Genomic DNA, 114,390 nt, shown 5'->3' with positions numbered 1-114,390 from the left:
ACCGCGCCAAAGGCGTAGGCCAGGCTGACGATCACCCCGAGCAACTGCGGCGAAGCGAGCCACTCATGCAGGCGCTCCTGGAACAGTTTCGGGTAGGTCATGGTGGTGGCATTGAACACCACCCCGCCGGTGGCCGTGACCAGCGCCAGGACGCTGAACACCATGATCATGGAGATCTGCTGGCCGCTGGCGTTGCGCAGTTTCACATGGGGCTGCAGCGGGATCGGTTCTTCGCGGACCTGCAAGGCAAACAGCACACCGAGGATGATCGACACCGCCCCCGGCAGGATAAACGCCGAACGCCAGCCGAACTGCGCCACCAGAAAGCCGGTGACCAGCGCCGAAAACGCCACGCCGAGGTTGCCCCACATGCCGTTGACGCCGATTTCACGGCCACGGTTCTGCGCGTAGCTGACCAGCATCGCCGTGCCCACCGGGTGGTAGATCGCGGCGAAGACGCCCACCAGGGTCAGCCCCAGGGTCAGCATCGGTGCCGTGCTGCTCAGGCCGGTAAAGATCGATGCGGCGCCGATGCCGAAGAAGAACAGCAGCATCATGCTCCGCCGGCTCCAGTGGTCCCCCAGCCAGCCGGCCGGCAGCGAACAGGCGCCGAAGGCAATGAAGCCGCCCAGGGACAGGCCGATCATCTGGGCGAAGTCGAGACCGAAGGCCTGGCCCATGCCAAGCACGGCGGCGGGATAAATCAGCATGAACATGTGGTCGATCACATGGGCGGCATTGATGTAGCGGATTACGTTTCGGGGTTGGTTCATCGCGGCACACACGTCAGGATTGTTATCGGTCCGTTATGCTAAGTTGGCGACAAAACGTATTTCTGCCAACAAACTCATCAAACCAGACAGACTTGTAGAATCGGACATGTTAATCAGCCACTTCCTACACGGCCCAGTCAGCGCCTATCCCCGCGACTACGTCGACGGCGCACACCAGGAACTGCACGTCCATCAGGAAGCGCAGTTGCTCTATGCCGTGTGCGGGGTCATGCGCCTGGTCACCGCCGAAGGCGCGTGGATCATCCCGCCAACCCGCGCCGTGTGGATTCCGCCCTGGGTCGAGCATGAGATTTTCATGAGCGGCGAAGTGCGCATGCGGTCGTTATTTATCGCCGCCGAGTATTCCCCGGCCAACCTCCACGGTTGCTGTGTGCTGGCGGTGACGCCGTTGCTGCGGGAGTTGATCGTGCGTGCGGTGCAAGGCCCGGAACAGGCGAAAAACCCGCTGATCCAGCAGCTTATGCTGGAGGAACTGGCGGCCCTGGAGAACCTGCCGCTGCATATCCCGATGCCGACGGACCGGCGCCTGCAACGGATCTGCCTGGCCCTGCTGGAAACCCCGGACCACCCCAACAGCCTGGAAGACTGGGCACAGCAGGTCGGCGCCAGTACCCGGACCCTGGCGCGGCTGTTCCAGCAGCAAGTACGGATGAATTTCAATGCCTGGCGCCAGCAACTGCGCCTGATGGAGGCCTTGCCACGCCTGATCGCCGGGGAAAGCGTGCAGCACGTGGCCAAGGTGTTGGGCTATGGCAGCGCCCGGGCCTTCAGTTCGATGTTTCGTCGCCTGCTTGGCGACAACCCGCGGGACTACCTGAATGCCCTGAACCAGTTCAGCTCGATCAATGCATCTCGGTGAAGGCCAGCTTCACGCCGATGGCGATCAGCACCGCGCCCATGGTCCGGTCGAACCAGTGGCCCATGCGGGCGAAACCGGCGCGTACACGCTGCTGGCTGAACAGCATCGCCACCAGGCAGAACCACAGCGCGGTGGCCACGGCCAGGTAAACGCCGTAGCCGGCCTGGACCAGTAGCGGCGTGTGCGGGTTGATCACCACGGTGAACAGCGAGAGGAAAAACAGCGTGGCCTTGGGGTTCAGGCCATTGGTCACGAAGCCCGAGGTGAAGGCGCCGCGCGCGGTGCGCTCACCGACCTGCAAGGCCAGCTCGTCGCTCACCGGCTGGGCCGGCTTGGCGCGGATGGCCTTGAAGCCGATGTACAGCAGGTAGGCCGCCGCCAGCCATTTCAAGGCGTTGAACAGCACGATCGATTGCGACACGATCAGGCCGATCCCCAGCAGCGAGTAGCCCACATGCAGGAAAATCGCCGTGCCGACGCCCAGCGCGGTCCAGGTGCCGGCACGTCGACCATGGGTCACGCTCTCGCGCACCACCACGGCAAAGTCCGGGCCGGGACTGGCCACCGCCAGCAGGTGAATCAGGGCAACGGTCAGGAATTCCGTCAAGTAGATGGACACGGCGATGGGCTCCTCGGTAACTGAATATGTCTGTTAGGCTCGTCACCTTACGCGTTCATCCAATAGCACAAAAGGTACAGTTGATGAGCAACTCCCGCCGCGCGGTATTTCTCGATCACCCTTCCCTGGATCTCGGCGATCTTGACCTCGATCCGCTGCGGGCCTGCTTCGACGAGCTGTGCCTGTATGCCACGACCACGCCGGAGACGGTCATCGAACACCTGAAAGGCGCCAGCGTCGCCATCAGCAACAAGGTCCCGTTGACCGCCGCCACCCTGGCCGCCTGCCCCGAGTTGAAGCTGATCCTGATCAGCGCCACCGGCACCAACAATGTCGACCTGGCCGCCGCCCGCGCCCAGGGCATTACCGTGAGCAATTGCCAGGGTTATGGCACGCCGTCGGTGGCCCAGCACACCCTGATGTTGCTGCTGGCCCTGGCCACGCGCCTGACCGATTACCAGAAAGCCGTCGGTGAAGGTCGCTGGCAACAGGCCAAGCAGTTCTGCCTGCTGGACTTCCCGATTGTCGAGCTGGAGGGCAAGACCCTCGGCCTGCTCGGCCATGGCGAACTCGGCGGCGCGGTGGCGCGGCTGGCGGAAGCCTTTGGCATGCGTGTGCTGCTCGGGCAGATTCCCGGTCGCCCGGCCCGGGCCGATCGCGTGCCGCTGGAACAATTGCTGCCGCAGGTCGATGCGCTGACCCTGCACTGCCCGCTCAACGAATACACCCGCCACTTTATCGGTGCCACGGAACTCGCGCAGCTCAAGCCCGGGGCCTTTGTGGTCAACACCGCCCGCGGCGGCCTGATCGACGAACTGGCCCTGGCCGACGCCCTGCGCAGCGGCCACCTGGGCGGCGCCGCCACCGATGTGCTGAGCGTCGAACCGCCAACCAACGGCAACCCACTGCTGGCCGGCGACATTCCGCGCCTGATCGTCACCCCCCACAACGCCTGGGGCAGCCGCGAGGCCCGGCAACGAATTGTCGGCCAGTTGGCGGAAAACGCCCTGGGTTTCTTCAACGGGGCAGCGTTGCGGGTTGTCAGTTGATAGACTGCGGCACTTTTTTCAGGGAGCAGACCATGGATCCGCGCAGTGAAGTACTGCTTCGTCAGGCCGATTATTTCCAGGGCAAGCTGTTGCTCGCCGGGCTGCCCGCCGACGACCTGCTCGGACGCCTGCCCAACGCCCACGGCTGGTGCTGGCACGCCGGCGATCAGGCGGCATTGGAGGCGCGCTTCGAAGGCCGCAGCCATTTTGGCGTGCATATCCCCGAGATCCCGTTCGACAGCGCCGTGGTGTTCCTGCCCAAGTCCAAGGACCTGACCGACTACCTGCTCAACGCCATCGCCTCGCGCCTGCCGGGTGGCGAGGTGTTCCTGGTCGGGGAAAAACGCAGCGGTATCGAAGGCGCGGCCAAGCAGCTCAACCCCTTCGGCAAGCCGCGCAAGCTCGACAGCGCCCGACATTGCCAGCTGTGGCAGGTCACCGTGGCCGAAGCACCGGTCGCCAAAACGCTGGAAAGCCTGGCGCAACATTACCAGCTGGACCTGGCCGAAGGGTCGCTCAAGGTGGTCAGCCTACCCGGGGTATTCAGCCACGGCCGGCTGGATCGCGGCAGTGCCCTGTTGCTGGAACACCTGGACAAACTGCCGAGCGGCAACCTGCTGGACTTCGGTTGCGGCGCCGGTGTCCTCGGCGCGGCCGTGAAGCGGCGTTACCCGCACAACCACGTGATCCTGCTCGACGTCGACGCTTTTGCCACCGCCAGCAGTCGCCTGACCCTGGCCGCCAACGGCCTCGACGCTGAGGTCCTGACCGGTGATGGCATCGACGCCGCGCCCATGGGTTTGAGTGCGATCCTGAGCAATCCGCCGTTCCATGTCGGGGTCCACACCGATTATCTGGCGACGGAGAATTTGTTGCGAAAAGCAGCAAAACATCTGAAAAACGGCGGCGAACTTCGGCTGGTGGCGAACAGTTTCCTACGTTATCAGCCACTGATCGAAGAGCATCTCGGACGCTGCGTGACCAAGGCCGAAGGACAGGGCTTCCGGGTCTACAGCGCCAAGCGCGGTTGAAAAAGAAGGCTTGCGCAATGGATTCCGCCTAGGCAGAATCCGCTCCGTCCTAGGGGAGTAGTCTCCCACGAGCGCCACGCTCGTCCGGCATGCGTCAACATACTTGGTCAACAGGCCATGGCGCATGCGACCCACGGTCCGCACAGACGGGCCCAGGGTTTGACAAGACCTATGACACGAACACCTTACCCGGGGCGGGGAGGCTGTACGTGTCATAGCCGTGTCGACCCGCCCCTTAGGAAAACCTGATGCTGGACTCCCTGCTCGTCCCCACTGCAATCGTTGCCTTGGCCGAAATCGGCGACAAGACGCAGCTGCTCGCGCTCATTCTCGCTGCACGCTTTCGCAAGCCCTGGCCGATCATTGCCGGTATTGTCGCGGCAACCCTGGCCAACCATGCGGCAGCCGGCGCGGTAGGCGCCTGGTTCGGCAGTTTCTTCTCCGATGCGGTGCTGCACTGGATCCTCGCGGCGAGCTTTACCGCCACCGCCCTGTGGACCCTGGTGCCGGACAAGATCGACGATGACGAGACCACCACGGCGCGCAAGTTCGGCCCGTTCCTGACCACCCTGATCGCGTTCTTCCTCGCGGAAATCGGTGACAAGACCCAGATCGCCACGGTGATGCTGGCGGCGCAGTATCCGGAGCTGTGGCTGGTGATCATCGGCACCACCCTGGGCATGCTGATTGCCAACGTCCCGGTGGTACTGGCGGGCAACTTCGCCGCCGACAAACTGCCGCTGACCCTGATCCGCCGGCTGGCGGCGACAGCGTTCTTCATCCTCGCGGTGGTCGCGGTGTACAAGGCGATGCAGAGCAGCGGCTGGATCTAAAGCAGGTTCCTTGTGGCGAGAGGGTTTGCCCTCTCGCTACACAGGGTCAGGACTTCCTGGCCTGCTGATACAACGGCATCACCTTCGGAATCGCTGCCTCCAACGAAGCAATACGACTATCGGACGCCGGGTGGGTGCTCATGAACTCCGGCGGTGCGCCTTCAGCCGCCTTGCCCATCTTGTTCCACAGGCTGATGGCCGCGTTCGGGTTGTAGCCGGCGCGAGCCGCCAGCTCCAGGCCGATCAGGTCCGCCTCGTTCTCATTGGCCCGGCTGTTGGGCAAGGTCATGCCGTAGTTGGCCACGGTATCGGCCAGCGCCAGGCTGTCCTGTCCCAGGCCGAACAAGGCGCCCGCGCCCTGCTTCGCCATCTCGACCCCATAAGCCTTGGACATCGCTTCACGCCCGTGCTCGCGCAAGGCGTGGGCAATTTCATGACCCATCACCGCGGCAATCTCGTCGTCACTCAGCTTGAGCTTATCGATCAGGCCACTGTAAAAGATGATCTTGCCGCCAGGACCGCAGTTGGCATTGAGCTCGTCACTCTTGATCAGATTGACCTCCCACTGCCATTGCGCCGAATCCGGACGGAAGGTCGGCGCCTGGGCGATCAGGCGCTTGGCGATCGCCTGGACCCGCTTGGCATTGGCGCTGGTCTTGTCCAGAACGCCCTTGCCACCCGCCTCCCCCAGGGTCTTCTGATACGACTGCGCGTACATCTGGTCGACTTGCTGGCTCGACAGCAGGCTGAACATGTACTGCTTGCGCTCAACCCCGACCGCCCCACCGTTGGTGGTGTTGACAGCCTGGCACCCGCCCAACAGCAAACTCGCGCTCAACGCGCCCAACACCCAAGCTCTAGCCATGAACACTCTCCTTGAAGACTGCGGCTATCCTAGGCGGTGATTTGTATCAATACCAGATACAAACGACGTGTAGCACATCAACTTCGGATACATCCCGCACGTTTCGTAGGAAAAGATTCATAAACCCGCCCAAGCCACGGCGAACCACATCCCGCACCTATCCATTTGCGACACAGACACATTCAAAACAGCCATTTCAGCGACCGCCCCTCATGCCTGTGAAAAGCCCGGCCGATACAAATTGGCAGTTGTCACTCCTTGCGTCCGGGGCTCCCATGAAATTCAAGTCGATCCAGTTTTCCGTCGCGGCCCTGGCCGGGGCCATTATCCTCAGCGTGGTCGGGGCCCTGGTGGTCTACGCCCTGTTTTCCGGGGCCAGGACCCAGGACATGGTGCAACAGCGCACCCAGGCGCAATTCGAACAGGTGATCCAGCAGCGCCTGGATGCGCTGGCCCGCACCCAGGTCAGCCAGATCCAGCGCGAACTCGAAGCGCCGCTGCTGATTGCCGGCGGCCTGGTCCGGGTCAACAGCCTGATCGGCACCACCGGCGCCGACGGCAAGCCCGCCTTGAGCCTCAGCCGCGAACAACTGATCAGCCTGGTCAAGGAAAACGTCCAGCAGAACCCGAAGATTCTCGGCACCTATATCGGCTGGGAAAAGAACGCCCTGGACCACAACGACGCCGCCTATGTCGACACCAAGGTCGCCGGTATCGACCCCAAGGACGGCCGCTTCCTGCCCTGGTGGTTCCGTAACGACGACGGCACCCTCGGCGAGTCGAGCCTGGTGGATGTGGACGACCAGAAACTGCTCTCCACCGGCATCCGCGCCAGCGAGTACTACCTGTGCTCCAAGGAAACCAGGAAGTCCTGCGTGATCGACCCGGCGCCCTACAAGGTCGGCGACAAGATGGTCATGCTTGCCTCCTTTATCCAACCGATCCTGCTCAACGGCGCGTTCCAGGGCATCGTCGGCGCCGACCTGTCGGTGAACTTCATCCAGGACATGCTGCTGGCCGCCAACCAGAAACTCTATGGCGGTGCCGGCAACATGGCGCTGGTGGGCAGCAACGGTCGCCTGGTGGCCTACACCAAGGACTCAAGCAAATTCGGCGAGAAGGCCGGGGACGTGCTCGGGGCCGACAAGGTCGCGACCATGGGCAAGCTCAATCGCGGCGAAGTGACCTATAACGTCGACAAGGACAAAGGCACCATCGAGCTCTACCTGCCCTTCGGCATCGGCCAGACCGACGCGCGCTGGACCCTGATGATGCAGCTGCCGCTGGACGCCGTCATGGCTGACCTGCACAAGCTGCAAGGCGACCTCGACACCCAGCGCAAGGCCGATGTCTTCGGCATGGCCATGGTCGGCCTGGTGATCGCTGGCCTGGGCCTGTTGGTGATCTGGCTGGTGGGTCACGGCATCGCCCGTCCCCTCAAGCAGATGGTCGCCATGCTCGACGACATCGCCCAGGGCGAAGGCGACCTGACCCGGCGCCTGACCAGCGACCGTGCCGACGAACTGGGCTCGATCGCCAAGGGTTTCAACACCTTCCTGATCAAGTTGCAGGCGATGATCACCCAGGTGGTGACCTCGGTGCAGAGTGTCAGCGACTCCTCCGAACACACCGCGGATATCGCGATCCGGACCAACCAGGGCGTGCACAAGCAGATGGCCGAGATCGACCAAGTGGCCACCGCCGTGCAGGAAATGACCGCCACCGCCCAGGACGTGGCGCGCAATGCGACCCAGGCGGCCCAGGCCGCCAGCCATGCCGACATGGCCGCCAGCGACGGGATGCGCATCGTCAAGGACACCTCGACCTCCATCGGCGCCCTGGCCCTGGAGATCGGCCGCGCGGTCAGCGTGGTGCAGACCCTGGCCAAGGACAGCGAGAACATCAATGCGATCCTGACGGCCATCCGTGGCATTGCCGAACAGACCAACCTGCTGGCGCTCAACGCCGCCATCGAAGCGGCCCGGGCCGGCGAGCAGGGCCGGGGCTTTGCGGTGGTGGCCGACGAGGTGCGCAACCTGGCGCAGAAGACCCAGAAGGCCACGGAAGAAATCCAGTCGATGATCCAGCAGTTGCAGCAAGGTACCCGCGACGTGGTCAAGGTCATGGAAGACAGCCAGGCCAAGACCGACGAAAGCGTGCAGCACGCGGCCAAGGCGGCCCAGGCGCTGGAAAGCATCACCCAGGCGGTGTCGGTGATCAACGACATGAACACCCAGATCGCCAGCGCGGCCGAGGAACAGAGCGCGGTGGCCGACGACATCAACCGCAACGTGATCAATATCGGTCAGGTGGCCAATGAAGTAGCGGGCGGCGCCGACGAGTCGAGCGCGGCCAGTGCGCAATTGACCAAGCTGGCGGAGCAGCAGCGGCGATTGATCAATCAGTTCAGGGTGTAGGACTTCACCGAATCAACCCGGCGTCAGGCACTCCGGCGCATTGAGCTTCGGATCGTTCACCAGATTGGCCAGCACCCGCTCGCGCAAGGGCGCCTGGGGGCTGGCCAGCAGCGCCTGCAAATCTGTCATGGAGGCCTGCGCCGACAACCAGGTTTCCTGCCCCGCCGCATCCAGGATCAGCGGCCGCCGCTGATTCGACGCCGCCTGGGTCACCACCGCGGTGCTCAACCAGACATGCCCATCCACCGGATAGGCCTCCCAGATCGCCGCAAAAAACAGGCTCGACCCTTCCGCCGGCGTCAGCCAATAAGGCCGCTTGCGCTGGGTTCCGCGCCACTCGTAGAAACCGTTGGCCGGCAGCAGGCAACGCCGCTCGCGGAACGCCTGGCGAAACATCGGCTGCTCGGCCAGGGTTTCGGCCCGGGCATGGGCCGGTGTCTTCGACAGATCGGTCAGCCACGCCGGGGTCAGCCCCCAGCGGGCACGGGCCAGCTCACGCTGCCCCTCGGCGGCACGCAGGATCAGCACCGAGTCATTGGGCGAAATATTCCACTGCGCCTGCTGGTCGGCGGGAAAGCCGGGCAAGGCCGCGAAGGTGGGGTTCCAGCGAAACAGGGCATAACGTCCACACATGGGGCAATACGGCTCTTTTCAAAAACGCGGGGCAATCAAGGTACAACACAGTCCCTGTAGGAGCTGGCTTGCCGGCGATGAGGCCCTTGAGCCTTGCAGCGCCCTGACGGACACCATCGCCAGCAAGCCGGCTCCCACAAGGTGCGCGGTGCTTTCAAGAAACTAACAGACCAGCACATCCGGAAAACTCTCCGGCTCGTCGCCGGCCAGCGGCAACGCCGCATTGTACGCGGCGATCAGCTCCCGCGCGCATTGCGCCTGGTCATTGTCCACCGCCAGGGCCAGTAAGCCGAAGACCGGCAACTCCCCTACCCCACCCAGCAAGTCACGCCCCGCCAGGTGCGCCTGAATCCCTTCACTGGCGAGCATGCCTTGCAGCAGCTCGCCTTCCATCAGGTTTTCCGGCTCGTAGATACGCTGCATGGGGGCGCCCTCATCGCTCGTTCTCGCTGTAAACGTCGAGCATCCATTCCTCGCCATCGGTCTGCAGGACAAAGGTGATCGGTCGACAGCACACCGCGCAGTCCTCGATATAGGTCTGGTCGCCGCTGTATACATCCAGCACCGCCTCACCGATTTCACCACAATAGGGACATTCGTAACGCTCAGTTTCCAGCATCGCGGCCTCCGAAGTGACTTGTGCGTATAATCGCCGGTCTATTTGCAAGGCTATTTTATGTCTGGGCTTTATTTTCCAGACCGGGCTTTGTTATTTATCACTCAAACCTCTACTTACCCTAGCCGTTTCCAACAAGAGAGAATATGGGCGAATTCGATACCATCCGACCTTACGACGACAGTGAAGTACCGGCCGTCATGGCCCGGCTGTTCGGCGACCAGGCGTTTCTAGATATCCTCACCCACTTCCGCTTCCCGCGCCTGGCCGGTGCCTTCGGCTGGCTGCTCAGACCCTTGATCGCCCACCGCCTGCGCCGTGAGTTCGCCGGCGTGACCTCGGTCGCCACCTTGCAGGACAAGGTCGAGGTCTACGTCGACCAGACCATCGAGCGCGCCACCGACGGCGTCACCTACACCGGCGTCGAACAGTTCAAGTCAGGCCAGGCCTACCTGTTCCTGGCCAACCACCGGGACATCGTGATGGACCCGGCGTTCGTCAACTATGCCGTGTATCACGCCGGTTTGCCCACACCGCGTATCGCCATCGGTGACAACCTGCTGCAGAAGCCGTTTGTCAGCGACCTGATGCGCCTGAACAAGAGCTTTATCGTGCACCGCTCGATCGCCGGACGGCGGGAAAAGATGGCCGCCTATCAATTGCTCTCGGCCTATATCAACCATTCGATCCGTCATGATTGCCAGTCGATCTGGATCGCCCAGGCCGAAGGCCGGGCCAAGGACGGTGATGACCGTACCGAATCGGCGATCCTGAAAATGTTCCACATGAGCCGCAAGGACGAGCCGTTCGCCGAGGTCATCCGTTCGCTGAACCTGACTCCCGTGTCCATCAGCTACGAATATGATCCCTGCGACCAGGCCAAGGCCCGCGAGTTGTATATCCGCGCCACCACCGGCAGCTACACCAAGGCGCCAGGCGAGGATGACGTCAGCATCGCCAAGGGCATCACCGGCTACAAGGGCCGGGTCCATGTGAATTTCGCCGCGCCACTGACCGGCGAGTTCGAGGACACCAAGGTCCTGGCCACGGAAATGGACCGGCAGATCCTCGAAGGTTATCGCCTGTTCCCGGTGCATTACCTGGCGTATGCCCAGTGGAGCGACGCCGATCCGCAATTGCAGGTACCGGGCGCCGCCCAGGTGTTTGCCGCCGACGAACTGGCCAAGGCCCAGGCGCAATGGCAGGAACGCCTGGACGCCTGCCCGGTCGAGCACCGTCCGTACCTGGTGCAGCAATACGCCACGCCGGTGCGTAATCAGTATCGGGTCAAAGCCGGTCTGGGGCTTCCATAGCCAAGATCTGCAAACAACAACGGCGCCCACGGGCGCCGTTGTTGTTTCTGTTGGTCGGGTTAATTTCCGTTGTCACCGGAACGTCACCTTAACAAGCCAGTCTGTCGCCCCTCGATAGCCCACGGAGCTTGTCATGCTGCACGCAGAAAACCAGGATCGGCTTTATCTGATCGCCCCCAGTGACGAACAGCAAGCCCTGGTGGACGCCATGTCGTTCAATGTCCAGGACCGCCATTGGCTGGTCTATTGCGCCCTGGGCGGGCACCAGCACGCCGACCTGCCGGAAGCCGATCTGCTGACCGGAGTGAGCATGCTGGATCTTTATGTGGAGGCGGCGTGAGCCGGCTCCACACCACTCAGCTTACTCGCTCAGCACTTGGCCGATTTTCGGGTCCTTGAACACCCGGGTCAGCGCATCGCTCAACACGTCGCTGATCAACTTGGTGTTCGACTCTTCGTTCGGCGCCATGCCGAAACGCTGGTTCAACGACGCCCCGTAGCTACCGCTGTAACGACGGTTGGCGTTGGTCACATCGGAGCGGAAGTTGGCTCCGATGGTCGCTTCGGTCACGTAGACGCCTTCTTTCGGCGACTGATAGGTCAGGTCGGACAAGGTCACGGTCAGGGTCGGCGCATTCATCGCATTCGGCGAAGGGGTAAAACCCAACAGGCGCACGGCCGCTTCAGCCTGGGCCTGCAGTTTCGGGATCAGGTCGGCGCCTTGCACGGTAATCGCGCTGGTTTCAGGGTACAGACCGCCCCGCGTGCCCAATACCGGCGAACGACGACCGTCCACCACCCGCACCACCACCGGCTGGCCATGACCGACCGGCGCCAGTTGAGTAGTGAGCGTGGGCTGCGGGCTGAGTTGTTGCGGGCTGTTGGCACAGCCGACAAGTGTCAAACTGGTTACAGTGATCAAACCGAACAACAGGCGTTGCAACATGCTCATCTCTCCAAGGACCAGGCATCATTCAGATGCTGAGTATAGCGGGGCCCGGGCGTCGCTCACCAGCGCCACCACGGCTTGCTGAAAAGTCTGACAAACCCGGCCGGCCAGCGTTCCCGTCACAAGCCTGTCACAGGGTTCTGCAACCCTGCGCACGGCCTCTGAACGATGCCGCTGCCCGGCATCTGACCAGATGTCGAATAAAAGTCATTAAACACGACCATTTCCCCCCGTTTCTTAGTTACAATCTCCCCCCGATTATAAGGACGTCTCCTGATCGGGCCTCGCAGCACCGCCAATGCGCTTGCATCGGCACCTTCGTATTGCCCACAGAGAGCCGCCCACACAGATCGAGTGAAGCCGGCGAGCTTGCCGTTACCTGCGCAAACCACCGTTTTCAGCGAATCTGCCAGAGCTGCCCTTGTGCTCGCTCACTGAGTTGTTGGCCCGTGCCGCCTGCCCTTCCCGGCGGGTATTCGCACCGCGGGCCCGGTGACAGACCGCGGCAGCCCTTTTTTGAGGTTCACGTCTTCAAAAGAGCGTGAAAAAACGGGTTTTCACAACTTCACGAGAGTGTGGCGAACAAATGAATAGTTTCGCGTCTGAACAGGCACCATCAGCGTCCCCAACGACCTCATCACACAGGACCCGATACACCCCGACAGGTGCTTGACGCCTGTTCGCTTACGGATTTGGTTGCACGAATCGGACGCTCTTGACCATAAGTCGAATTGCCCGTGTTGCCCACACATGCGTTCATACGCACCTTGGGCCCACCGGCAGCGTCCGCTGAAGTTGCAAGAAATTGCGAAGAATCGGACATGGCCATCCTGGTCGGGTCATTGCTGGGCTAACGTCAAACGTGCCCCGCCCATGCCCGGCAGCCATGCCGTCAATGTGGTGCTGCAGATTTTGGAGACGCGTTAATGGCGCATAACGAAGCAGTTGATGTGGTCCTGGTTGGGGCCGGCATCATGAGTGCCACCCTTGCGGTGCTGCTCAAGGAGCTCGACCCCGCGATCAAGCTGGAAGTCGTCGAGCTGATGGATTCCGGTGCCGCGGAGAGTTCCAACCCGTGGAACAACGCCGGCACCGGCCATGCCGGGCTGTGCGAGCTGAACTACACGCCGCAGGCGGCTGACGGCTCCATCGACATCAAGAAAGCCGTGCACATCAACACCCAGTTCGAGGTGTCGAAGCAGTTCTGGGCCTATCTGACCCAGAAAGGCACCTTCGGCTCGTGCAAATCCTTCATCAGCCCGGTGCCGCACCTGAGTTTCGTCCAGGGCGAAAAAGGCGTGGACTTCCTCAAGAAGCGCTTTGAAGCCATGCATCCGCACCATGCCTTCGCCGAGATGGAATACACCGAAGACCGCGCGAAGATGGCCGAGTGGATGCCGCTGATGATGCCGGGCCGCGCGGCCGACGAGGCGATTGCCGCGACCCGCGTGATGAAAGGCACCGACGTCAACTTCGGCGCCCTGACCAATCAGTTGCTCAAGCACCTGACCAGCACACCCGATGCCCAGGTCAAGTACTGCAAGCGCGTCACCGGCCTCAAGCGCAATGGCGCCGGCTGGACCGTAAGCATCAAGGATGTGAACAGCGGCAACAGCCGTGACGTCGATGCCAAGTTCGTCTTCCTCGGTGCCGGTGGCGCGGCCTTGCCGCTGCTGCAAGCTTCGGGCATCGAGGAAAGCAAGGGCTTCGGCGGCTTCCCGGTAAGCGGCCAATGGCTGCGCTGCGACAACCCGGATGTGGTCAAGCACCACCAGGCCAAGGTCTACAGCCAGGCCGCCGTGGGTTCGCCACCGATGTCCGTGCCGCACCTGGACACCCGCGTGGTCGATGGCAAGAAATCCCTGCTGTTCGGGCCCTATGCCGGTTTCACCACCAAGTTCCTCAAGCACGGTTCGCTGATGGACCTGCCACTGTCGGTACGCGCCGGCAATATCGGCCCGATGCTGGCCGTGGCCCGTGACAACATGGACCTGACCAAGTACCTGATCAGCGAAGTGATGCAGTCCATGGAGCAGCGCCTGGAATCCCTGCGCCGCTTCTACCCGGAGGTGAAAGCCGAGGACTGGCGCCTGGAAACGGCCGGCCAGCGGGTACAGATCATCAAGAAAGACGCGAAGAAAGGCGGCGTCCTGCAGTTCGGTACCGAACTGGTGGCGGCGAAGGACGGTTCGCTGGCCGCCCTGCTCGGCGCATCGCCGGGCGCTTCGGTGACCGTGTCGATCATGCTGGAACTGATCGAGCGCTGCTTCGCGGACAAGGCCAAGGGTGAGTGGGCAGCCAAGCTCCACGAAATTTTCCCGGCACGGGAAAAAGTCCTGGAGACGGATGCAGCGTTGTATCGCCAGATCAATGCGCAGAACAACGTTCGCCTGGAACTGGTTGAGCCGAGCAGCGAGACCGAAAGCTACGCTTGAGGTGATCGCTGACAAAAAACGCCCCGCTCTTCGGTTGAAGAGCGGGGCGTTTTTTTTGATCAGGATTCAACGAAAGCCCGCGTTATCGTTCATCGCGAGCAAGCTTGCTCCTACAGGAATGGCGCCGTACGCAAAATATCGGTTCGCCGCAGCATTGTAGGAGCAAGCTTGCTCGCGATGCAGGCAACGCGGTCTTGAATCTTACCCGCGAGCCTTGTCGATCAACTCGATATAGTCGCCGGCATTACGCTGGTCGCGGATCAGGCTCACGAAGTCCTGGCCGTGCTCGTCTTTACCGTCGAGGTCGTAACCGGCTTCCTTGAAGAACCCCAGGAAGCGCTCGAAATCGTCGATACGCAGGCCACGATAGGCCTTGATCAGTTTGTGCAGGGACGGCGAAGTGGCGTCGACCGGCTCGAAATCGAGAAACAACTTGATCTGCGCATCGCCGATCTCGTCACCAATCACCTGTTTCTTATCTTTGCGCATTACCGGCTCCAGCCAACAGACATTACACGGGGCAGGCAGTTTACCCCCGCCTCTGCTCCGGTCTCAACGAGTACGAACTGATCCGGTCCACACAGGCGCCAACGGCTCAACCCCGAGCGTAAAAACTGTGCTCCGAAGCCCGCACGCGGCGTCTAGCAGCATGTAGCCCCGCAACCCGGCGGGAAGTGACTGCGAGCCCGAGCATGCAAGCGCTGTTGAACGAGATCCTCGATGAAGTCCGGCCCTTGATCGGCCAGGGCAAGGTGGCCAATTACATTCCGGCGCTGGCGGATGTGCCGGCCAATCAGTTGGGTATTGCCGTGTATGGCAACGACGGCGAAATGTTCTGCGCCGGCGACGCACAGACGCCGTTCTCGATCCAGAGTATTTCCAAGGTCTTCAGCCTGGTGCAGGCGATCAACCACTCCGGCGAGGCCATCTGGGAGCGGCTGGGCCATGAACCCTCCGGACAGCCGTTCAACTCGCTGGTGCAGCTGGAGTTCGAACGCGGTCGTCCACGTAACCCGTTTATCAACGCCGGCGCCCTGGTGATCTGCGATATCAATCAATCGCGCTTCGCCGCGCCGGCGCTGTCGATGCGCGATTTCGCCCGGCGCCTGTCGGGCAATATGCAGGTCATGGTGGACGGCAAGGTGGCCGAGTCGGAGTACCAGCACCGGGCGCGCAACGCGGCCATGGCCTATCTGATGCAGTCATTCGGCAATTTTCACAACGATGTCGAAGCCGTGCTGCGCAGCTATTTCAGCCACTGTGCCCTGCGCATGAACTGCATCGACCTGGCGCGGGCGTTCGGTTTCCTGGCCAATGACGGCTTCTGCAAGCACAGCGGCGAGCAGATCCTGACCCGGCGCCAGACCCAGCAGGTCAACTCGATCATGGCCACCAGCGGGCTGTATGACGAGGCCGGGAACTTTGCCTATCGCGTCGGCTTGCCGGGCAAGAGCGGCGTGGGTGGCGGGATTGTCGCGGTGGTGCCGGGGCGCTTTACCGTGTGCGTCTGGGCACCGGAGCTGAATGCGGCCGGCAACTCGCTGGTGGGGATGGCGGCGTTGGAGCTGCTGAGCGAGCGGATTGGTTGGTCGGTGTTTTAAAAACACCACAATGTGGCGAGCGGGGTTGCTCAAATACCAGTCAGTTAAGGAAGTGAGATATTGAAAACGCCAAATAACCTGTAGGAGCAGGGCTTGCCCGCGAAGCTTTTGGCGATCTTACGGGCCCCTTCGCTGGCAAGCCATGCTCCTACAGGATTGATGGCGTCCTTGAGACTCAGGTAATCGGCGCCGGATTGAACAAGGTAATGTCGTTGTGCAGCTTGTGCTGCTCGGCCCAGGTCTTTTTCCGGCCGCTGGCGACATCCAGGTAGTAGTTGAACAACTCCCAACCCAGGTCCTCGATCGTTGCCCGCCCGGTGGCAATCCGCCCGGCATCGATATCGATCAGGTCCGGCCAACGTTGTGCCAGCTCGGTACGGGTCGAAACCTTCACCACCGGTGCCATTGCCAGCCCATAAGGCGTACCCCGCCCGGTGGTGAACACATGCAGGTTCATCCCGGCCGCCAGCTGCAAGGTGCCGCAGACAAAATCACTGGCCGGCGTCGCGCAGAAGATCAGGCCCTTGCGCGTAAAACGTTCGCCAGGGCCAAGCACGCCGTTGATCGCACTGCTGCCGGACTTGACGATGGAGCCCAGGGACTTCTCGACAATATTCGACAACCCGCCCTTCTTGTTCCCCGGCGTGGTATTCGCGCTGCGGTCCGCCTCGCCCTTGGCCAGGTAGCGGTCGTACCAATCCATCTCACGCACCAGCGCCTCGGCCACCGGCAGGTTTTCCGCCCGCGAGGTCAGCAGGTAGATCGCATCGCGTACTTCCGTCACTTCGGAAAACATCACCGTCGCCCCGGCCCGCAGCAGCAGGTCGGAGGCATAACCCAAGGCCGGGTTGGCGGTGATCCCGGAAAACGCATCACTGCCGCCACACTGCATGCCGAGGATCAGCTCCGACGCCGGCACGGTTTCCCGACGCCGCAGATCGAGCTTCTTCAGACGGGTCTCCGCCAGCGCCATGATCTGCTCGATCATCTCGGTAAAACCATGACTGGAATCCTGCAGCCGATACAACCAGGGCTCACTCAGATCCACCGAGCTGTCGCCCTCGTGCATCACCTGGCCGGCCTGCAACTTCTCGCAGCCCAGGCTGATCACCAGCGCTTCGCCGCCCAGGTTCGGGTTGCGCGCCAGGTTGCGCACGGTGCGGATCGGAATATAGGCGTCGGTCGCGGTAATCGCCACGCCGCAGCCATAGCTGTGGGTCAATGCCACCACATCATCGACATGGGGGTACTTGGGCAGCAATTCATCCTTGATGCGCTTGACCGCATGGTCCAGCACACCAGTGACGCACTGCACCGTAGTGGTGATACCGAGGATATTGCGCGTACCGACGGTACCGTCGGCATTGCGATAACCTTCGAAGGTGAAACCCTCAAGCGGCGCCTGGGCCGCCGGCACATCGGTGGACAGCGGCAGGCTGTCCAGCGGCGGCGCGGTAGGCATGCGCAGTTGATCTTCCTTGACCCAACTGCCCAGGGGAATCGGCAGCAACGCATAACCGATAACCTGGCCGTAGCGGATCACTTCGCCGCCCTCGGCGATATCCACCAGCGTCACCTTGTGGCTCTGGGGAATGTGCTCGCGGGTCACCAGGCCGTCCGGGAACTCGGTACCGGCAGGTACACCCTGGTCATTGACCACGATCACCACATTGTCCCGCTCGTGCAGGCGGATATAGCGCGGCGAGTCGGAATGTTCAATCAACTGCATGACGCCGCTCCTCAGGAATGGGCTTGGGACAGACGGGGCTCGCTATTGAGCTTGGGACCGGCGGGCGGATCGCGCAGTTCGACACGCTTGATCTCACCGACGATCACCACATAGCTGATCACCGCCAACAACGCATTGGCGCCGACAAACACCAGGGCCCACTTGAACGAACCAGTGGCGCTGATGATGTAGCCGATCACGATCGGCGTGGTGATGGAGGCGATATTGCCGAACATGTTGAACAGGCCGCCACTCAAACCGGCAATCTGCTTCGGCGAGGTATCGGAAACCACCGCCCAGCCCAGCGCACCCACGCCCTTGCCGAAGAAGGCCAGGGCCATGAAGCCCACCACCATCCATTCGATGTCCACATAGTTGCAGGCGACGATGGTGGTCGAAAGCAACAGGCCGCCAATGATCGGCGCCTTGCGGGCGAAGGTCAGGGAATGGCCGCGGCGCAGCAGGTAGTCGGAAATGATCCCGCCCAGCACACCGCCGATAAAACCGCAGATGGCCGGCAAGGACGCGATAAAGCCGGCCTTGAGGATGGTCATGCCGCGTTCCTGCACCAGGTACACCGGGAACCAGGTCAGGAAGAAATAGGTGATGCCGTTGATGCAGTACTGGCCGAGGTAGACACCGAGCATCATGCGGTTGGTCAGCAACTGGCGCACGTAGTCCCACTTCGGACCGCCACCGGCGGCCTTGCCCTGGTCCATGTCGACCATGCCGCCGTTCTCGGCAATATGGTTGAACTCGGCGTCGTTGATCATCGGGTGCTGGCGCGGGCTGTGGATAACTTTCAGCCAGATCAGCGAGAACACCACGCCCAGGCAACCCATCACCAGGAACACATGCTGCCAGCCGAAGGTGTACACGATCCAGCCCATCAGCGGCGCGAACAGCACGGTGGCGAAGTATTGCGCGGAGTTGAAGATCGCCGAGGCGGTGCCGCGTTCGGCGGTGGGGAACCAGGCCGCGACGATACGGGCGTTACCGGGAAAGGATGGCGCTTCGGCCAGGCCCACCAGGAAGCGCAGCATGAACAGCGCGACCACCGCGGTGGAGACACCGAACTCGCCGACATAACCTTGCATGGCGGTGAACAGCGACCAGGTGAAGATGCTCAGTGCGTAGACTTTTTTCGAGCCGAAACGGTCGAGCAGCCAGCCGCCGGGAATCTGCCCGAGCACATAGGCCCAGCCGAAGGCGGAGAAGATATAACCGAGGGTGACGGCGTCGATGCCGAGGCTTTTTTGCAGGCTGGAGCCGGCAATGGCGATGGTGGCACGGTCGGCGTAGTTGATCGTGGTCACCAGGAACAGCATGAGCAATATCAAATAGCGGACGTGTGTCTGCTTGGTCGCTTGCATGTAGATGTACTCCCACTCTTTATTTTTTTACGCGGGTAAAACATTCAGTGATGTACCGCACGAGGCTTCAGGCAAGAGCCCCGTGCGGGTAAAGCGGGTTATGAACCGATGTAGCTGGTTTTGACCACGGTGTAGAACTCCTGGGCGTAGCGACCTTGCTCGCGGGAACCGTAGGACGAACCTTTGCGCCCGCCGAACGGCACGTGGTAATCCACGCCCGCCGTCGGCAGGTTGACCATCACCATCCCCGCCTGGGAGTGGCGCTTGAAGTGGTTGGCGTACTTCAGCGAAGTGGTGGCGATACCGGCGGAAAGGCCGAACTCGGTGTCGTTGGCCATGGCCAGCGCGGCTTCGTAATCGGCGACGCGGACGATGTTGGCCACCGGGCCGAAGATCTCTTCGCGGCTGATGCGCATCGAGGCTTCGCTGTCGGCAAACAGTGTCGGCGCGAGGAAATAGCCTTCGGTATCGCAAGTCACCAGCTCACCGCCGGAGACCAGGCGTGCGCCTTCGGACTGGCCGATGTTGATGTAGCTCAGATCCTGCTCCAGTTGCGCCTGGGACACCACAGGACCAATGTCGGTACCGCTTTTGAGGGCGTGGCCGACCTTGATCGAACGCATGCGCTCGGCCATGGCTTCGACGAACTTGTCATGAATTCCGGCGGTGACGATCAAACGGCTGGACGCCGTGCAACGTTGGCCGGTGGAGTAGAACGCGCTCTGCACCGCCAGCTCGACGGCCTGCTTGAGGTCGGCGTCATCGAGGATGACCTGCGGGTTCTTGCCGCCCATCTCCAACTGCACCTTGGCCTGGCGCGATACACAGTTGACCGCGATCTGCCGGCCGACGCCGACCGAACCGGTGAAGCTGATGCCGTCGACTTTCCGGCTGTTGACCATGGCGTCGCCGACCAGACGGCCGCTGCCCATCACCAGGTTGAACACACCGGCCGGGAAACCGGCGCGGGAAATGATTTCCGCCAGGGCCCAGGCACAACCCGGAACCAGTTCGGCCGGCTTGAGCACCACGCAGTTACCGTAGGCCAGGGCCGGAGCGATCTTCCAGGCCGGAATCGCGATCGGGAAGTTCCATGGGGTGATCAGGCCGACCACGCCCAGCGCTTCACGGGTCACTTCGACGTTGACGCCGGGACGTACCGACGGCAGGTAGTCGCCGGAGAGACGCAGGCACTCACCGGCGAAGAACTTGAAGATATTACCGGCACGGCTCACTTCGCCAATGGCTTCGGGCAGGGTCTTGCCCTCTTCCCGGGCCAGCAGGTTACCCAGCTCTTCACGACGGGCGAGAATTTCCGAACCGACTTTATCCAGCGCATCGCTGCGGGCCTGGATGCCGGAAGTGGACCAGGCCGGGAACGCCTCACGAGCGGCGTCGATGGCCGACTGCACCTGGACCAGGTCAGCCTTGGCGTACTCGCCAATCACATCGGACAGATCCGACGGGTTGATATTGGCCGAGTACTCGGCACCGGCGACCCATTGGCCACCGATGTAGTTGTCGAAACGTTTTGCATCTGCCACGGAAAACCTCCTGAACCGAAAAAGCCGCTGATTGCTCAGCGGCCTGTTTATTCGTTCTTACTGTGCGCCTTGCTTGTCGATCAGCGCGGCCAGGGCGTCGTATTCGTCCGGCAGCAGATCGGTCAGCGGCGTGCGCACGGGACCGGCGTCATAACCGACGATCTTCGCCCCGGCCTTGACGATGCTCACAGCATAGCCGGCGCGGCGGTTGCGGATATCCAGGTAGGGCAGGAAGAAGTCGTCGATGATCTTGCCGACGGTGGCGTGATCGTCCCGGGCAATGGCGTGGTAGAAATCCATCGCGGTTTTCGGGATGAAGTTGAACACCGCCGAGGAGTAGACCGGAACACCGAGGGCCTTGTAGGCCGCGGCATAGACTTCCGCGGTCGGCAGGCCGCCCAGGTAGCTGAAACGATCGCCGAGACGATGACGGATCGACACCATCAGTTCGATATCGCCCAGGCCATCCTTGTAGCCGATCAGGTTCGGGCAGCGCTCGGCCAGACGTTCCAGCAGCGGCGCGGTCAGGCGGCAGACGTTGCGGTTGTACACCACCACGCCGATCTTCACCGACTTGCACACCGCTTCAACGTGGGCCGCAACGCCTTCCTGGCTGGCTTCGGTCAGGTAGTGCGGCAGCAACAGCAGGCCCTTGGCGCCAAGACGCTCGGCTTCCTGGGCGTACTCGATGGCCTGGCGGGTCGCGCCACCGACACCGGCGAGGATCGGCACGCTGCCGGCGCAGGTATCGACGGCGGTTTTCACCACTTCGGAATATTCACTGGCTGCCAGGGAGAAGAATTCACCGGTACCGCCGGCGGCGAACAGCGCGGTGGCGCCGTAAGGGGCCAGCCACTCCAGGCGCTTGACGTAGCCGGCGCGATGGAAATCGCCCTGGGCATTGAAATCGGTCACCGGAAAGGACAGCAGGCCGGAGGAGAGGATGGACTTCAGTTCTTGTGGATTCATTATTCGAACACCCTGGGAAGCACGTTGTGATGAAAGAGACAGCGCAGACTGGCTGATGTCGTACGTCATCGTACAACTTAAATAATAAAGGTCAACAAGAATCGCTCAGCCGATCCCACAAGAATATCCCTCCTTGACGTAGGAAATTTTTCATCTAAGCTCAACTTTAACTGTATGTATATACAGTCAATTTGAACGATAAAAACGACATATCAAGGAGCCAGACATGTCAGCCACTCCACAGCACGCGCAGGATTTCCTGCTGCACGACGGCAAGGTCATTGCCGAGCTGGATACCCTCTTCACCGAACAAGGCATCGCCATTCCGGGCGATGGCGCGGCGGTGATTCTTCTCGCCGAAGGTCATCACACCCTCAAGTATCACCAGCCAACGGCGTTCGACAGCGCGCTCAAGGGCAAGCCCCAGGCGCGCTTCGAAGGCGGTGAACACACGGCCATCGGCGACAGCGCCCAGCTGCGTTTTGCCAAGGACGCACCCGCCATTCCGGCCTGGCAGGTCGAACTGCACCTGACCAATGGCCTGGCCCTGACCTACGGCCAGATCGTCGCCCTGGGTGGCGATTTCTACGGGATTCCCGACCGCCCGATCGCCGACGGCAGCACCCCGGCCGACCGGCAGGCGCGCTTTACCGCGTCCTTCAACTCCCTGGCAGTGCTGCCCGCCTCCCGCGACGAAGCGCAGAAAATCCTGCAGGTGATGAAAACCGAAATCAACGCCGCCAACCAGGCGATCAAGGACGGCAAGCAGCCTCACGAAGCCTACGACGAACTGGGCGATACCCTCTCCGGCGAATGGAACAAGATTACCGGTGGCGGCAGCCTTGCCTCGCCGCTGTTTCCCCTTGGCCGCTACCTGAAACTGGCCGCGAGCAACTGGGATCACTTCGGCGAATGGGCTCTGCTGGCTTACCAGGCCGGGCACGCCGCCGCCCTGCAACAGGCCGCCCTGGCGCACAAGAGCGGCGTCGACCAGGATCTGGAATTGGCCTACGCGATGAACGCCTTTGCCGACCACTTCCTCACCGACCTGTTCTCCGGCGGCCATCTGCGGGTGCCGCGCAAGCAACTGGCCGACAGCGTCACCCCCAGCGATGTGGGTTCGCTGATCTCGCGTTTCATGCACGACGAAGATAGCAAGTTCGGCCTGAAAGTCAGCAACGCCCAGGGGGATCGCTGGAACTGCTACGGCGACAAGCGCTATTTCGACACGGTCGACAGCGGCAACCGGCTGCGGGTCAAACAAGCGGTGCAGCAATCGGTGGATGAAGTCTTCGCGGTGTTTCTCAGTGGCGTCGTCGTACCTCCCGAAGCCTATGCCGCGCTACGTTCGGTGCCGGACCTGACGAAGGTGGAAAACAGCCAGGACAGCCTGAATTTCGCCCCATTGTTCGCCCTCAAGGGCAAGACCGTGCTGCGCCGCAACGACGTCAACAACCTCAACGACCGCAGCCAGAGCGACAGCTGGTGGGGCTGGAGCACCTATCTGCTGCTCAAGGACTACAAGCCGAACCTGCCTGCGGGCTACCTCAACCCGCCCGGCGTGGCCCCGACCCTCAAGGCCGATGGCTGGCAGAGCCGCACGCCCAGCGAGCCCAACTGGCTGCCGGGCAATGCCGTGCGTTATGCCTTCAGTTACACCAAGGGGCTGGATGAGTCCTATATCGGCCCGTGGACGGCCTATGCCGAACTGACCGATCGCTTTCAGCCGACGTTGAATGTGCCGGTGGGCGGGACGGGACGTAATGTGTTCCGTCAGTTCCGTGGTGGCTCGCCGGAGCTGATCGGCACGCTGGACGGCCAGGCCACCACCTTTATCGACAACCATCAGTGACAGGGAGATCAGTCATGACCTTTACCGTAAAACTCGAACTGGCTTCCGGTCAGTCACTCAAGGATATGCCGCTGGAACTGCTGGCCGATGGCGTGGCGATTGCCCGGGCGACGGCGGATGAGACGGGGAAAGTGGTATTCGCCACCCAGGCGAAAGCCGCGAAATGGGCGGTGCGTGTGGATCGGACGATCCTCAACGGCGGTTGATCCAGGCACGGACCGTTTGTCGCTACTGTCATTTCTGACAGTAGCGACAAATCTCACGGGGGAATTGAATGATTTCAGAAGGCCTGAAATCACTTCAGGTCCGGTGAAAGGAAACCCGTCATGGCGCATTCATATAGGATCAAGTTACCCGAAAACAAAGTTTCCAAGGGGGCCTCCGTCAAGGAGATAACCCTGGACGACTCCATAAACCGAGGCGACCTTCTCAGATTTGAAGTCTTTCCCGAGTTCACCTACATCGTCACCCAAAAGACCTATGAGGTGAGGCTGGACGATACCTTCCGAGTAGAGCTTGAGACGGATCTCTACACCCCCTGAGAAACTAGCCTTTCTGCGCCTCGGCCTCTTCATGGGCCTGGCGCAACCGCTCGCGGCTGTTGGTCAGGTGCAGGCGCATCGCTGCCCGCGCCGCATCGGAATCCTGGCGGGCAATCGCCTCATAGATCTCTTCGTGCTCGCGTCCCAGCCGATTCATGTAGTGCTGCTGGTCATCATGGGCCAGCCGCGCCGAATTCAAGCGGGTCCGGGGAATGATGCTGGTGCCCAGGTGGGTCATGATATCGGTGAAGTAGCGGTTGCCGGTGGACAGGGCAATCTGCAGGTGGAACTGGAAATCCGACGCCACCGCATCGCTGGCATGGGCCGCGCTTTCATTCAACGCGTCCAGCGCCGCCCGCATCGCCGCCAACTGCTCGGCGCTGCGCCGTTGTGCCGCCAACCCCGCCGACTCGACTTCCAGGCTGATCCGCAACTCCAGGATCGCCAGCACATCGCGCAGGGTCACCACCGTCGCAGGATCGATCCGAAAACCGCTGGGGCTCGGCGTGTCCAGCACAAAGGTGCCGATGCCATGGCGGGTTTCCACCTGCCCGGCCGCCTGCAGGCGCGAGATCGCCTCGCGCACCACCGTGCGGCTGACACCATGGGCATCCATGATCGCCGACTCGGTGGGTAACTTGTCACCGCGCTTGAGCTGGCCATCACGGATCTGCTCGGAGAGCACGGTGACCAGCTCCTGGGCAAGACTACGGCGCTTTCGGGTCGGGCGAAGCCCGGCGCTCTGGTTTTCCATATCGAACATCTATCTCGGCTGAACGGCTGAGCGCGCATCATAGCTCAACCGGGTTGTACGATCACTGTTGGCTATGCGCTGACCGCTTCCTGAGTGACCAGGTGTCCACGCTCGATCCGCAGATGCCGTGGGTGGAATTTCTTCAAGCTGCTGCGATGGCCGACGCTGACAATGCCCAGCCCCGGAATCTGATCGATCAGGGCCTGATAGAGGTCCGTTTCGTCTTCTTCATCCATGGCCGAGGTGGCCTCGTCCATAAACAGCCATTGCGGCGCATACAACAGCGCACGGGCGAAGGCCAGGCGCTGTTGCTCGCCCGGGGACAACATGCGTTGCCAGTGATTGCTTTCCTCCAGGCGCCCGGCCAGGTGCGGCAGACGGCAAGTCTGCAAGACCTCCTGATAACGCTCATCCGAGTAGGCATCGCTGGGCTGTGGATAACTCATTGCCTCACGCAGGCTGCCAATCGGCAGGTAAGGTTTCTGTGGCAGGAACAGCGAGCGCGCGGCCGGCAACCGGATACTGCCACCGCCCCGTGGCCAGAGATTGCCCATGGCCCGCAACAGGGTACTTTTGCCCGTGCCGGAACGCCCGCTGAGCATCACCCGTTCGCCCGGAGCCACATTCATGTTCGCACCGGCCAGCAGATGCCGACCGTCCGCCAGATCCAGCTCCAGGTTGTTCACCTGCAAGGCTTCACCCTGGCTCTGCACGTCGATGGCCGGAACACGCTCTTCATTGTCGACCATGGCCTGACGGAAACTCAGCAGACGGTCACAGGTGGCTTTCCACACCGCGAGGTTGGAGTACGCATCGATAAACCAGCTGAAGTTTTCCTGCACATTGCCGAACGCCGAGTTGATCTGCATCAGCTCGCCGAGCTGGATCTTGCCGGCGAAATAACGCGGTGCCGCCACCATGAACGGGAAGATGATCGCAATCTGGCTGTAACCGGCGGTGAAGAACGTCAAGCGCTTGGTCACTCGCATCAGCGCCCAGTAGTTGGACCAGACCTTGCCGAAACGCGAGCTCAGGCGCTGCGTTTCATTCGGCTCGCCATCATAAAGGGCAATGCTTTCGGCGTTTTCGCGAACCCGCACCAACGAGAAGCGCATATCGGCCTCAAAACGTTGTTGTTGGTTGTTCAACGGAATCAAGTGGCGACCGATCAGCCGGGTCAACCAGCTGCCGACGGCCGCGTAGAGGAAGGCGCACCAGAACATGTAGCCGGGAATGCTGATACCGAAGACTTCGATACTCCCCGATACCCCCCAGAGGATGATCGAGAACGACACCAGGCTGACCACCGTGCGAAACAGGCCCAGGCCCAGGGTCAGGGTATCGGCGGTAAAACTGTTGAGGTCTTCACTCAGCCGTTGGTCCGGGTTGTCGGTGTTCCCGCCCGCCTCCATCTGGTAGTAGTTCTTGTGCTCGAGCCAGCGCTTGAAATGCTGCTCGGTCAGCCAGCGGCGCCAACTGATGGTGAGCATCTGGGTCAGGTACAGCCGATAGACCGCGCCGAGGATGGCCACGGCGGCAATCCCGCCGAAATACAGGATCAGGTGCCAGAAGGCCGCACCGTTTTTCTCCTGCAAGGCGTTGTAGAAATCCTTGTACCAATTGTTCAGCCAGACCGAAATGCCGACGCTGAAGAGTGACAGGGCCACCACACAGATCAGCAACAGCCAGGCCTTGCCCTTCTCCTCACTGCGCCAGTAAGGCGAGGCCAGTTGCCAGACCCTACGAAAAAAATGCCCTTCTACTGCATCGTTGACCGCGGAATATTCAGCGTTCTTAGTCATTCTAAGGCTCGGTTGGCGTAAGAAATTTCACCAACCGATCATAGATGATTCGCACCCGGCGTAGCGCGATTTGAAAAGGATTCGTTCAGCGCCGGTTCAGCGCCGCACCGGCCGTTTCTGCAATTTGCGCTGCAAGGTCCGCCGATGCATGCCCAGGGCCCGGGCGGTGGCGGAGATATTGCCTTCGTGCTCGGTCAGCACGCGCTGGATATGCTCCCATTGCAGGCGATCCACCGACATCGGGTTTTCCGGCACCAGGGTATCGAGGTCGGCATGCTCGGAGAGCAGGGCCGCCAGCACGTCGTCGGCATCCGCCGGCTTGCACAGGTAGTTACAGGCCCCGCGCTTGATCGCTTCCACCGCCGTGGCGATGCTCGAATAGCCGGTGAGGATCAGCACGCGCATCTCCGGATCGAGCTCCAGCAGCTTGGGCAGCAGCACCAGGCCGGAATCGCCGTCCATCTTCAGGTCCAGCGCGGCGTAGTCCGGCAGGTCCTGCTGGGCCAGGATCAGGCCCTCTTCGGCGGAACCGGCGGTGCTGACGCGAAAGCCACGGCGGCTCATGGCCCGCGCCATCACGCGGGTAAAGGTGGCGTCGTCGTCCACCAGCAACAGGTGCGGCAGTTCCTCGCCTTCGACCTGGATCTCGTCACTCATGCTTCTTCTCCTCGGGCAACACGGGGCAGGCGCAGCTCGGTGAGCGTGCCACCTTCCTCATGACTGTAGAGTTTCACCGAGCCGCCAGCGCGGGTCACGCTGGCCTTGCTCAAGAACAGGCCCAGGCCGAAGCCTTTGCCCTTGGTGGTGAAAAACGGTTTGCCGATCTGCTCGGCGATGGCCAGCGGCACACCGGCGCCGTGGTCACGAATATTGATGGTGAGGTTTTCCTCATCCCAGTCCAACTGCACTTCGAGGCCTTCGGGACAGGCATCGGCGGCGTTGTTCAACAGGTTGAGCAAGGCCTGGGTCAGGTCCGGCGGCGGCGCCAGGCGCGGCACATCGCCCTGGCCCAGGCGCTGGAAGCGGTAACTGGCTTCCGGGCGCATCAGGTGCCAGCGGTTCAGCGCTTCGTCGAGCCAGACCGTGACATCCTGCATCTCCACCGCCAGCCGGCGATTGGCCTCGGCGGCGCGGACCAGTTGCTGCAAGGTCTGCTTGCACAGCTTGACCTGGTCCTGGAGCACGCTCAGGTCGTCCTGGAGCAGCGGGTCCGAATGGTCCTGGCGCATTTCCTTGAGCAGCACGCTCATGGTCGCCAGGGGCGTACCCAATTCATGGGCGGCGCCGGCGGCCTGGGTCGCTACCGCCAGCAGTTGCTGGTCCCGCAGGCCCTCTTCACGGCGCAGGGCGCGCAACTCTTCCTGGCGGCGCAATTCCTCGGCCATCTTCGCGGCGAAGAACGTGATCACCGCGGCGGCCAGGGCAAAGCTCAGCCACATGCCATAGATCTGCAGCTTCTCCCGGGAGATCGGGAAGGTTTCCAGCGGGTAGAACTGCACCAGCAACAAGGTGTAGAGCACCAGCGCCGCACCGGAGAGCACCACCGAATAGCGCCAGGGCAAAGTCACGGCGGCGATGGTCAGGGGTACCAGGTAATAGGAGACGAAGGGGTTGGTCGAGCCGCCGGAGAAATACAGCAAGGCGCTGTGGATAAACAGGTCGCAGGCCAGTTGCACGGCGTATTCGAGTTCAGTGACCGGCCAGGTAGTCCGCAGGCGCACCACGGTGAAGGCGCAGAGCACCATGGAACAGGCCAGGGTCATCGCCAGTTGCAGCCAGGGCAACGGCAGCAGGTCGAACCAGTAGGCGATACCCACGGAACCGGCCTGGGCCGCCAGCACCAGAATACGGATAAAGGTCAGGCGCCAGAGGTTCTGACGGGTCGCGGACAACAACTGAACGGGGGCGAGCATGAGCTCTCCTGATGAGCGCTCCAGGCGGATCGCCACGAGTATAACCAGCCGGGGCGCGGACAGGCGAATATGCGGCAAACCGCCACAGTCGGCAGACATCAGTGAGCTTTGTGAAACCGGCCATTGGAAAACGATTCAACGGCCGGCTGAACGCCACTGTTTATCCATGCAATCGCACCAGAGCAAAGGCGGCGGACTGGTCCACTTTGTAAATGAAGATAATTTTCCCGTCCGGCTGTACAGAAAGCCCATTGATAATGGCCTCACCGTCGAACATGACAACCCCCTCATTACCAAAGGTACCGTCCCACCCCATATCCTGCTCGATGCTGGCAATAAAAACTTTACTAAAGCCAGAAGAGGCAAGCGCAACAGAGCCTGCAACGACCACGGTTGATCGCGGATTATAGAGCGCCGCTTTCCAGACCACAGTGTCAGCCGTGTTTGGACCACCGACAGAGCCAGCCCATCCTTGCTCTCCAAAAAGCGGATCCACCTGGCCATCCATTCCACGACGTTGGAGCACAATGAACAAATGCTGGGAGGCTGTATTTGCAGAGGTCCCGACAAAATACAATTTCGCGTCGCTCACCCTAGGCAAAATGACGTTTTTGACACTCGGCGGGCCATCATAGTAGCCATCGGTCGCAAAATGAGTATCCAAATTACCATCAGCATCATATCTGGCAATAAACCACTCCCCCGCCCCAGTAAAGCGAGAGGTGACTGCCACCAAAAAATGGTCACCTTGGCGCAAAAGGTCTTCGGCCCAGACATGCCGATTATTTCGAGAAATAGACTTGTACCCCACTTCACAAAATGTTTTGTCCAGGAAACCATCATTACCCACTTTCGTGAGAAAAGTCACATCAAAAACACCAACATGGAGAGTCGACAGAATCATGACGCCGCCGTCATCCAGTAACGCCATCGCCCCATGATAACTCCGGGAGCCGGCGTTTCGTATAGCCTCCTCATCAGGTGAAACCGCTGCCCACGGAACATTGCTTGTATCTTCATAGCTCCAGATCATTACCCCGTCAATCCCGAAATCCTCATCTAAATTCCCATTCAACTCAAACCTTGCCAACCCCGTGACTCCGGTATTAGATCCATCACCGACAAAGAAACCCATCACAACCTTATTACGATCAACATCAAATTTCACATTATAAGGTTGCGCCAGCCCCATCCCTGGAAAAAAATCAGACAGCTTAAATCGAGAAATCCCCGCACTACCAAAACTTGCATCTACAACACCCCGATCATCAAGCCTGATCAGATAGGTCGTCTGAAGCTGAACCGAGTAGGCTGCGCACAGTATTTTTCCGTCTGGGAGTATATGAGTAGCGCAGGGCTGCAGATAAACTCCGGTGCCATCAAACAAATAAACTTTACCGGCCACACCAAACGTATAGTCCAGGCTACCCCGAACCTCTGCTTTTTCGCTTGAATCATTTGAACCAGTCATATATTAACCCTCCATAAGGATTGACGAAGAAAAGACATTAACGCGCCTGATAGTAAATCGTCACCTGTCAGAAATGACAGTTCACTAGATGGATTAGATATAAAAACCCTTATTAACGATCAGCGATTGATCTAAGTATAAAGACATAAATTTTCTCGTATAATTTGTACATTCTCTGTCTTTGCTCAAAGTAGTCCATGAGACGCGCAACCACTCCCTGCGCTACCGACGTACAAGCGTTGAATGCCGCCAGCACGGTGAAAAGCCGCCTTGTGTCGATCTGCGCCCACGGGTAAAAACAGCGCAACCTCGTGGGCAGTGGCCGCTATATGTATTGAAGTTGTAACGACGCGAACCGGACAATCCCGGCGTAGTCTGATGCCTGCACGCGGGACTGCCCGACACCACCCGCGCATCGAATCCCAAGGAGCCTTTATGCACTTCACGCGCCGCGCCGCCCTTCTCGCCCTCAGCCTCAGTACCCTGGCCAGCCTGCCGGCCCTGGCCGCCGACGAGCCGCACTACAACCAGATTTCCCTGCGTGCCGAAGCCAGCCAGGAAGTGGACCGCGACCTGATGATCGTGACCCTCTATACCGAGGCGCAGAACAGCGATCCGGCCAAGCTCGCCGCCGATATCACCACCACCCTGAACAAGGCACTGGGCCAGGCCAAGGCGGTCAAGGAAATCACCCTGCGCCAGGGCAGCCGCAACAGCTACCCGATCTACGACAACAAGACCCAGAAGATCACCGGCTGGCGCGAACGCACCGAGCTGCGCCTGGAAAGCGCCGACTTCGCCGCGCTGTCCAAGCTGACCGGTGAGTTGATGCAGGACCTGAAAATGGAAAGCATGAACTTCGCCATTTCCACCGCCACCCGCAAGACCAGCGAGGATGCCCTGTTCAAGGAAGCCATCGCCGCGTTCAAGGCACGTGCCCAACTGGCCACCGAGGCCCTGGGCGGCAAGAGCTACAAGATCGTCAACCTGAACCTCAGCAGCAACGGTTATCCACAGCCGTTCGCCCGTGGCGCGATGATGATGATGAAAGCCCCAGCCATGGATGCCGCGCCGACACCGGACGTGGAAGCCGGCAAGGCACAAGTCAACATGAATGCCGAGGGGGTGATCGAGGTCCAGCAGTAACCACTCTTCGCTGACCCCGTATTGTCGGCACCAAGGCCTCGATAGGCCGTGCTAGAGTCGGACCCCTCCCCGCTCTATTACGCACCTTCGAGGCTTTTCAATGGAAAAAATTGCCTTCAAACCGCTGCTGCTGGCGGCCACCCTGCTGGCCTGTACACCCTTGGCCCAGGCGGCCTCGACCCTGGTCTACTGCTCCGAAGCCAGCCCCGCAGGCTTCGACCCGAGCCAGTACACCAGCGGCACCGACTTCGACGCCTCGGCCGAAACCGTGTTCAACCGCCTGGCCCAGTTCAAGCGCGGCGGCACCGAGGTCGAGCCCGGCCTGGCCACCCGTTGGGACGTTGCTCCGGACGGCCTGAGCTACACCTTCCACCTGCGCTCCGGCGTGAAGTTCCACACCACCGATGACTTCAAGCCGAGCCGCGACTTCAACGCCGAGGACGTGCTCTTCACCTTCCAGCGCCTGCTCGATGCCAATCATCCGTTCCGCAAGGCCTACCCTTCGGAATCGCCATATTTCAGCGATATGGACCTCAACACCACGATCAAGAACGTCGAAAAACTCGACGAGCAGACCGTGCGCTTCACCCTGAACCATATCGACGCCGCCTTCGTGCAGAACCTGGCCATGAGCTTCGCCTCGATCCAGTCCGCCGAATACGCCGACAAGCTGCTCAAGGAAGGTCGCGCCGCCGACATCAACCAGAAGCCGGTGGGAACCGGGCCGTTCGTGTTCAAGCGCTACCAGAAGGACTCGCAGATCCGCTATGTGGCCAACAAGGACTACTGGAAACCCGAGGACGTCAAACTCGATAACCTGATCTTCGCCATCACCCCGGATGCCGCCGCCCGCCTGCAAAAACTCAAGGCGGGGGAATGCCAGGTCAGCGGCTACCCGCGCCCGGCCGATATCGAGATCATGAAGCAGGACAAGAACCTGGTGGTGCTCCAGCAGCCAGGTTTCAACCTCGGCTTCCTCGCCTACAACGTGACCCACAAGCCCCTGGACCAGCTGAAGGTCCGCCAGGCCCTGGACATGGCCATCGACAAGCCGGCGATCATCAAGGCCGTCTACCAGAGCGCCGGCCAACTGGCGCAGAACGCCTTGCCACCGGGCCAGTGGTCTTATGACCCGACCATCAAGGACGCGCCCTACGACCCGACCAAGGCCCGCGCGCTGCTCAAGGAAGCCGGCGTGGCCGAAGGCACCAGCATCGACCTGTGGGCGATGACCGTGCAACGGGCCTCCAACCCCAACGCGCGGATGTCGGCGCAGATGATCCAGGCCGACTGGGCCAAGGTCGGGATCAAGGCCAATATCGTCAGCTATGAGTGGGGCGAGTACATCAAGCGCGCCAAGAACGGCGAGCATGACGTCATGATCTACGGCTGGACCGGCGACAACGGTGACCCGGACAACTGGCTCGGCGTGCTCTACAGCTGCGCCGCGGTCAAGGGCAGCAACTACGCGAAATGGTGCGACCCGGCCTATGATCAACTGATCCAGAAAGCCAAGCTCAGCAGCAACCATGACGAACGGGTCAAGCTCTACCAGCAGGCGCAGAAAGTCCTCAAGGAACAGGTGCCGATCACCCCGATCGCCAACTCGACGGTGTTCCAGCCGATGCGCAAGGAAGTGCACGACTTCAAGATCAGCCCTTTCGGCCTGACGCCCTTCTACGGCGTGAGCCTGGGCCAGTAACTTAACGCCCCAACCGGGTGCGCCAGACGCCCCGGTTGCCCGCTTGAAGTGCGTCCCGCGCACCTGAAAAAACCCTCGAAACCTGTCAAATGCGTCAGAATTTACACATATGCGACATTCGTGTACGTTCGTGCCACTCTTTGAGGCTTCGCACGTCTCTGCATCTTGCAATGGGTATGGGGCCTGCATAAGTATCCGCAGGTCGACTCACGAGGTCGTCCTCAAAACCAAAAATGACAACAAATCATGAGGCCACCATGCTTAAAAAAGCAGTCATTCCGTTTTTAGTCGGCGCAGGCCTCTTGGCCAGCGCACCGTTCGCCGTCGCCGCGACTAACCTGGTGTTCTGCTCCGAAGGGAGCCCGGCCGGTTTCGATCCAGGCCTGTACACCGCCGGAACCGACTTCGACGCCTCCGCGGAAACCGTCTTCAACCGTCTGAGCCAGTTCGAACGTGGCGGCACCGCCGTGATTCCTGGCCTGGCGACCAGCTGGGACGTGACCCCGGACGGCCTGAGCTACACCTTCCACCTGCGTGAAGGCGTCAAGTTCCACACCACCGACTACTTCAAGCCGACGCGTAATTTCAACGCCGACGACGTGCTGTTCACCTTCAACCGCATGCTCGACAAGGACATGCCGTTCCGCAAGGCGTACCCGACCGAATTCCCGTACTTCACCGACATGGGCATGGACGGCAACATCACCAAGGTGGAAAAACTCGACGACAAGACCGTCAAGTTCACCCTGAAAACCGTGGACGCCGCGTTCATCCAGGACTTGGCGATGAGCTTCGCCTCGATCCAGTCCGCCGAGTACGCCGACAAGCTGCTCAAGGAAGGCAAGGCCAGCGACATCAACCAGAAGCCGATCGGCACCGGTCCGTTCGTGTTCAAGAGCTACCAGAAAGACTCCAACATCCGCTACACCGGGAACAAGGACTACTGGAAGCCTGAAGACGTCAAGGTCGACAACCTGATCTTCGCCATCACCACCGACCCGTCGGTACGCGCGCAGAAGCTCAAGAAAGGCGAATGCCAGATCACCGCCTACCCACGTCCGGCCGACATCGCCCCGCTCAAGGCCGACAGCAGCCTGAAGATGCCTGAACAGGCCGGCTTCAACCTGGGTTACATCGCCTACAACGTGATGCCGGTCCTCAAGGACCAGACCGCCGCCAACCCCTTGGCTGACCTGCGCGTACGCCAAGCGCTGGACATGTCGGTGAACAAGAAGCAGATCATCGAATCGGTTTACCAGGGCGCCGGCCAACTGGCCGTCAATGCCATGCCGCCGACCCAATGGTCCTACGACACCACCGTCAAGGACGCCAAGTACGATCCGGAAAAAGCCAAGGAACTGCTCAAGGAAGCCGGCGTCAAGCCAGGCACCGAGATCACCCTGTGGGCCATGCCGGTCCAGCGTCCGTACAACCCCAACGCCAAGCTGATGGCTGAAATGCTCCAGTCCGACTGGAAGAACATCGGCCTCAACGTCAAGATCGTCAGCTACGAGTGGGGCGAATACCTCAAGCGGGCCAAGGGTGGCGAGCAGCAAGCCATGCTGATCGGTTGGAGCGGTGACAATGGGGACCCCGACAACTGGCTGGGCGTGCTGTTCGGCTGTGATGCGGTCAACGGCAACAACTTCTCGAAGTTCTGCTACAAACCTTTCGAGGACCTGATCAAGGAAGCCAAGTCGACTGCCGACCAGGCCAAACGCACCGAGCTGTACAAGCAGGCGCAACACATCCTCAAAGACCAAGTCCCCTATACACCTATCGCACACTCGACGGTGTACCAACCCATGAGCGCCAAGGTGCAGGACTTCAAGATCAGCCCGTTCGGCTTGAACTCCTTCTACGGCGTCAGCGTCAGCAAGTGAGGTTGCGCGAAGACAACGTCCTAGGACGCTGTCTTCGCCTCCCCGCCAGAATTGCAGGAATTGTCCGGAATCCGTCGGCGGAAACACGCAAACGGATGACCGCTGCACAGAGTTTTCCTACAGCTCTCTAAGGCTCTACGCATTTACCGCATCGACTTGGCCTCGTAACGTCAAGACTTCGCTGACATGCGTTCACGAGCGGCATTGCTGCATTCACTGACTTGATCGGCGAGAGTTCCCGTGTTCCCAACACGGCCATCGTTCGCCGATGACAATAACAAAAGGATTGGGACCGTCATGCGCCAGACCTTCACTTTATCCGCTTTGGTGGGAGCCGCCCTGTGGGCGGGTGCCCCTTTTGCCCAGGCTGCCGGCAGCCTGGTGTTCTGCTCCGAGGGCAGCCCGGCCGGGTTTGACACCGCGCAGTACACCACCGCCACCGACAACGATGCCGCCGAGCCGCTGTACAACCGGCTGGTGGAGTTCGTCAAAGGTGAGACCTCCGTCGCACCGGCGCTGGCCGAAAGTTGGGATATTTCAGCGGATGGCCTGGTGTATACCTTCCACCTGCGCCGTGGCGTGAAGTTCCACACCACCGCCTATTTCACACCGTCCCGCGACTTCAACGCCGACGACGTGGTGTTCACCTTCAACCGCATGCTCGATCCCGCGCAGCCGTTTCGCAAGGCCTACCCCACCGAGTTTCCGTACTTCAACGGGATGAGCCTGAACAAGAACATTGCCAAGGTCGAAAAGACCGGGCCGCTGACCGTGGTCATGACCCTCAATTCGGTCGACGCCGCGTTCATCCAGAATATCGCCATGAGCTTCGCCGCGATTCTCTCCGCCGAATACGCCGACCAGTTGCTCGCCGCCGGCAGACCCAGCGAGATCAACCAGAAGCCCATCGGTACCGGACCGTACGTGTTCCAGCGTTATCAGAAAGACGCGCAGATCCGCTACGTGGCCAACAAACAGTATTGGGACCCGGACAAGGTCCAGCTCGACCAGCTGATTTTCGCCATCAACACCGATGCTTCGGTGCGGGTGCAGAAACTCAAGCGCGGTGAATGCCAGATCACCCTGCACCCGCGCCCCGCCGATGTTGACGGGCTGAAGAAAGATCCCAAGCTGCAGGTCATCCAGAAGCCCGGTTTCAACCTCGGCTATATCGCCTACAACGTGCAGCACAAACCCTTCGACCAGCTCCAGGTCCGCCAGGCGCTGGACATGGCGGTGAACAAACCGAGCATTCTCAATGCCGTCTACCAGGGCGCCGGGCAACTGGCGGTCAACGCCATGCCGCCGAGCCAGTGGTCCTACGACGAGAGCATCAAGGACGCGCCATACAATCCGGAAAAAGCCCGCCAGTTGCTCAAGGCCGCCGGCGTCAAGGAAGGCACCGAGATCACCCTCTGGGCCATGCCGGTGCAACGCCCGTACAACCCCAACGCCAAGCTGATGGCTGAAATGCTCCAGGCCGACTGGGCGAAGATCGGCCTGAAGGTGAAGATCGTCAGCTATGAATGGGGCGAGTACATCAAACGGACCAAGAATGGCGAACACGACATCAGCCTGATCGGCTGGACCGGTGACAATGGCGACCCGGACAACTGGCTCGGCACCCTCTACGGTTGCGACGCGATTGGCGGCAACAACTATTCAATGTGGTGCAACCCGCAATACGACAAGCTGATCAAACAGGCCAAGCTCATCACCGACCACGATCAACGCGTGGCGCTCTACCAACAGGCCCAGCAGTTGTTCAAGCAACAGGTGCCGATTACACCCATCGCCCATTCGACGGTCAGCCAGCCGCTGAGCACCAGAGTCGAAGGTTTCAAGGTCAGTCCCTTTGGCCGGAACACATTCTCGGGCGTCAGTATCGAACAATAAAACCGTGACCCGCGCTGTGGGGGCGAATTTCGCCCCTACGCAAACTTGCAGCCGAAATTCGGCAAAACTCTGCCAAGCAAACGATTGCGCAAGCAAATAATGTGTCCACCAAAAAAGCCGGACCAGCCTAGAAGGCCGGTATTAAAAAAAGAAAATAAGGAGCTTTAACCTTGAAACTCTCTCAAAAAGCGTTGTTGGCTTTAGCGATCAGCAGCGCCACCGTGATGGCCCACGCTGAAACCCAGAGTCAGGATTTTGTACCGACGAGCCTGAGTTCGACCAATGCCCAGGAACAGACCAAAGGCTTTTTCGAAGAGCAAAGCGTGAGCGGTCTCACCCGTAACTGGTATGCCAACGAGCAGCTCCAACGGGGTGGCAAGTTCCACTACAACGACCATGGCGTATTGATCCCTACCGACCGTCGTATCAACTGGCTGCAAGGCACCATCGTCAAGTACAACTCCGGCTTCAGCGAGGGGACCGTTGGGGTCAGCACTGAAGTGGCGGTGTATAACGTCGTCGCCCTGGAACGCGATACCGAACGCCTGGCTTCGGCCAATGGCGGCGCACCGATTCCAGGTGTCGGCGGCCTGGGCAACAACCGCACCCTGACCAAGGACGGCGGCGATGCGCAGGGCCAGTGGAGCAAGCTCGGCCTGGCCAACGTCAAGTTCCGCGTGTCGAACACCACCGTGACCGCCGGCCGGCAGAGCTACAGCACGCCGATCGTCGATGTGATGCCCAACCGCGTACTGCCCTCGAGCTTCGAAGGCGTGAGCCTCCATAGCGAAGAGTTCAACAACCTGTCGTTCGACGCCGCCACCTTTGACCGGGTGTCGCCAAGGACCGAAGAGAGCCTGTCGAAATTCCGCTCCGAGTACACCAACATCGATGTCGAGACCGATCACGTCAACATGGCGGGTCTCAACTATCAGCCGTTCAAGAGCCTGAAAACCAGCCTCTACGTGTCCAACGTCGAAGACTTCTGGAACCAGTACTATTTCGGCGCCACCCATGAACTGGGCGACAGCTCGGTGCTGGGCCTGACCACGGGCCTGAACTACTACAAGACCCTCGACACCGGCAAAAAGAAGATGGGTGAGATCAACAACGACGCCTACTCGTTGTCGTTCGGCCTGACCCACCAGGCCCATAGCCTGACCTTCTCCTACCAGGAAATCGACGGTAACGAGTACTTCGACTACCTGCACGAAACCAACGGTATCTACCTGGCCAACTCCCTGCTGTCGGACTTCAACGGCCCGAACGAAAAATCCTTCCAGATCGCCTATGGCCTGAACATGGCCGAGTACGGCGTTCCGGGATTGAAGTTCAATGTCTACCAGGCCCACGGCTGGGGCATCGACGGGACTCACTACACCGGCACCGCTTACGATGTGAAGAACATGCATGACGAGAAGCACTACGAGCAAGGCATCGGCGCGTCCTATGTCATCCAGAGCGGCCCGCTCAAGGCGGCCTCGATCCGGGCCAACTATACGGAGCACCGAGCCACGGCCAACCAGGGCGACGGCAGCATCACCGAGTTCCGCCTGGTCACCACCATTCCATTCAACATTCTCTAACCACACCTGAACGGCCCTGGGGCCGATTCGACGAATCGGCCCCAGCGTCTAATCTGGCTCAATCGATCAAGGAGGGTTTACATGAAGATGCTTCCCCTGCGCGCCGCCATCGCGGCCACCGTGTTCAGCGTGGCTATCGGTGTTTCCGCCAAACCCTTGGTGGTCTGTACCGAAGCCAGCCCGGAAGGTTTTGACCCGGTGCTCTACACCACCGCCGTCACCGCCGACGCCGCCGCTGAAACGATGTTCAACCGTCTGGTGGACTTCAAACCCGGCACCACCGAGATCCAGCCGGCCTTGGCCGAAAGCTGGGAGATCAGCCCCGATGGCCTGCAATACACCTTTCACCTGAGAAAAGGCGTCAAGTTCCACACCACCGACTACTTCAAGCCGACCCGCGAGCTGAACGCCGACGACGTGGTCTGGAGCTTCCAGCGTCAACTGGACCCCAATAACCCATGGCACAAGGCGTCCACCGTCGGTTTTCCGTATTTCGAGAGCATGGACTTCCAGAACCTGCTCAAAAGCGTCGAGAAAGTCGACGACCTGACCGTGCGCTTCACCCTCAATCGTCCAGAGGCACCGTTCCTGTCCGACCTGGGCATGGCCTTCACCTCGATCCACTCCGCCGAATACGCCGACCAGTTGCTCAAGGCCGGCAAGCTCGACGAACTCAACAGCAAGCCGATCGGCACCGGCCCGTTCATCTTCCAGCGCTATGCCAAGGACGCCCAGGTCCGCTTCAAGGCCAACCCGGAGTATTTCCGTGGCAAGCCGCCGGCGGACAGCCTGATCCTGGCCATCACCGTCGACAACAACACCCGCCTGCAGAAGCTCAAGGCCAACGAGTGCCAGGTCGCCCTGTACCCCAAACCCGATGACGTGCCGAACATCAAGGCTGATCCGAACCTGAAGATCGATGAGATGGCGGCCATGGCCACCGGCTACGTATCGATCAACACCGAACACAAGTACCTGAGCGATGTGCGGGTGCGCCAGGCCATCGAGCTGGCCCTGGACAAGCAGAACTACGTCGACACCCTGTACGGCAAGGGCAATGCCATCCCCGCAGTGAATCCCTACCCCTCGACCCTGCTGGGCTACAACAACAAGCTGAAGAACCCGGCCCAGGACCTGGACAAGGCTCGCGCCCTGCTCAAGGAAGCCGGCGTCCCCGAAGGCACGGTCTTTACCCTCTATACTCGCAACGGCGGCGGCCCGACCAACCCGAACCCGCAACTCGGCGCGCAACTGATGCAGGCCGACCTGGCCAAGGTCGGGATCAAGCTCGATATCCGCGTCATGGAGTGGGCCGAGATGCTCAAGCGGGCGAAAAAAGGCGAGCACGACATGGTCTCCGCCGGCTGGAGCGGGGACAACGGCGACCCGGATAATTTCCTCAGCCCGCTATTGAGTTGCGAAGCGGCGAAAAACGGCGAAAACTACAGCCGCTGGTGCAATCCTCAGTTCCAGGCGCTGATCGACCAGGCTCGCGCCAAGACTGAACCCGCCCAACGTGCCGCACTCTATGAACAGGCCCTGGAGATCCTGCACAACCAGGTCCTGTGGGTGAACGATGCCCATCCGAAGATGTTTACCGCTATGCGCAAGAACGTAGAGGGCTACCACATGAGCCCGCTATCCACGAATAACTTCGCCACCACCCAGGTGAAGTAGAACAACAAACGCTCGTCGGTACCCGACCCCGGGTACTGATGAGCACGCCTAACCGGCTGATGAGGTACACCACACGATGTTTAGTTTTATTGCCCGCCGACTGGGGTTGCTGATCCCCACGTTCTTCGGCATCACGTTGCTGACTTTCGCGTTGATTCGCATGATCCCGGGCGATCCCGTGGAAGTCATGATGGGCGAGCGCCGGGTCGACCCGGAAATGCACGCCCAGGCGATGGAACGCCTCGGTCTTAACAAGCCGCTTTATGCCCAGTACATCGACTACGTCGGCAAGCTCGCCCATGGCGACCTCGGCGAGTCCCTGCGTACCCGCACCAGCGTGTGGACCGAGTTCACCACGCTGTTCCCCGCCACCCTGGAACTGTCCATGGCCGCCCTGCTGTTCGCCGGGGTCCTCGGACTGCTCGCCGGGGTGATTGCGGCCCTCAAGCGAGGGTCCCTGTTCGACCATGGGGTGATGGGGATCTCCCTGGCCGGCTATTCGATGCCGATCTTCTGGTGGGGCCTGATCCTCATCATGTTCTTCTCCGTGAGCCTGGGCTGGACCCCGGTGTCCGGACGCATCGACCTGCTCTACGACATCGAGCCGAGAACCGGCTTCATGCTGATCGACACCTTGCTCAGCGACCAGCCCGACGCGTTCTGGGATGCGCTGCACCATCTGATCCTGCCGGCCATCGTGCTGGGCACCATCCCGCTGGCGGTGATCGCCCGGATGACCCGCTCCTCGATGCTCGAAGTATTGCGCGAAGACTACATCCGTACCGCCCGGGCCAAGGGCCTGTCGCCGGCCCGCGTGGTGTTCGTCCATGGCCTGCGCAACGCACTGATTCCGGTGCTGACCGTGGTCGGCCTGCAAGTCGGCACCCTGCTGGCCGGCGCCGTGCTGACCGAAACCATCTTCTCCTGGCCCGGTATCGGCAAATGGCTGATCGAAGCCATCGGTGCCCGGGACTACCCCGTCGTGCAAAACGGCATCCTGTTAATCGCCTGCCTGGTGATTGTGGTCAATTTCGTCGTGGACATCCTCTACGGCCTTGTCAATCCACGCATCCGCCACCAGCGCTGAGATCAAGATCATGAGTACTACTATTGCTTCGACCGCCGTCGATCAAAGCCTGCTGTACCCCTCTCCGTACAAGGAATTCTGGCAACACTTCGCCAAGAACAAGGGCGCTGTCGCCGGCCTGCTGTTCATGTCGCTGGTGGTGTTCTGCGCGATCTTCGCCCCCTGGGTCGCCCCGCACGACCCGAGCGAGCAGTTCCGCGACGCCCTGCTGACCCCGCCGTCATGGCTTGCCAGCGGCCAGGTCCAGTACCTGCTGGGCACCGACGAACTGGGCCGCGACCTGCTCTCGCGGCTGATCCACGGTTCGCGCCTGTCGTTGCTGATCGGCCTGTCCTCGGTGGTGATGTCGCTGATCCCGGGCATCTTCATGGGCCTGCTGGCCGGTTTCTTCCCGCGCATCCTCGGCCCGACCATCATGCGCCTGATGGACATCATGCTGGCCCTGCCCTCGCTGCTGCTGGCCGTGGCGATCGTCGCCATCCTCGGCCCTGGCCTGATCAACACCGTGATCGCCATCGCCATTGTCTCGCTGCCGTCCTACGTGCGCCTGACCCGTGCCGCCGTCATGGGCGAACTGAACCGTGACTACGTGACCGCCGCACGCCTGGCCGGTGCCAGCCTGCCGCGCCTGATGTTCATCACCGTGCTGCCCAACTGCATGGCACCGCTGATCGTCCAGGCCACCCTGAGTTTCTCCTCGGCGATCCTCGATGCCGCCGCCCTGGGCTTCCTCGGTCTGGGCGTACAACCGCCCACCCCGGAGTGGGGCACCATGCTGGCCTCGGCCCGCGACTACATCGAGCGCGCCTGGTGGGTGGTCAGTCTGCCTGGCTTGACCATTTTGCTCAGCGTGCTGGCAATCAACCTGATGGGCGACGGCCTGCGCGATGCGCTGGACCCGAAACTCAAGAACGCCGCCTGAGGAGATTCCCATGTCACTGCTAGAAATCAAGAATCTCAACGTTCGCTTCGGCGACCAGACCGCCGTGCCGGTTGTCGACGGCCTCGACATAACAGTGGACAAAGGCGAAGTCCTGGCCATCGTTGGCGAGTCGGGCTCGGGTAAATCCGTGACCATGATGGCGCTGATGGGCCTGATCGAGCACCCCGGCATTGTCACCGCCGACGCCCTGCGCTTCGACGGCAAGGACATGCTCAAGCTCAGCGCCCGGCAACGTCGGCAGGTGGTCGGCAAGGACCTGGCGATGGTTTTCCAGGACCCCATGACCGCGCTGAACCCCAGCTACACAGTAGGTTTCCAGATCGAGGAAGTGCTGCGCCTGCACCTGAAGATGTCCGGCAAGGCGGCACGCAAGCGTGCCATCGAGCTGCTGGAAAAAGTCGAGATCCCGGGCGCCGCCAGCCGCATGGACGCCTACCCGCACCAACTGTCCGGCGGCATGAGCCAGCGCGTCGCGATCGCCATGGCGATTGCCGGCGAACCCAAGCTGCTGATCGCCGACGAACCGACCACCGCCCTGGACGTGACCATCCAGGCGCAGATCATGGACCTGCTACTCAGCCTGCAACAAGAGCAGAACATGGGCCTGGTGCTGATCACCCACGACCTCGCGGTCGTCGCCGAAACCGCCCAGCGGGTCTGCGTGATGTACGCCGGCCAGGCCGTGGAAGTCGGCATGGTGCCGGGGCTGTTCGATGTGCCGGCGCATCCGTACAGCGAAGCCCTGCTCAAGGCGATTCCGGAACACAGCCTCGGGGCCGAGCGCCTGTCGACCCTGCCGGGCATCGTGCCCGGGCGTTATGACCGGCCGGTGGGTTGCCTGCTGTCGCCGCGCTGCCCCTACGTGCAGGAAAGCTGCCGGCAGCAGCGTCCGACCCTGGACCCGAAAGCCAAGAGCCTTGCCCGTTGCTTCTTCCCGCTGAACCAGGAGGTGGCGTAATGGCCGTCGTTCTTACCGCCCGCGACCTCACCCGTCACTACGAAGTCTCCCGTGGCCTGTTCAAGGGCCATGCGCTGGTGCGCGCCCTCAATGGCGTGTCGTTCGAGCTGGAAGCCGGCAAGACCCTCGCCGTGGTCGGCGAGTCGGGTTGCGGCAAATCCACCCTGGCCCGGGCCCTGACGCTGATCGAGGAGCCGTCGTCCGGCTCATTGAAAATCGCCGGGCAGGAAGTCGCCGGCGCCAACAAGGCCCAGCGCAAGCAACTGCGCAAAGACGTGCAGATGGTGTTCCAGAGCCCCTACGCGTCGCTCAACCCTCGGCAGAAGATCGGCGACCAGTTGGGTGAACCGCTGCTGATCAACACCCAGCTGTCCGCCGCCGAGCGTCGGGAAAAAGTCCAGGCGATGATGAAGCAGGTCGGCTTGCGCCCAGAGCACTATCATCGCTACCCGCATATGTTCTCCGGCGGCCAGCGCCAGCGGATCGCCCTGGCGCGGGCAATGATGCTGCAACCGAAAGTGCTGGTGGCGGACGAACCGACCTCGGCGCTGGACGTCTCGATCCAGGCCCAGGTACTGAACCTGTTCATGGACCTGCAGCAGCAGTTCAACACCGCCTACGTGTTCATCTCCCACAACCTGGCGGTGGTCCGTCACGTGGCCGACCAGGTGCTGGTGATGTACCTCGGTCGGCCGGTGGAAATGGGGCCGAAGGAAGACATCTACGCCCGCCCCCTGCACCCCTATACCCAGGCCCTGCTTTCGGCGACGCCGGCGATCCATCCGGATCCGTTGAAACCGAAGATCAAGATCGCCGGTGAACTACCCAACCCGCTCAATCCGCCGTCCGGCTGCGCCTTCCACAAGCGCTGCCCGTACGCCACCGAGCGTTGCAGCACGGAAGAGCCGGCCTTGCGCGAGCTCGACTCGCGTCAGGTGGCCTGCCATTACGCGGAGCAATTCCTCGGCTGACGGGCAACAAAAAAGCGCTCTCCTGAGTAAGCGAGAGCGCTGAAAACGGTAGTACGGCCTCTTTCGTCGAGCGCGTTATTCGCTGGGCGCAAGGGGCTTTTTCATTCGTGCGACTCAGCTATCGGTGTCACCGTCTTCATCGCTGTCGCCTTGATCATCCTGATCCGGGGCTTTCTTTTCCGTGTCATCGGCGTAAAGCGCGTGCACCGCGGATTTCGAAGGAGAAACCGCTCCATGATCCGACACCGCATTACTGGCCCAGGCACTTGAAGCCCCCACCATCAACAACACCAGCACCTTGATCAGCAGCACGCTGCGTTGAAAAATTTTCATCGTCGCTTCCGTCCCTCTGTGGATAGATCACCAGCACCTTGCAGCCGACTTCAAGAAGCCAACGGCAACTTGTCTGAACCTAGACCCGTTGAACGGACTTTTCCATACTGGCCAGATGAAAACTGCTGGCTTGCCATAGAATTATTCCGAATGATAATTAGACTCAAAAAGCATAAGTAGTTTTTCGATTGCCCTTCTCAGCGCTGCCCAAGCTATAGCAATGGTCGCTCGACACTCGATTGCCCGTAAATCTTTAGCGCCCTCCCGATCGCCTTCGCGGGCAAGCCCTGCTCCTACAGTGCGTCGTCGTTCACTGATCTTGTGTACGACACAATATTGTAGGAGCAGGGCTTGCCCGCGAAGAGGCCCTTGAGTCCTGCACGCCCCATACGAACGCCGCCGACAAGCCGGCTCCCGCACGGGCAGCGCGCCAAACCTCGGTTTTCGCAACGACCATAAAAAAACCCGCGGCCTGGGCAGCGGTTTTTTCAAGAGTGCGACAAGTATGACTGCGTATGACGCCTTTAGTGGTGTTCGCGCGTCGCGCGGAATTTCACGTCCGGCCAGCGCTCTTCCATCAGCGCCAGGTTGACCCGGGTCGGCGCCAGGTAGGTCAGGTGACCGCCGCCGTCCAACGCGAGGTTTTCCACGGCCTTGACCCGAAGCTCGTCGAGCTTCTTCTTGTCGCTGCAATCGATCCAGCGCGCGGACCACACGGTGATCGGCTCATAGGAGCACTCGACCTTGTATTCCTCTTTCAAGCGGCTGGCGACCACATCGAACTGCAGCACACCGACGGCGCCGAGGATGATGTCGTTGCTGCGCTCGGGGAAGAACACCTGGGTCGCGCCCTCTTCCGCCAACTGCTGCAAACCCTGGCGCAGTTGCTTGGACTTGAGCGGGTCACGCAGGCGCACGCGACGGAACAGTTCCGGGGCGAAGTGCGGAATACCGGTAAAGCCCAGGGCCTCACCCTCGGTGAAGGTGTCACCGATCTGGATGGTGCCGTGGTTGTGCAAGCCGATGATGTCGCCGGCATAGGCCTCTTCCAACTGCTCGCGCTCGGAGGAGAAGAAGGTCAGCGCATCGCCGATCCGCACGTCCTTGCCAGTCCGCACATGGCGCATTTTCATGCCCTTGTCGTACTTGCCCGAACAGATGCGCATAAAGGCGATCCGGTCGCGGTGCTTGGGGTCCATGTTCGCCTGGATCTTGAACACGAAACCGGCGAACTTCTCTTCCACCGGCTCCACGGTACGTTCGTTGGCGACTCGAGCCAGAGGCATCGGCGCCCAATCAACGACCGCGTCCAGCACGTGGTCAACACCGAAGTTGCCCAGGGCGGTGCCGAAGAACACCGGGGTCAGCTGACCGTCGAGGAACTCCTGCTGGTTGAACTCGTGGCAGGCCCCCTGCACCAGCTCCAACTGGTCGACAAAACGGTCGTACTCGTCACCCAGGTGGGCACGGGCTTCGTCCGAGTCGAGCTTCTCGATGATTTTCACATCGGTGCGTTCATGCCCGTGACCGGCGGTGTAGACAATGATGTAGTCGTCGGCCAGGTGGTACACGCCCTTGAAGTCGCGGTAGCAACCGATCGGCCAGGTGATCGGCGCGGCCTTGATTTTCAGGACGGCTTCGATCTCGTCGAGCAGTTCGATCGGATCACGGATATCCCGGTCGAGCTTGTTGATAAAGCTGACGATGGGCGTGTCCCGCAGGCGACAGACGTCCATCAGGGCAATGGTCCGTGGCTCGACGCCCTTACCGCCATCGAGGACCATCAGCGCCGAGTCGACCGCGGTCAGGGTGCGGTAGGTATCTTCGGAGAAGTCTTCGTGGCCCGGGGTGTCGAGCAGGTTGATCATGTGATCGCGATACGGGAACTGCATGACCGACGTGGTAATCGAGATACCCCGTTGTTTTTCCATTTCCATCCAGTCGGAGGTGGCATGGCGGTCGGATTTACGGGATTTCACCGTGCCGGCCACCGCGATCGCCTTGCCCATCAGCAGGAGCTTCTCGGTGATGGTGGTTTTACCGGCATCGGGGTGGGAAATAATGGCGAAAGTGCGGCGTTTCGCGACTTCGGCGGCCTGGTGGGTCATGGGAAATCGCCTGGCAGGTGAGTCAAAAAAGGGCGGCGAGTATAGCGCAAACCGAGGCCCACGGACCACCGCTCACCCGTTTGCAGTGACTTCAAGGGTGGCTAAATACCGCCAACCATGGAACCTTTTAAAAGGTGGAGGCGTCCACTCCCCTGCTACCTGAATCGTACCGGGGCTGAAATACCTGCAAGTCAGCCTGACGAGGCTGCGCTTATGGCTCGACCGCCTGCCGCTTTGCCGGCAGTGACGAGCTGCATTTCGCGAACATATTCGCCGACAGCCAGGAATGGCATTGCCGCTCGGGAATGTGCTCGCCGACTGAAATAAAGGAGTCCGCCTGTGGCTATTCGCTATGGCAAAGGGCTGATAGGAGGAGCGGTTGTCGTCGCTCTCCTGGCCCTGCTGGTCCACTGGATTGGCATCAACACGATCGAACTGTACCGCGACGATTTGCTGTTTTACCTGCAAGCTCACCTGATCCTGGTTCTTGTCTCCATGCTTGCCGCCCTGATCGTAGGGATTCCCGCCGGTATCCTGCTGAGCCGACCGAGCATGGTCGGGCGCGCGGAACGCTTCATGCAGATCTTCAATATCGGTAACACCGTCCCGCCCCTGGCCGTACTGGCCATCGCCCTCGGCGTGCTGGGCATCGGCAGCGGCCCGGCGATCTTTGCCCTGTTCCTCGCCTCCCTGCTGCCCATCGTGCGCAACACCTACGAAGGCCTGAAAAACGTCCAGGGTTCCCTGAAAGAAGCCGCTGTCGGCATCGGCATGACCCCGCGCCAGGTGCTCTTGCAGGTGGAACTGCCCAACGCCGTGCCGATCATCATCGGCGGTGTACGGGTGGCCCTGGCGATCAACGTCGGCACCGCGCCCCTGGCGTTCCTGATCGGCGCCAACAGCCTGGGCAGCCTGATCTTCCCTGGCATCGCCCTGAACAATCAGCCGCAACTGCTGCTCGGCGCCGCCTGTACCGCGCTGCTGGCCTTGCTGCTCGACGGCCTGGTGACCATGACCAGCCGCCTCTGGCTGGAACACGGGTTGCGCCCGTCTTAAGGCTCGGCAAAGGAATCAACATGAAAAGACTGACTGCAATACTGGTCTGCGTCCTGCTGTGCGCGGGAATTGCGCAAGCCGCTGAAAAACCGCTGATCCGCATCGGCGCCCGGGTCTTCACCGAACAGACCCTGCTGGCGGAAATCACCGCCCAGTACCTGCGCACCAAGGGCTACAACCCCCAGGTGACCGGCGGCCTGGGCAGCAACCTGGCGCGTAGCGCCCAGGAAAGCGGGCAACTGGACCTGATCTGGGAATACACCGGCGTGTCGCTGGTGGCCTACAACCATGTCGACGAAAAACTCGACAGCGAACAGTCCTACGTAAGGGTCAAGGAGCTCGACGCGAAAAAAGGCCTGGTCTGGCTGGCGCCGTCAAAGTTCAGCAACACCTACGCCCTGGCCCTGCCGGAGAAGGTGGCCAAGCAATACCCGCAGATCAACAGCATCAGCGACCTGACCCAGGCCCTGGCCGAAGACAGCCAGGAAAACCGCCTGGTGGCCCTGGACACCGAGTTCGCCAACCGTTCCGACGGCATGGCCGGCATGGTCAAGCTGTACCAGATGAACCTGACCCGCAAGAACACCCGGCAGATGGACGCCGGCCTGGTCTACACGGCGCTACGCAACGGCCAGGTATTTGCCGGCCTGGTCTACACCACCGACGGTCGCCTCAACGCCTTCAAATTGAAGCTGCTGGACGACGACAAGCATTACTTCCCGGACTACACCGCCGCACCGGTGGTGCGCCAGGTCTATCTCGACGCCCATCCGCAACTGGCCGCCGATCTCAAGCCACTGGCGGCGCTGTTCGACAACGACACCATGCGCCAGTTGAATGCGCGGGTCGATGTCGACCATGAAAGCCCGTCCGCCGTGGCCGCCGATTTCCTGCGCCAACATCCGATCAACTGAGGAGAAGACATGGAATTTCTCAACGCCTTTTCCCATCTCGACTGGACACAGGTCCTGCATCTGACCTGGCAGCACATCACCCTGGTGGGCATCGCCGTCATTCTCGCGATTGTCGTCGGCGTCCCCCTGGGCGTGCTGATGACCCGCTTCCCCACCCTGGCCGGGCCACTGCAGGCCAGCGCCACCGTGCTGTTGACCGTGCCGTCCATCGCCCTGTTCGGCCTGCTGCTGCCGTTCTACTCCAGGTTCGGCCAGGGCCTGGGACCGCTGCCGGCGATCACCGCCGTGTTTCTCTATTCCCTGCTGCCGATCATGCGCAACACCTACCTGGCCCTGACCGGTGTCGAGCCGGGTATCCGCGAAGCCGCGCGGGGCATCGGCATGACGTTCGGCCAGCGCCTGCGCATGGTCGAGCTGCCCATCGCGGTGCCGGTGATCCTCGCCGGTGTCCGCACCGCCGTGGTGATGAATATCGGTGTCATGACCATCGCCGCCACCATCGGTGCCGGTGGCCTGGGGGTACTGATTCTGGCCGCCATCAGTCGCAGTGACATGTCGATGCTGATCGTCGGCGCCGTCCTGGTCAGCCTCCTGGCCATCGCCGCCGACCTGCTCCTGCAATGGCTGCAACGCACGCTGACTCCAAAAGGACTGCTCAAATGATCGAACTTCAAAACCTGACCAAGACCTTTCAAAGCAACGGCAAGACCATCACCGCCGTTGATTCCGTGAGCCTGACCGTCAACGAAGGCGAGATCTGTGTATTCCTCGGCCCTTCGGGTTGCGGCAAGAGCACCACGCTGAAGATGATCAACCGCCTGATCAAGCCCACCTCGGGCAAGATCCTGATCAACGGCGAAGACACCACCGACCTCGACGAGGTGACCCTGCGCCGCAATATCGGTTATGTGATCCAGCAGATCGGCCTGTTCCCCAACATGACCATCGAGGAAAACATCGTGGTGGTGCCGAAACTGCTGGGCTGGGACAAGCAGAAATGCCACGACCGCGCCCGCGAGTTGATGAGCATGATCAAGCTGGAGCCCAAGCAGTACCTGCATCGCTACCCGCGTGAGCTGTCCGGTGGCCAGCAACAGCGGATCGGCGTGATCCGCGCCCTGGCGGCCGATGCGCCGTTGCTGCTGATGGATGAGCCGTTCGGCGCGGTCGACCCGATCAACCGCGAGATGATCCAGAACGAGTTCTTCGAGATGCAGCGGGCGCTGAACAAGACCGTGATCATGGTCAGCCACGATATCGACGAAGCCATCAAGCTGGGTGACAAGATCGCCATCTTCCGCACCGGCAAGCTGTTGCAGATCGACCACCCGGACACCCTGCTGGCCCACCCGGCCGACGATTTCGTCAGCAGTTTTGTCGGCCAGGACAGCACCCTCAAGCGCCTGCTGCTGGTGAAAGCCGAAGACGCGGCGGACAACGCGCCCTCGGTAAGCCCGCAGACCCCGGTGGCCGATGCCCTGGAACTGATGGACGAACATGACCGTCGCTACGTGGTGGTCACCGACGCCGGGAACAAGGCACTGGGTTATGTACGACGTCGCGACCTGCACCGTCAGACCGGGACCTGCGCGCAGTTCCTGCGCGAGTTCAACGCCACGGCGGCCTACGACGAGCACCTGCGCATCCTGTTGTCGCGGATGTACGAGTTCAATCGTTCGTGGCTGCCGGTGATGGACGCCGAGCGGGTGTTCCTTGGCGAAGTGACCCAGGAGTCGATTGCCGCCTACCTGAGTTCCGGGCGTTCGCGCGGGGCCAAGACCAGTATCGTCTCGCCCGCTGAAGTGGCCATGGCCTGAGACCATCGGTCAGTGATCGGGAACATCAGACTGTCATCCGGGTCGGTTAAACAGGTGACTGATCCGGGCTACGCGACGGGCGCGTGTAAAAACGCGACATTTTTAGTTGATCTCAAGCCCCTCAAGTCCTAAAGTTCGCGCCGAACGTCCATGCTGGAAACGATCCATCCGGCTCAAGTACTGACGACGAGACAGCAAGGCCAAGGGAAGCGGTTGTTCCCATGGCCTTTTTGCTTTCGGCGACATGCCTTGGGAAGTAGGCGAACCAAAGTGGGGATACGGAGGACGTTCATTTGCACCCATTGATCAATCTAGTTTGCCAGTAGGAGTTCCCAGCATGTCGATTCAGGTCGAAGACTATTTCGCGCGCGCCACTTTTGACAAAATGAAGGCGTTCGCCGACCAGCAAGAAACCCCGTTCGTGGTGATCGACACCGCGATGATCAGCCAGGCCTACGATGACCTGCGCGCCGGTTTCGAATTCGCCAAGGTCTATTACGCCGTCAAGGCCAACCCGGCTGTCGAGATCATCGACCTGCTGAACAAGAAAGGCTCCAGCTTCGACATCGCGTCGATCTACGAGCTGGACAAGGTCCTGGGCCAGGGCGTCACCCCCGACCGCATCAGCTACGGCAACACCATCAAGAAATCCAAGGACATCCGCTACTTCTACGAGAAGGGCGTGCGTCTGTTCTCCACCGACTCCGAAGCCGACCTGCGCAATATCGCCAAGGCCGCCCCGGGCTCGAAAGTCTATGTGCGCATCCTCACCGAAGGCTCGACCACCGCTGACTGGCCTCTGTCGCGCAAGTTCGGTTGCCAGACCGACATGGCCATGGACCTGCTGATCCTCGCCCGCGACCTGGGCCTGGTGCCTTACGGCGTGTCCTTCCACGTCGGTTCGCAACAGCGCGATATCAGCGTCTGGGACGCGGCGATCGCCAAGGTCAAGGTGATCTTCGAACGCCTGAAGGAAGAAGACGGCATTCACCTGAAGCTGATCAACATGGGTGGCGGCTTCCCGGCCAACTACATCACCCGTACCAACAGCCTGGAAACCTACGCGGAAGAAATCATCCGTTTCCTCAAGGAAGACTTCGGCGACGACCTGCCGGAAATCATCCTGGAACCGGGCCGTTCGCTGATCGCCAACGCCGGCATCCTGGTCAGCGAAGTGGTACTGGTCGCGCGTAAATCCCGTACCGCCGTCGAGCGATGGGTGTACACGGATGTGGGCAAATTCTCCGGCCTGATCGAAACCATGGACGAGGCGATCAAGTTTCCGATCTGGACCGAGAAGAAAGGCGAGATGGAAGAAGTGGTCATCGCCGGCCCTACCTGCGACAGCGCCGACATCATGTATGAAAACTACAAGTACGGCCTGCCCCTGAACCTGGCCATCGGCGACCGCCTGTACTGGCTGTCCACTGGCGCCTACACCACCAGCTACAGCGCCGTGGAATTCAATGGCTTCCCGCCGCTGAAATCCTTCTACGTGTGATGCGCCGGGCCGCTGAAAGGCGGCCTTGCGGACACCGCGCGTTGCTCCCGAAAGGCCCGTGAACCCTCACGGGCCTTTTCTATTTCACATGCTGCAAAACCTTTCGAAGCGGTGTACTGTTGCCCTGTGGAATTTGGTGGGTACAGTAACCACCAAATCCCAACGACAAGGAACGTCGTCTTGAATAGCCGACAGCTGATCAGGCTTATCGAAGCGGACGGTTGGTATCTGGTCAGGATCAAGGGCAGTCACCACCATTTCAAGCACCTGTACAAGCCAGGGCTGGTGACCATCCCCCATCCGAAGAAGGACCTACTGACCAAGACAGTCAACAGCATCCTGAAACAAGCACAGTTGCAAGCAGGAGACCATCATGCTTTTCCCCATTGCGATTCAACCCGGTGACGAGCAACACGCCTGGGGCGTAGAGGTTCCGGATATTCCGGGCTGCTTCTCGGCGGGCGAGGACCTGGACGATGCCCTGGCCATGGCCCGTGAAGCCATCGAAGGACACCTGGAAATTCTCGCCGAGGACGACGCGCCCATCCCTCGGGCGGGCACCGTGACCCAGCACGCGAAAAACCCGGACTACGCAGGTTGCATCTGGGCACTGGTGGACATCGATATCACCCAGTACCTGGGCAAGTCGGAAAAACTCAATATCACCTTGCCCGGTTACCTGTTGAGCCGTATCGACGCTTACGTGCGCAATCATCCCGAGCAGAAGAGTCGGTCGGGCTTCCTGGCCACGGCGGCCTTACGCATATTGCAAGGCGCCTGAGCCTTCAACCCACCCGCTCGTGCATCGACCCAAGCCCAGCTCCTGCCCAGGAACGGGGCTTTTGTCCGTTTTGTCACACGAAAAAAACGCCGTTAATATGAATTCGTCGCATTCTCACAAACACACGGCATAATGCGCGTCGTGAGAATCACTTCGAGAAAGCAAGGCGGTCGCCGTGTTGAAGAAAACACTGTTCCAATTGCACTGGCTGTTCGGCATTACTGCCGGGCTGGTGTTGGCTTTCATGGGCATTACCGGAGCCATGGTGTCGTTCCAGGACGAACTGCTAGGCCTGCTCAACCCCGACGTCCTGCAACTCGAAGTACCGGAGCACGCTGAAGCCCTGCCCCCCGCCGAACTGGTGCGCAGGCTCGAAGCCCGCGAGGGCAAGACCGTCGCCATGCTCTGGGTTTCCCCCCATGGCGACAACGCCGCGCGAGTCGCTTTCACACCTGCGCCCGGTGAACGCCGTGGGCAGATGCGCTATTTCGACCCCTACACCGGCGAGTACCAGGGTGAGGCACAAGGCCAGGACTTCTTCGCCCTGATATTGCAACTGCACCGTTTTCTCGCCCTGGGTGATACCGGCCGGCAGATCACCGGCGCATGCACCCTGATGCTGCTGTTCTTCTGCCTTTCCGGGCTCTATCTGCGCTGGCCGCGCCAGGCCCTGAACTGGCGGGTCTGGCTGACCCTCGACCGGGCGAAAAAAGGTCGCGCCTTCAACTGGAACCTGCACGCGGTCGCCGGCACCTGGTGCCTGCTGCTCTACCTGCTGTCGGCGCTGACCGGCCTGTTCTGGTCCTACGAGTGGTACAGCGACGGGCTGAACAAACTGCTGGCCGACTCACCGATCCAGCATCGCGGCGGTGGGCAGCGCAAACCGGCACCCGGCGGCCCGGCGCCGAGCGCCGACTACGACGCGATCTGGGCCAGTATCCAGCGGGCCACGGGCCCCGACCTCAGCGCCTACAACATCCGCATGCCGGCGGTGGCCGGGCAACCGGCGACGGTCTACTACCTGCTCAAGGATTCGCCCCATGAGCGGGCCCTCAACCAGATCAACCTGGACCCGGCCACGGGGGTGATCAGCGACCAGTTGCGCTACGCCGACCAAAGCTTCAAGGCACAGTTGCTGACCAGCCTCTACGCGCTGCACACCGGCGGCTACTTCGGGATCACCGGGCGAGTCCTGCTGACCCTGTCGAGCCTGGCCATGCCGCTGTTCTTCGTCACCGGCTGGCTGCTGTACCTCGATCGGCGGCGCAAGAAACGCCAGGTCAAGCAAGCCCGCCTGGACCTGGAGCCACAAGACGGCGAGGCCTCCGCCTGGCTGATCGGTTTCGCCAGCCAGAGCGGTTTCGCCGAACAGATGGCCTGGCAGAGCGCCGGTCAGTTGCAGGCCGCCGGCGTGCCAGTGCGGGTCAGCCCGCTGGCCGACATCAATGAGCGGGACCTGCGCGAGTCGCAGCATGCGCTGTTTGTCGTCAGCACCTTCGGCGACGGCGAGGCACCAGACAGTGCGCGCGGTTTCGAACGCAAGGTACTCGACCAGCCGCTGCCCCTCGGCACCCTGAACTATTCGGTACTGGCCCTGGGCGACCGGCAATACCAACACTTCTGCGGTTTCGCCCGACGCCTGCATCGGTGGCTGGAAGCGCGTGGCGGCAATACCCTGTTCGCCCCGGTCGAAGTCGACAACGGCGATCCCTACGCCCTGCGCTATTGGCAACAGCAACTCAACCAACTGACCGGCGGCACGCCTCCGGTGGCCTGGCAGGCACCGGGTTTCGCCAACTGGACCTTGCGCCAGCGCGACCTGCTCAACCCGGGCAGCGCCGGTTCCGCCGTCTACCTGCTGGGCCTGACGGCCGAGACGGCGACCCCATGGCAAGCCGGTGACCTGGTGGAAATCCTCCCACGCCAGAGTGCCCTGGCAGTGGAACGCTTCCTCGCCGGACTCGGACTTGACGCCGACACTCCGGTACAACTCGACGGTTTGCAGGAAAGCCTCGCCCAGGCCCTGGGAGCACGCCAGTTGCCGGAGAACCGGGCTCATCTGGTCGGCCTGCATGCCCAGGCCCTGGTGGATGCGCTGATACCGCTGAGCCCGCGCGAATACTCCATCGCCTCCATTGAAAGCGATGGGCAACTGGAGTTGATCGTGCGCCAGGAGCGCCACGCCGATGGCAGCCTGGGCCTGGGTTCCGGGTGGTTGACCGAGCATGCGGCGCCGGGCGCCGGTATCAGCCTGCGGCTGCGGCGCAACAGTGGTTTCCATTTGCCGACGGCGCCGTGCCCGTTGATTCTGCTGGGCAACGGTACGGGCCTGGCGGGCTTGCGCAGCTTGCTCAAGGCGCGCATTGCCGATGGCCAGAGAGACAACTGGTTGTTGTTCGGCGAGCGCAATATCGCCCATGACTTCCACTGCGGGGAAGAACTGAAAGGCTGGCTGGCCAGCGGTGACCTAGCGCGCCTGGACCTGGCGTTTTCCCGTGACCAGGCAGAAAAGATCTATGTCCAGGATCGCCTGCGCGCAGCGGCGGATGAACTGCGCCAATGGCTGGCGAACGGTGCGGCGATCTATATCTGCGGCAGCTTGCAGGGGATGGCGACGGGCGTCGATCAGGTGCTGCTGGAGTTGCTCGGGGCCGAGGCCGTCGAGCAATTGATCGAGCAAGGGCGTTATCGGCGGGATGTGTACTGACGGCTACACCGAGACACCGCGTTATCGTTCATCGCCAGCAAGCCGGCTCCTACAGGATGTGGTCGAACGCGAACCTTGCGTGCGACACAACACCTGTAGGAGCCGGCTTGCTGGCGATCGCGGAGCAACTACCGCCGCAATATCCGAAGCCAAACGCGGTTACGCCCGCACCGGCTCCACCGCCAACTCGACGACTTCCGGCCGCTTGAGCACGGCATAGGCCAGCGCCGTCAGCAGGCTACCGGCGACAATCGCCAGCAGGTACAGCAATGTATGGTTGATCGCATTCGGGATCAGCATCACGAACAAACCGCCGTGGGGCGCCATCAGCTTGCAGCCGAAATACATCGACAAGGCACCGGTCAGCGCACCACCGGCAATGCTTGCCGGAATCACCCGCAACGGGTCCTTGGCGGCAAACGGAATCGCCCCCTCGGAGATAAAGCACAGCCCCAGCACAAACGCCGCCTTGCCCGCCTCGCGCTCGCTCTGGGCAAACTTGTGCCGCGCAATCAGCGTGGCAATCCCCAGGCCGATCGGCGGCACCATGCCCGCGGCCATGGTCGCCGCCATCGGTGCATAACTCTGCGACGCCAGCAGCCCGACCGAGAATGCATAGGCCGCCTTGTTGATCGGTCCACCCAAGTCGACGCACATCATCCCGCCCAGCAACACCCCGAGCAGAATCGCGTTGGTGGTGCCCATGCTGTCGAGGAAATGGGTCAGCCCTTCGAGCATCCCCGCCACTGGTTTGCCCACCACGTAGATCATCACCAGACCGGTGAACAGGCTCGCCAGCAACGGAATGATCAGGATCGGTTTCAACGCCTCAAGACTGCTGGGCAGCCGCGCATAACGATTGATCGCCTTGGCGCTGTAGCCGGCAAGAAAACCGGCAACGATGCCGCCGATAAAACCCGCGCCCAGGGTGCTCGCCAACAGGCCGCCGATCATCCCCGGGGCCAAGCCCGGACGGTCGGCAATCGAATAGGCGATATAGCCGGCCAGCAACGGCACCATCAACTTGAACGCGCTCTCACCGCCGATCTGCATCAAGGCCGCCGCCAGCGTGCCGGGCTCCTTGAAGGCGGTGATGCCGAAGACGAACGACAAGGCGATCATCAGACCGCCCGCCACCACCATCGGCAACATGAACGAGACACCCGTCAGCAGGTGTTTGTAGACGCCGGTCTTTTCCTGCTTGGCCGGAGCACCGCCGCTGCCCGTCGCGACCTGTTCCGGCTGACCTTCGGCCAGGGCCTTGTCGAGGGTCGCGTCCGGCTGCTTCAAGGCGATGCCGGTACCGCAACGGTAGATTTTCTTGCCGGCGAAACGCTCGGTGGCGACTTCGATATCCGCCGCCAGCAACACCACATCGGCCTCGGCAATCGCCGCCGCGCTCAGCGGGTTGCGGGCGCCGACGGAACCCTGGGTTTCCACCTGCAGCTCATAGCCCAGGCGCTTGGCCGACTGCTGCAAGGCTTCGGCGGCCATAAAGGTGTGGGCCACGCCGGTCGGGCAGGCGGTCACCGCCACCAGGCGCGGGGCGCGCTTGGGCGCCGCAACCGGTTCGGCCGCGACCGCAGGGGCGACCTTGGGCGCGACAAACACCTGGGCCTCTTCGGCACCGCGACGCAACACCGCCTCGACATCCTGCAACGCCTGGGCCGGAGTGCTTTGAAACACCCGCTTGCCGACAAACCGCGACATCTCCACCGGCACGCTGCTGACCAGCAGGACCCATTCGGCGGCATCGACCGTGGCCGCCGACAATTGGCGCTCCGGGTGCTGGCTGTCGTGGACTTCGACGCTGGTGCTCCAACCCTGGCGCTGGGCCGCCGCATCGAGCAGGCGGGCGCAGAGCACGCTGGTGACCATGCCGTTCGGGCAGGCGGTAACAATGGCTAATTTCATCACTATCCCTCTTATTGTTCTGTCAGGGCGTGCACGCGGACGCCGCTTTCAAGCTGCGCCAACTGCGCCCGGTCGCTAATGCCGAAACCGATCTGGGTCACCGCCTGGGCGGCAATCGCGGTGGCGGTGCGCAGGGTCTGTTCGGCGGAGTGACCGCTGAGCAGCCCGTGCAGCATGCCGGCCAGCAACGAGTCGCCGGCCCCCACCGTGCTGGCGACTTTTACCTTCGGTGGCAGGGCCTGCAAAGCCGGCGCGCCGGAAAACCAGTTCACCCCTTCGGCACCGTGGGAAATCACCACGTGCTCGACGCCCTGGGCTTGCAGTCGCGCGGCGGTTTCGGCCTGGCTTTGCAACGAGTTCACGGGAATCTGCAAGGCCTCGGCCAGTTCCTCGCCATTGGGCTTGATCAACCAGGGCGTCGCCGCGAGACCGGCGCGCAACGCCGCGCCGCTGGTGTCCAGGGCGACCTTCAGGCCGAGACCTTTCAAGCGCAACAGCAGCGCCTGCAACCACTCGGGGCTCACCCCTTGCGGCAGGCTGCCGGCGACCACCACGGCGTCGTGCCCCGGGGCGATCAGGTCGAGTTTATCCAACAGGGCTTGCCGCGCCTGTTCACTGACCAGGGGACCGGGACCATTGAGATCGGTGATCCGCCCGTCATGCTCGGCCAGCTTGATATTGCTGCGGGTTTCCCCCGGTACCCGGACAAAGGCATCGACAAAACCGCGCCGCGCCATCAGGGCCTCGAACGCTTGCGGATTGCTGTCGCCGAGAAAGCCGCCCACGGTCAGTTGATGGCCCAGGTCCGCCAGCACCTGGGCGACATTCAGCCCTTTGCCGGCGGCATGGGTCTGCATCGCTTCGCTGCGGTTGACCTGGCCGGGCTCCAGCCGTGCCAACTGCACGGTCAGGTCCAGCGCCGGGTTCAGGGTCAGGGTCAGAATCCGCGCCATTACAAAGCCTCCACCAGGGCACGGACTTCATCGCCGCTGCCCACCGCCAGGGCGGCCTGGGCCAGCGCTTGGGCCTGGGGCAGGCTCAGCTCGCGGACCCGCGCCTTGACCTCGGGAATGCTCCGCGCCGAAACGCTCAGCTCATCCACGCCCAGCCCTACCAGCACCGGCACCGCCAAAGGATCAGCCGCCAGCTCGCCGCACACGCCGACCCATTTGCCATGGGCATGGGCCGCGCGCACGGTGATATCGATCAGTTGCAGCACGGCCGGGTGCAGGCCGTCGGCCTGGGCCGAGAGCGTCGGGTGGCCACGGTCGATGGCCAGGGTGTACTGGGTCAGGTCGTTGGTGCCGACACTGAAGAAGTCCACTTCCTTGGCCAGCACCGGCGCCAGCAACGCCGCCGACGGCACCTCGATCATGATCCCCAGTTGCAGATCGGCCACCGGGATTTCCAGCCGCAGACGTTCGGTCATCTCCCGCGCCTGGCGCCACTCGGAGACGCTGCCGACCATCGGGAACATGATCCGCAACGGACGGTTGTCGGCGGCCCGCAGCAAGGCACGCAACTGCCCTTCCATGATCTGCGGGCGTTGCAGGGTCAGGCGAATACCGCGCACACCGAGGAAGGGGTTTTCCTCCTTGGCGATCGGCCAGTACGGCAGCGGTTTGTCGCCGCCCACATCGAGGGTCCGCACCACCAGCGGCCGACCCGCCAGGCCATCGAGCACGCGGCGGTATTCGGCTTCCTGGGTCGCCTCGTCCGGCGCCTGCTGATGGGCCATGAAAATCAGTTCGGTGCGCAGCAGGCCGATGCCTTCAGCTCCCTGCTCCACTGCGCTGGCAACGCCGGCGCTTTCACCGATATTGGCAAACACTTCGACCGGGTGGCCATCGCGGGTCAGCGCCAGTTCGTGGCGTTGCTCCGAGGCCAGGCGCAGGCGTTGCTCGCGGGTGTCACGTTCCTGCAAGGCACGCTGCAGGGTCGCCTCATCCGGCGAGACATGCAGGCGGCCGCGCTGCCCGTCGATCAGCAACGGCGTACCGGGCGCCAGCAGCAGCACCGCCGCGCCAGCACCAACCAGAGCGGGGATGCCAAGGGCCCGGGCCACGATCGCACTGTGGGCCGTGGCCCCGCCGCGGGCCGTGAGAATCCCGGCAACCCGTGCCGGGTCCAATCGCGCCACATCCGAAGGACCGACCTCATCCATCACCAGCACATAAGGCTGGTCGGGCTCGGCCAGGGTCTCGACGCCGCAGAGTTGCGCCAGCACACGCCGGCCGACATCCCGCAGATCCGCCGCGCGTTCGGCCAGCAAGGCATCCTGCAACGTCTCCTGCTGACAGGCCGCCGCCTCGATCACGGCCATCCAGCCGGCCTCGGCGCTTTCGCCCTGCTTGAGACGGGCTTCGACGTCGTCGCTGAGTTCCGGGTCGTCGAGCATTTCCTGATGGGTAATGAAGATTTCCCGGATGGCCTTGGCCTTGCTGCGCTGGATCAGCCCTTCAATGTCCGCGCGCACGAGATCCAGGGCCTGTTGCAGGCGCTGACGCTCAACCAGCGCGGACTCGCCACGCAACGGGTAATCGAACTGCGCCAGCACCTGGACATGGGCCGGGCCGATGGCGATGCCCGGTGCGGCGGCGATGGCCTGGAGTTGGCTGCCGGCGCTCGGCGCCACCAGGGGCGCGAGTACTTCTTCCGGCACCGGGCTCGCGGCACTGATCGCCGGCAATGGCTCGACTTCCTCGCCGAGGCCTTCTTCCACCGCCGCCAGAAGCGCCGGCAAGGCATCGGCGGCAATGCTCGGCTCAGCGATGAATTCCAGCACCTGGGCACGCCGTGCGCCGAGGCTGAGCAACTTGCTCAGGCTTTTCACCGACACGGCACTGCCCGTGCCGTCGACGATGCGCACCCGGATATCACCTTCGAAATGCTTCGCCAGTTGCGCCAGGACTTTCGCCGGCCGGGCGTGCAAACCATGGGCATTGGCCAGGGCAATCCGCGCGCTCGGCCAATCGGCCGGCAGCTCACCACCGAGGACTTCGAGCACCGCACGGCTGCTGGTGGCGCGCCCCAGTTCCTGGCCACGGCCTTCGATCAACAGCGCACACAGGCGCTCGAGCAGAGCCTGGTGCGCTTCGCCGAGGCTGGCCAGGCAGAACAGGCCGCTCAGGGGCTGACCGAGGTAGCGGATCGGCTTGTTCGGGGTCACGAAAGCCAGGCCCGGACGCTTGACCGTCTGCTCGCTGTGCAGCCACCAGAGGCCATCGCCCAGGGGCAGGGCTTCGACCTGCTGCAACACGGCGGCAAAACCATTGCTGACGCAATCGGCCTGGCGCAGCAGGCGCGCACCGCGCCAGACCAGCTCTTCGAAATCGTCCGCGGCCACGCCCAGGCCGATCATCTGTGCATCCAGCGCCAGCTCCTGGGGGGCGCCCTGCAGCAATTTCAGCAGCGCTTCGGCGGAACTGGCACGACGCAGGGCCTGGCCCAGATCGGTTTCGCCGAGGGCCCGGGTCAGCAGTTGCAGCAGGCGCAAGTGCTCGTCGGAGCGCGCCGCGATGCCGATGGCCAGGTAGACGATCTGGCCGTCGCCCCAGTCCACACCGTCGGGAAATTGCAGCAGGCGCACACCGGTGGCAAACACCTGGTCGCGGGTTTCCGGCGTGCCGTGGGGAATCGCAATACCTTGACCGAGAAAGGTCGAGCCCTGGGCTTCACGCGCCTGCAAACCCGCCAGGTAACCCTCGGCCACCAGGCCGTCGGCCACCAGTCTGTTCGCGAGCAGTTGCAGGGCCGCAGACTTGTCCACGGCCGACTGGCCCATGGAAATCTGCTCTACGGTGAGCTCGAGCATGCCTTTCTCCTATTCAGCGTCATAGGGACGCTAGGTATTGTTTTGAATGAATCAGCTTAGGCGGGTGGCCCGAACAATGTGCAACGGTCTTCTGGCAGGACCATGACACGGGCCGAATGCCGCAAAAATACGCTTGCTGAAACGTTTAATCTAGAGTGTTGGTCACGTTACTCGATTATTGTTCGGTGTTGAAGCCCCAGGGCGTCTTGAAAAACCGCTGGACCATGGCGGGCCGTCGAAGCGTTTGACGGTCCCAAGGCTGCGACATGTGGGTTGTATACAGCCCGATATCTGAAGCTCCGTCGTCTTTTGACAACTGGACGACGAAGGTCGGCTGCCGGAATAGGATACGATCAGCGAAAATGCAGACCTGAACGCTGCAGCAAAATAAGGAACTCCCCGCTTGAAACTCAGTGATATCGCCCAACTGGCCGGTGTGTCCGTCACCACCGCCAGCTACGTGATCAACGGCAAGGCCGCGCAGCAGCGTATCAGCATCAGCACCGTGGAACGGGTGCGGGCGGTGGTCGAGCAACATGGCTTCACGCCCAACCCCCAGGCTGCCGGGCTGCGCAGTCGCAAGACGCGAACCCTGGGTTTCATTCTGCCGGACCTGGAAAACCCCAGTTATGCGCGCATCGCCAAGCTGCTGGAGCAAGGCGCCCGCGCCCATGGCTATCAATTGCTGATCGCCAGTTCCGACGACGCCCCCGACAGCGAGCGGCAACTGCTGCAACTGTTCCGCGCGCGGCGCTGCGATGCCCTGTTCGTCGCCAGTTGCCTGCCCGCCGCCGACGACAGCTATCGCGAGTTGCAGGCCCTGGGGACACCGGTGATTGCCATCGACCGGGAAATGGAACCGGCACACTTCTGCTCGGTGGTCAGCGACGACCGTCGGGCCAGCCTGCAACTGACCCGCAGCCTGCTGCAGCCGTTGCCACGGCATATCGCCCTGATCGGCGCCCGTGCCGAGTTGAGCATCAGCCGCCAGCGCGCCGCCGGATTCGAGGAAGCCTTGAAGGGCTTCAAGGGCGAGGTGCTGATCGAGCATGGCGAGGCCTTCAGCCGCGAGTGCGGGCGCCAGTTGATGGAAGGCCTGATCAAACGCCTGGGCCATCTGCCGGATGCCCTGATCACCACCTCCTATGTCCTGCTGCAAGGCGTGTTCGATGCCCTGCATGATCAGCCGCTCCAGGCGCAGCCGCTGCGCCTGGGTACCTTCGGCGACACCCAGTTGCTGGACTTCCTGCCGTTGCCGGTCAACGCCATGGCCCAACAACATCAGCTGATCGCCGAAAAAGCCCTGGAACTGGCCCTGGCCGCCATCGAGGACAAGAACTACCTGCCGGGCGTCCAGGCCATCGCCCGGACCTTCAAGCAGCGAATCCACGGGGTCTAAAAGTGGAGCTGATCGACACCCATACCCATCTCGACTTTGCCGATTTCGATAATGATCGCGACGAGGTCCTTGAGCGCAGCCGCGCCCTGGGTGTGGGGCGGATGGTGGTGTTGGGGGTTTATCAGAAAAACTGGCAGCGGGTCTGGGACCTGGTGCAAAGCGACTCGCGGTTGCACGCGGCGTTCGGCTTGCACCCGGTGTATCTGGATGAGCACCGCCCGGCCGATCTCAACGAACTGGGCGACTGGCTGACGCGTTGTGCCGGTCATCCGCAGTTGTGCGCGGTGGGCGAGTTCGGCCTGGATTATTTTTTGCCACAGTTGGATCGTGAACGCCAACAAGCGCTGTTCGAAGCCCAACTGAAACTGGCGGTGGACTTCGCCCTGCCCGCGCTGCTGCATGTGCGTAGAAGCCACGCGGCGACCATTGCCACTCTCAAGCGTTTTCGCCCGGCGCGCGGCGGCATCATCCATGCCTTTGCCGGCAGTCGCGAGGAAGCCCGGGAATACCTCAAGCTGGGATTCAAGTTGGGGCTGGGCGGTGCCGGCACCTGGCCGCAGGCCTTGCGCCTGAGCAAGGTCATCGCCGATCTGCCGCTGGACAGCGTGGTGCTGGAGACCGATTCACCGGATATGGCGCCGGTGATGTTCGCCGGCCAGCGCAACAGCCCCGAGCATTTGCCGGCGATTTGCAAGGCGCTGGCCGGGCTGATGAGTGTGAACCCGGAGACGCTGGCGAGCGCCAGCACGGCCAATGCCTGTGCGCTGTTCAATTGGCCTGCAGCAACAGCGTGAGCGCCGGCAAACCTCGCCTCAGACCCTGAACGCACCGATCAATTGCTTGAGTTCCACCACCTGTACCGAGAGCAGGCGGCTGGCACTTTCGGTCTGATGCGCGCCCTCCGCCGTACGCTCACCCGCGCGGTTGATCTCGACGATGTTCTGGTCGATATCGTGGGCCACGGCGGTTTGCTGTTCCACGGCGGCCGCGATCTGCTGGTTCTGGTCGACGATCATGCCCACCGCGCCAAGGATATTTTCCAGCGCCTGCTGGACCTTTTCCGACTGGCTGACCGTACTGTTCGCCATCCCATGGCTGACGCCCATGGCCTTCACCGCCGCCCCCACGCCGCCATGGAGCCGGCTGATCATCTGCTCGATTTCCCCCGTCGACTGCTGGGTGCGCTTGGCCAGGGTCCGGACCTCGTCGGCCACCACCGCAAAGCCCCGCCCCTGCTCACCGGCCCGGGCCGCCTCGATGGCCGCGTTGAGGGCCAACAGGTTGGTCTGCTCGGCGATGCTCTTGATCACTTCCAGCACCCGGCTGATGGACTGGCTATCGGTGGCCAGTTGATTGATCACCTGCACCGACTGATCGATCTCGCCGGCCAACTGCACAATGCTGTTCTGTTGCGACTCGACCAGACCGCGGCCGCTGAGGGTTTCGCCATTCACGCTGTGGGCGCTGCTCACCGCCGCCGCCGCGCTGCGGGCCACCTCCTGGGCGGTGGCCGACATCTGATTCATGGCCGTCGCCACCTGTTCGATCTGGCTGCGCTGACCGGCCACCGCCAGGTTACTGCGAGCCGATACCGACTCGACCTGTCCGGCCTGGCGCTCGACCTCACTGACGGTCTGCCCGACCCGCTCGATCAGGTCATGGATCTTCGCCACGGTGCCATTGAACACGCCGCCCAGTTCACCCAGTTCATCGCGGCTATGGGCGACGAAATTGACCGTCATGTCCCCGGCCGCGACCTTGTTCATCATTTCCCCCAGACGCCGCAAGGTGGTCCGGGTCGAAGCGTAGAAACCGCCATACAGATAGACGATGGAGAAAAACACCGCCGCCAGCGCGACCACCAGTGACAGCATATGCAGGCGATTTTGCCCCAGGCGCTGTTCAAGCTCCTGGCCGAGATAGGCCAGGGTCGCGTCATTGAGCTGGTAGGTTTGCGCCATCAGGGCGCTGACCTGATCGTAGAAAGCCGGCCAGGGCGCATCGAGGGTTTCGGCCATGACCACCTGCTCTTCGAACAGCTCACTGCCTTTTTTCAACGACGCCTTGCTGGCGGCGGCCTGAGAGTCCAGGGCGGCATGGGCATTTTTACTGCCGCCCAGGGCATCCTGGAGTTTCAGGGCGTATTCGGCCTGCAACTTCTCGATCTGCTGCAACAGCTCGTCGAAGCGCGTGCTCGACGCCGAATTGAGAAAGCCCTGGCCCAGGGAATAAGCGCCCATGGAGCGGCCTTCGCCCAAGGTCTGGGTCACTTGCGGCGTGACACTGGTCACCAGTTCGCTCAACTGTCGCAGATCGCTCTGGTTATCACGGCTGAGCCCCGATTGACTGGCAATGATCTGGCTGAAAATCTGCGCCTTGGCCAACAGTTTGGCGATCAGTGCGCTTTTGCTTTGCAGGGAGGTTTCGGCCTGCTGGGCCTTGAAGGCGCTGATCATTTCATCGCGCTTGGCGTTGAAGGCGTCGATCTGTTCCGGGTCGATCGTCACCGGTGCCAGGCCTTGCAGGCGGGCGAGCACGTTTTGTTCAAGGGCGTGGATCTTGCCTTCCAGGTCCCCCGCCTTGCCGGACTGACCGAGGACCGCGTCGATCTGCACCTGGTTGTTCAGGGTTTCCAGGTCGCGCCGCAGGCTGAGGCTGCTGCCCAGCAGGGCGAGGCTTTGCAGCTCGATCTGGGTGCCGGAGAATTCGCGGTAGGAATCGTGCACCAGGTAGAAGTTGGTCACCAGCATCGGCACGAAGAACAGCACACTGATCAAACTGAACTTCATTCCGAAGCTCAAGCGGTTCATCAGGGCGACGGCGGGATATAGCAAGCGCTTCACTGGAATGCTCCCTTTCGTATTATTTTTATAGAGGCAGGCACGGCAAGGCATAAAGCCAGTATCCGCAGCTACTGCTTGTATAACTTAATTTGAAAGGGTGTTTTGTAACTTAAGGTTAATGGCCATTGCCTGACGGTCTGACGACTGCATTGCTTTTGAAAACACCACAGACCTGTAGGAGCAGGGCTTGCCCGCGAAGGGGCCCTTGAGACCGCCAAAAGCTTCGCTGGCAAGCCAGGCTCCTACAGGTCCGCTGTGTTTGTGAGGGCCGTGTCCCCTCGGATCAGATCAGCACGGTCCACAGGGCAAACCCGGCATACCAGAGCACCGCCGCCCGTAGCAGCAGCTCCCACAGGCTGTCCAGGCTGGTGACGCCATCGGCGCCAACCACCGGCGCGGGGATTTCCCCGGCGACACGCCCCACCTTTTCCACCAGTTGCCGCGCCGTGATGTCCCAGTTGAGCAACTCATGCAGCATCACCCGGCTGACCCCGACGAAGTTGCCCACCAGCGCCAGGCTGGCCGCCAGCAAGCGCACCGGCAACCAGTCGAAGGCGTGCCGCAGCAAGGTCGCACGCTCCACCAGCGCCGGGTTCTGGCCTCGTTCCGCCGCCAGCGCCAGCAGCCGATAACTCAGCGCCGCCACCGGACCCAGGAGGAAATACCAGAAAATCACCACAAAGAAACTCTGGTAGGCCTGCCACAACAGGTAGCCCTGGACCTGCTCCAGCAACTGCTCATCGCTGTCGGCGCACACATCCAGGTCACGCTTGGCCACATGCACCGCCGCCTGCACATCACCGCGCCTCCAGGCATCGCGAAACGGCCCGAGGGCCGCCAGCAGATCCCCACGGCCGAGGCTGTAAATCACCACCAGCAAATGCACCGGCAAGGCCAGCAAACCATAGGCCAGCGGTTGCAGCGCCATCAGCAGCAGACCGAGCACGACCACCGGCAACAGCACCAGCAGGATCAGCACCAGCCAGGGCTGCCCGGCGGTTCGCGGAGCGGCTTCCAGCCGGGCCAGCTCCCGCAGCCAGGCGCCGTCACGTTGGACCCGTTGGCGCAAGGCCGAGAACTTTTCGATCCAGACCGCCAGCAGCAACACCAGAAAACTCATTGTGACTCTCCTTTTTCCAGCACGGCGGCACGAAAGCGCGCCCAGTCAAACGCTGGTCCCGGATCGGTCTTGCGGCCCGGGGCGATATCGCTATGGCCGCAAATCCGTTGCGGGGTAATGGCCGGGTAAGCGGCCAGTAGCTGACGGGTCAAAGCAATCAACGCAGCGTACTGCGCCTCGGTGAAAGGCAGCTCATCGGTGCCCTCCAACTCGATACCCAGGGAAAAATCGTTACAGGTTTCCCGCCCCTCGAAAGACGAGACGCCGGCATGCCAGGCGCGCTCCAGACAAGAGACAAACTGAGTGACTATACCGTCACGCTCAATCAGAAAATGCGCAGACACGCGCAGGTCGGCGATGCCTTCAAAGTAGGCGTGTTCCGTGACATCCAGGCGATTCTGGAAGAACTCCTGCACCTTGCCCGTGGCGAACTGCCCCGGTGGCAGGCTGATGTTGTGGATCACCAGCAGGGAGATTTCTTCGGCTGGACGCTGGTTGAAGTTGGGCGAAGGACAGTGACGCACGTCCTGGCACCAACCGCTGGCGGGATCCAACTGCATACCGATTCCTTCGAAGACAAACACGACAGGCTCAGTATGCCGCGATAGGCACGTGGATGGGTCAGCAATCCGCGCTTATCGAAGAAATTTTCTTGAGCAATGCCCGACGCCAGGACAAGCGAGGCGCACTCAGCGCTTCTTCATCCGCCGCAGATTGCCGATGACCGAGGCCAGCGCCCGGTCGAACAACAAGGCGTCGTCGAGCAGGCGGACCGCGCCACGGCGGAACTCCACGGCCAGGGCCTGGGCCGTTCGCTCCAGTACTTTCATGCCGGTACGATTGACGAAGATGTACTTGCCGCCCGGCTCGATAATCGCCGTCAGCTTGCAGCGCAGGCTGTTCTCCTCGTCCTCGCGGATTTCCACCCACTGGCCGATGCGCAATTGCCGGATCCAGAGCAGCGCGGCGTCATCGGCCGGCAACTCGAAGGCCACGTCTTCGACCTGAAGCTCGTGAGGGGCACTGAGGACAATCTCCTCCACCACCTCGACCATCGCCGGGGCCTGGGCGCTCGCCACGGGTTCGGCATTCTTCCTGGCAAGCTGCTGGAGTACCTGCACATGCAGGCCTTCCAGCTGGCTGAAAAACTCACTGGTGGCGAAGGGATCGAACGCGGCGCTGGTCAAGCCGTCGCGCAGGGACTTGAGCAACCCAGGGACCAGCTCCAGCAGCTTGAGCCGAGCATCCACCGGGTCCTGGGGTTCGACACTCCAGATCAAATCGTCCAGGGTCTGCAAGCCGGCCTGCCATTCGGCGGACGCTTCGCCCTGCTTGAGCCAGGTCAGCAACAACACCTTGCTCCAGGCCTCCTGGAGCAGACGCACCACCACTTCGGGCAAGGTCCGCCCCAATAACCGCTCGTTCAAGACTTCCTGAACCCGCTGGCGCGCCTGTTCGGCTTTAGCACGGCCTTCTTCGGCATCCCGGGTACGCTGTTCGAGCAATTCGCTACGGCGGCGTTCGTCGCTGGTAAAGGCGAGGAACTCCACCAGTAACTCGGCAAAGATCGCCGGATCGTCAACGAAATCATTCAACAGCCGCTGCACGATCTGCTCGATACGCACATACAGGGCATCACGGTGATAGTCGTCACGGGAACCCCAGCCCAGGGCGGCGGAGGCGATTTCATTCAACAGGCGGCGGGCCGGATGACTGCCGCGACTGAAGAAGCTCTTGTCCAGCACCGCCACTTTCAACATCGGGATCTGCAAGCGGCCGATCAACGCCTTCAGCGAATCCGGCAGGACCCGGTCATCGAGGATAAATTCGAAGAGCATGGCGATCAGGTTGATCACGTCTTCGTCCATGCCCCCGACCACCCGGGACTTGCCGCTTTTCACGCTGACCCGGGTCAGCAACTGTTCCAGCTGATTGCGCAGGTCGAAATCTTCCGCCGAGCTGGGCTCCGGCACATATTGCTGCAGATGCGAGAGCAGGCGCAGCAGATCGTTGGTGGAAATCGGCTGGACCTCGGAGCCGGCCTCAAGCTTGGGCGCCACGCTGCCACGCACATGCAGCAGGAGTTCCTGCAGGGCGGCGAACACCTCCTGCACGCTTTCATCCAGGGGCTTGGCGCTGGCGGTCGGCGCCTGATGGCCGCGGGTGCTGGCCGCCGCATGATCGCTGGCGCGTCGTGCCGGAGCGGCCTTGAGCTCCGGCAACACACCGGTGGCGATCAGCAGCTGATTGGCTTCGGCATACAACTGGTCGGCGTCGCGGAGGACATATTTCTCGAACAGCTTGAGAATGATCAGCTTGACCTTGATCTCCACCCCGAGGTTACGCCCGGCCTCGAGGAAATACTCACAGAGCATCGCCGGGCCCATGGGGTTGCTCGCGTCATCGACACGCCGGGTAATCAAGGCATTGAAGCGGGTGCTGAGTTGCCCCAGGGCAAAACTGTCGCGGCTGAGGACCTTGGCGACCATGGCATCGAGGGCCACGGTGCGTTCGAGCTCATCGTTGGGCACCAGCGCCAGGGCTTCGTAGGACACCACCGAAGACAGTGTCGGCTCACTGATGTCGTACTGGCCAAGGCGGTCAAAGGCTTCGAAAAAGCGCTCGAGAAAACCACGCTCGATACTCTTGCGCTTGAGGCGCAGGTCGCGCATGGCTTCGAAAAAAGTGTTCTGGTCGACGTTGTTCTGGGCCTTGTCGGCCATTTCGAACAGGGTGTCGTCGGCATTATCGAACAGCACCTGCAAGCCTTGCTTGAGCTGCAAGGCCGCCTTGTCCCGGACCTGGACCAGAACCACGGGCAAACGGGCAAGCGGCGACGGCGTCGCTTGATCGTCGGCGGCCTTGTGCAAAGGCACGACCTTCCCGTCATTGTGCATCAAAGCCTCCTGCCGCAGCGGTTCTGTCAGTTCGGGTGAAAGATCGGTGTCTGCGGGGAGTGGGCATCATGCCTCACGACCGCTTCTCGGCGAACACCTCAGGCGCTCACCGGCTATCGATAATCGGGGAATCACAGGGACGTCAAAGCTATGACGTCAATTACAAGGCAGATTATCTTGTAAAAGATGTCACTTTTACTAGTCCTCGGCAATTCCTTTTCAGATCCATATGAAAATAGACCGTCGATCGGGCAAAACGCTCACGGCAAGCGACCAAAGGCAAGATCCGGGCGGCCAGTCTCGGCCACGCGCCTTGGGTTGGGCGGCGCCCTGCCTCTATAATCAAGATACTTTGTTTGTGGAGTCCGTTATGCCGAATCTACGCCTCGCCGACCTGACCGCCGAAATCGAAGCCAACGTGCGCCGTGCGTTGCTCGAAGACATCGGTGGTGGCGACATCACCGCCCAGCTGATCCCCGCCGAGCGCCTGGCCAAGGCCACCATCATTACCCGCGACGCGGCGACCATCGCCGGTACGGCCTGGGTCGATGCGGTGTTTCGCCAGCTCGACCCACGGGTGGCCGTGCATTGGCAGGTACGCGACGGCGAACGGGTGCAGCCGAACCAGCCGCTGTTCCATCTGGAAGGCCCGGCGCGTTCGTTGCTCAGCGGCGAACGTTGCGCCCTGAATTTCCTCCAGCTGCTGTCCGGGGTCGCGACCCATGCGCGTTATTACGCCGACCAGGTCGCCGATACCGCGGTCAAGCTGCTGGATACCCGCAAGACCTTGCCGGGTTTGCGCCTGGCGCAGAAGTACGCGGTGACCTGTGGCGGCTGTCATAACCATCGGATTGGCTTGTACGACGCGTTCCTGATCAAGGAAAACCATATCGCCGCGTGCGGCGGGATCGCCCAGGCGATCAGCGCGGCGCACAAGATCGCCCCGGGCAAGCCGGTGGAGATCGAGGTGGAAAGTCTTTCCGAGCTCAAGGAAGCGCTGGCGGCGGGGGCGGATATCATCATGCTCGATGAGTTGAGCCTGGACGATATGCGCGAAGCGGTGCGCCTGAATGCCGGCAAGGCGAAGCTGGAAGCCAGCGGCGGGATCAATGAAAGCACCCTGCGGCCGATTGCCGAGACCGGCGTGGACTATATCTCCATTGGTGCGATGACCAAGGATGTGAAGGCGGTGGATCTGTCGATGCGTTTGAGTCTCTGAGAAGAGGCTCAACGCAACGAAAAGCGCCGCGACTCAAGCTCCAGCAACCATTGCTTGGCCGCCAGCCCGCCACCGAACCCGGTCAGGCTGCCGTTGCTGCCGATCACCCGATGACAAGGCACGATCACCGGCACCGGATTGCGGCCATTGGCCGCCCCGACTGCCCGTGACGCCTTGGGTCGATTGATCCGCTGGGAAATTTCGCCATAGCTGGTGGTCACGCCGTAAGGAATGGTCACCAGGGCTTGCCAGACGTCTTTCTGGAAGTCCGTGCCGAGCATATTGAGCTTCAGATCGAACTCGACGCGCTCACCGGCAAAGTACTCCTCCAACTGAATACGCACCTGTGCCAGTTTCTCCGGCGCATGCAGCCAGCCGTCCAATGGCGTCTGCGGCCGATAGTCCAGCTCGAAGCGCAGCTCCCGCAGCCCGTCGTCGTCGGCCACCAGCATCATGGGGCCGATGGGCGAAGGGATGATGTCGTAGTAAATCTGGCTTGCTGTCATTTTTGACTCCTGCGTATCGATTCTGCCTCACTCGCCCCGCGCCACAGGTACATCACCGTATAGGCGCGCCATGGCCGCCAGTCTTCGGCGAGCAGTTCCAGTGCCTTGGTGCTCAAGGGCGGAATATCCCTGACCACTTCGCGACGCAGGATCAGGTCCGCCGCCGGGAAGGCATCGGGATGATTGAGCGCGCGCATGGCGATGTAGTGCGCGGTCCATTCGCCAATACCCGGTAGGGCAACCCAGCTTTTGACGAAGTCATTGAGTCGTTGTTCTGTACGAAAACTCACCCGACCATCGAGTAAAGCCTGGGCGATGCCTTGAATGGTGGCGGTGCGTGTCCTGATCACGCCGATTGAGCCCAGGTCCGCGTCGACCATCTGCTCTGGGGATGGAAACAAGTGATCCAGGCCCGGTGCCGGCGGTGCCTCAAGGACAGTGCCGAAGCGGGTCAGCAGTCGGGATGCCAGGGTACGTGCCGCCGCCACACTGACCTGCTGCCCCAACACTGCCCGCACCGAAATCTCGAAACCATCCCAGCCGCCTGGCAGACGCTGCCCAGGATAGCGCTCAACCAGTGGCGCCAGCACCGGGCTCGCACCCAGGGTAGCGGCGATGGCCTGGGGGTCGGCGTCCAGGTCGAACATCCGGCGAATCCGTGTGACCACCGGCAGCATCTGCCCGGGCGGGACATTGAACAGCTCGAGCTTCAAGGCATGAGCGCCATCCGACCAGGCGCTGACCTTCAGCCAACTGGGCGACTCGTGGCTACCGAAGACCCGTCTATAACCTTGCTCGTCGACCACTTCGATGCCCGGCAAGGCACGACTGGCGAGGAACGCCAACACAGCCTTGAAATCGTAGGGGGGTCGATAGCCCAGGCGCAGGACCAGTGCGCTGTTGGCATTGGCCAACGGCTTGCGGCGAAAATCCCGGGGCGGTGCATGGTTGGCTTCGGCAAAGGCCGAATTGAAGCGGCGCAGACTCTGGAAGCCCGAAGCCAGCGCCACTTCGGTGATCGGCAAGGCGGTTTCGGTCAGCAGTTGCTTGGCGAACAGCAGGCGCTGGGTAGCATGGACCGCAATGGGCGGAGCGCCGAGGTGTTTGACGAACAGGCGACGCAGTTGCCGGGCACCGACATCGAGTCGGGCGGCCAAGTCGTCGAGGGACTGTTCGGCGAGAAAACCTTCGTGGATCAGCTTCAGGCCACGGCCGACCAGATGCTCGCCATGCAGCCAGATCGTGTTGCCCGGCGCCAGTTCAGGGCGACAACGCAGGCAGGGGCGGAAGCCCAAGGCCTCGGCGGCGGCGGCACTGGGGTAATACTGCACATTCTCGACCTTGGGCGGACGCGCCGGGCAGACGGGACGGCAGTAGATCCGGGTGCTGAGGACCGCCGTGAAAAAGACCCCGTCAAAGCGCGCATCGCGGCTCAGGCGGGCCTTTTCGCAGATATCGGCCGAGGGGAATGAGGAAGCAATCGTCGTGTTCATGGGCAGAGACTAGCACCGGTGATGGGGCTGTTCTCGCCATTTTCGGACGTGGATGAATCGAAAACTCATCATCAACACAGATCAGGATTCAAACGTCGAGGATGAAACGCCAAGCATTCAAACCCACGGCATGGGCTGGGTTTTGACTAAAGACGCGACTCAGTCTCAAGCTTTCGCGTCCACGGACCGAGCAGCTTTGATTGCCTCCGCTTTCTGCAAGACATCCCGCTGTGCGGCAATAGCCTTGCTGATCACCACATTGAATACATCCCGCTTGGTTTGCGCACTGGCATTGGAAAAAAAATCAGCCAAAACACTGAGCTCACTGGTCTTTGCTGTAGTCATGACGTCATACCTCGGTTAAACGTTCAACAAGCTCGGCTTGATCATAGGTTTCAGGGATCAGGGCGTCAATCGTGGAGCTATCCGCATCGATCTCTACCACACGGCCGGCGAAATCGATGTCCTTGATGAGAAGATTTACCTGTACCCGGTCACCATACAGGCGCTTGAGCTCGACAATATTGCTGCGTGCGGCGACAAACTGCCTGGAAAATTCCAACAAAGGGATATTCCTACCTTCAGTGATTTCCCTGGCCTGCACGAATTGCCAGGCAAGCTCGGGTCGTTGGTAGACGTACATGATCTGGGCGTTTCTTTGGCTCCCCAAGACTCGATCAATGTTACGGCGTGCCACTTCGAAATTGGCCATTGTTCCATCCAGGATAAACGAAAGGCGCTTTTCAAAAGCGCGATCCAGGACTTTTTCCAGGATTTTGGTAACAGCCCGCTGAAACAGATAGGAATTGCGACCTTCATACCCAGGGACCAGATTTCTGAAATCGTCGGGATCAATGCGCAAGACTCGTCGTGGAGGAGCATAACCATTTGACGACTCAAGGGTTTCGGCTATCGCCTTGGCTACTTCTGTTTTTCCTGCTCCAGGCGATCCTGCCATGAAAACGGTAAATGGAGAGGCCTCACTGGGAAACACCGCTATATCCGCGATTTTCCTGGCAAGGGCGGCGCGGTTCGTCCGTGCGAACTCAAAAGCCGCCTGCTCGATAGCGGATTCCTCCGGTGTCATAAAAAGTCCATTCCTTGCATTCCGCGCCTTTAGACCAGCAGCATCCATGGATCGGCGGAGATTCTTGGGGTGGGCTGAAACGAGCGGATAACTTGATGTGGTGCCGGAGATAGGAATCGAACCTACGACCTTCGCGTTACGAGTGCGCTGCTCTACCGACTGAGCTACACCGGCGTGGCGCTAAAGCTAGCATCCGATACCGCAGCGGGCAAGTTACTCGGGCTTGATCGCAATGACGCCCTGGGTCCAGAAGCGCGGCTGGAAATGGCCGCCGTATTGCTGCTGGTAGAGTTTGTTGCGCTCGTCCAGATGGGGAACGTCGCGGATCACTACATAGACCAGGAACAGCACGGCGGCAGTGCTGATGCCCATCCACGACCAGTGGATAAAGGCGTTGGGCTTGGCCGGCTCGCCCTTCCAGACATGCAGCGCCATCAGCCAGCCAACCACCAGCGACAGCCAGAGCTGGGAGTACGGCATCACGATCACACCGTCGACCATGGATTGGGTCAGTGCGCCTATTAGACTGGCGAACAGGCAGAGACGGAGCAGATCGGTCGGGTCGTCGGAAGTTGAGCGTTCTCGGACCAAGAGGAATGTTGCCCATAGGCCGCGTCCCGCCAGCCACACGACCAGCAAGGTTGAAGGGATGCCCCATTCACTGGCCCATTGCAGGATGGCTTGATGCGGGTGGGCGGCGATTGGGTTGTGGATATCGGCGAAATGCATGGGACCGAAGCCAAGCCAGGGGCGTTCGAGGATCAGGTCCCGGGCTTGTTGCCAAATAGGGCCCCGACCTGACAAGGAGGTGGTCAGGCGGTCGCTGGCGAAGTTGCTCACTTCTATGCCGAGGTAGCCGGTGAGAACGCTGAACAACAGCCAGTAAAGTGTCACGCCCACCACGACCGCGGGCAGTTGCCAGGTGATCCATCGTTTGCCGGAATGACCGCAGATGAAGAGCACGCAGGCAGCTACGCCCATACCAAGCCAGGTGCCGCGAGTGCCACCCGTCACCGCCACCAGCCACCAGAGACTCAGGAGCGAGAAAACCCAAAGTCGAGTGGACCGTTGAGTCGTGGACAACAGCAGTGGGAGCGCTAAAAGCGGCAGGGTGAAGGTCTGGAATTGGCCGTAGAAGCGTTTGTTGGAGAAACCGGAAATAAGCCTGTCAGTATCCAGTGCCTGTGCCCTACTCATGAACGCAGCGCCCCCGGAGAAAATGAACTGAAAGCCTTTGCCCGCACACAGCAGCACGATGAACAGCAGGAGATAACGGTCGGCGGCATCGCCTTCGAGCCTTCGTCCCAGAGCAAAGCTGTAGGCGATCATACTGGTGACAATCAGCAGCGAAAGCTCAGTCAAAGCCCAATCTGGTTGGTGGGAGCGCAACGACGACAGCAAACCCAGCAGGACAATAACGATACACACCATCACGGCAGTGTTGTGGCGAACGAACATGACGCGCTGTGAGACAAGACCTGAAACCAGGGATGCCCAAGCCGCGAAGGCGATGCCTATCTGGAAAATACGCTGCCAGTCATGTCCACCAAATACCGCCGAAACCGCAAGCGTCAAAATGATCAAGCAAGCAAATAGGTAGACCCTTGCACTCAAAATGGCTGACAACGGCATTGATGCCCTCAATGTACAAAACCCTATGGACCGAGCGGCATCGGGAGTGACATCCCTAAATAGCCTGGCACGGCGATTGCTCTGGAACCAGTGAAGGCTCACAACGCCAAAAACGCAACACTCCCCCAAAGGAAGTAACCATGAAAGCGATGCAAAAAGGCTTTACGCTGATCGAATTGATGATCGTCGTGGCGATTATCGGGATTTTGGCGGCTGTGGCGCTGCCAGCTTACCAAAACTACATAAAAAAAGCTGCATACTCTGAAGTTACTGCTGCCATGGATCCAGTCAAAACAGCAATAGTTATGTGCTTTCAACAGACGGGAGTGATAGCACAGTGCAGCACAGCGGCGTTGCTAGGCCTGACATTGCCAACAAACCAGGCTGGTAGCGCTCTGAACAGCATAGCTATTACGGCGGCATCAGGCGTCATTACTGCAACTCCTAATACTTACAAAGGAATCGCAAATACCGACACTTGCGTCCTTACTCCGGATGCTAACTTTCTCGTGTGGACGTATAGCGGTGCCTGCGTCAACAATGGATATGTTAAAAACTGATTTAGCCTAGTTCAACTGACAGTCTAAACTCATACTCTAAAGACCATCATAGATATCTCTCTATCGATGGTCTTTTTTTGCTTAACAGCTCAAAAAATTGAACATGTAGTGCAACATCGCTATTTAAAGCACACCACAAACAGACTGCGATTACTTCAAAGCAGCAAAATCTGACATTTTTTGTCACCTAGCGTACCGATTTGGCACCAACGCCCGACTAGGCTATAAGACTCCAACTGTTTGTGTTTGGTGCTCAAATGAACGATATCGCCCTTTCCGGTCTGGCCAAGCAACTGGTTGCAGCCGAGCTACTCACTGACAAAAACGCTCAGCTGGCGTATCAGCAAGCCCAACGCAACAGGATTTCCCTCGTCAGCTATCTGGTCCAGAACAAACTGGTCAAAAGTCGACAGGTGGCGGAAATTGCCTCCGAACATTTCGGCGTTGCCCTGCTCGACCTGAGCTGCCTGGACAAAGAAAGCCAACCCAAGGGGCTGGTCAGTGAAAAGCTGATCCGCCAACACCATGTGCTGCCGCTATGGCGACGCGGTAATAAGCTGTTCGTCGGCATTTCCGACCCAAGCAATCATCAGGCTATTACCGATATCCAATTCAGTACCGGGCTCACCACCGAGGCCATTCTGGTCGAGGACGACAAGCTTACCGACGCCATCGATAAGTTTTTCGACAGCAACTCCAGCGGTTTTGAGGAGATGGGGGACGTCGACCTTGAAGGTCTGGATATTGAATCGGTCGACGACAAGAAACAGGAACAGATTTCTGGCCAAGACGCCGACGACGCTCCGGTGGTTCGCTTCGTCAACAAGATGCTCCTGGACGCCATCAAGGGTGGCTCATCCGACCTGCATTTCGAACCCTATGAAAAGATCTACCGAGTTCGCCTGCGTACCGACGGTATCCTGCGCGAAGTCGCCAGACCGCCTATCCATCTTGCCAGTCGTATCGCTGCCCGCCTAAAGGTTATGGCGAGCTTGGATATTTCAGAACGTCGCAAGCCCCAGGACGGCCGGATCAAAATGCGCATCTCGAAGACCAAGGCCATCGACTTTCGGGTCAACACCTTGCCAACGCTGTGGGGCGAAAAGATCGTAATGCGGATTCTCGACCCTTCCAGCGCACAAATGGGCATTGACGCGCTGGGCTACGAGCCAGATCAGAAAGACCTCTATATGGCAGCGCTGAAGCAGCCGCAGGGAATGATCCTGGTCACCGGACCAACCGGCTCTGGCAAAACCGTTTCGCTCTACACCGGCCTGAATATCCTCAACACCGTGGACATCAATATTTCCACCGCCGAAGACCCGGTGGAAATCAACATGGAAGGAATCAACCAGGTCAACGTCAATCCAAAACAGGGCCTGGACTTCGCACAAGCACTGCGCTCGTTCCTACGTCAGGACCCGGACGTGATCATGGTCGGTGAGATCCGCGACCTCGAAACCGCCGAGATCGCCATCAAGGCAGCCCAAACCGGCCATATGGTGCTATCTACCCTGCACACCAACAGTGCCGCCGAAACCCTGACCCGTCTACAGAACATGGGCATCGCCGGCTTCAACATTGCGACCTCGGTGAACCTAATCATCGCCCAGCGCCTAGCCCGCAAGCTGTGCAGCCACTGCAAGAAAGAGATCGATATCCCTGAAGAGGCCCTGCTCAAGGAAGGTTTCCCACCAGAGCTCATCAGTACGTTCAAGATTTATGAGCCGGTCGGCTGCGAGCAGTGCAACGGCGGCTATAAAGGCCGTGTCGGCATCTATGAGGTGGTGAAAAACACCCCAGACCTGCAACACTTGATCATGGCCGAGGGCAATTCATTGGAAATCGCCGCGCAAATGCGCAAAGACGGCTTCAACGACCTGCGCACTTCGGGACTGAAAAAAGCCATGCAAGGTGTAACCAGCCTGGAAGAAGTCAACCGAGTCACCAAGGATTAAACAATGGCAACCAAAGTAGTCAAGGTCAGCGTTTACGCCTGGGAGGGCACCGATAAAAGAGGTGCCAAAATGACCGGCGAACTGAGCGGTCACAACCCCGCACTGGTCAAGGCACAGCTACGCAAACAAGGCATCAATCCCGGCAAGGTGCGCAAAAAGACCGCCTCGATTTTCAGCAAGGGTAAACGCATCAAACCCCTGGATATCGCCCTGTTCACCCGACAGATGGCAACCATGATGAAGGCCGGTGTCCCGCTGCTGTTGTCCTTCGACATCATCGGGGAAGGCTTCGATAACCCGAACATGCGCAAACTGGTGGATGACATAAAACAGGAGGTCGCCGCCGGTAACAGCTTCGCCACGTCCCTGCGCAAGAAACCCGAGTACTTCGACGATCTGTATTGCAATCTGGTGGATGCCGGTGAACAAGCGGGCGCCCTGGAAAGCCTGCTGGAGCGGGTGGCAACCTATAAGGAAAAAACCGAGGCGCTCAAGGCCAAAATCAAGAAGGCCATGAACTACCCAATTGCTGTAGTGGTGGTCGCAATCATTGTTTCCGGGATCCTGTTGATCAAGGTTGTCCCTCAGTTCCAGAGCGTTTTCGCGAATTTCGGTGCCGAGCTGCCTGCCTTCACGCTGATGGTGATCGGCATTTCAAAAATACTGCAGGAATGGTGGCTGATCTTTCTAGGGGCATTGATCGCAGCCATTTTTGGCTTCAAGCGCGCCTACAAAAACTCCGAACGCTTCCGTAACTGGCTTGACCGCGTCTTCTTGAAGCTCCCTATTATCGGCTCTCTTCTCTACAAATCCGCCGTCGCCCGCTACGCCCGCACCCTTTCCACAACCTTCGCGGCTGGTGTGCCACTGGTCGAAGCCCTCGACTCCGTAGCTGGTGCCACCGGCAATATCGTCTTCAAAAATGCCGTCAACCGCATCAAGCAGGACGTCTCCACGGGGATGCAGCTCAACTTCTCCATGCGGGCGACCGGTGTATTCCCCACCATGGCCATCCAGATGACCGCCATCGGAGAGGAGTCCGGAGCCCTGGACGATATGCTCGACAAGGTTGCGACCTACTACGAAGGTGAAGTCGACAATATGGTCGATAGTCTTACCAGCCTCATGGAACCCATCATCATGGCCGTGCTCGGCGTGATCGTCGGCGGCCTGGTGATCGCCATGTACCTGCCTATCTTCAAGCTTGGCCAAGTGGTTTAACCGATGCCCCTACCCGACTTCCTGGCCAGCCACCCGCTGGCCTTTGTTTTATTCACCCTGCTCCTCGGTCTGATCGTCGGCAGCTTCCTCAACGTCGTGGTCTGGCGCCTGCCGAAAATGCTCCAGCGCGACTGGCGCACCCAGGCTCACGAAGTCCTCGGTCTGCCCCAACCCGCGCCCGGTCCAACCTACAACCTGCTGCTACCCCACTCCCATTGCCCGCACTGCAACCACCAGATCCGCGCCTGGGAAAACCTGCCGCTGGTCAGCTACCTGCTCCTGCGCGGCCAGTGCTCCCAATGCAAGGCCCCCATCAGCAAACGCTACCCGCTCACCGAACTGGCCTGCGGCCTGCTCTCAGCCTTTGTCGCCTGGCATTTCGGCTTCGGCTGGCCCGCCGGCCTGATGCTGGTGCTGACCTGGGGCCTGCTGGCCATGAGCCTGATCGACGCCGATCACCAGCTCCTGCCTGACGCCCTGGTCCTGCCACTGCTCTGGCTCGGCCTGATCGCCAACCACTTCGGTCTCTTCACCTACCTGGACGACGCCCTGTGGGGCGCCGTAGCCGGTTACCTGAGCCTTTGGTCCGTCTACTGGGCATTCAAGCTGCTCACCGGCAAGGAAGGCATGGGCCATGGCGACTTCAAGCTGCTGGCGATGCTCGGTGCCTGGGGCGGCTGGCAGATCCTGCCGCTGACCATCCTGCTCTCATCCCTGGTGGGCGCCGTGCTCGGCCTGATTCTGCTGCGCCTGCGCAACGCCCAGACCTCGACTCCGATCCCCTTCGGTCCCTATCTGGCAATTGCCGGCTGGATTGCCTTGCTCTGGGGTGGTCAAATAACCGCTTCCTATCTGCAGTTTGCCGGTTTCAAATGACCACAGCCGTTTCAACACCCTGGATTCTCGGCCTTACCGGCGGCATCGGTAGCGGCAAGAGCGCAGCGGCCCAGCACTTTATCGACCTGGGCATCCACACCGTGGACGCCGATCACGCCGCCCGCTGGGTGGTGGAGCCCGGTCGCCCGGCGCTGGCGAAGATCGCCGAGCACTTCGGCCCCGGCGTGCTGCAAGCCGACGGCCAACTGGACCGCGCCGCCCTACGCACGCTGATCTTCGAAGCCCCGGAACAACGGCGCTGGCTCGAAGCCCTGCTGCATCCGCTGATCGGCGAAGAGATCGCCAGCCACCTGGCCCGGGCACAATCGCCCTATGCGATCCTGGTCTCGCCGCTGCTGATCGAATCGGGACAATACAAGAACACCCAGCGCGTGCTGGTGATCGACGCCCCGCAGGCGTTGCAGATCCAACGTACACAGCAACGGGACCAGACCAGCGAACAACAGGTGCAGGCCATCCTCAAGGTCCAGGCCAGTCGCGAAGAACGCCTGCGCCATGCCGACGATGTGCTGGTCAACGACCGCGACCAGGCCTGGCTACGGAGCGAGGTCGAGCGTCTGCATCACCTTTATCTGACTTTGCGTGGAGGCCACTCATGAGCCAACCCTTGACCGTTGAATGCCCGACCTGCGGCGCCCCCGTGGAATGGACCGCCGCCAATCCGCAGCGGCCGTTCTGCTCCGACCGCTGCAAACTGATCGACCTCGGCGCCTGGGCCTCGGAAGAACACAAGATTCCCGTCAGCCCCGATGCCGAGGACGACCTGTTCTCCGACGATCTGCCGCCCCGCGCCCACTGATCACAGGGGATCAGGGGATCAGGGGATCAGGGCCGCATAAAACCGTAGTCCTGCTCGTCATCGAGGTTCTCGGCGAGAAATTGCAGTTCGTCCGCCAGATCCTCCGCACTGCGCAACGCCTTGCTCTGCTGCACCACCGCGCTGAGCAAGGCGCGCAGGCCCAGCCCCGGTTCGAATCCCTCCACTTGTGCATCTTCCAGACTGGCCTGCACCTGCTGACGCGCCCATTCGTACACACTCATGACCTTGCTCCCGGTTTTTTCCGCAGCATGGTCGTGGGGCGAACCTGCCGGCTTGACCCAGGTCAACGGGGCTCATTGTCCTTCCAGGGGGCCGACAGGTAGCGAGTGCGGTTGAAGGTTTCCAGCCACTCAGGACAGAACACCACCAGCGCGCTGACCACCATGCCGTTGATAAAAGCCTCGGGGAAAATGATCAGCCACAGGTAACCGACAAAATCCCCCAGCCACTCCGGCAGGGCGAAACGCCCGTCGAACCAGAGCAATCCAAGGCTCACCAGCAGGCAGAACAAAGCCGCCAGGGCGGCGGCGAAAAAGCCCGAGCAGAAGATATACACAAAGGGGTTACGCGGCTGCGCCCGCTCCACCAGGATCGCGCAGACCTCCGTCACCAGCACCGGCAGCAGGATCAGCAAGCTGCCGTTGACACCGAGCGCGGCCAGGTCCTGGCGCCCCAGCAACACCAGGCCGAGCTGCGCCACCAGACCACCGACAATCGCCAGTGGCCAGTCCAGCAGCAGGGTCACCGCCGTCAGGCCGATAAAGTGATAGGACACCCCGGTATCGAAGTCACGTCGCACCAGCCAGAGCAGAAACAGGGCGAAGACCGTGCCGAACAGCAGGTGCTGGCGGCGACTGTCGGTGAACAGCTCGACCCAGGGCGAACGCCAGATCGCCCAGACCACCACCGGCAGATAGATCAGCCAACCGATGACCAGGCTGGCGGGCGACAGCAGTTGCGCGCCGATCATAAAAACATCTCCACACTCCGCGGACTCGATAACACTTGCCGGCTTGAGTCCTGAAGTCTACACCGCCCGTTACGACGCATCGCGTCGACAAAAATTGCCCAGGACTTCCAGCCTTTGCAGTTTCGACGCTAAGCTTGGGCCATGGACGACTCGGATTTTTTACGCTTGCTGACCATCCAGGCGGAGCAAGCCAACACCTTTCTTTCCAATGCCCGCAAATGGGAGCGTGAGCGTTGGGTCTGCCAGCGCCTGCTGCAAGGACTGAACATTCCCTATCGCGCCGAAGACTTCCACCCCGCCCAAGAGCCGCCGGACGTGCTGTTTCGCGATGCCTGCTTCGAGGTGTTTTTCGTCCTCGACGAAGGCCGGCGGCTGAACGATGAGTGGCGCGAAGAGTTGCAGCGCCGGCGCAGCGCCTTTTCCCTGAGCCAGCTGGTGCGCCGCGAAGCCAAGCCCAGGCGCATTCCCGCCTCCGAGTTGTTGCAGCGGCTGGCCCCGACCCTGCGCAAGAAAGCCCACAATTACAAGGAGCGCGGGCTGGACCTGGGTGAGCTGGACATCATCGCCTTCGCCAGTCTCAAGCGCGAAGTGCTCGATCTCAACAGCCACTTCCCGCCGCCGACCGAATACCTGCGCCAGGGCTGGCGCTCGCTGTCGCTGGTGGGGCCGACCTTCGCCCGGGTGCTGTTCGCCCACCCCGATGCCCCGGACTTCCTGCGGGGCAATCTGGGGCGCAGCATTGTTTTCGACGTCGGCATCAGTTTGTAAGCCATGGCGTAATCACTGTACCAGTGATACAAAGCACCTTAGTGACGTCTACCTGACGAGGCTCCCATGACCAGCCGCCTGAACCCCGACGACCAGCAGCATGTCGATCAGTATCTGCAGCTTCCCCAACACCAAGTCGAGCGCCGGCCCTTTCGGCCGTGGATGCTCCTGGTGGTGGTGCTCGCCGTGGTCATCGGCCTGGGCCTGTTGAGCCGCTTCCTGAGTTACCTGGTGCTATGAGCTGCCTCGCGCTCGCCCGGATAACGCAGGCACAGATTTCCTTTAGCCTTGCGAGATATCCCCATGAACCATCGTATCGTGATCGTCGGCGGCGGCGCCGGCGGCCTGGAACTGGCGACCCGCCTGGGTAAGACCCTGGGCAGACGCGGCATTGCCAGCGTCATGCTGGTCGACGCGAACCTGACCCATATCTGGAAACCCCTGCTGCATGAAGTGGCGGCCGGTTCCCTCAACTCTTCGGCCGACGAGCTCAACTATGTCGCCCAGGCGAAATGGAACCACTTCGAGTTCCAGCTGGGGCGCATGAGCGGGCTCGACCGCGAGCAGAAAAAAATCCAGCTGGCCGCCACCTATGACGAACACGGCGTAGAGCTGCTACCTGCCCGGGAACTGGGCTACGACTCGCTGGTGATCGCGGTGGGCAGCACCACCAACGATTTCGGCACCGAGGGCGCGGCGCAACATTGCCTGTTCCTCGACACCCGCAAACAGGCCGAACGTTTCCACCAGCAATTGCTCAACCACTACCTGCGCGCCCATGCCGGACAGACCGATACGGTCGAGCAGATCAGCGTGGCGATTGTCGGCGCCGGTGCCACGGGCGTGGAACTGGCGGCGGAGCTGCATAACGCCGCTCACGAGCTGGCGGCCTATGGCCTGGACCGGATCAAACCGGAAAACATGCATATCACCCTGATCGAGGCCGGTCCTCGGGTGTTGCCGGCCTTGCCGGAGCGTATCGGCGGACCGGTGCACAAGACCCTGGAAAAACTCGGGGTGCGGGTCATGACCAATGCGGCCGTGAGTGAAGTGACCGCGGACAACCTGGTGACCGCCGACGGCCAGGTGATTGCGGCGAGCCTCAAGGTCTGGGCGGCAGGGATTCGCGCACCGGGCTTTCTCAAGGACATCGATGGCCTGGAAACCAACCGGATCAATCAGCTCCAGGTGCTGCCGACGCTGCAGACCACCCGCGACGAGAATATCTTTGCCTTCGGTGATTGCGCGGCCTGTCCGCAGGCGGGGACCGACCGCAATGTACCGCCACGGGCACAGGCGGCCCACCAGCAGGCGTCATTGCTGGCCAAGTCGCTGAAACTACGTATCGAAGGCAAGACCTTGCCGGAGTATCGCTATACCGACTACGGCTCGCTGATTTCGCTGTCGCGGTTTTCCGCCGTCGGCAACCTGATGGGTAACCTGACCGGTAGCGTGATGCTGGAAGGCTGGCTGGCGCGGATGTTCTATGTGTCGCTGTACCGGATGCACCAGATGGCGCTGTATGGCACCTTCCGCACCCTGATGCTGATGCTGGGCAGTCGGATCGGACGCGGGACCGACCCACGGTTGAAGTTGCACTGATAGCGGGTGCCATAGCAGGAGCGAGCTTGCTCGCGATGGTCGTGAACGATAACGCGTGTTTAGCCGGTACACGCGGCGCTCTTGAGCCCATCGCGAGCAAGCTCGCTCCTACAGTCCAGGGCGATCAAAAGCCTTGAGTAAAATACAGGCAAAAAAAAGCACCCTTGCGAGTGCTTTTTTTCTGAAGATGGTCGGGGTAAGGGGATTCGAACTCCTGACATCCTGCTCCCAAAGCAGGCGCGCTACCGGACTGCGCTATACCCCGGTAAAAAAAAGGCACCCGTTAAAGGCGCCTTCTGCGATCAGCGCTTTTGGCCTCTGATCTTAAGATTCAATCCCAGCGAACTGGTTTCAAAAATGGTGGGTCGTGTGGGATTCGAACCTACGACCAATTGGTTAAAAGCCAACTGCTCTACCAACTGAGCTAACGACCCAAAAATGGTCGGGGTAAGGGGATTCGAACTCCTGACATCCTGCTCCCAAAGCAGGCGCGCTACCGGACTGCGCTATACCCCGATTTGAAATTGGCTCCGTGACCAGGACTCGAACCTGGGACCCAATGATTAACAGTCATTTGCTCTACCGACTGAGCTATCACGGAACTACATATTTCAAGTTACAACTCTTACCGCAGACTTCCATCGCTGAAAGCTTCCTCAACCAGGCTTTTGCATCGCTGCGTTCGCTTGTCTGAGGCGCGCTATTCTACAACTCTGAAAACCTCTGTCAACCCCTTAAATTGCTTTCAAGACAATGATTTGCAATCTTTTTTCGAACTTCCCTTGTGGGAGAAATCCGAGGGGTGACGTACTGCGGGGCGCACTTTACAAGCCTTTGCCCCTGAGTTCAACGCCCTATCGAAAAAAACCTGCGAAATCGCAATACACTGTGTAGGAGCCGGCTTGCCGACGATGAGGCCAGCAAGCCTTGCATCGACCTTGCGGACGCCATCGCCGGCAAGCCGGCTCCTACAAGGGTGATCCCGGGTACTCAGGCAAACACGATCTCGTCGTTGACCACCGAGGCCGTCACGCTCGTTCCCGGCAGGAACCGCCCCGACAGGATCAACTGCGCCAACGGGTTCTCGATCCAGCGCTGGATCGCACGCTTGAGCGGCCGCGCGCCATAGACCGGGTCGTAGCCCACCGCGATCAACTTGTCCAAGGCCTCGCTGCTCAGTTCCAGCTTCAGCTCGCGCTCCACCAGGCGACTGCGCAGGCGACCCAACTGGATCTCGGTGATACCGGCGATCTGATCCCGGGCCAAAGGCTCGAAAATCACCACCTCGTCGATCCGGTTGATGAACTCCGGCCGGAAATGCGTACTCACCGCATCCATGACCGCTGCCCGCTGCGCCTCGCGATCCCCCACCAACTCCTGGATCTGCGCCGAGCCCAGGTTGGAGGTCATCACGATCACGGTATTGCGGAAGTCCACCGTACGACCATGGCTATCGGTCAGGCGACCGTCTTCCAGCACCTGCAGCAGGATGTTGAACACATCCGGGTGGGCCTTCTCGACCTCGTCCAGCAGGATCACCGAGTAAGGCTTGCGCCGTACGGCCTCGGTCAGGTAACCGCCTTCCTCATAGCCCACATAGCCCGGTGGCGCCCCGATCAGGCGCGCCACGGAGTGTTTCTCCATGAACTCCGACATATCGATGCGCACCATGGCCTCTTCGGTATCGAAAAGGAATTCGGCCAGGGCCTTGCACAGCTCGGTCTTGCCCACCCCGGTCGGGCCGAGGAACATGAAGGAGCCGCTCGGACGGTTCGGATCGGACAAGCCGGCCCGGGAACGGCGTACCGCGTTGGCCACCGCCACCACCGCCTCGTTCTGGCCGATCACGCGCTGGTGCAGCAGGCTTTCCATCTTCAACAGCTTGTCGCGCTCGCCTTCGAGCATCTTGGACACCGGGATACCGGTCCACTTCGACACCACTTCGGCGATTTCCTCTTCGGTCACCTTGCTGCGCAGCAGCTGGTTCTCGCTCTTGCCGTGCTGGTCGACCATCTGCAGGCTGCGCTCCAGATCCGGAATCACGCCATATTGCAGCTCCGCCATACGGTTGAGATCGCCTTTACGGCGTGCCGTTTCCAATTCCTGGCGCGACTGCTCGATTTTCTGCTGGATCTGCGCCGAGCCCTGCACTTCGGCTTTTTCCGAAGTCCAGACCTCTTCCAGGTCGGCGTACTCGCGTTCCAGGCGGACAATTTCTTCCTGGAGTTTTTCCAGGCGTTTTTTTGCCGCTTCGTCGTCTTCTTTCTTCAGTGCCTGGGATTCGACCTTGAGCTGGATCAGGCGACGCTCCAGACGGTCCAGCACTTCCGGCTTGGAGTCGATCTCCATGCGGATACGGCTGGCGGCCTCGTCGATCAGGTCGATGGCCTTGTCCGGCAACTGGCGGTCGGTGATATAACGATGACTGAGCTTGGCCGCCGCGATAATCGCACCGTCGGTGATCGCCACCTTGTGGTGCACTTCGTAACGCTCTTTCAGGCCACGGAGGATGGCAATGGTGTCCTCCTCGCTCGGCTCGTCCACCAGTACCTTCTGGAAGCGCCGCTCAAGGGCCGCATCCTTCTCTATATATTGGCGATATTCATTGAGCGTGGTCGCCCCGACGCAATGCAGCTCGCCACGGGCCAAGGCCGGCTTGAGCATGTTGCCCGCATCCATCGAGCCTTCGCCCTTGCCGGCGCCGACCATGGTGTGCAGTTCGTCGATAAACAGAATGATCTGCCCTTCCTGCTTCGACAGTTCGTTGAGCAGCGACTTCAGGCGCTCTTCGAACTCGCCGCGGTACTTGGCGCCGGCAATCAGCGCGCCCATGTCCAGGGACAGCAGGCGCTTGCCCTTCAGGCCATCCGGCACCTCGCCATTGATGATGCGCTGGGCCAGGCCCTCGGCAATGGCGGTCTTGCCCACGCCGGGCTCGCCGATCAGCACCGGGTTGTTCTTGGTCCGCCGTTGCAGCACCTGGATCGTGCGACGGATCTCGTCGTCACGGCCGATCACCGGGTCGAGCTTGCCTTCTTCGGCACGCTTGGTCAGGTCGACGGTGTACTTGTCCAGGGCCTGGCGCGCGCCCTCGGCGTTGGGGTCATTGACCGCCTCGCCGCCGCGCAGGTTGTTGATGGCATTCTCCAGGGCCTTCTTGCTCACACCCTGGCCGAGCAGCAACTTGCCCAGCTTGCTGTTCTCGTCCATGGCGGCGAGCAGCACCAGCTCGCTGGAAATGAATTGGTCGCCCTTCTGCTGGGCCAGGCGATCGGCCTGGTTGAGCAGGCGCGCCAGATCCTGGGACATGTTCACGTCGCCGGTGGGATTCTGGATTTTCGGCAATTGATCGAGCTCTTTGCTCAATTCCTTGCGCAGGCTGTTGATGTCGAAACCGACCTGCAACAGCAGGGGTTTGATCGAGCCGCCCTGCTGTTCCAGCAGCGCCTGCATCAAGTGCGCAGGCTCGATGGCCGGATGATCGTGGCCGACCGCCAGGGATTGGGCGTCTGACAACGCCAACTGCAATTTGCTGGTTAAACGATCTATACGCATGAGTCACCTTCCTTTGGAGCAGGCCGGAGCAAAGGACGCACCTGAATAAAGAAACCTGCCAGATGCCTCAGTAGATGCGGCCTATTCTGAGAGATTCAAGCGTCACAAGCTTGACGAAGATCAGAAGAGTCTAGTCTTCCAGCCAGATCAGGGAGGCGAAGCGACCGGTACGCGGACTGCGCCGGTAGGAGAAAAAGCGCGGGTCGCTGACCGTACACAGCCCGCCACCATGGACGGCGGTGATTCCGCGGGCGGCCAGACGCAGGCGCGCCAGGGCATAAATATCGGCCATGAAGCGTCCGGCATTGACGCTGGGGACAAAGGCTTCGATTGTTTCAGGATGCGTAGAGAGAAAGGCTTCGCGCACTTCCGCCCCCACTTCGAAGGCACCGGGGCCGATGGCCGGGCCGAGCCAGACGAGGATTTGCGACGCCGGCACGTCCAGTCGATCGACCGCGGCTTCCAGCACGCCTGCGGCCAACCCGCGCCAACCGGCATGGGCAGCGGCTACGCGGGTGCCGGCACGGTCGCAAAACAACACCGGCAGACAATCGGCGGTCATCGAGGTGCAGGCAATGCCCGGCGTACTCGTCCAACTGCCGTCGGCTTCGACGGTCAGCGTCGGATCGGCCTCGACCACCCCGACACCGTGCACCTGGCGCAGCCAGGCGGGCTGAATAGCAAAGGTATCGGTGAGGCGACGGCGGTTTTCCGTGACGGCAAGGGGATCGTCGTCGACATGATCACCGAGGTTGAGACTGTCGAACGGCGCCAGGCTGACGCCGCCCGCCCGCGTGGTCACGCAGGTCCTGACCCGCGCCGGCGCAGGCCAGTCGGGAATCAGGAAGTCACTCACCCGATGAACGCCTCGCGGTCCTGCTTGAGCAACGTCAACAACCAGACGAAATCGTCCGGCAGTGGCGACTCCCAGCTCATACGCTTACCGCTGGTCGGATGATCCAACTCGAGGAAACGTGCGTGCAGGGCCTGGCGCGGGAAGTTTTTCAGCGACTCGACCATGGTCACGCTGGCCGCCGGCGGAATACGGAAGCGACCGCCGTAGGCAGGATCGCCGACCAACGGAAAGTTGATGTGGGCCATGTGCACGCGAATCTGGTGGGTACGACCGGTTTCCAGCTTGACCCGGACATGGGTGTGGGAACGGAAGCGTTCCAGCACACGGTAGTGACTCACCGCCTGCTTGCCGCCTTCCATCACCGCCATGCGCTGGCGCTGCTGGCCGTGGCGACCGATGGGCGCATTGATCTTGCCGCCGGCGGTGACCACGCCGATCACGATGCATTCGTAGATCCGGCTGACGCTGCGGCTCTGCAATTGCGTGACCAGCTGCGTCTGGGCCTGGATGGTCTTGGCGACCACCATCAGACCGGTGGTGTCCTTGTCCAGGCGGTGCACGATGCCCGCGCGCGGCACATTGATAATGTCCGGCACGTGGTGCAGCAAGGCGTTGAGCAAGGTGCCATCGGCGTGACCGGCGGCCGGATGCACCACCAGGCCCGCAGGCTTGTTGATCACCAGGATGTCGTCGTCTTCATAGACGATATCGAGTTCGATGTCTTGGGCGATCCACTCACCCTGAGCTTCCTGCTCGGCAATCAGTTCAAGGACAGCGCCACCATGGACAATGTCTCGTGGGCGGATAACCGCGCCATCCACAGTCAGGCGGCCGTCTTTGATCCAGGCGGAAAGGCGCGAGCGTGAGTGCTCAGCGAAGAGTTGGGCGGCGACTTGATCGAGGCGTTGGCCGCCCAGTTCGGACGGCACCTCTGCGCGAAGTTCAATTTTATCGGACATGCTCGGACTAGGCGTCGGCACAGCCTTTGGTTTCGGCTGCGCGCTTGTGGTTAAATACGGCGTCTTTTGCCCCGAGGCTATCAACGGGGCACTCATCATAACAGGACGGCCCCGCCCAAGACAGCGGCCGTCATAGGGACGCAAGCCGCCATGCAAGTGAGACACCTGCTGCTGATCGCCATCCTCGCACTGACTGCTGCTTGCTCGTCGAAGGAAGTCGTCGACGAAAACTTGAGCGAAGTCGAGCTGTACCAGCAGGCGCAGGCCGACCTGGACAACCACAGCTATACCAGCGCCACCGCCAAGCTCAAGGCTCTGGAGTCGCGTTATCCGTTCGGTCGCTACGCCGACCAGGCCCAGCTCGAACTGATCTATGCCAACTACAAGAATGGCGAACCTGAGGCTGCCAAGTCGGCCGCCGAGCGTTTCATTCGCCTGCACCCGCAACATCCGAACGTGGACTACGCCTACTACCTCAAGGGCCTGACCTCGTTCGACCAGGACGTCGGCCTGCTGTCGCGCTTCCTGCCGCTGGACATGACCAAGCGTGACCCGGGCGCGGCCCGTGACTCCTACAACGAGTTCGCCCAGCTCACCAGCCGCTACCCGAACAGCCGCTACGCGCCGGACGCCAAGCAGCGCATGATCTACCTGCGCAACCTGCTGGCGGCCTACGAGATCCACGTGGCCGACTACTACCTGACCCGTCAGGCCTATGTCGCCGCCGCCAACCGCGGTCGTTATGTCGTGGAAAACTTCCAGGAAACCCCTTCGGTCGGTGACGGCCTGGCGGTGATGGTCGAGTCGTACCAGCGTCTGCACCTGGACGAACTGGCGGCTTCGAGCCTCGAAGTGCTGAAAACCAACTACCCGAACCATCCGACGCTGGTGGACGGTCAGTTCGTGCCACGGGTCGCCGAGGCGGACAACCGTTCGTGGATGAGCAAGGTCACCCTGGGCCTGATCGAATCCCGTCCACCGCTGCCGCCGGGCGAAACCCGCGCCAACCAGGACGTGGTCAAGCAGTTCCAGGACGCCAAGGATTCGATTCCGTCGGACCTGAAGCCGGAAGGCGGCGATGCGGCCCAGGAAGAGCAACACGAGGCCGAAGGCAGCAAAGGCAGCAGCAACCGCTCCTGGTTCAGCTACATGACCTTTGGCGTCTTCGACTGAGTCAACGAACACGCTCTCTGTAGGAGCATGGCTTGCCAGCGAAGAGGCCCTCAGGGACGCCAAAAGCTTCGCGGCGGTGCGGCGTCCTCCTACAGGCTTGAGGTGTTAGCTCTACTCCACCGCGTCTCAGAGAAGAGCCCTTGAGGGCTCTTTTTTTTGCCTTCGCCACGCCCCCCATCAAATGCGCTGTGCGCCCGGCATGTCCTTGGCTAAACTGCCGGATCATTTGCCAATAAGCGGGTTGCCATGGTTCGCCTACTGTTCTGGATTGCACTGATTGCGGCCGCCGTGTGGTTCTGGCGTAAATTCAATCGGCCCACCGCCCCCCACCGCCCGGCAGACACACTGGAAGCCGCGCCCATGGTCCGTTGCGCCCATTGCGGCGTGCACCTGCCCCGTGACCGCGCCCTGAGCGTGCAACAGGACTGGTATTGCAGCCAGGCCCACCTCGAGCAAGGCCCGGGCCCTCGTGAGCGCTGAGACCTTCAGTCTCGGCGGTGCCCAGGCCCAGCGCCTGCTACGGCTTTATCACCTTTACCGTCTGAGCATCGGTATCGCCCTGGTCTTGCTGATCTCCAGCAAGATGGACGACAAACTGCTGGAGCTGACCGACGGCGAACTGTTCCGCACCGGTAGCTGGATCTACCTGATCCTGAATATCCTGGTGGTGGCCCTGCTGGAAAACCCCAGGCGCCAGGGCCAGGTCTTTATCCTGGCACTGGCGGATGCGGTGATGCTGTCCGGCCTGTTCTATGCCGCCGGCGGCGCACCGAGCGGCATCGGCAACCTGCTGATCGCCTCCGTGGCCATCAGCAACGTACTGCTGCGCGGCCGCATCGGCCTGCTGATCGCCGCCGTCGCGGCCATCGGCATCATTTACCTGACCTTCTACCTGAGCTTCAGCCGCCCGGCCGCCGCCGGCTATTACGTGCAGGCCGGTTTGCTGGGCATCTTGTGCTTCGCTGCCGCGGTTCTGGTGCAGGGTCTGACCCGGTTGCTGGCGGTGAGCGAAAACCTCGCCGAACAACGCGCCAGCGACGTCACCAATCTGGAAGAGCTCAACGCCCTGATCCTGCAACGCATGCGCACCGGCATCCTGGTACTCGACGAACAACACCGGGTGCAGCTCGCCAACCAGGGGGCGCTGACGCTGATGGGGGAGCAGGACCTGAACGGTCATGTGCTCGACGCCTATTCCCTGGAATTGGTCGAGCGCCTGCAAGTCTGGCAACGCAATCCGATACTGCGCCCGCAAAGCCTGAAGATCCTCGGCGCCGGGCCGATCCTGCAGCCCAGCTTTATCGCGCTCAAGCGCGGCGAGCAGACCCAGACACTGGTCTTCCTCGAAGACCTGTCGCAGATCGCCCAGCAGGCCCAGCAGCTCAAGCTCGCGGCCCTCGGGCGCCTGACCGCCGGGATTGCCCATGAGATCCGTAACCCATTGGGCGCCATCAGCCACGCCGCCCAACTGCTACAGGAGTCGGAGCAGATGCCGGAGGCGGACCGCCGTCTCACGCAGATCATCCAGGACCAGTCCAAACGCATGAACCTGGTGATCGAGAACGTGCTCCAGCTGTCCCGGCGGCGCCAGACGCAAGCGCAACTGCTCGACCTCAATGAGTGGCTGCAGGCCTTTGTCAACGAATGGCGCGAGCGTTCCCGGCCCAAACAGTGCCTGCACCTGCAGATCGACGACGCGTCCCTGCAGACCCGCGCCGATCCGCTGCAACTGACCCAGGTGCTGAACAACCTGCTGGAAAACGGCCTGCGCTACAGCGCCCAGTTGCATGAGCTGGCGCAGGTCTGGCTGACCTTGGCAGTGGACCCGAACAACGGGCTGCCGACCCTGGAAGTCCTGGATAACGGCCCCGGCGTCGCCGCCGAGCAGCGCCAGCACCTGTTCGAACCGTTCTTCACCACCGAGAGCCAGGGCACCGGCCTTGGCCTCTACCTGTCCCGCGAGCTATGCGAAAGCAACCAGGCGCGCCTAGACTACTCGGTACGCCAAGGCGGCAGTTGCTTTCGCATCACCTTCGCTCACGCACGTAAACAGAGTTGAACATGAGCCCACGGCAGAAGATCCTGATCGTCGACGATGAACCGGATATCCGCGAACTCCTGGAAATAACCCTGGGCCGGATGAAACTCGACACCAGCAGCGCGCGCAATGTGGCGCAAGCCCGGGAAAAGCTGGCCCAGGAAAACTTCGACCTGTGCCTGACCGATATGCGCCTGCCGGACGGCACCGGCCTTGAGCTGGTGCAGCATATCCAGCAACGTTATCCCCAACTGCCAGTGGCGATGATCACCGCCTATGGCAGCCTCGACACCGCGATCAACGCCCTGAAGTCCGGTGCCTTCGACTTCCTGACCAAACCGGTGGACCTGGCCCGCCTGCGGGAACTGGTCGCCAGCGCCCTGCGTTTGCCCACCAGCGGTGGCAAGCCGCCGTCCATCGACAGCCGGCTGCTGGGGGATTCACTGCCCATGCGCGCCCTGCGCAAGCAGATCGACAAACTGGCCCGCAGCCAGGCACCGGTGTATATCAGCGGCGAGTCGGGCAGCGGCAAGGAGCTGGTGGCGCGGCTGATCCATGAACAGGGACCACGTGCCGAACGGCCGTTCGTACCGGTGAACTGTGGGGCGATTCCGACAGAACTGATGGAAAGCGAATTTTTCGGTCATCGCAAAGGCAGCTTTACTGGCGCGGTGGAGGACAAACCGGGGCTGTTCCAGGCGGCCAATGGCGGCACGCTGTTTCTCGATGAAGTCGCCGATTTGCCGCTGGCGATGCAGGTCAAACTGCTGCGCGCCATCCAGGAAAAGGCCGTGCGCAGTGTCGGCGGCCAGCAGGAGGAAATCGTCGATGTGCGCATCCTCTGCGCCACCCACAAGGACCTGAACGCTGAGGTCAGTGCCGAGCGTTTTCGTCAGGACCTCTACTATCGATTGAATGTCATTGAATTACGGGTGCCATCCTTGCGTGAGCGCCGCGACGATATCGAGCCCCTGGCCACCAATGTCCTCAATCGACTGGCCTCGGGTAGCGGCATGCCGGCGGCTCGCCTGCATCCGCTGGCGCTGGATACGCTCAAGGGCTACCGCTTTCCCGGCAACGTGCGGGAATTGGAGAACATGCTCGAGCGGGCCTACACCCTGTGTGAAAACGAACAGATCGAAGCCGGCGACCTGCGTCTGGCCGAGGGTGGCGGGAGCACCATGCAAGTCGGCGAACCGAGCCTGGCGCAGATCGACAATCTGGAAGATTACCTGGAGAGCATCGAGCGCAAGCTTATTCTCCAGGCCCTGGAGGAAACCCGCTGGAACCGCACGGCGGCGGCCCAGCGCTTGAACCTGTCGTTTCGTTCGATGCGCTATCGGCTCAAGAAGCTCGGGCTGGATTAAGCCTCAGATCCGGCCCTCGGGCGCATAAGGCGCCGGATCGATGATCGGCTCGCGTCCCAGCAACAGATCGGCAAACAGCTGGCAGGACGCCGGCGCCAGCACCAGTCCGTTGCGAAAATGCCCGCAGTTCAGCCATAGCCCCTCGAACCCCGGCACCCGGCCGATATAGGGAATCCCCTCGGGCGAACCCGGGCGCAATCCCGCCCAATGCCCGACCACCTCAGCCTGCGCCAACGCAGGAATCAACTCGACCGCCGAGGCCTTGAGGCTTTCCAGCGCCGACAGCGTCGGCGTCTTGTCGAAGCCTTCATGCTCCAGCGTGCTGCCCACCAGGATATGCCCGTCACGCCGGGGAATCGCATAACGGCCTTTCGCCAGGACCATGCTCGAGAGAAAATCCGCCGCGCACTTGTAGAGGATCATCTGGCCCTTGACCGGCTCGACCGGCAGCGCCAGCCCCAAGCTGCCCAAGAGTTCGCCGCTCCAGGCACCCGCCGAGAGCACGACCTGATCGGCACGCAGCTCACCCGTGGCCGTGCGTACGCCGACCACGCGCTCGCCTTCACGGAGAAACCCGGCGACTTCGCACTGCTCGCGAATCGTCACATTGGGCAAGGCCTGCAAGGCTGCCTTGAGGGATTTCACCAGGCGCGGATTACGCACATTGGCGACATCGGCCATGTAGATGGCCCGAGAATAACCGTCGCCCATCACCGGTACCGCATCGTGAACCGCCGAGATATCCACCGCGCTCAGGGGACGCTGCTCACGTTCGGCCCAGGCCAGGGCCTCGGCTTCGTCGTCCAGGTCGAGCCAGTACAGGCCGGTGGTGTGAACCTCGGGATCGACACCGGTGGCGGCGAACAAGCGCTCGCCCAGTTGCGGATAAAAGTCCTGGGACCAATGGGCCAGGGCCGTGACCGCAGGGCTGTAGCGCCAAGGGTACAGCGGAGAAACGATACCGCCGCCGGCCCAGGAAGACTCCTGGCCAAGGCCGGAGCGGTCCAGCAGCGTCACTTTCCCGACCTCGGCGGCCAGATTGAAGGCAGTCAGCAGGCCAATCACGCCACCGCCGATAATTACCACGTGTTGTTGCGTTGCCATCGAGTCATCCAACAGAAAAAGAAACCGGTGCGGGCTGCGCCCTGGAAAGCGGCGGTCAGCGCCCCCAGCAATCTTTGCTCGTCAACCCCGCGGTTGCCCCTGGATTGGTAAGCGCGCCGGTATTAGTAATAGTGAAACCACCACACTTGTCACCAACCATCATCGACCCGGGCGCCGCCGTCGCCGCCAGGGTGAAATCCTGGGCATTCAGGGTCGGGGTAATTGTGTAATAGGTATTGCCGGCACTGACCGTCGCCCCCGAATAGGTACCGTTCTTCGAGTAGAACCGCTCAAGATTCTGGGTCTGCTCGGACAACAGCCCAGCAATCTCCGAACGGTGCGTGCGCTTCACATATTCGCTGTAACTGGGATAAGCCACCGCCGCCAGGATAGCGACAATGGCGACGACGATCATGAGCTCGATCAAGGTGAAGCCCTTGGAGATTTTTTGCATACACCGCCTTCCCTATTGAATTTGTCGCCACATGATCCGCCGACTGCCACCACCACCCTTTTCCGCCATGGAGGTCGTGCCGCCACTGGAGTCGCTGAAAATCTTGGCGGTGGATTGGTTGAGGATACTCGTCAGATTCGGAATACCGACAGAAAAGATAAAGCCGCTGGATTGCAGATCGTTGGCATCAACCACACCACTGCCGTTGGTATCGAGCACTGGATAGCTGAGCATCTTGCCGGTAAACGCATCCAATTCCACCACCTTGCCGGTACCGAAACTGACGCAAGGGTCGGTGGTATCCACCGCTGCGGTGGTGAAAATGATCCGACCGAGGGTGATCTGTGCCGGGTAGATCACCCGCTCGCCGGCCGCGACGTTGTTGTAGATCAGCGGCAGGTACCAACCCTTTTGCGTCGGATAGGTCACGGCGTTGGTGCTGGTGGTGAAGAACTGGATGCCGTTGGAGGTGAACAGCCCGGTAATCGACTGGGCTTGCAGGTTACTGACAGTCCATTGCCCGGTGCTGCCGCCGGCATCCCAGACGGCATAGAAGCCTTGTACGGCCTTGCTCAGCTTGTCCGCGGTCTCGTTGAACTTGCCGGTACCAAAAAACACCATGGTGCCACCAGCCGGGTTGGCCGCCAGCAGCGGCTGTGCGGTGATCGGCTGGGTGGTGGTGCCCGGCGCCGTGAACAGCGGACTGCCGGCAAAGGCCAGGCCCCAGCCGGAGGGCGATGTGGCACTCAAGTCGAATTTCCACAGGTTTCCCTTGAGATCGCCGCCGTAGGCAGCCTGCACCACGTTTTGCGCGTTCACGCTCAACTTCACCGAGGACAGGCCATTGGTGGTGTCACTGGTGTTGACCACTATTTTGCTGATCAGCGAACCGTCGCGAATATCCACGACATACAAGGCCGCCACCCCGGAGTTGCTGCCATAGCCATTGGCGATGAACGCCGCCCAGCGGCCATCGGAGAGCTTCGCCACTTCGGGTTTGGCATAGGCGTACCCCAAGTCATTGAAGGCGTTGCCAGTGTTAGGCGTATCCGGGGCACGCATTTCCCAAAGGGCGTTATACACGTTGCCGGCCGACGCATCGTACAGCTGGACCGCGTAGAAGGCCTTGCCGCCGGCCCCGACGCCGCCCAGGGCCACGGTCTTCCAGGCACTGTTGCTGAACTGGGCATCGTAGACCCCCACCTGACCGTCGTTGAGAAATTTGTGCCCGGTGCCGCCGGCATAAGCCGGGTCCGAAATGAAGTGCAGTGAAGGCAACACGCTGGAAGGCATATAGGCATAGAGCCGGGTACCCTTGGTCGCGTCGATGACACTGAAGAAGCCGTCGTTGGCATTGACCACCAGACTGCTGTTCATCCCCGTGGCCTTGGTGGCCAGGTAGCTGGTATAGCTGCTGTCGCCCACCAGATCGGAGGCGGTCTGCGCGGTTGGCAACGCCACCACCACCGGCGAATTGATGATATCGCCGAGCAACACGGTACGCACCTTCAAACCCGTCTTGTTGGTGCCTTTGCTCCACTCCACCAGATCGGTGCCGAGGATACCCGTGGGCAGGTTCAGGTTGAGGGTGGCCTGCTGCGTTGTGGAAAAACCCGTGAATGCCAGGCTGATCGCAGCGTTGCTGGTGGTATTCCAGGATTGATACAGCGGTGGGGTAGCCCCCGGAAGGATAGTGCTGTCGGTCGTCCAGTTGACCGCCGAGAGATTGACCGTGCCATTGGTATTGAGGCCATAGGACTTGATCGTGCCGCGCCAGTCCTTGGGGTCGTAGGCGCTCTGGAAATAACTCGTCGCGGTCCCCGCGCTCGCCGAATTGGACGCCCCGCCGCCGCCGGAACCGGCCTTGGAGGTGATATCGCTGAAGGCCGACGACAGCGCCGTGCTCAAGCCGGCCTGGTCGATGGCCAGGTAGTATTTGCCGTGACCGTAGTTGGCCGAGTTGGCGAGCATCTGGTTGCTGGCCGTCAGCCCCACGGTGTAGGTAAACATGTTCTGCTTGGGAAAGTCGGGGCTGTCCCAGCTCTTCCCGGCTGCGTCGTTACCCGCGGAACGCATATCGATGTCGTAGGCGAACTTGGCGAGATCGTCGAGGTACAGGGTATCCCCTTCATTGTCGCCGTTGGGGTTATTGCCATCGACGACGCCATCCCAGTTTGGCAGTGAGGGGGGGCCGCCCTGGGCCTGGGGATCGTTCGTCGGGAAGGTACGATCGTAGGTTGGCAAACCATCGGTGACCACCACGCCGTAGTTTTTCTGGCAACGATACTGAATCGGGCTGGTATAGGTGCTGGGCGATGAGTTGTAGTACGGCGTCATGCCGCGAAAATAGCGGGTGATCTCATAGTAGGTCTCGGCCAGCGGGGTGTTGGCGATCGAACGCAGCGTGCCGATCGAGGACAGCAGGTTGTTGTAGTTCGTATCGGCCTGGGCCTGCGTCACCGTGCCACTGACCGGAGACAGGTCGCTGATCGAGCGAACGATATAACCGCCGGGCCCCGGGTCGTAGTAACTCGGCGGGTTGAAGGTTGCCAGGCCGATACGCAGGTTGCGGTTGTTGGTTACCAGCGACGAGGCCACGTTACGCGCGACGTTGATCCGGTAATCGGTGGGAATCGTTCCGTCGGTGTAGTCCTTTTGCAGGGACGTCATCTGGGTGATCAGATAGTAAAGATACTTGTTGGAGATCCGCGTATTGCCGCCCCCCAACGGGTCCGGCAACTTCAGGCAGTAAACACTCGCGTTTTTGCTGGTCGACAAGGTGAAACCGCTGTAACCGGACGGGCAACTACCCGGATACAGATTGCCGATGAACTGGTTGTCACTGGTCATGTCCAGTGTCTGCAGGCTGCCGCAATTGGAATAGGAATAGCAGTTGTAGACCTGCAGGGGGACCTTCGTCTGATCGAAACCCGTGGCCCAGATCAGGTTGTCCATGCTGCCGGAGTCGTCCACCAGCAGCATCACGTTCGGCGCCACCGCCGCCGCGCTCAACAGCGGTGAGTCCGAAGGCGTGAACGCATACACCGGCGCCGCCAGATAAAGCCCCAGCAAGGCGCCGACAAGCCGCCGCGACCAAGCTGAAAAACGGCTTTCGCGGGCCTTAATACTTGGCATAGACACTCTCCACAATTGACCGCGAATTGCCGTTGATGGCCACTGCCGTCACGCGGTACAGGGTCGCCGAGGTATTGCTTGGCACATTGACCGCCGCCATCGTGGTACCTAGGTTCTGTACCCCGTAGAAGCCGCTGCCGGCGGCGATCCAGGTCACCCCCGAGGTGCCATTGGTCCCGGCGGCCGATACCGTGGCGGACTCCGCCGGCGGCGCACAGGTGACGTTGGTGGTGCACACCGCCAGGACGTAGGTACTTTGCTGAACCGCGCTTTCACCGGTGCGCAGCGCCGCCTCGGCAGTCTGGAACGAGGTATTGCGGAAGGTCACGCTCCCGGCCATCTTTTCCTGCAACGTCGCGTTGCGCATGGAGGAAATGCCGATCAGGGTCAACAGCAACAGGAATATCAGGCTGATCAACAGCGCCATGCCACGCTGCGGACCGGACCTCAAGCCTGGGTGCTTTCGGGGCGAGCACATCATACGAAGTCCACCTACTGGAGCCGGTTGCGCAGAGCCGCAACCACGCTGTACTGCTGATCGGCGACCTGGCCAAGCGGATCGTACAGGGTCATTTGCAGGCGCACGCTGCGGATGGTTGCCGGGTCTGCGGGATTGCTGCTGTAAGAGCTGACAGCAATATCGGTCGCGGATATCGCGACACCAAAGGAGACGGTGAAGCTCCTGACATTGCTCACCAGCCCAGCCGCCGGGCTGGCTCCGGTGGCGACGGTAATCTGGTTGTTGCTGAAGGCATAGATCTGCTTGCGCAAGGGGAAGGCCATTTGCCCGGCGGCCGGAGTAGCTGCCCCCTGGGTGGCCGTCGCCGTATTGCGACAATCGGAAACGATCGTCCAGGTCGGCGCCCCGCCATTGCCGCCGATATCGGCGGTCACCAGCGTCAGGGTATTGCTGGCGCTGTTCCAAGTGATCGGTGTGGGGGCAATCGCCAGGAAATCCGCCGCCGCCGTGGTATTGATGGCGCTGGTGGCCAGGCAGCCGAACATGCCGACCATACGAATTTCCTGCACCATCTTGCTGAGGATAAAGCGCGCATCCTCCTGCATGCCGGCGGCCTTGTTCTGGCTGATATAGGTACTCTTGGCCGCGACGAATATCTGGGTAATCCCCAAGACGACGATCAGTCCCAGGGTGATGGCGATCATCAACTCGATCAGGCCGAAGCCTCTGCTATGACGGATCATGGCCCGGCTACCGGATCGACTGCTACGCGGCTATTAAGCGTGAAACTGGGACTTGCCGTGTCGTGGGCCATATTGGCCGCCCGCTGGTCACTCCAGTTGATGACGATAGTGACCGCCCTGCCGTTCACGACAATGTTCCCATCCCCGTTAACCCCGGCAAAATTATTTATATTGGTCTTGAAGTCATAGAAATCGGCATCACGGGCTGCTGTCGAAGCCGCCGTTGCGGTGGAAGCTTTGGCGCTGGCCAGGGTGTAGTCCGCATCCGGATTGGCGCGGATACGGTCCATCATGTCGTAGGCAATGAAGCTGGCCTGGCTTCTCATCTTCGAGCTGTCCGTGTAGATCAGCGCATCGAGCTGAATCGCCGCCGCTCCCAGCAGGCCGATGGCGAGGATCAGCACCGAAATCAGCACCTCCACCAGGGTCATCCCTGATTGCCTCGCACTCCTCGTCCGTCGCATCAACAACCTCCGCCCAATGAAACCCGGCCATTGAGGCACACATTGATCACGCGGCTTTGTGTGCCCAGCGTATAGGTGAAAACCACCGCGGAACCGGGGACGGACAAGCCACCCAGGTTATTGAAATCGAGGGTGGTTACTCCGGAGGTCACCACCAGGGTCGCGCCGCTGGTCATGGCCGGTACGATCCTAATGTATTGGGGGTTGGCGCCATCGCTCGACACCTGCAAAACCCCCAGGTCTGTAGTCCAGGCCGCGTTGGCCGTGGTCGGCCGGACACGTACGGAAACACCTCGGTTCATGGCCTCGAGCCGCGCGAAATTCAGACCACGGACCAGGTCGCTGGCCTCGGTATCAGCCTCGGAACCCTGGATCGAACTGGTGAACGACGGCAAGGCAATCGCCACCAGGATCGCGAAGACCGCAAGGGTGACCATCAACTCGACCAAGGTAAAGCCGTGAGTACTGCGGCGCATGAGAAATCCCTCGATGCCATCGACTATAACTAGCGGTACAACCTAAAACATTCTTCATCAGGACGTACGGTTGTTTTCCCAGGATCAGCGCCCGGATCGCGCCGAAACACTCAGTCTCCAGGAGGGAGCCCAGATGGATCAGAAAGGATTCAGCCTTGTTCAGTTACTGATTGGTCTTGCCGTCATCGGCATTCTTGCCCAACTCGCCAGCCCGGCATTCAGCGAACTGATCGCCTCACAGCGGCGCCAGATAAGCGCCGACGAACTGGCCAATGGCCTGCAAATGGCGAGAACCGAGGCGATTCTACGCCAGCAGGCGGTCGTCATGTATGCCCTGGAAGAAGATTGGAGTCGAGGCTGGCGGATCATTGTCGACCGCAGTGGGCAAGGCCACCTGGATCCGGACAACCCGGTGCTGGTTGAACGACGTGGCGACGGACTGACACCGATCAGAGGCAACCGGTGGCTCACGCAGTTTGTCCGCTTCACCTCTGTCGGATGGCTCAACCCGAACAACAGCACCTCAATGGGCGGCACACTGCATATCTGCGCCAGGGACCAAGCGGTCAGCCACCATCAGGTGATCCTGGCAGCAACCGGTCGGATCAGGCTCGAAAAAAGAGCAATACCCGAGGCACTCTGCGCCTCCCCGGGCTTACAGCAAGGAGCGAACGCGTAGTTCCTTGGGCATGGAGAAGGTCACATTCTCCTCACGCCCGGCCAACTCGTCGGCACCGGTCGCGCCCCAGGCCTGGAGCTGCTGGATCACGCCACGCACCAGCACTTCCGGTGCCGAAGCCCCGGCGGTGATGCCGATCCGCTCGACACCGTCGAACCAGCTGCGCTGCAGGTCTTCGGCACCGTCGATCAGGTAGGCAGGCGTCGACATGCGCTCGGCCAGCTCGCGCAGGCGATTGGAGTTGGAGCTGTTCGGGCTGCCCACCACCAACACCACATCGCATTCGTCCGCCAGTTGCTTGACCGCGTCCTGGCGGTTCTGCGTGGCGTAGCAAATGTCGTCCTTGCGCGGCCCGCCAATGGCCGGGAAGCGCAACCGCAGGGCATCGATCACACGGCTGGTGTCGTCCATGGACAAGGTGGTCTGGGTCACGAACGCCAGTTTTTCCGGGTTGCGCACCTGCAAGGCGGCGACGTCTTTCTCGTCCTCCACCAGGTAGATCGAACCGCCATTGGCATCGTCGTACTGGCCCATGGTGCCTTCGACTTCCGGGTGGCCCGCATGGCCGATCAGGATGCATTCACGACCGTCGCGGCTGTAGCGCGCCACTTCGATATGCACCTTGGTCACCAGCGGGCAGGTCGCGTCGAACACCTTCAGGCCACGACCCGAGGCTTCCGTGCGCACGGCCTGGGAAACGCCGTGGGCACTGAAGATCACGATCACGTCATCCGGAACCTGCTCCAACTCTTCGACGAAGATGGCGCCACGGGCGCGCAGGTCTTCGACGACAAATTTGTTGTGAACCACTTCATGGCGCACGTAGATCGGCGGGCCGAAGACTTCCAGGGCCCGGTTGACGATTTCGATCGCCCGGTCCACGCCGGCGCAGAAGCCACGGGGGTTGGCGAGTTTGATATGCATGCTGTGCCTCGTGTCTTGCGCGCAAGGGGAAATATTAAAGCGCCTTGACCTCGATGATCTCGACATCGAAGGTCAGGGTCTTGCCCGCCAGCGGGTGGTTGAAGTCAACGGTCACCTGGGCGTCGTCGAACGTCTTCACCACACCCGGCAGCTCGGTGTTGGCCGCATCGTTGAAGATCACCAGCAAACCTTCCGACAGCTCCATGTCCTGGAACTGCGAACGCGGGATGACCTGCACATTCTGCGGGTTCGGCTGGCCGAAGGCATTTTCCGGGGCCACGGTCAGGTTACGCTTGTCACCGGCCTTGAAGCCGAACAACGCCACCTCGAAACCCGGCAGCAGGTTGCCGTCGCCGACCTTGAAGGTCGCCGGGGCCTTGTCGAACGTGCTGTCGACAGTGTCGCCGTTTTCCAGGCGCAAGGCGAAATGCAAGGTGACCTGGGTGTTCTGACCGATGCGTTGCTCAGCCACTGCGTGTTCAGTCATGAACGGGTTCTCCGGACTTTTTACTCTTGAACATATCCAGCGCCAGCATCACCGCGCCGACGCTGATGGCGCTGTCGGCAAAGTTGAACGCCGGGAAGTACCAGCGGTTCTGCCAGTGCACCAGGACGAAATCGATCACGTGACCCAGGGCCATGCGGTCATACAGGTTGCCCAGGGCACCGCCGAGCACCAGGGCCAGCGCAATCGCCAGCCAGGTTTCGTTGCGTCCCAGGCGCTTGAGCCAGACCACCAGTACCGCGCTGACCACCAGCGCGATCAGCGCGAACAGCCAGCGCTGCCAGCCGGAGCTTTCAGCCAGGAAGCTGAAGGCCGCGCCGGTGTTGTAGGCCAGGGTCCAGCTGAAGTAATCGGGGATGATCACGATCTGCTGGTACAGGGACAGCGAGCTTGCGAAGTGAAGCTTGCTGACCTGGTCGATGACCAGGACCAGCACGCTCAACCACAGCCAGCCCAGGCGGCCGAAACGGCCGGCACTGGTATTAGGCATAGTGGCGCACCTCGCCTTCGCCGCTGATATTGTCCACGCAACGACCGCAGATTTCCGGATGCTCCGGGTTGACCCCGACATCCTCGCGGTGATGCCAGCAACGGCCGCACTTGGCATGGGCGGACTTGACCACCTTGAGCTTGAGCCCGGCGACTTCGGTGACCACCGCATCCGCCGGAGCCAGCGCCAATGGCGCAACGGTCGCGGTGGAGGTGATCAGGACAAAACGCAGTTCGTTGCTCAGCTTGCCCAGGTCGGCCACCAGGGCCTCTTCGGCGAACAGGGTCACTTCGGCCTGCAGGTTGCCGCCGATGGCCTTGGCCGCCCGCAGGTTTTCCATCTCCTTGTTGACCGCGACCTTGACCGCCATGATCCGCTCCCAGTAGGCGCGGTCCAGCTCGAAGCCTTCCGGCAGCTCGCTGAGGCCTTCATACCAGGTATTCAGCATGACCGACTCGTTGCGCTCGCCCGGCAGGTACTGCCACAGCTCGTCGGCGGTGAAGGCCAGGATCGGCGCGATCCAGCGCACCAGCGCCTCGCTGATGTGGTACAACGCGGTCTGGCAGGAACGCCGGGCCTTGCTGTTGGCGCCGGTGGTGTACTGGCGATCCTTGATGATGTCGAGGTAGAAACCGCCCAGCTCCTGCACGCAGAAGTTGTGTACCTTGGAGTAGACGTTCCAGAAACGGTATTCGCCGTAGTGCAGTTCCAGCTCCCGTTGCAGCAACAACGCGCGGTCCACGGCCCAACGGTCCAGGGCGAGCATCTCGTCGGCCGGCAACAGGTCGGTGGCCGGGTTGAAACCGCTCAGGTTGGAGAGCAGGAAACGCGCGGTGTTGCGGATCCGCCGGTAGGCGTCGGCGCTGCGTTGCAGGATCTGGTCGGAGACCGCCATCTCGCCCGAGTAATCGGTCGAGGCGACCCACAGGCGCATGATGTCGGCACCCAGGGTGTCGTTGACTTTCTGCGGCGCGATCACGTTGCCCAACGACTTGGACATCTTGCGACCCGCCTCGTCGACGGTGAAACCGTGGGTCAGCAGTTCGCGGTAAGGCGCGTGGTTGTCGATGGCGCAGCCGGTCAGCAAGGACGAGTGGAACCAGCCGCGATGCTGGTCCGAGCCTTCCAGGTAGAGGTCGGCCCGTGGACCGCTCTCATGGCCCATCGGGTGCGAACCGCGCAGCACGTGCCAGTGGGTGGTGCCGGAATCGAACCAGACGTCGAGGGTGTCGCTGATCTTGTCGTACAGCGGCGCTTCGTCGCCCAGCAGCTCGGCGGCGTCCATCTTGAACCAGGCTTCGATGCCTTCGACTTCGACACGCTGGGCCACTTGTTCCATCAGCTCGGCGGTACGCGGGTGCAGCTCGCCGCTTTCCTTGTTGAGGAAGAATGGGATCGGCACACCCCAGTTGCGCTGGCGGGAGATGCACCAGTCCGGACGGTTGGCGATCATCGAGTGCAGGCGCGCCTGGCCCCAGGCCGGGACGAACTGGGTCTCTTCAATGGCCTTGAGCGCGCGCTCACGCAGGGTATCGCCGGCCACCGGGGCCTTGTCCATGCCGATAAACCACTGCGCGGTGGCGCGGTAGATCAGCGGGGTCTTGTGGCGCCAGCAATGCATGTAGCTGTGGCTGATGGTTTCGGTATGCAACAGCGAGCCGACTTCGCTCAGCTTGTCGACGATGCCCGCGTTGGCCTTGAAGATGAACTGGCCGCCGAAGAACTCCAGGGACTCGGCATACACGCCGTTGCTCTGCACCGGGTTGAGGATCTCATCGTTGACCATGCCGTACTGCTTGCAGATCTTGAAGTCGTCCTCGCCGTAGGCCGGGGAGCAGTGAACGATACCGGTACCGGCACTCAGTTCGACGTAGTCGGCCAGGTACACCGGCGACAGACGGTCATAGAACGGGTGACGGAAGTTGATCAGTTCCAGGGCTTCGCCCTTGGCAATGGCCAGTACCGAGCCTTCGAGTTTGTAGCGCGCCAGGCACGATTCGACCAGCTCTTCAGCCAGTACCAGCAGGCGGTCACCGACATCCACCAGGGCGTAGTTGAATTCCGGGTGGACGTTCAGCGCCTGGTTGGCCGGGATGGTCCACGGGGTGGTGGTCCAGATCACGATCGCCGCCGGCTTGGCCAGCGACGGCAGGCCGAATGCGGCAGCCAGCTTGTCCTGGTCGGCAATCGGGAAGGCCACGTCGATGGTCGAGGACTTCTTGTCCTGGTATTCGACTTCGGCTTCGGCCAGGGCCGAACCGCAATCGAAGCACCAGTTCACCGGCTTGAGGCCCTTGAACACGAAACCGCCCTTGACGATTTCGGCGAGTGCGCGGATTTCACCGGCCTCGTTCTTGAAGTCCATGGTCTTGTAGGGGTTGGCGAAGTCGCCGAGCACACCCAGGCGGATAAATTCGGACTTCTGCCCTTCGATCTGCTCGGTGGCGTAGGCACGGCACAGTTCGCGGGTCTTGTCCGCGCCCAGGTTCTTGCCATGAGTCACTTCGACCTTGTGCTCGATCGGCAGGCCATGACAGTCCCAACCCGGCACATAAGGGGCATCGAAGCCGGCCAGGGTCTTGGACCGGATGATCATGTCCTTGAGAATCTTGTTCAGCGCATGACCGATGTGGATCGTGCCGTTGGCATACGGAGGACCGTCGTGAAGAACGAACTTCGGACGATCCTTGCCAATCTCGCGCAACTTCCCGTACAGGCCAATGCTGTCCCAGCGCTGCAGAATCTGCGGTTCGCGCTGTGGCAGGCCGGCCTTCATTGGGAAGGCGGTGTCCGGAAGGTTAAGCGTGGCTTTGTAGTCGGTCATTTCAGGCTCTTTTTAAGCGGTGAACCCTGCCAGTGGGCACGGGCGGCGGCGACGTCCGCATTGATCGCCGTCTTGAGCGCCTCCAGGGAGGCGAATCGCTGCTCATCGCGCAGCTTGTGGTGGAAAACCACGGTCAAACGCCGGTCATACAGATCACCGGTAAAATCCAGCAGGTGCACTTCCAGGTGAGCGCTGCCATCACCTGAAACCGTGGGCCGCACGCCGATATTGGCGACGCCCGGCCACGGCTGGCCGTCGATCTCGACGCTGACCAGGTAAACCCCGGTCAACGGCACGCGACGGCGCTTGAGCTGCACGTTGGCGGTCGGCGTGCCCAGTTGGCGCGCCAGCTTCTGGCCATGCAGCACCCGTCCGGCAATCCGGAACGGGCGACCGAGCAAGCGCTCGGCCAAGGCGAAGTCAGCCGCCGCCAGGGCATTACGTACCTGGGTGCTGCTGACCCGCAGGCCATCGAGCTCGACGGTCTGCGCCGCCTCGACGGTGAAACCCCGGGCGCTGCCCGCCTGTTGCAGGAACGCGAAGTCGCCGACGCGATCACAGCCGAAGCGGAAATCGTCGCCGACCTCCAGATGCTGCACGCCGAGACCGTCCACCAGGATGGTATCGACGAACTCGGCGGCGCTGAGTTTGCTCAGGCGCTGGTTGAAGGCCAGGCACAGAACCCGGTCGACGCCCTCGGCGGCCAGCAGTTTCAGCTTGTCGCGCAAGCGCGCCAGACGTGCCGGCGCGGTGTCCGGAGCAAAGAATTCACGGGGCTGCGGCTCGAAAATCACCACGCAGCTGGGTACACCCAACTCCAGCGCACGCTCACGCAGTCGGGCCAGGATAGCCTGGTGACCACGGTGAACACCGTCAAAGTTGCCAATGGTGGCGACGCAGCCCCGATGCCGGGGGCGCAGGTTGTGAAGGCCTCGAACCAGCTGCATAACGCGCTTCTTGCTCATAAAGTGGTCGATTATAACCACACCCGACGGCCGACGACAGGCAACAGCAGCACCCAAATCGATCGAACCGACAAAACTCTCTTGCGTGACACCCTCTCGGGGGCACCCCGAGCTACGTCAATGATTTGCGATTGAAATGCCGCAAACGCAGCCCCATCGCCGCCAGCATGGCGAAATAGGCCAGCACACCGGCCACCACCAACCCACCCAAACGCAGGAAACGCTCGAACATGTGCCCCTGGTCCCAGGCCGGCATGATGCGCATCAACCCCAGCAATACCGCCGACATCACCGCCACCGCCAGCACCAGCTTCAGCAGATAGACGCCCCAGCCCGGCTGCGGCACAAAGAGTTGTTGCTTGCGCAATTGCCAGAACAGCAGCCCGGCATTGATACAAGCCCCGGCGCTGATCGCCAGCGCCAGCCCGGCATGGGCCAATGGCCCGATAAAGACCAGGTTGAGCAGTTGCGTGACCGTCAGGGTGAAAATCGCGATTTTCACCGGCGTGCGAATGTTCTGCTGCGCGTAGAAGCCCGGCGCCAGCACCTTGATCATGATGATGCCCAGCAAGCCCAGGGAGTAGGCCACCAGCGCACGCTGGGTCATGGAGGCATCAAAGGCACTGAACTGGCCGTACTGGAACAGCGCCACCGTCAGCGGCTCGGAGAGAATCGCCAGCGCCAGGGAGCACGGCAACACCAGCACGAAGCACAGGCGCAGGCCCCAGTCGAGAATCCGCGAATACTCGTGGCGGTCCTTGCTGGCATAGGTTTTCGACAGGATCGGCAACAGAATGGTGCCCAGGGCCACACCGAGCACCCCGGACGGCAACTCCATCAAGCGGTCGGCGTAGTACATCCAGGACACCGAGCCCGCCACCAGGAAAGAGGCGAAGATGGTGTTGATGATCAGCGAGATCTGGCTCACCGAAACGCCGAGAATCGCCGGCAGCATCTGCTTCATTACCCGCCAGACACCGGCGTCACGCAGACTCAGCCGTGGCAGCACCAGCATGCCGACCTTTTTCAGGCTCGGCAGTTGGTAGAGCAGTTGGGCCAGGCCACCGGCCAGCACCGCCCAACCCAGGGCCATGACCGGCGGGTCAAAGTACGGCGTCAGGAACAGGGCAAAAATGATCATGCTCACGTTCAGCAGCGTCGGCACGAAGGCCGGCACCGAAAAACGGTTCCAGGTATTGAGGATCGCCCCCGCCAGGGAGGACAGCGAGATCAGCAATATATAAGGGAACGTCACCCGCAGCAGGTCGGAGGTCAGCTTGAACTTCTCCGGCGTGTCGGTGAACCCCGGGGCCGTGGCCCAGATCACCCAGGGCGCGGCGACCATGCCCAGCACCGTCACCAACGCCAGCACCAGGGTCAGCAGGCCGCTGACATAAGCGATAAAGGTCCGGGTCGCCTCCTCGCCCTGCTGGCTCTTGTATTCCGCCAGGATCGGCACAAAAGCTTGGGAAAACGCGCCCTCGGCAAAGATCCGCCGCAGCAGGTTGGGCAGTTTGAAGGCAATAAAGAAGGCATCGGTGGCCATTCCGGCCCCGAAGATACGCGCGATAATCGTATCGCGAACGAAGCCCAGAACCCGGGAAATCATCGTGATAGAGCTGACGGCAGCCAACGATTTGAGCAGATTCATTAAAAGAGTGTGCGCCTTTGGAGAAAGAGCAGGCGAACAAAGCGCCCAGTTGTGCGATACTCCGCGCCGCAACAGCACAGAGCCAAAGCTCGCGAGTTTACAGGTCAGGCGCCGGAAATAAATCACCCGTCACTTCAAGATCGACCACTCAGCGGAACGCATCACCCGCCCTTGACAAGACCTCAACTCATCGGCATGATTCGCGGCCTATTTTGTTTGCTATTTCCTAAAAAGTCTTTCGAGGAGCTCGACGGTGGCCAACACACCTTCCGCCAAAAAACGTGCAAAACAGGCTGAGAAGCGTCGCAGCCACAACGCCAGCCTGCGTTCCATGGTTCGTACCTACATCAAGAATGTAGTTAAAGCCATCGACGCAAAAGACGCTGCCAAAGCTCAAGCCGCTTATGTTCTGGCTGTTCCTGTTATCGACCGTATGGCCGATAAAGGCATCATCCACAAGAACAAGGCCGCTCGTCACAAGGGTCGTTTGAACGGCCACATCAAGGCCCTGAACCTTGCTGCTGCAGCCTAAGCGACACGCTTGTTAAAAAACCGACCCTAGGGTCGGTTTTTTATTGCCTGCAATTCCGACACTCCTTACAGAAAATCACACCAATCTGTAGGAGCAGGGCTTGCCCGCGAAGAGGCCCTCAAGATCGCCAAAAGCTTCGCGGCGGCGCGGCGTCCCGACAAGCCCTGCTTCTACAGGCTCGAGTTCGACGCCAGAACCAGACAACACAATTACCGCCCCAATACCTTACTGATGCGGCCAAGGCAGGATCGGAATCGCCGTCACCGCATTCTGCGGACTACCTTCGATCAAGCGGTCGCTATAGACCAGATACACCAGGGTATTGCGCTTCTTGTCGAGGAATCGCACCACCTGCATGGTCTTGAACACCAGCGAGGTGCGCTCCTTGAACACCTCCTCGCCATCCTTCAACTCACCACTGAAACGAATCGGCCCGACCTGACGACAGGCCAGCGATGCCTCGGCACGATCCTCGGCCAACCCCAGACCACCTTTCAAGCCGCCGGTCTTGGCCCGGGACAGGTAGCAGGTCACGCCCTCGACCTTGGGATCGTCAAACGCCTCGACCACGATACGATCGTTCGGCCCGACAAACTTGAAGACCGTCGACACCTGACCAATCTCTTCCGCCGACGCCAGCAATGGCATCGCCAGCAGCAATCCCAACAATCCCTTTGCGATACCCATAGCCCTCTCCCTCAATCCATCACACCAGAATCAGGTTATCGCGGTGAACCAGTTCAGGCTCCGCCATATACCCCAGCACACCGACAATCGCATCCGACGGCTGGCCGATAATCTTCTGCGCCTCAAGCGCACTGTAGTTCGCCAGCCCACGAGCGATCTCACGACCGTCCGACGCCACGCACACCACCATCTCACCACGCCGGAAGCTGCCCTGGACCAGCTTCACGCCCACCGGCAGCAAACTCTTGTGATCCCGCGCCAGCGCATTCACCGCGCCATCATCAAGCACCAGCGTGCCACGGGTTTGCAGATGACCGGCCAGCCACTGCTTGCGCGCCGCCAGCATGCCACGCTCAGGCGACAGCAAGGTGCCGATGCGCTCGCCCGCCTTCAGGCGATCCAGCACCCGCTCCAGGCGCCCGCCGACAATGATCGTGTGCGCCCCGGAACGCGCCGCCAGCCGCGCCGCGCGCAACTTGGTCTGCATACCGCCACGCCCCAGCGCACCACCGGTACCGCCCGCCACCGCATCCAGCGCCGGATCATCGGCACGGGCTTCATAAATCAACTGGGCATCGGGGTTGTTGCGCGGATCGGCGTCGAACATGCCATCGCGATCCGTGAGAATCACCAGCAGGTCCGCCTCCACCAGGTTGGCCACCAGCGCCGCCAGGGTGTCGTTGTCGCCAAAACGGATTTCATCGGTGACCACGGTGTCGTTCTCGTTGATCACCGGGATGACCTTGAGCTCCACCAGCGCCCGCAAGGTGCTGCGTGCATTGAGGTAGCGCTTGCGGTCGGACAGATCGTCATGGGTCAGCAGGATCTGCGCGGTATGCCGGCCATGCTCGGCAAAGCTCGATTCCCAGGCCTGCACCAGGCCCATCTGACCAATGGCGGCGGCGGCCTGCAACTCGTGCATGGCCGTCGGTCGCACCGTCCAACCCAGACGACTCATACCCGCCGCCACCGCACCGGAAGACACCAGTACCAACTCGACGCCCGCCTCATGCAACGCCACCATCTGCTCGACCCAGACCCCCATTGCGGCGCGATCCAGACCCTTGCCGTCCGCCGTCAGCAGTGCGCTGCCGATCTTCACGACCCAACGCTGCGCACCTGTCACCTTGCTCCGCATCATCTTTCAACCTTGGCTTGCGGGCAGCACGACCGAGCACTGCCCATGCGATTGTTCAGGGTAGCCGGTTCCCAGAAACCAGAACGCCGCTCGAATGAGCGGCGCCAGGTGGAACAGGCTGATGACGATGATAACACCGCCACCCGTCAGATAGACCGCCCGCTCACCCTCGAGCAGCGGCCAATCCGCACAACATGCGGCAACATCAGTCGCGCACGTAGATGATTTCCGGGCCATCTTCGTCATCGACATCTTCTTCATCCCAGTCATCGTCGCCGATGTCGTGGACGCTCTTGACGCCGCTGCGGCGCAGGGCACGCTGGTCATCCAGGGCCTGCAGCTGGGCACGCGCCTCATCTTCGATGCGCTGATCGAGATCGCGCAGCTCGTCGGCATAGGCCGGGTCATTGGCCAGGCGATCGAGACGATCTTCCAGGTAGCGCATGATGTCGCGGGTCAGGCGCTCGGTCCCCTCCTTGGCAATCGCCGAGATCACATAGACCGGACCGGTCCACTGCAGGCGCTCGACCACTTCCTTGACCCGCTCCTCGTGCTCTTCCTCGAGGATCTGGTCGCACTTGTTCAGCACCAGCCAGCGATCACGCTCAGCCAGGGACGGGCTGAACTTGGTCAGCTCGTTGACGATCACTTCGGCGGCATCCGGCGCACTGCTGTCATCCAGCGGCGCCATGTCGACGAGGTGCAGCAGCAAACGCGTGCGCGCCAAGTGCTTGAGGAAGCGAATCCCCAGACCGGCACCGCCCGAAGCACCTTCGATCAACCCCGGGATGTCGGCGATGACAAAGCTCTTCCAGCGGTCGACGCTGACCACGCCCAGGTTCGGCACCAGGGTGGTGAACGGATAATCCGCCACCTTCGGCTTGGCGGCCGAGACCGAACGGATAAAGGTACTTTTACCGGCGTTCGGCAAGCCCAGCAGGCCGACATCCGCCAACACCTTCATTTCCAGCTTGAGGTCGCGCTGCTCGCCCGGCTTACCCGGCGTAGTCTGGCGCGGCGCACGGTTGGTGCTGGATTTGAAACGACTGTTGCCCAGGCCGTGCCAGCCGCCATGGACCACCAGCAGGCGCTGACCAGCCTTGACCAGGTCACCGATGACTTCCTGGGTGGCGGAATCGATCACCGTGGTGCCGACCGGCACGCGCAGCTCCAGATCCTCGCCCTTCTTGCCGGTGCAGTCGGTGCTGCCGCCGTTGGAACCGCGCTCGGCATCAAAGTGCCGGGTATAGCGGTAATCCACCAGGGTGTTGAGGTTTTCGTCGGCGACCATATAGATCGAGCCGCCGTCACCACCGTCACCGCCGTTGGGACCGCCGTTTTCGATGAATTTTTCCCGACGGAAACTCATGCAACCGTTGCCGCCGTCACCAGCTTTTACGCGAATCGATACTTCATCAACGAACTTCATAACACACGCCTCTCGCCACCAGGACGAGCCGAAAAATCACAAGTACAAGTATAAGACTCTTGCAAAGATGAGCGCGGCGACCTCAATCAACGACCGAAAAATCCAGCGCCGACAGCCCATACAAACAGCTTTGCAAGAGACTCACCCCACAAACGAAAAAGCCCCGTCGCAAGACGGGGCTTCTCCAGCACTCTCGCGATTAAGCCGCGATGATGCTCACGTAACGGCGGTTGAACGCGCCTTTTACTTCAAACTTGATCACGCCTTCGACTTTAGCGAAGAGAGTGTGATCTTTACCCATGCCAACGCCGTAACCGGCGTGGAATTGGGTGCCGCGCTGACGCACGATGATGTTGCCCGCTTTGATAGCCTGGCCGCCATACATCTTCACGCCAAGGCGTTTGGCTTCTGAGTCGCGACCGTTACGGGTACTACCACCAGCTTTTTTGTGTGCCATGAGTTCAATTCTCCAAAAAGGGGATTAGGCTGAAATTAAGCCTGAATACCGGTGATTTTGATCTCGGTGTACCACTGACGGTGGCCCATACGCTTCATGTGGTGCTTACGACGACGGAACTTGATGATGCGGACTTTATCGTGACGACCTTGGGAGATCACTTCAGCCACAACGGTAGCGCCCGCAACAACTGGAGCGCCGATGTTCACGTCATCGCCATTGGCGACCAACAGAACGCGATCAAAGGTAACGGATTCGCCGGTGGCGATTTCCAGTTTCTCGATCTTCAGGTATTCACCTGGAGCGACTTTGTACTGCTTGCCGCCGGTAACGATTACTGCGTAAGACATGGTATTTCTCCGATAATCCTGCTCACCCAGCGCTTTATAGGTAAAGGTATTGGCTGGCATGGCTGCATGGGGCTGGAACGGCCCAGATGCAATTGCGTAAGGCAGGTGCTGCCCAGGAAGTTCAGGGTGCGCGATTGTACGCAAGCCATCTGGCCATTGCAAGCCCGTAGACCGCGTACCTTGACAGCACAGACCCCCCGCCCTAGCATGCCGCGCAACCCTTCTGGAGCGACTCCCGCTGATGCAACCCCAAGCTTTCTACCGCGCGGTGGCGGACGATTTTAGCGCCGTCGACGGCATCATCAAGAAGCAGTTGACTTCCCGGGTACCGCTGGTCTCGAAAATCGGCGATTACATCACCTCGGCCGGGGGCAAACGCCTGCGTCCTTTATTGGTGTTGCTGTGTGGCAAGGCCCTGGGCCGCGAAGGCGACGACCTGCGCCTGCTCGCCGCCACCATCGAGTTCCTGCACACCGCCACCCTGCTGCACGACGACGTGGTCGACATGTCCGGCATGCGCCGTGGCCGCTCCACCGCCAATGCCATGTGGGGCAACGCCCCGAGTGTGCTGGTGGGCGACTTCCTGTACTCGCGCTCCTTCGAAATGATGGTCGAGCTGGGCTCGATGCCGGTGATGAAGATTCTTTCACAGGCCACCCGCATCATCGCCGAAGGCGAAGTGTTGCAGCTGTCCAAGGTCCGCGACGCCAGCACCACTGAAGAAACCTATATGGAAGTCATCCGCGGCAAGACCGCAATGCTCTTCGAAGCCTCGACCCACAGCGCCGCGGCCCTGTGCCAGGCCACGCCGGAGCAGACCGAAGCGCTGCGCACCTTTGGCGACCACCTGGGTGTTGCGTTCCAGTTGGTGGACGATCTGCTGGACTACAAAGGCGATGCCGAGACCCTGGGCAAGAACGTCGGCGACGACCTGGCCGAAGGCAAGCCGACCCTGCCGCTGATCTACACCATGCGCGAAGGCACGCCGGAACAGGCGGCCCTGGTGCGCCAGGCGATCCAGAAAGGCGGCATCGAAGACCTGGAAAGCATTCGCGAAGCCGTACAGGCCTCCGGCTCCCTGGACTACACCGCGCAACTGGCCCGCGACTACGTGGCACGGGCGATTGCCTGCCTGGAAGCGCTGCCGGCGAGCGAATACCGCGATGCCCTGGTGGAACTGAGCGAGTTTGCGGTCGCCCGTACTCACTGATTCCCCCCCTGCAAGC

Annotated in this window: 104 protein-coding genes, 5 tRNA genes, 1 pseudogene and 1 riboswitch (1 of these 111 only partly in view); of the genes and pseudogenes, 50 read left to right on the top strand and 60 right to left on the bottom strand. The window is 61.4% G+C overall.

Annotated features, from left to right (window positions below):
• Window positions 1–773, bottom strand: the 5' portion of a protein-coding gene (locus tag HX830_RS06740) for an MFS transporter (protein ID WP_177099450.1). 412 nt of this gene lie to the left of the window's left edge; the window shows 773 of its 1,185 coding nt (coding positions 1–773); the start codon lies at window positions 771–773; the stop codon falls past the left edge of the window.
• Between the two features lie 106 nt (window positions 774–879).
• Here HX830_RS06740 and HX830_RS06735 point away from each other — a divergent pair, with 106 nt between their 5' ends.
• Window positions 880–1,653 (top strand): AraC family transcriptional regulator, encoded by a 774-nt coding sequence (locus HX830_RS06735; protein WP_103494493.1) that lies wholly within the window; start codon window positions 880–882, stop codon window positions 1,651–1,653.
• On the opposite strand, the gene HX830_RS06730 is transcribed toward HX830_RS06735, so the two are convergent.
• Window positions 1,637–2,266 carry a LysE family translocator gene (locus HX830_RS06730; RefSeq protein WP_103494602.1) on the bottom strand — a complete coding sequence of 210 codons (630 nt, stop codon included), beginning with the start codon at window positions 2,264–2,266 and terminating at the stop codon, window positions 1,637–1,639. The genes HX830_RS06735 and HX830_RS06730 overlap by 17 nt on opposite strands.
• An 89-nt stretch (window positions 2,267–2,355) precedes the next feature.
• Between HX830_RS06730 and HX830_RS06725 the strand changes: the two genes are divergently transcribed.
• From HX830_RS06725 to HX830_RS06715, 3 genes are all read left to right on the top strand, one after another.
• Window positions 2,356–3,321 carry a 2-hydroxyacid dehydrogenase gene (locus HX830_RS06725; protein ID WP_177099448.1) on the top strand — a complete coding sequence of 322 codons (966 nt, stop codon included), beginning with the start codon at window positions 2,356–2,358 and terminating at the stop codon, window positions 3,319–3,321.
• Between the two features lie 32 nt (window positions 3,322–3,353).
• Window positions 3,354–4,352 (top strand): class I SAM-dependent methyltransferase, encoded by a 999-nt coding sequence (locus HX830_RS06720; protein WP_152741197.1) that lies wholly within the window; start codon window positions 3,354–3,356, stop codon window positions 4,350–4,352.
• 39 nt (window positions 4,353–4,391) lie between these two features.
• Window positions 4,392–4,513, top strand: a riboswitch (yybP-ykoY riboswitch).
• Window positions 4,514–4,600: 87 nt separating this feature from the next.
• Window positions 4,601–5,185 (top strand): TMEM165/GDT1 family protein, encoded by a 585-nt coding sequence (locus HX830_RS06715; protein WP_103494490.1) that lies wholly within the window; start codon window positions 4,601–4,603, stop codon window positions 5,183–5,185.
• 46 nt (window positions 5,186–5,231) lie between these two features.
• Here the strand turns inward: HX830_RS06715 and HX830_RS06710 are convergent, their stop codons facing one another.
• Entirely contained in the window at window positions 5,232–6,050 is an 819-nt protein-coding gene (locus HX830_RS06710; protein WP_103494489.1) for a M48 family metallopeptidase, read from the bottom strand.
• A 212-nt stretch (window positions 6,051–6,262) separates the two neighbouring features.
• On the opposite strand from HX830_RS06710, the pseudogene HX830_RS32420 reads away from it, so the two are divergent.
• A pseudogene (locus tag HX830_RS32420) lies at window positions 6,263–7,609 on the top strand (HAMP domain-containing protein); the annotation flags it as partial.
• A 15-nt stretch (window positions 7,610–7,624) separates the two neighbouring features.
• Window positions 7,625–8,467, top strand: coding sequence for a methyl-accepting chemotaxis protein (locus HX830_RS32415; protein WP_370868303.1), 843 nt, complete (start codon window positions 7,625–7,627; stop codon window positions 8,465–8,467).
• Window positions 8,468–8,479: 12 nt separating this feature from the next.
• Here HX830_RS32415 and HX830_RS06700 read toward each other — a convergent pair whose 3' ends face one another.
• The 3 genes from HX830_RS06700 to HX830_RS06690 all read right to left on the bottom strand — a co-directional run bounded on the left by HX830_RS06700 (window position 8,480) and on the right by HX830_RS06690 (window position 9,719).
• Window positions 8,480–9,100, bottom strand: a complete 621-nt coding sequence (locus HX830_RS06700; RefSeq protein WP_103494741.1) for an SOS response-associated peptidase — start codon at window positions 9,098–9,100, stop codon at window positions 8,480–8,482.
• Between the two features lie 162 nt (window positions 9,101–9,262).
• Entirely contained in the window at window positions 9,263–9,523 is a 261-nt protein-coding gene (locus HX830_RS06695; RefSeq protein ID WP_152741201.1) for a putative signal transducing protein, read from the bottom strand.
• A gap of 10 nt (window positions 9,524–9,533) precedes the next feature.
• Window positions 9,534–9,719 (bottom strand): CPXCG motif-containing cysteine-rich protein, encoded by a 186-nt coding sequence (locus HX830_RS06690; RefSeq protein ID WP_177099444.1) that lies wholly within the window; start codon window positions 9,717–9,719, stop codon window positions 9,534–9,536.
• Between the two features lie 143 nt (window positions 9,720–9,862).
• Here HX830_RS06690 and HX830_RS06685 point away from each other — a divergent pair, with 143 nt between their 5' ends.
• Together HX830_RS06685 and HX830_RS06680 are read left to right on the top strand one after the other, a co-directional pair.
• Window positions 9,863–11,029, top strand: a complete 1,167-nt coding sequence (locus HX830_RS06685) for a 1-acyl-sn-glycerol-3-phosphate acyltransferase (protein WP_103494739.1) — start codon at window positions 9,863–9,865, stop codon at window positions 11,027–11,029.
• Between the two features lie 133 nt (window positions 11,030–11,162).
• On the top strand, window positions 11,163–11,369 hold the full coding sequence (locus HX830_RS06680) for a hypothetical protein (protein WP_100941253.1): 207 nt from the start codon (window positions 11,163–11,165) through the stop codon (window positions 11,367–11,369).
• Between the two features lie 21 nt (window positions 11,370–11,390).
• Here HX830_RS06680 and HX830_RS06675 read toward each other — a convergent pair whose 3' ends face one another.
• On the bottom strand, window positions 11,391–11,975 hold the full coding sequence (locus HX830_RS06675) for a YajG family lipoprotein (RefSeq protein WP_103494744.1): 585 nt from the start codon (window positions 11,973–11,975) through the stop codon (window positions 11,391–11,393).
• A 929-nt stretch (window positions 11,976–12,904) separates the two neighbouring features.
• On the opposite strand from HX830_RS06675, the gene mqo reads away from it, so the two are divergent.
• Window positions 12,905–14,413 (top strand): malate dehydrogenase (quinone), encoded by a 1,509-nt coding sequence (gene mqo / locus HX830_RS06670; RefSeq protein ID WP_177099442.1) that lies wholly within the window; start codon window positions 12,905–12,907, stop codon window positions 14,411–14,413.
• A gap of 201 nt (window positions 14,414–14,614) precedes the next feature.
• On the opposite strand, the gene HX830_RS06665 is transcribed toward mqo, so the two are convergent.
• Window positions 14,615–14,902: a PA4642 family protein gene (locus HX830_RS06665; RefSeq protein ID WP_103494737.1), complete on the bottom strand. Its 288-nt coding sequence runs from the start codon at window positions 14,900–14,902 to the stop codon at window positions 14,615–14,617.
• Between the two features lie 203 nt (window positions 14,903–15,105).
• Here HX830_RS06665 and glsB point away from each other — a divergent pair, with 203 nt between their 5' ends.
• A complete protein-coding gene (glsB, locus tag HX830_RS06660) occupies window positions 15,106–16,014 on the top strand; it encodes a glutaminase B (protein ID WP_177099440.1) in 909 nt (302 codons plus the stop codon).
• Window positions 16,015–16,189: 175 nt separating this feature from the next.
• Here glsB and garD read toward each other — a convergent pair whose 3' ends face one another.
• The 4 genes from garD to kdgD form a co-directional block, all read right to left on the bottom strand.
• On the bottom strand, window positions 16,190–17,743 hold the full coding sequence (gene garD / locus HX830_RS06655) for a galactarate dehydratase (protein ID WP_177099438.1): 1,554 nt from the start codon (window positions 17,741–17,743) through the stop codon (window positions 16,190–16,192).
• Between the two features lie 11 nt (window positions 17,744–17,754).
• Complete coding sequence (locus tag HX830_RS06650) at window positions 17,755–19,116, bottom strand: MFS transporter (protein ID WP_177099436.1); 1,362 nt, start codon at window positions 19,114–19,116, stop codon at window positions 17,755–17,757.
• A 98-nt stretch (window positions 19,117–19,214) separates the two neighbouring features.
• The gene (locus tag HX830_RS06645) at window positions 19,215–20,660 is read right to left on the bottom strand and encodes an aldehyde dehydrogenase family protein (protein WP_177099434.1); all 1,446 of its coding nucleotides are present in this window, start codon (window positions 20,658–20,660) and stop codon (window positions 19,215–19,217) included.
• Between the two features lie 57 nt (window positions 20,661–20,717).
• Entirely contained in the window at window positions 20,718–21,629 is a 912-nt protein-coding gene (gene kdgD / locus HX830_RS06640) for a 5-dehydro-4-deoxyglucarate dehydratase (RefSeq protein WP_103494732.1), read from the bottom strand.
• Between the two features lie 226 nt (window positions 21,630–21,855).
• On the opposite strand from kdgD, the gene HX830_RS06635 reads away from it, so the two are divergent.
• The 3 genes from HX830_RS06635 to HX830_RS06625 all read left to right on the top strand — a co-directional run bounded on the left by HX830_RS06635 (window position 21,856) and on the right by HX830_RS06625 (window position 24,023).
• On the top strand, window positions 21,856–23,481 hold the full coding sequence (locus tag HX830_RS06635) for a phospholipase (RefSeq protein WP_177099432.1): 1,626 nt from the start codon (window positions 21,856–21,858) through the stop codon (window positions 23,479–23,481).
• Between the two features lie 14 nt (window positions 23,482–23,495).
• Window positions 23,496–23,687: a hypothetical protein gene (locus HX830_RS06630; RefSeq protein WP_177099430.1), complete on the top strand. Its 192-nt coding sequence runs from the start codon at window positions 23,496–23,498 to the stop codon at window positions 23,685–23,687.
• A 120-nt stretch (window positions 23,688–23,807) separates the two neighbouring features.
• The gene (locus tag HX830_RS06625) at window positions 23,808–24,023 is read left to right on the top strand and encodes a hypothetical protein (RefSeq protein ID WP_152741207.1); all 216 of its coding nucleotides are present in this window, start codon (window positions 23,808–23,810) and stop codon (window positions 24,021–24,023) included.
• A gap of 4 nt (window positions 24,024–24,027) precedes the next feature.
• On the opposite strand, the gene HX830_RS06620 is transcribed toward HX830_RS06625, so the two are convergent.
• The 5 genes from HX830_RS06620 to HX830_RS06600 all read right to left on the bottom strand — a co-directional run bounded on the left by HX830_RS06620 (window position 24,028) and on the right by HX830_RS06600 (window position 29,963).
• Window positions 24,028–24,777: a FadR/GntR family transcriptional regulator gene (locus tag HX830_RS06620; RefSeq protein ID WP_177099612.1), complete on the bottom strand. Its 750-nt coding sequence runs from the start codon at window positions 24,775–24,777 to the stop codon at window positions 24,028–24,030.
• 71 nt (window positions 24,778–24,848) lie between these two features.
• Window positions 24,849–26,579 (bottom strand): ABC transporter ATP-binding protein/permease, encoded by a 1,731-nt coding sequence (locus HX830_RS06615; protein ID WP_177099428.1) that lies wholly within the window; start codon window positions 26,577–26,579, stop codon window positions 24,849–24,851.
• Window positions 26,580–26,675: 96 nt separating this feature from the next.
• Entirely contained in the window at window positions 26,676–27,236 is a 561-nt protein-coding gene (locus HX830_RS06610) for a response regulator transcription factor (RefSeq protein ID WP_100941240.1), read from the bottom strand.
• Complete coding sequence (locus tag HX830_RS06605) at window positions 27,233–28,492, bottom strand: ATP-binding protein (RefSeq protein WP_100941239.1); 1,260 nt, start codon at window positions 28,490–28,492, stop codon at window positions 27,233–27,235. Before HX830_RS06605 ends, HX830_RS06610 begins: the two co-directional genes overlap by 4 nt.
• Window positions 28,493–28,652: 160 nt before the next feature.
• Window positions 28,653–29,963, bottom strand: coding sequence for a hypothetical protein (locus tag HX830_RS06600; RefSeq protein WP_177099426.1), 1,311 nt, complete (start codon window positions 29,961–29,963; stop codon window positions 28,653–28,655).
• A 435-nt stretch (window positions 29,964–30,398) separates the two neighbouring features.
• On the opposite strand from HX830_RS06600, the gene HX830_RS06595 reads away from it, so the two are divergent.
• The 10 genes from HX830_RS06595 (at window position 30,399) to HX830_RS06550 (ending at window position 43,812) form a co-directional block, all read left to right on the top strand.
• Window positions 30,399–31,109, top strand: a complete 711-nt coding sequence (locus HX830_RS06595) for an SIMPL domain-containing protein (RefSeq protein ID WP_177099424.1) — start codon at window positions 30,399–30,401, stop codon at window positions 31,107–31,109.
• 100 nt (window positions 31,110–31,209) lie between these two features.
• Window positions 31,210–32,811 carry an ABC transporter substrate-binding protein gene (locus HX830_RS06590; RefSeq protein WP_152741210.1) on the top strand — a complete coding sequence of 534 codons (1,602 nt, stop codon included), beginning with the start codon at window positions 31,210–31,212 and terminating at the stop codon, window positions 32,809–32,811.
• A 257-nt stretch (window positions 32,812–33,068) separates the two neighbouring features.
• Entirely contained in the window at window positions 33,069–34,694 is a 1,626-nt protein-coding gene (locus tag HX830_RS06585) for an ABC transporter substrate-binding protein (protein WP_177099422.1), read from the top strand.
• Window positions 34,695–34,991: 297 nt separating this feature from the next.
• The gene (locus tag HX830_RS06580) at window positions 34,992–36,590 is read left to right on the top strand and encodes an ABC transporter substrate-binding protein (RefSeq protein WP_177099420.1); all 1,599 of its coding nucleotides are present in this window, start codon (window positions 34,992–34,994) and stop codon (window positions 36,588–36,590) included.
• 170 nt (window positions 36,591–36,760) lie between these two features.
• Window positions 36,761–38,176, top strand: a complete 1,416-nt coding sequence (locus HX830_RS06575) for an OprD family porin (RefSeq protein ID WP_177099418.1) — start codon at window positions 36,761–36,763, stop codon at window positions 38,174–38,176.
• Between the two features lie 81 nt (window positions 38,177–38,257).
• Window positions 38,258–39,853 (top strand): ABC transporter substrate-binding protein, encoded by a 1,596-nt coding sequence (locus tag HX830_RS06570; RefSeq protein ID WP_177099416.1) that lies wholly within the window; start codon window positions 38,258–38,260, stop codon window positions 39,851–39,853.
• Window positions 39,854–39,929: 76 nt separating this feature from the next.
• Window positions 39,930–40,940 carry an ABC transporter permease subunit gene (locus HX830_RS06565; protein ID WP_100941231.1) on the top strand — a complete coding sequence of 337 codons (1,011 nt, stop codon included), beginning with the start codon at window positions 39,930–39,932 and terminating at the stop codon, window positions 40,938–40,940.
• 10 nt (window positions 40,941–40,950) lie between these two features.
• Window positions 40,951–41,862: an ABC transporter permease subunit gene (locus tag HX830_RS06560; protein ID WP_177099414.1), complete on the top strand. Its 912-nt coding sequence runs from the start codon at window positions 40,951–40,953 to the stop codon at window positions 41,860–41,862.
• A gap of 10 nt (window positions 41,863–41,872) precedes the next feature.
• Window positions 41,873–42,841, top strand: a complete 969-nt coding sequence (locus HX830_RS06555; RefSeq protein ID WP_103494717.1) for an ABC transporter ATP-binding protein — start codon at window positions 41,873–41,875, stop codon at window positions 42,839–42,841.
• A complete protein-coding gene (locus HX830_RS06550) occupies window positions 42,841–43,812 on the top strand; it encodes a peptide ABC transporter ATP-binding protein (RefSeq protein WP_103494716.1) in 972 nt (323 codons plus the stop codon). The genes HX830_RS06555 and HX830_RS06550 overlap by 1 nt, the downstream gene beginning before the upstream one ends.
• 114 nt (window positions 43,813–43,926) lie before the next feature.
• On the opposite strand, the gene HX830_RS06545 is transcribed toward HX830_RS06550, so the two are convergent.
• Together HX830_RS06545 and HX830_RS06540 are read right to left on the bottom strand one after the other, a co-directional pair.
• Complete coding sequence (locus HX830_RS06545; RefSeq protein WP_152741215.1) at window positions 43,927–44,145, bottom strand: hypothetical protein; 219 nt, start codon at window positions 44,143–44,145, stop codon at window positions 43,927–43,929.
• A gap of 524 nt (window positions 44,146–44,669) precedes the next feature.
• Complete coding sequence (locus HX830_RS06540; protein WP_100941225.1) at window positions 44,670–46,253, bottom strand: peptide chain release factor 3; 1,584 nt, start codon at window positions 46,251–46,253, stop codon at window positions 44,670–44,672.
• Window positions 46,254–46,592: 339 nt separating this feature from the next.
• Here HX830_RS06540 and HX830_RS06535 point away from each other — a divergent pair, with 339 nt between their 5' ends.
• From HX830_RS06535 to HX830_RS06500, 8 genes are all read left to right on the top strand, one after another.
• On the top strand, window positions 46,593–47,309 hold the full coding sequence (locus tag HX830_RS06535; protein WP_177099412.1) for an ABC transporter permease: 717 nt from the start codon (window positions 46,593–46,595) through the stop codon (window positions 47,307–47,309).
• Between the two features lie 20 nt (window positions 47,310–47,329).
• On the top strand, window positions 47,330–48,223 hold the full coding sequence (locus HX830_RS06530; protein WP_177099410.1) for a glycine betaine ABC transporter substrate-binding protein: 894 nt from the start codon (window positions 47,330–47,332) through the stop codon (window positions 48,221–48,223).
• Window positions 48,224–48,232: 9 nt separating this feature from the next.
• Window positions 48,233–48,886: an ABC transporter permease gene (locus HX830_RS06525; RefSeq protein WP_103494712.1), complete on the top strand. Its 654-nt coding sequence runs from the start codon at window positions 48,233–48,235 to the stop codon at window positions 48,884–48,886.
• Complete coding sequence (locus HX830_RS06520) at window positions 48,883–50,040, top strand: osmoprotectant ABC transporter ATP-binding protein OsmV (protein ID WP_177099408.1); 1,158 nt, start codon at window positions 48,883–48,885, stop codon at window positions 50,038–50,040. The genes HX830_RS06525 and HX830_RS06520 overlap by 4 nt, the downstream gene beginning before the upstream one ends.
• Before the next feature lie 337 nt (window positions 50,041–50,377).
• Entirely contained in the window at window positions 50,378–51,541 is a 1,164-nt protein-coding gene (locus HX830_RS06515; protein WP_103494710.1) for a type III PLP-dependent enzyme, read from the top strand.
• A gap of 180 nt (window positions 51,542–51,721) precedes the next feature.
• On the top strand, window positions 51,722–51,946 hold the full coding sequence (locus tag HX830_RS06510; protein WP_100941219.1) for a type II toxin-antitoxin system HicA family toxin: 225 nt from the start codon (window positions 51,722–51,724) through the stop codon (window positions 51,944–51,946).
• Window positions 51,915–52,322, top strand: a complete 408-nt coding sequence (locus HX830_RS06505) for a type II toxin-antitoxin system HicB family antitoxin (protein ID WP_100941218.1) — start codon at window positions 51,915–51,917, stop codon at window positions 52,320–52,322. Before HX830_RS06510 ends, HX830_RS06505 begins: the two co-directional genes overlap by 32 nt.
• 175 nt (window positions 52,323–52,497) lie before the next feature.
• Window positions 52,498–55,029: a PepSY domain-containing protein gene (locus HX830_RS06500; protein ID WP_177099406.1), complete on the top strand. Its 2,532-nt coding sequence runs from the start codon at window positions 52,498–52,500 to the stop codon at window positions 55,027–55,029.
• A gap of 159 nt (window positions 55,030–55,188) precedes the next feature.
• Here HX830_RS06500 and HX830_RS06495 read toward each other — a convergent pair whose 3' ends face one another.
• From HX830_RS06495 to ptsP, 3 genes are read right to left on the bottom strand one after another with little or no spacing between them, the layout of a single operon-like run.
• Window positions 55,189–56,943 (bottom strand): PTS fructose-like transporter subunit IIB, encoded by a 1,755-nt coding sequence (locus HX830_RS06495; protein WP_103494707.1) that lies wholly within the window; start codon window positions 56,941–56,943, stop codon window positions 55,189–55,191.
• Window positions 56,944–56,954: 11 nt separating this feature from the next.
• Complete coding sequence (pfkB, locus tag HX830_RS06490; RefSeq protein WP_177099404.1) at window positions 56,955–57,896, bottom strand: 1-phosphofructokinase; 942 nt, start codon at window positions 57,894–57,896, stop codon at window positions 56,955–56,957.
• A complete protein-coding gene (ptsP, locus tag HX830_RS06485) occupies window positions 57,896–60,757 on the bottom strand; it encodes a phosphoenolpyruvate--protein phosphotransferase (protein WP_177099402.1) in 2,862 nt (953 codons plus the stop codon). Before ptsP ends, pfkB begins: the two co-directional genes overlap by 1 nt.
• Window positions 60,758–61,160: 403 nt before the next feature.
• On the opposite strand from ptsP, the gene cra reads away from it, so the two are divergent.
• Both cra and HX830_RS06475 read left to right on the top strand, forming a co-directional pair.
• Window positions 61,161–62,156 carry a catabolite repressor/activator gene (gene cra, locus HX830_RS06480; protein ID WP_177099400.1) on the top strand — a complete coding sequence of 332 codons (996 nt, stop codon included), beginning with the start codon at window positions 61,161–61,163 and terminating at the stop codon, window positions 62,154–62,156.
• 2 nt (window positions 62,157–62,158) lie between these two features.
• On the top strand, window positions 62,159–62,950 hold the full coding sequence (locus HX830_RS06475; protein WP_177099399.1) for a TatD family hydrolase: 792 nt from the start codon (window positions 62,159–62,161) through the stop codon (window positions 62,948–62,950).
• Window positions 62,951–62,968: 18 nt separating this feature from the next.
• Here HX830_RS06475 and HX830_RS32410 read toward each other — a convergent pair whose 3' ends face one another.
• The 4 genes from HX830_RS32410 to HX830_RS06455 all read right to left on the bottom strand — a co-directional run bounded on the left by HX830_RS32410 (window position 62,969) and on the right by HX830_RS06455 (window position 69,016).
• Window positions 62,969–63,673 carry a methyl-accepting chemotaxis protein gene (locus HX830_RS32410; RefSeq protein ID WP_371317478.1) on the bottom strand — a complete coding sequence of 235 codons (705 nt, stop codon included), beginning with the start codon at window positions 63,671–63,673 and terminating at the stop codon, window positions 62,969–62,971.
• 1,609 nt (window positions 63,674–65,282) lie between these two features.
• Window positions 65,283–66,119: a regulatory signaling modulator protein AmpE gene (ampE, locus tag HX830_RS06465; protein ID WP_152741225.1), complete on the bottom strand. Its 837-nt coding sequence runs from the start codon at window positions 66,117–66,119 to the stop codon at window positions 65,283–65,285.
• Window positions 66,116–66,679, bottom strand: a complete 564-nt coding sequence (ampD, locus tag HX830_RS06460) for a 1,6-anhydro-N-acetylmuramyl-L-alanine amidase AmpD (protein ID WP_177099395.1) — start codon at window positions 66,677–66,679, stop codon at window positions 66,116–66,118. Before ampD ends, ampE begins: the two co-directional genes overlap by 4 nt.
• A 129-nt stretch (window positions 66,680–66,808) precedes the next feature.
• On the bottom strand, window positions 66,809–69,016 hold the full coding sequence (locus HX830_RS06455) for a DUF1631 domain-containing protein (protein WP_177099393.1): 2,208 nt from the start codon (window positions 69,014–69,016) through the stop codon (window positions 66,809–66,811).
• Window positions 69,017–69,386: 370 nt separating this feature from the next.
• Between HX830_RS06455 and nadC the strand changes: the two genes are divergently transcribed.
• Window positions 69,387–70,235 (top strand): carboxylating nicotinate-nucleotide diphosphorylase, encoded by an 849-nt coding sequence (gene nadC / locus HX830_RS06450; protein WP_177099391.1) that lies wholly within the window; start codon window positions 69,387–69,389, stop codon window positions 70,233–70,235.
• An 8-nt stretch (window positions 70,236–70,243) separates the two neighbouring features.
• Here the strand turns inward: nadC and HX830_RS06445 are convergent, their stop codons facing one another.
• The 6 genes from HX830_RS06445 to HX830_RS06420 form a co-directional block, all read right to left on the bottom strand.
• The gene (locus tag HX830_RS06445) at window positions 70,244–70,741 is read right to left on the bottom strand and encodes a methylated-DNA--[protein]-cysteine S-methyltransferase (protein WP_177099389.1); all 498 of its coding nucleotides are present in this window, start codon (window positions 70,739–70,741) and stop codon (window positions 70,244–70,246) included.
• Window positions 70,738–72,234 carry a DNA-3-methyladenine glycosylase 2 gene (locus tag HX830_RS06440; protein ID WP_177099387.1) on the bottom strand — a complete coding sequence of 499 codons (1,497 nt, stop codon included), beginning with the start codon at window positions 72,232–72,234 and terminating at the stop codon, window positions 70,738–70,740. The genes HX830_RS06445 and HX830_RS06440 overlap by 4 nt, the downstream gene beginning before the upstream one ends.
• A 165-nt stretch (window positions 72,235–72,399) precedes the next feature.
• Entirely contained in the window at window positions 72,400–72,579 is a 180-nt protein-coding gene (locus tag HX830_RS06435) for a hypothetical protein (protein WP_177099385.1), read from the bottom strand.
• A 4-nt stretch (window positions 72,580–72,583) separates the two neighbouring features.
• Complete coding sequence (locus tag HX830_RS06430; RefSeq protein ID WP_177099383.1) at window positions 72,584–73,321, bottom strand: zeta toxin family protein; 738 nt, start codon at window positions 73,319–73,321, stop codon at window positions 72,584–72,586.
• A 98-nt stretch (window positions 73,322–73,419) separates the two neighbouring features.
• Window positions 73,420–73,495, bottom strand: a tRNA-Thr gene (locus HX830_RS06425).
• Between the two features lie 39 nt (window positions 73,496–73,534).
• On the bottom strand, window positions 73,535–74,953 hold the full coding sequence (locus HX830_RS06420) for an O-antigen ligase family protein (RefSeq protein WP_177099381.1): 1,419 nt from the start codon (window positions 74,951–74,953) through the stop codon (window positions 73,535–73,537).
• Between the two features lie 140 nt (window positions 74,954–75,093).
• On the opposite strand from HX830_RS06420, the gene HX830_RS06415 reads away from it, so the two are divergent.
• The 6 genes from HX830_RS06415 (at window position 75,094) to yacG (ending at window position 80,388) form a co-directional block, all read left to right on the top strand.
• Entirely contained in the window at window positions 75,094–75,513 is a 420-nt protein-coding gene (locus tag HX830_RS06415) for a pilin (RefSeq protein WP_177099379.1), read from the top strand.
• A 257-nt stretch (window positions 75,514–75,770) separates the two neighbouring features.
• Window positions 75,771–77,471: a type IV-A pilus assembly ATPase PilB gene (pilB, locus tag HX830_RS06410; protein ID WP_177099377.1), complete on the top strand. Its 1,701-nt coding sequence runs from the start codon at window positions 75,771–75,773 to the stop codon at window positions 77,469–77,471.
• A 3-nt stretch (window positions 77,472–77,474) separates the two neighbouring features.
• Entirely contained in the window at window positions 77,475–78,692 is a 1,218-nt protein-coding gene (locus HX830_RS06405; protein WP_177099375.1) for a type II secretion system F family protein, read from the top strand.
• 3 nt (window positions 78,693–78,695) lie between these two features.
• Complete coding sequence (locus HX830_RS06400; RefSeq protein ID WP_177099373.1) at window positions 78,696–79,568, top strand: prepilin peptidase; 873 nt, start codon at window positions 78,696–78,698, stop codon at window positions 79,566–79,568.
• Window positions 79,565–80,188 carry a dephospho-CoA kinase gene (coaE, locus tag HX830_RS06395; RefSeq protein WP_177099371.1) on the top strand — a complete coding sequence of 208 codons (624 nt, stop codon included), beginning with the start codon at window positions 79,565–79,567 and terminating at the stop codon, window positions 80,186–80,188. Before HX830_RS06400 ends, coaE begins: the two co-directional genes overlap by 4 nt.
• The gene (gene yacG / locus HX830_RS06390) at window positions 80,185–80,388 is read left to right on the top strand and encodes a DNA gyrase inhibitor YacG (RefSeq protein WP_040071046.1); all 204 of its coding nucleotides are present in this window, start codon (window positions 80,185–80,187) and stop codon (window positions 80,386–80,388) included. Before coaE ends, yacG begins: the two co-directional genes overlap by 4 nt.
• A gap of 26 nt (window positions 80,389–80,414) precedes the next feature.
• Here yacG and HX830_RS06385 read toward each other — a convergent pair whose 3' ends face one another.
• Both HX830_RS06385 and HX830_RS06380 read right to left on the bottom strand, forming a co-directional pair.
• On the bottom strand, window positions 80,415–80,630 hold the full coding sequence (locus tag HX830_RS06385) for a hypothetical protein (protein ID WP_103494742.1): 216 nt from the start codon (window positions 80,628–80,630) through the stop codon (window positions 80,415–80,417).
• 62 nt (window positions 80,631–80,692) lie between these two features.
• Window positions 80,693–81,379 (bottom strand): energy-coupling factor ABC transporter permease, encoded by a 687-nt coding sequence (locus HX830_RS06380; RefSeq protein WP_177099369.1) that lies wholly within the window; start codon window positions 81,377–81,379, stop codon window positions 80,693–80,695.
• A 141-nt stretch (window positions 81,380–81,520) separates the two neighbouring features.
• Here HX830_RS06380 and HX830_RS06375 point away from each other — a divergent pair, with 141 nt between their 5' ends.
• From HX830_RS06375 to HX830_RS06365, 3 genes are all read left to right on the top strand, one after another.
• On the top strand, window positions 81,521–82,147 hold the full coding sequence (locus tag HX830_RS06375; RefSeq protein WP_103494689.1) for a DUF1780 domain-containing protein: 627 nt from the start codon (window positions 81,521–81,523) through the stop codon (window positions 82,145–82,147).
• Between the two features lie 66 nt (window positions 82,148–82,213).
• A complete protein-coding gene (locus tag HX830_RS06370) occupies window positions 82,214–82,387 on the top strand; it encodes a DUF3094 family protein (protein WP_100941192.1) in 174 nt (57 codons plus the stop codon).
• Between the two features lie 63 nt (window positions 82,388–82,450).
• Window positions 82,451–83,749, top strand: coding sequence for an NAD(P)/FAD-dependent oxidoreductase (locus HX830_RS06365; RefSeq protein WP_177099367.1), 1,299 nt, complete (start codon window positions 82,451–82,453; stop codon window positions 83,747–83,749).
• 188 nt (window positions 83,750–83,937) lie between these two features.
• On the opposite strand, the gene HX830_RS06360 is transcribed toward HX830_RS06365, so the two are convergent.
• The 7 genes from HX830_RS06360 to rluD all read right to left on the bottom strand — a co-directional run bounded on the left by HX830_RS06360 (window position 83,938) and on the right by rluD (window position 89,119).
• Window positions 83,938–84,014: transfer RNA gene (locus HX830_RS06360), tRNA-Pro, on the bottom strand.
• Window positions 84,015–84,107: 93 nt separating this feature from the next.
• A tRNA-Lys gene (locus HX830_RS06355) sits at window positions 84,108–84,183 on the bottom strand.
• A 5-nt stretch (window positions 84,184–84,188) separates the two neighbouring features.
• Window positions 84,189–84,265 (bottom strand) — tRNA-Pro (locus HX830_RS06350).
• 9 nt (window positions 84,266–84,274) lie between these two features.
• Window positions 84,275–84,350, bottom strand: a tRNA-Asn gene (locus tag HX830_RS06345).
• A 389-nt stretch (window positions 84,351–84,739) separates the two neighbouring features.
• Window positions 84,740–87,304 carry an ATP-dependent chaperone ClpB gene (gene clpB, locus HX830_RS06340; protein ID WP_152742072.1) on the bottom strand — a complete coding sequence of 855 codons (2,565 nt, stop codon included), beginning with the start codon at window positions 87,302–87,304 and terminating at the stop codon, window positions 84,740–84,742.
• 130 nt (window positions 87,305–87,434) lie between these two features.
• Entirely contained in the window at window positions 87,435–88,160 is a 726-nt protein-coding gene (gene pgeF / locus HX830_RS06335) for a peptidoglycan editing factor PgeF (protein WP_177099365.1), read from the bottom strand.
• Complete coding sequence (rluD, locus tag HX830_RS06330) at window positions 88,157–89,119, bottom strand: 23S rRNA pseudouridine(1911/1915/1917) synthase RluD (RefSeq protein WP_103498791.1); 963 nt, start codon at window positions 89,117–89,119, stop codon at window positions 88,157–88,159. The genes pgeF and rluD overlap by 4 nt, the downstream gene beginning before the upstream one ends.
• 150 nt (window positions 89,120–89,269) lie before the next feature.
• On the opposite strand from rluD, the gene HX830_RS06325 reads away from it, so the two are divergent.
• From HX830_RS06325 to HX830_RS06310, 4 genes are all read left to right on the top strand, one after another.
• A complete protein-coding gene (locus HX830_RS06325) occupies window positions 89,270–90,292 on the top strand; it encodes an outer membrane protein assembly factor BamD (protein ID WP_103498792.1) in 1,023 nt (340 codons plus the stop codon).
• Window positions 90,293–90,538: 246 nt separating this feature from the next.
• The gene (locus HX830_RS06320) at window positions 90,539–90,772 is read left to right on the top strand and encodes a PP0621 family protein (protein ID WP_177099363.1); all 234 of its coding nucleotides are present in this window, start codon (window positions 90,539–90,541) and stop codon (window positions 90,770–90,772) included.
• Complete coding sequence (locus HX830_RS06315; RefSeq protein WP_177099361.1) at window positions 90,762–92,351, top strand: sensor histidine kinase; 1,590 nt, start codon at window positions 90,762–90,764, stop codon at window positions 92,349–92,351. The genes HX830_RS06320 and HX830_RS06315 overlap by 11 nt, the downstream gene beginning before the upstream one ends.
• A gap of 2 nt (window positions 92,352–92,353) precedes the next feature.
• Window positions 92,354–93,697: a sigma-54-dependent transcriptional regulator gene (locus HX830_RS06310; RefSeq protein WP_177099359.1), complete on the top strand. Its 1,344-nt coding sequence runs from the start codon at window positions 92,354–92,356 to the stop codon at window positions 93,695–93,697.
• Between the two features lie 3 nt (window positions 93,698–93,700).
• Here the strand turns inward: HX830_RS06310 and thiO are convergent, their stop codons facing one another.
• The 7 genes from thiO to HX830_RS06275 form a co-directional block, all read right to left on the bottom strand.
• The gene (thiO, locus tag HX830_RS06305) at window positions 93,701–94,801 is read right to left on the bottom strand and encodes a glycine oxidase ThiO (RefSeq protein WP_177099357.1); all 1,101 of its coding nucleotides are present in this window, start codon (window positions 94,799–94,801) and stop codon (window positions 93,701–93,703) included.
• Window positions 94,802–94,856: 55 nt separating this feature from the next.
• Window positions 94,857–95,255 (bottom strand): type IV pilin protein, encoded by a 399-nt coding sequence (locus HX830_RS06300; protein ID WP_177099355.1) that lies wholly within the window; start codon window positions 95,253–95,255, stop codon window positions 94,857–94,859.
• 12 nt (window positions 95,256–95,267) lie between these two features.
• A complete protein-coding gene (locus tag HX830_RS06295; RefSeq protein WP_177099353.1) occupies window positions 95,268–98,390 on the bottom strand; it encodes a pilus assembly protein in 3,123 nt (1,040 codons plus the stop codon).
• Complete coding sequence (locus HX830_RS06290) at window positions 98,377–98,817, bottom strand: pilus assembly PilX family protein (protein ID WP_247263167.1); 441 nt, start codon at window positions 98,815–98,817, stop codon at window positions 98,377–98,379. Before HX830_RS06290 ends, HX830_RS06295 begins: the two co-directional genes overlap by 14 nt.
• Before the next feature lie 65 nt (window positions 98,818–98,882).
• Window positions 98,883–99,593, bottom strand: coding sequence for a PilW family protein (locus tag HX830_RS06285; RefSeq protein ID WP_177099351.1), 711 nt, complete (start codon window positions 99,591–99,593; stop codon window positions 98,883–98,885).
• Complete coding sequence (gene pilV / locus HX830_RS06280) at window positions 99,590–100,057, bottom strand: type IV pilus modification protein PilV (protein WP_177099349.1); 468 nt, start codon at window positions 100,055–100,057, stop codon at window positions 99,590–99,592. The genes HX830_RS06285 and pilV overlap by 4 nt, the downstream gene beginning before the upstream one ends.
• Entirely contained in the window at window positions 100,057–100,533 is a 477-nt protein-coding gene (locus HX830_RS06275; RefSeq protein ID WP_103498802.1) for a GspH/FimT family pseudopilin, read from the bottom strand. The genes pilV and HX830_RS06275 overlap by 1 nt, the downstream gene beginning before the upstream one ends.
• Window positions 100,534–100,666: 133 nt before the next feature.
• Here HX830_RS06275 and HX830_RS06270 point away from each other — a divergent pair, with 133 nt between their 5' ends.
• Complete coding sequence (locus HX830_RS06270; RefSeq protein ID WP_177099347.1) at window positions 100,667–101,212, top strand: GspH/FimT family pseudopilin; 546 nt, start codon at window positions 100,667–100,669, stop codon at window positions 101,210–101,212.
• Here the strand turns inward: HX830_RS06270 and ispH are convergent.
• From ispH to murJ, 6 genes are all read right to left on the bottom strand, one after another.
• Entirely contained in the window at window positions 101,189–102,136 is a 948-nt protein-coding gene (ispH, locus tag HX830_RS06265) for a 4-hydroxy-3-methylbut-2-enyl diphosphate reductase (protein ID WP_152742083.1), read from the bottom strand. The two genes, HX830_RS06270 and ispH, sit on opposite strands and share 24 nt — an antisense overlap.
• Before the next feature lie 34 nt (window positions 102,137–102,170).
• Window positions 102,171–102,608 carry an FKBP-type peptidyl-prolyl cis-trans isomerase gene (gene fkpB / locus HX830_RS06260; protein ID WP_177099610.1) on the bottom strand — a complete coding sequence of 146 codons (438 nt, stop codon included), beginning with the start codon at window positions 102,606–102,608 and terminating at the stop codon, window positions 102,171–102,173.
• Between the two features lie 7 nt (window positions 102,609–102,615).
• Window positions 102,616–103,131, bottom strand: coding sequence for a signal peptidase II (lspA, locus tag HX830_RS06255; RefSeq protein ID WP_103498804.1), 516 nt, complete (start codon window positions 103,129–103,131; stop codon window positions 102,616–102,618).
• Entirely contained in the window at window positions 103,124–105,955 is a 2,832-nt protein-coding gene (gene ileS, locus HX830_RS06250) for an isoleucine--tRNA ligase (protein ID WP_177099345.1), read from the bottom strand. Before ileS ends, lspA begins: the two co-directional genes overlap by 8 nt.
• The gene (gene ribF / locus HX830_RS06245; RefSeq protein ID WP_177099343.1) at window positions 105,952–106,902 is read right to left on the bottom strand and encodes a bifunctional riboflavin kinase/FAD synthetase; all 951 of its coding nucleotides are present in this window, start codon (window positions 106,900–106,902) and stop codon (window positions 105,952–105,954) included. Before ribF ends, ileS begins: the two co-directional genes overlap by 4 nt.
• Before the next feature lie 130 nt (window positions 106,903–107,032).
• A complete protein-coding gene (murJ, locus tag HX830_RS06240; protein WP_177099341.1) occupies window positions 107,033–108,571 on the bottom strand; it encodes a murein biosynthesis integral membrane protein MurJ in 1,539 nt (512 codons plus the stop codon).
• A 253-nt stretch (window positions 108,572–108,824) separates the two neighbouring features.
• Here murJ and rpsT point away from each other — a divergent pair, with 253 nt between their 5' ends.
• Window positions 108,825–109,103, top strand: a complete 279-nt coding sequence (gene rpsT, locus HX830_RS06235; RefSeq protein ID WP_016967023.1) for a 30S ribosomal protein S20 — start codon at window positions 108,825–108,827, stop codon at window positions 109,101–109,103.
• 225 nt (window positions 109,104–109,328) lie between these two features.
• Here rpsT and HX830_RS06230 read toward each other — a convergent pair whose 3' ends face one another.
• The 6 genes from HX830_RS06230 to rplU form a co-directional block, all read right to left on the bottom strand.
• Entirely contained in the window at window positions 109,329–109,790 is a 462-nt protein-coding gene (locus tag HX830_RS06230; RefSeq protein ID WP_177096025.1) for a CreA family protein, read from the bottom strand.
• Between the two features lie 19 nt (window positions 109,791–109,809).
• Window positions 109,810–110,928, bottom strand: coding sequence for a glutamate 5-kinase (gene proB / locus HX830_RS06225; RefSeq protein ID WP_103498812.1), 1,119 nt, complete (start codon window positions 110,926–110,928; stop codon window positions 109,810–109,812).
• A gap of 6 nt (window positions 110,929–110,934) precedes the next feature.
• Window positions 110,935–111,189, bottom strand: coding sequence for a hypothetical protein (locus HX830_RS06220; protein WP_177099339.1), 255 nt, complete (start codon window positions 111,187–111,189; stop codon window positions 110,935–110,937).
• Complete coding sequence (cgtA, locus tag HX830_RS06215; RefSeq protein WP_103498809.1) at window positions 111,134–112,357, bottom strand: Obg family GTPase CgtA; 1,224 nt, start codon at window positions 112,355–112,357, stop codon at window positions 111,134–111,136. The genes HX830_RS06220 and cgtA overlap by 56 nt, the downstream gene beginning before the upstream one ends.
• 199 nt (window positions 112,358–112,556) lie before the next feature.
• Entirely contained in the window at window positions 112,557–112,814 is a 258-nt protein-coding gene (rpmA, locus tag HX830_RS06210; RefSeq protein ID WP_100941438.1) for a 50S ribosomal protein L27, read from the bottom strand.
• Between the two features lie 35 nt (window positions 112,815–112,849).
• Window positions 112,850–113,164, bottom strand: a complete 315-nt coding sequence (gene rplU, locus HX830_RS06205) for a 50S ribosomal protein L21 (protein WP_003176051.1) — start codon at window positions 113,162–113,164, stop codon at window positions 112,850–112,852.
• Between the two features lie 241 nt (window positions 113,165–113,405).
• Between rplU and HX830_RS06200 the strand changes: the two genes are divergently transcribed.
• On the top strand, window positions 113,406–114,374 hold the full coding sequence (locus tag HX830_RS06200) for a polyprenyl synthetase family protein (protein WP_100941439.1): 969 nt from the start codon (window positions 113,406–113,408) through the stop codon (window positions 114,372–114,374).
• Window positions 114,375–114,390: the final 16 nt, after the last annotated feature.

The organism is Pseudomonas gingeri, from assembly GCF_013385425.1.
Lineage (GTDB): Bacteria > Pseudomonadota > Gammaproteobacteria > Pseudomonadales > Pseudomonadaceae > Aquipseudomonas > Aquipseudomonas gingeri_D.
The sequence above is the reverse complement of the archived record's forward strand: the minus strand, read 5'-3'. Positions and strand labels throughout refer to the sequence as shown.

Bases quoted from the DNA above. Each gene is read 5' to 3' on its own strand.
- HX830_RS06735 (WP_103494493.1), top strand. From the start codon at position 880: ATGTTAATCAGCCACTTCCTACACGGCCCAGTCAGCGCCTATCCCCGC.
- HX830_RS06725 (WP_177099448.1), top strand. From the start codon at position 2,356: ATGAGCAACTCCCGCCGCGCGGTATTTCTCGATCACCCTTCCCTGGAT.
- HX830_RS06720 (WP_152741197.1), top strand. From the start codon at position 3,354: ATGGATCCGCGCAGTGAAGTACTGCTTCGTCAGGCCGATTATTTCCAG.
- HX830_RS06715 (WP_103494490.1), top strand. From the start codon at position 4,601: ATGCTGGACTCCCTGCTCGTCCCCACTGCAATCGTTGCCTTGGCCGAA.
- HX830_RS06710 (WP_103494489.1), bottom strand. From the start codon at position 6,050: ATGGCTAGAGCTTGGGTGTTGGGCGCGTTGAGCGCGAGTTTGCTGTTG.
- HX830_RS32415 (WP_370868303.1), top strand. From the start codon at position 7,625: ATGATCACCCAGGTGGTGACCTCGGTGCAGAGTGTCAGCGACTCCTCC.
- HX830_RS06700 (WP_103494741.1), bottom strand. From the start codon at position 9,100: ATGTGTGGACGTTATGCCCTGTTTCGCTGGAACCCCACCTTCGCGGCC.
- HX830_RS06695 (WP_152741201.1), bottom strand. From the start codon at position 9,523: ATGCAGCGTATCTACGAGCCGGAAAACCTGATGGAAGGCGAGCTGCTG.
- HX830_RS06690 (WP_177099444.1), bottom strand. From the start codon at position 9,719: ATGCTGGAAACTGAGCGTTACGAATGTCCCTATTGTGGTGAAATCGGT.
- HX830_RS06685 (WP_103494739.1), top strand. From the start codon at position 9,863: ATGGGCGAATTCGATACCATCCGACCTTACGACGACAGTGAAGTACCG.
- HX830_RS06680 (WP_100941253.1), top strand. From the start codon at position 11,163: ATGCTGCACGCAGAAAACCAGGATCGGCTTTATCTGATCGCCCCCAGT.
- HX830_RS06675 (WP_103494744.1), bottom strand. From the start codon at position 11,975: ATGTTGCAACGCCTGTTGTTCGGTTTGATCACTGTAACCAGTTTGACA.
- mqo (WP_177099442.1), top strand. From the start codon at position 12,905: ATGGCGCATAACGAAGCAGTTGATGTGGTCCTGGTTGGGGCCGGCATC.
- HX830_RS06665 (WP_103494737.1), bottom strand. From the start codon at position 14,902: ATGCGCAAAGATAAGAAACAGGTGATTGGTGACGAGATCGGCGATGCG.
- glsB (WP_177099440.1), top strand. From the start codon at position 15,106: ATGCAAGCGCTGTTGAACGAGATCCTCGATGAAGTCCGGCCCTTGATC.
- garD (WP_177099438.1), bottom strand. From the start codon at position 17,743: ATGCAGTTGATTGAACATTCCGACTCGCCGCGCTATATCCGCCTGCAC.
- HX830_RS06650 (WP_177099436.1), bottom strand. From the start codon at position 19,116: ATGCAAGCGACCAAGCAGACACACGTCCGCTATTTGATATTGCTCATG.
- kdgD (WP_103494732.1), bottom strand. From the start codon at position 21,629: ATGAATCCACAAGAACTGAAGTCCATCCTCTCCTCCGGCCTGCTGTCC.
- HX830_RS06635 (WP_177099432.1), top strand. From the start codon at position 21,856: ATGTCAGCCACTCCACAGCACGCGCAGGATTTCCTGCTGCACGACGGC.
- HX830_RS06630 (WP_177099430.1), top strand. From the start codon at position 23,496: ATGACCTTTACCGTAAAACTCGAACTGGCTTCCGGTCAGTCACTCAAG.
- HX830_RS06625 (WP_152741207.1), top strand. From the start codon at position 23,808: ATGGCGCATTCATATAGGATCAAGTTACCCGAAAACAAAGTTTCCAAG.
- HX830_RS06620 (WP_177099612.1), bottom strand. From the start codon at position 24,777: ATGGAAAACCAGAGCGCCGGGCTTCGCCCGACCCGAAAGCGCCGTAGT.
- HX830_RS06615 (WP_177099428.1), bottom strand. From the start codon at position 26,579: ATGACTAAGAACGCTGAATATTCCGCGGTCAACGATGCAGTAGAAGGG.
- HX830_RS06610 (WP_100941240.1), bottom strand. From the start codon at position 27,236: ATGAGTGACGAGATCCAGGTCGAAGGCGAGGAACTGCCGCACCTGTTG.
- HX830_RS06605 (WP_100941239.1), bottom strand. From the start codon at position 28,492: ATGCTCGCCCCCGTTCAGTTGTTGTCCGCGACCCGTCAGAACCTCTGG.
- HX830_RS06600 (WP_177099426.1), bottom strand. From the start codon at position 29,963: ATGACTGGTTCAAATGATTCAAGCGAAAAAGCAGAGGTTCGGGGTAGC.
- HX830_RS06595 (WP_177099424.1), top strand. From the start codon at position 30,399: ATGCACTTCACGCGCCGCGCCGCCCTTCTCGCCCTCAGCCTCAGTACC.
- HX830_RS06590 (WP_152741210.1), top strand. From the start codon at position 31,210: ATGGAAAAAATTGCCTTCAAACCGCTGCTGCTGGCGGCCACCCTGCTG.
- HX830_RS06585 (WP_177099422.1), top strand. From the start codon at position 33,069: ATGCTTAAAAAAGCAGTCATTCCGTTTTTAGTCGGCGCAGGCCTCTTG.
- HX830_RS06580 (WP_177099420.1), top strand. From the start codon at position 34,992: ATGCGCCAGACCTTCACTTTATCCGCTTTGGTGGGAGCCGCCCTGTGG.
- HX830_RS06570 (WP_177099416.1), top strand. From the start codon at position 38,258: ATGAAGATGCTTCCCCTGCGCGCCGCCATCGCGGCCACCGTGTTCAGC.
- HX830_RS06565 (WP_100941231.1), top strand. From the start codon at position 39,930: ATGTTTAGTTTTATTGCCCGCCGACTGGGGTTGCTGATCCCCACGTTC.
- HX830_RS06560 (WP_177099414.1), top strand. From the start codon at position 40,951: ATGAGTACTACTATTGCTTCGACCGCCGTCGATCAAAGCCTGCTGTAC.
- HX830_RS06555 (WP_103494717.1), top strand. From the start codon at position 41,873: ATGTCACTGCTAGAAATCAAGAATCTCAACGTTCGCTTCGGCGACCAG.
- HX830_RS06550 (WP_103494716.1), top strand. From the start codon at position 42,841: ATGGCCGTCGTTCTTACCGCCCGCGACCTCACCCGTCACTACGAAGTC.
- HX830_RS06545 (WP_152741215.1), bottom strand. From the start codon at position 44,145: ATGAAAATTTTTCAACGCAGCGTGCTGCTGATCAAGGTGCTGGTGTTG.
- HX830_RS06540 (WP_100941225.1), bottom strand. From the start codon at position 46,253: ATGACCCACCAGGCCGCCGAAGTCGCGAAACGCCGCACTTTCGCCATT.
- HX830_RS06530 (WP_177099410.1), top strand. From the start codon at position 47,330: ATGAAAAGACTGACTGCAATACTGGTCTGCGTCCTGCTGTGCGCGGGA.
- HX830_RS06525 (WP_103494712.1), top strand. From the start codon at position 48,233: ATGGAATTTCTCAACGCCTTTTCCCATCTCGACTGGACACAGGTCCTG.
- HX830_RS06520 (WP_177099408.1), top strand. From the start codon at position 48,883: ATGATCGAACTTCAAAACCTGACCAAGACCTTTCAAAGCAACGGCAAG.
- HX830_RS06515 (WP_103494710.1), top strand. From the start codon at position 50,378: ATGTCGATTCAGGTCGAAGACTATTTCGCGCGCGCCACTTTTGACAAA.
- HX830_RS06505 (WP_100941218.1), top strand. From the start codon at position 51,915: ATGCTTTTCCCCATTGCGATTCAACCCGGTGACGAGCAACACGCCTGG.
- HX830_RS06495 (WP_103494707.1), bottom strand. From the start codon at position 56,943: ATGAAATTAGCCATTGTTACCGCCTGCCCGAACGGCATGGTCACCAGC.
- pfkB (WP_177099404.1), bottom strand. From the start codon at position 57,896: ATGGCGCGGATTCTGACCCTGACCCTGAACCCGGCGCTGGACCTGACC.
- ptsP (WP_177099402.1), bottom strand. From the start codon at position 60,757: ATGCTCGAGCTCACCGTAGAGCAGATTTCCATGGGCCAGTCGGCCGTG.
- HX830_RS32410 (WP_371317478.1), bottom strand. From the start codon at position 63,673: ATGTCGGCCACCGCCCAGGAGGTGGCCCGCAGCGCGGCGGCGGCGGTG.
- ampE (WP_152741225.1), bottom strand. From the start codon at position 66,119: ATGAGTTTTCTGGTGTTGCTGCTGGCGGTCTGGATCGAAAAGTTCTCG.
- ampD (WP_177099395.1), bottom strand. From the start codon at position 66,679: ATGCAGTTGGATCCCGCCAGCGGTTGGTGCCAGGACGTGCGTCACTGT.
- HX830_RS06455 (WP_177099393.1), bottom strand. From the start codon at position 69,016: ATGCACAATGACGGGAAGGTCGTGCCTTTGCACAAGGCCGCCGACGAT.
- nadC (WP_177099391.1), top strand. From the start codon at position 69,387: ATGCCGAATCTACGCCTCGCCGACCTGACCGCCGAAATCGAAGCCAAC.
- HX830_RS06445 (WP_177099389.1), bottom strand. From the start codon at position 70,741: ATGACAGCAAGCCAGATTTACTACGACATCATCCCTTCGCCCATCGGC.
- HX830_RS06440 (WP_177099387.1), bottom strand. From the start codon at position 72,234: ATGAACACGACGATTGCTTCCTCATTCCCCTCGGCCGATATCTGCGAA.
- HX830_RS06435 (WP_177099385.1), bottom strand. From the start codon at position 72,579: ATGACTACAGCAAAGACCAGTGAGCTCAGTGTTTTGGCTGATTTTTTT.
- HX830_RS06430 (WP_177099383.1), bottom strand. From the start codon at position 73,321: ATGACACCGGAGGAATCCGCTATCGAGCAGGCGGCTTTTGAGTTCGCA.
- HX830_RS06420 (WP_177099381.1), bottom strand. From the start codon at position 74,953: ATGCCGTTGTCAGCCATTTTGAGTGCAAGGGTCTACCTATTTGCTTGC.
- HX830_RS06415 (WP_177099379.1), top strand. From the start codon at position 75,094: ATGAAAGCGATGCAAAAAGGCTTTACGCTGATCGAATTGATGATCGTC.
- pilB (WP_177099377.1), top strand. From the start codon at position 75,771: ATGAACGATATCGCCCTTTCCGGTCTGGCCAAGCAACTGGTTGCAGCC.
- HX830_RS06405 (WP_177099375.1), top strand. From the start codon at position 77,475: ATGGCAACCAAAGTAGTCAAGGTCAGCGTTTACGCCTGGGAGGGCACC.
- HX830_RS06400 (WP_177099373.1), top strand. From the start codon at position 78,696: ATGCCCCTACCCGACTTCCTGGCCAGCCACCCGCTGGCCTTTGTTTTA.
- coaE (WP_177099371.1), top strand. From the start codon at position 79,565: ATGACCACAGCCGTTTCAACACCCTGGATTCTCGGCCTTACCGGCGGC.
- yacG (WP_040071046.1), top strand. From the start codon at position 80,185: ATGAGCCAACCCTTGACCGTTGAATGCCCGACCTGCGGCGCCCCCGTG.
- HX830_RS06385 (WP_103494742.1), bottom strand. From the start codon at position 80,630: ATGAGTGTGTACGAATGGGCGCGTCAGCAGGTGCAGGCCAGTCTGGAA.
- HX830_RS06380 (WP_177099369.1), bottom strand. From the start codon at position 81,379: ATGATCGGCGCGCAACTGCTGTCGCCCGCCAGCCTGGTCATCGGTTGG.
- HX830_RS06375 (WP_103494689.1), top strand. From the start codon at position 81,521: ATGGACGACTCGGATTTTTTACGCTTGCTGACCATCCAGGCGGAGCAA.
- HX830_RS06370 (WP_100941192.1), top strand. From the start codon at position 82,214: ATGACCAGCCGCCTGAACCCCGACGACCAGCAGCATGTCGATCAGTAT.
- HX830_RS06365 (WP_177099367.1), top strand. From the start codon at position 82,451: ATGAACCATCGTATCGTGATCGTCGGCGGCGGCGCCGGCGGCCTGGAA.
- clpB (WP_152742072.1), bottom strand. From the start codon at position 87,304: ATGCGTATAGATCGTTTAACCAGCAAATTGCAGTTGGCGTTGTCAGAC.
- rluD (WP_103498791.1), bottom strand. From the start codon at position 89,119: ATGTCCGATAAAATTGAACTTCGCGCAGAGGTGCCGTCCGAACTGGGC.
- HX830_RS06325 (WP_103498792.1), top strand. From the start codon at position 89,270: ATGCAAGTGAGACACCTGCTGCTGATCGCCATCCTCGCACTGACTGCT.
- HX830_RS06320 (WP_177099363.1), top strand. From the start codon at position 90,539: ATGGTTCGCCTACTGTTCTGGATTGCACTGATTGCGGCCGCCGTGTGG.
- HX830_RS06310 (WP_177099359.1), top strand. From the start codon at position 92,354: ATGAGCCCACGGCAGAAGATCCTGATCGTCGACGATGAACCGGATATC.
- thiO (WP_177099357.1), bottom strand. From the start codon at position 94,801: ATGGCAACGCAACAACACGTGGTAATTATCGGCGGTGGCGTGATTGGC.
- HX830_RS06300 (WP_177099355.1), bottom strand. From the start codon at position 95,255: ATGCAAAAAATCTCCAAGGGCTTCACCTTGATCGAGCTCATGATCGTC.
- HX830_RS06295 (WP_177099353.1), bottom strand. From the start codon at position 98,390: ATGCCAAGTATTAAGGCCCGCGAAAGCCGTTTTTCAGCTTGGTCGCGG.
- HX830_RS06290 (WP_247263167.1), bottom strand. From the start codon at position 98,817: ATGGCGCTGTTGATCAGCCTGATATTCCTGTTGCTGTTGACCCTGATC.
- HX830_RS06285 (WP_177099351.1), bottom strand. From the start codon at position 99,593: ATGATCCGTCATAGCAGAGGCTTCGGCCTGATCGAGTTGATGATCGCC.
- pilV (WP_177099349.1), bottom strand. From the start codon at position 100,057: ATGCGACGGACGAGGAGTGCGAGGCAATCAGGGATGACCCTGGTGGAG.
- HX830_RS06275 (WP_103498802.1), bottom strand. From the start codon at position 100,533: ATGCGCCGCAGTACTCACGGCTTTACCTTGGTCGAGTTGATGGTCACC.
- HX830_RS06270 (WP_177099347.1), top strand. From the start codon at position 100,667: ATGGATCAGAAAGGATTCAGCCTTGTTCAGTTACTGATTGGTCTTGCC.
- ispH (WP_152742083.1), bottom strand. From the start codon at position 102,136: ATGCATATCAAACTCGCCAACCCCCGTGGCTTCTGCGCCGGCGTGGAC.
- lspA (WP_103498804.1), bottom strand. From the start codon at position 103,131: ATGCCTAATACCAGTGCCGGCCGTTTCGGCCGCCTGGGCTGGCTGTGG.
- ileS (WP_177099345.1), bottom strand. From the start codon at position 105,955: ATGACCGACTACAAAGCCACGCTTAACCTTCCGGACACCGCCTTCCCA.
- ribF (WP_177099343.1), bottom strand. From the start codon at position 106,902: ATGCAGCTGGTTCGAGGCCTTCACAACCTGCGCCCCCGGCATCGGGGC.
- murJ (WP_177099341.1), bottom strand. From the start codon at position 108,571: ATGAATCTGCTCAAATCGTTGGCTGCCGTCAGCTCTATCACGATGATT.
- HX830_RS06230 (WP_177096025.1), bottom strand. From the start codon at position 109,790: ATGGGTATCGCAAAGGGATTGTTGGGATTGCTGCTGGCGATGCCATTG.
- proB (WP_103498812.1), bottom strand. From the start codon at position 110,928: ATGCGGAGCAAGGTGACAGGTGCGCAGCGTTGGGTCGTGAAGATCGGC.
- HX830_RS06220 (WP_177099339.1), bottom strand. From the start codon at position 111,189: ATGAAGAAGATGTCGATGACGAAGATGGCCCGGAAATCATCTACGTGC.
- cgtA (WP_103498809.1), bottom strand. From the start codon at position 112,357: ATGAAGTTCGTTGATGAAGTATCGATTCGCGTAAAAGCTGGTGACGGC.
- rpmA (WP_100941438.1), bottom strand. From the start codon at position 112,814: ATGGCACACAAAAAAGCTGGTGGTAGTACCCGTAACGGTCGCGACTCA.
- rplU (WP_003176051.1), bottom strand. From the start codon at position 113,164: ATGTCTTACGCAGTAATCGTTACCGGCGGCAAGCAGTACAAAGTCGCT.
- HX830_RS06200 (WP_100941439.1), top strand. From the start codon at position 113,406: ATGCAACCCCAAGCTTTCTACCGCGCGGTGGCGGACGATTTTAGCGCC.